Consider the following 113878-nt stretch of genomic DNA (forward strand, 5'->3'; position numbering starts at 1 on the left):
TCGCTGGCACAAGTCCGCAGACGAAATTCTCGCCTCAGTGAAGCGCTTCTGCCAAAAGACCGTATGTCAGGGACTTTAGATTCAGGTGACTAGCGGCGCCGTCGGTGGCGATGCGTGCCGAGTGCTTCCTGGGCCGGCCACTCATTCATCAGGCGTTCGCGGTGCCACAGGCGCCACGGCCCCTCTTCATTCACCGGGGAACGTGCCGTTGGTACTGTCGACAAGGAGGTTGAGCGGGCCGGGAGCCCGGCGCGACGAAAGCCGGACCATGATTGTCCCGCGGACTCTCGCAGTCGCACCGGGGCCACGGTTCGCGCTGTCGACGGCAGAACGACGCGAAGTCCGGCACCGGTCCGTCCGGCCCTGCCATCTCGAGGATGCCGGAGACCATCCCGGTCGGGTCGCGGGGTGGCTGACAGAACAGGACCTTCACCATTGGGCAGAATTAGATCGCCGCGTCGGAAAATGCAGGCGGACCGCTCTGCTCCCCTGATTTCCAAAGAGAGTTGGGTCGGAGGTCAGCGCAAAATTGCGCACGTGGACGCTGTTGCGGCCTTGCCGACAAACCGCTGCGCGCCCGGATCAATCCGCTCCACCGCGCCCGGCAGGCTTCGCGGCCGGCCGCTTGGGGTTTGTCCAAGCTGGAGCAGGTCCGCCGCGTGGCCACTTACAGCCGGGCCGCAGCAGGACCTGCCTCGCGGACACATCGATCGCGGCAAACCTTCGGCGGAACCCGCAAGTGTCCCCAAAGCTGAGGGCCGGTCAGGCGCTTCGCCGCTGCGGGACCTCCTCCGGATCCTCCGTGCCCTCCGGAGGGATCTCGGTGCGGAATTGCGTCACGGTGTCGAATAGCAGCTGTGCCGCGGCGGAAAGGCTCTGGCTCAGCGCCGCAGTCTCCTCGAACATGGCGGCATTCTGCTGTGTCACCGAGTCCAGATCGTTGACGGCAGTATTGACCTCCGCCAGCCCGGCCGATTGCTCCTGCGACGACCGGGCAATCTGCGACACCAGCTCCGCCACCCCCTCGACCGAGGACAGGATCTTCTCCAGCGCCTGACCAGCCTGGCCAACCAGCGAGACACCGCGCTGCACCTGGTCCGAGCTGCGCTGGATCAGGCTGCCGATTTCCCGCGCGGAGTCCGAAGATCGCTGGGCAAGCGCGCGCACCTCGGAGGCCACCACTGCGAATCCGCGCCCGGCTTCGCCCGCCCGGGCCGCTTCCACCCCGGCATTGAGCGCCAAGAGGTTCGTCTGGAACGAGATGTCGTCGATCACGGTCACGATCTTCGCCACCGCAGCGGAAGAGCCGGCGATCTCCTCCATCGCACCCACTGCCTCGGTGACGATGCGCTCTCCCGATTGGGCATTGGCACGGCTCTCGGCCACCATCCCGTCGGCCTTGGCCGCACTGGACGCGGCCAGGCGGACCGAGGCCGTCAGCTGGTCGAGCGCTGCCGCCGTCTCCTCCAGCGTGGCCGCCTGCCGTTCGGTGCGCCGTGCCATCTGGTCCGAGGCGTCATTCATCGCCTTGGTTTCTCCGCGGATCGAGGCCGCACCGCCGAGAACCTCGGAAATGGCGGAGGAGAGCTGTTCCAGGGCGGCGTTGTAGTCGGCGCGCAGCTCCTCGAACCGGGGGGCGAGCCCGGAGCCGATCGGGCTCGCCAGGTCGCCGCCCGCAAGCGATTTCAACCCGCAGCGGATCGCTTCGATGGCCATGGCCTGTTCGGCGTCCGACCGGCTGCGCGCGGCTTCGGCGCTGCTGCGCTCCTCTTCCTGGCGGGTGATGTCGCGGCCGAGGAAGATCGCGCTGACCACCTGCCCGGCCTCGTCGCAGACCGCACTGAAACTGCCGTCGATGACACGGCCGAGGCAGGTCCGGACCTTGGCCGCGACCGGCGCGTCGGCGGCCAGCCCGGCCAGCAGCGGCGCCCCGCCAGCAGGTTCGAGAAAATCGGAAAGAGCGCGCCCGGCCAGCGTTCCGGGCGCCTCGCCGAGCGCCGCCGCGAGATTGCCGTTGGCGGCCGTGACGGTCCCGTCCGTGCCGAGACTGGCCATGCACTGGTTGCGGTCGATGGACCTCTTGAGCGCGTTGACCGCCTGCAGTTCCGTCACGTCCTGCCATTCCATCACATGGCCGATCGGCGCCCCCCCGGCGTCCCGCACCGCGCTCAGCAAAACGTGGAACCGGCGCGTGCCGAGCTCGGCATCCGCGCTGGCCGGACCGGCAGCCTGATCCTCCGCGGTCCGCCGCAGCGCCCCGAGGCCCGGCGCCAGCGAGACGGCGTCGCGTCCGGCCAGCGCCTCGCGTCCGCCATCTGTCCCCACGCAAAAAAGTGCCTCGGCCGCGGCGTTCAGATCGCGGATGGCGAAATCCCGTCCGAGGAGCAGCGCGGGCGTCGAACTGTTCTGGAATCCCGCCCCCTTGAAGGCCGTCTCCTCGCGGAGCGCCTCTGCCCGGGCCAGCGACCCCTGCAGATCTTCCAGCGAGCTCGCAATGCCTCCGATCTCGTCCTGGCGCGCGGTGCAGGGCACAGTCTGGCCGTAATCGCCTCCCGCCAGCCCGCGCACGGTGGTGCAGAGCTCGACCAGCTGGCGGATCAGCGTGCGATGGAGGAGAAGCACCGAGAGCCCTGCCGCCAGGACCAGGACCGAGGCCGCCCAGGCCAGCGCCCTGAGCTGGCTGGCCTGCACCTTCTGCCGCAGAGGATCGAGCGTCCAGGTCATCGCGACAGCCCCGGCCAGCGCGGCATCCTTGCCGAAGAAAACCGGGGCGGCATAGGCCAGCGTGCCGGGAACCACCGCGGGACTGCCGCTTTCCAGCGCCAGCTGCGCGGCTTCGGCCAGAGTGTCGGATTCGTCCTCTGCCGTCGCGTCGACAATTGCGCCGTCGCTGTCGAAGGCCGCCGCCGCGATGGCCGCGCCGCCGGAATTGCCGACCGCCTTGGCGAAGAGCTCCCCCAGGGCGTCGGCCTTGCCGAACTTCAGCGCCCCGCCCGACTGCTCGGCCACGAAGGCAGTCACCTGCTGGGCCTGGCTGCGGATGCTGGCCTCGGACAGCTCGAGCGCGGACCGGTAGGACACGAAGGCCAGCGTGCCCGCGACCAGCGTCGCGCAGCCGACGAGCAGCATCGCGCAGCGGGCAAAGACCGACCGTCCGATCAGAAGACTTCCGGCGCCCATTTCACTCCTCCGGGGATGTCAGGCCGCTGGCCGTTCAGAACAGAAGCTCGGCGTTCAGGCCGACCGTCATGGTGCCGATGACGGCGCCCGCCGCATCCACGACCGGCACCGAGACCTGGCCCTGATAGGTCTGGCTCGATTCGTCATGTTCGACATCGCCGACATGGACCGCATCCGCCCCCTTGCCGAAGACGTCGGTGAATTTCTCCTCGTCGCCCTGCCAGTAGTCCGAGGTCACGTCGCTGGCGGCGACATTCAGGCCCAGATTGTCGGTGACGAAGAGTTCGGAAATGACCCCGCCGGAAGCCTCGACCTTGGCCTTCAGGAACTCGGCAGCCGGTCCGGAGAGCACGGCATCGATCATCGGCGTGTCGCTGCCGCCGACCTCTGCCCGCCAGGTCGCGTCGAGCGCGTCGATCTGCGCCTGGTCGAGCCCGGCGTGGTCGGCATTCTGCGCGGCGACCGCGTCGGCCAGCACCGGATCGCTTGCCCAGGGCAGGACATTGTCCTGCAGATAGGCCAGCATGGCCGGTTCGAACTCGTTCGCGAAAAGCGGCGTCGCGAGCTGGGCCGCGATGATGCCGAGGGCTGCAGCAATGCGCATGGGCAATGGCCTGATCCTTGTACCTGCCTGCCCCGCCAGAGCGCGGGACGGGCCTGCATGGTTCCCCAGGCTGGCTAATGCCCGGTGAAGCCAACCGCTCTCGCCCAGGCTTTTTTCCATCGCATTTGCCTAAATCCGCCCGGAAAATCGGCCGCCGGAGCGGCAATCCGGGATGGAAGCGGGCTTTCGGACCGGATGCTGCGCGGTCCCGCCTCGCAAGGTCCGGCCCGAGATGGCATTGGGAAAACCTCGTTCGGCAACGTGCAGGGCGAAGGTGGCCCTCGGGGCCAGCCGCGAGGGCCTGGCGACGGCCGGGATGGGCGGGACATGCGGCAGCCCCGCCCCTTCGATCAGCGGCGTGAAGCACGCGGCGATCAAGACGGAGGCCGTCCGGAAACGATCCGGCGGCGAGTTTCCCGCGGAACGTGCGGGACTTCCGCGGCCAGAGGACGGCTGAACCTGTGAAGACCGGACACGGAGATCGGAATCGAGCCCGTCCGCGCCACCCGTTCGAGCGCGACCGGCGACCGTGCGGCAAGATCGGCCAGCTGGGGATTGCTCGGCTCTGGCGGTTTCTGACATGCGACTGCGCCCACCTGAACGCCGTCGTGACCGGCTCGGAGGCGCGGAAAGGGATCACCGTCTGGATCAGCTGTCGCAACCAAGGACGCCCGCACCCGTCGCACGGGCTGCCGGCGCCGGACGGGGTCCGTGACAGCCGGAGCTCATCCCGAAAGACCGCCACCTGAAATCAATCGAATGACACAGCCTGGCCGGGCGGAAGGCTGGCCGGAATTTCAGGACCAACGCTGCCCCGCCTCACCCGGGCCAATGGATAGCGAAAGAGGTGAGCGGCGCGGAGGATTCCGGGAAGACCCTAAATCTGCACGTATCGCCGGCTCAGGGCTTGCGCAGCCTGGGAGAAGCTCGGTGACTGGCCACGCCCGCTGCCAGGCATGGCACCCCGGTTCGACGCGGCGGGTCGGCAGGGCATGGCGCCCAGATCAGGACCATTGCCGAGACCGCCCGCGACGCGTTCGAGCCGCGCTGCCGCGATCAGGCGACCTTGTCGCGGAACATCCGCTCGAAACGCTCAACCTCGGTGAGCACCCGCCGGTCATCCGGTGCCTTGAGCTTGGCATGCTCCAGCTGCCGCTTCATCTGCTCCAGTTTGCCCATGCTCTCGAAATCGCGGGCCATCAGGCAGAATTTCAGCGCCTCGATCGTGTTGAGCAGGTCCGAAATCAGCAGAATCGTGGTGTCCGCCGCATCGCGCTGCTTGTCCTTGCTGAGCTCGCCGTCCTTCTCCGCGGGTTCCGGGGTCTGGAAGAGGTCGAGCCCGAAGGTGCGGTTGATCCAGTCGACGTCCTCGCGGGTGCCCGCATGGATCTCGCGGCGCACTTCCAGCGGCAGCAGGAACTTGTTGCCCCCGAGCTGCTCGAAGGCGAGCGTCTCCTTGCCGGTCCGGTTCGGCCTCCGGCCGGTCTCGTCGAAGAGCGGGCGGAGCGAATTGAGCGAGCTCAGCATCTCCGCGCCTTCCATCGAGAGCGCCTCGTTGTCGAAGCTGGACGCGGCCAGGATGGTGGCCGCCGCCTCTTCGCTCATGTCCATCTGAAGGCAGAAATCCGCGACCAGCCCGCCTTCGACCTTCACGGCCGCGCCGAAATCGCGGACCCGCACATTCGGAACGCCGAAGGTCGCGATGGCATTGCCGATCCGGCCGATGAAATTCGGCAGCTGGATCTTCTTGTAGAGCTGGGCAAGCGTGTCGCCGCCTTTCAGCAGCTGCTGGGCGACGCTGGTCGTGTAGGCGACGGGCTCGCGGATGTAGTAGAGGACGTCGATCTCGTCGACATAGTCCGAGAACCAGACGCGCAGCGACTCGAGCTCTTCGCGCGACAGGTTGGACAGCCCCTCGGCCGAGACCATCACCCGGTCCCAGTTGTCCTGCTCCAGCTCGCGCAGGATGTTGTCGCGGTACTTCTTCTGCAGCGCCTCGACATCCGCCTTCGAGCGGATGCCGGCCATGCGGTTGGCGATGTGCCGGGACGGGTCGTCCATGAAGAGCGTGCACATCGGGTTCGTGTGGTTGGCCGCGACGCCGAGATAGAGCAGGCGGTCCATGGCCAGCAATTCGCCGCGCACCGCGTGGCAGGCATTCTGGATCGACGTCGTGCCCGTCTTGGGCATGCCCGCATGGAGAAGGAGGGTTCTAGTCATTCCTGACCCTTTCCGAAAACTGCGCGGCCGCTTTTTCCCAGCAGGCCGTCATGGTGCTTCTCCGCGGCGCCATAGGCTTCGAGATACCGGTCGATCATCACGTCGGTGCTGTATTTCTCGCTGATTTTGGCAGAATCCGCGGCGAAGTCACGGCGCGTGCCCGCGTCGAGCATCCGCTCCATCGCCGCCGCGAATTTCTCGGTGAAGGCTTCCGTGCCGCGCTCGACCGGGACGATGATGCCGCCGATGCGGCTGTCGATGGTCAGCATGTTGGGGATCTCGCCCATGTCGGAGGAGATCATCGGCAGGCCCTCCTGCGCCGCCTGGATCAGGCAGAGCGGGTTGGACTCGCCCGGATAGCGCGTCGGCAGGATCGCGCAGTCGGATATCCGGTAGATGCCGTTCACCAGAGACTGGTATCCGAGGAAGGTGATATGCGGCGAGTCCTCCTCGTGCACGATCGTCGAGGCCTCGTCGGTCTTCGGGCCGTTGCCGACCAGCAGGAGATGCATCGGCGTCCCGGGATTGCGGCCCCGGATCTCGTGGAAGGCGTTGATCGCGACGCGCCAGCCCTTCCGTTCGACCCCGCGGGCCACGAAGGTGAAGACGATCGCGTCCTCCTCGATGCCCAGATCCGCGCTGCCTCAGCGCCTGGTTATACGCTTGCCAGTTGGTGGTCTTGCAGGTCGGCTTCGGAGGTCTGCTCATGCAGCCCGGCTAGCATGCTGGGTTCACAAGATGAATCCCACTAGTTTCGCGCAACAACGCCCGCTGCAGAGGTGGTTTCTGTCGACGCCTTTCCGCGGCGCCCTCCCGGGAAATGGCGACCTGAGGCGCGAAAACGGGGCCTGAGCGCGCGCTGCGGGCGGGTCCGGGCCATTCGCCTTCCAGCCCGCGCCGGGAGCCGCGGCGCGGTTGGCGCCCTGCACAGCCTGTGCGCCGGAGGCCGCATTTTGCAGCAGGGCGCAAAGCCGCGGCGCCGCCCCGCACAACCCTGGCGCGATCCGCGATTCGGCCCCGGCCTCACCGGACAGGGACCGGCCGCGGCAGCTCCGCGCCGTCTTGCGCCCGGAGCAGGGCCGCCAGCGCCGACAGGCCTCCGGGCAGGTTGCCCTGGTTCCAGTAGGCCCGCGTCCGCTTGTAGGGGAGCGGCGTGTGGATATGCACATGCCGCCCGATTTCCGCCTTGCTCAGCAGCCGGATATCGGGATCCGTGCCGCCCTTCTCCGCCTCCTCCAGCGCGCGGGCCACGGCGCGGGTCAGCAGGCCGGGGCCCGTCTTGGTCCAGGTATTGTCCCTGTGCCTCTGCAAGAGCGCGCATTTCGCCGCCGCCGCGGCCCAGGCCAGGACCGGATGGTGCGGCCGCGCCAGGATGATGTTGTTGCCGATCGCGCCGAGCGGCTCCAGATGCACGAGCAGTCCGGCCGAGCGCGCGCGCAGCAGATCCGGGTCCGCCGCCAGCCAGTCGTCGCAATCGGCATAGACCCCGCCCTCCGCGGCCAGGTAGCAGAGGCGGAAATAGTCGCTCTCCTCCGCGGGCGATCCGGCATGGAGGAAGGCGCGGTCCCAGTCCGCGCCCAGCCGCGCGCGCAGGTAGCGGCGGGCCGCACTGCGGTCGAAGCGGCGGTAGCCATAGCCCGGCTGCGCCTCCCAGCTCTGCATCAGCCGCGCCACCGCCTCTGGCGGGCGCGAGGCGTTCCAGTACTGCACGATCTGCCGGGGCACCCGCTCCGGTCCGCTGGCCGCGGCCCCGCCGCCCGACCCCACCCAGTCGCGGATCCGCTCCATGCTGGCCGAGCAGAGCGCGGAGGCCGTCCTGTCGCCGGGTGTCTCCCAGCCAAGCTGCGTCTCAAGATGCAGCACCCCGTGGAGCGAGGGGTTGAAATGCAGCACGTTGCGCTGCGTGCCGCCAGTGCGGAACTCCTCCATGGCCGTACTGGCGTCGTCGAAATTGCCGAGGCCCAGCATGATCTGCAGATGCTGCTCGATGCTGGGCCTCCGCCCGGTCACGCTGCGCAGGATCCGCTCCGAGATCTCCCTGGCCCGAGCGAGATCGCCGAGCTCGTAGAAGGCGTTGCAGAAGGCCGCCTGCCAACGCAGCGACCCGGCATTCGGCGCCTTGATCGCCGCCCCGATCTCGCGCCGCGCCCGGTCAATCTGTCCTGAGGCCGCCAGCGCCGTCATGTACTGGCGGAAGATCCCCGGATTGCCGGGACGGTGCCGCTGGACGAAACCGAGATAGCGCGCGGCCACCGGCAGCTTGCCCTGCTGCCATAGGAGCAGGGCGATCAGGACGGTCTCGGCTTCCGGCCGCGCCCGGCCCGGGCTGCGCGCGCGCCGCCGCAGCGCCTCGGCAGGTCCCAGGGCCAGCGCGCCGGATTGAAGCCGCAGGGCTTCCCGCTCCTGAGGCTGCACCTGCGCCAGCATCGCCTCCGCCGCAAGCTCCCAGCCCGGTACGCCGCCCTCGAACATCGTGACGACCGCCTGGCACGCGGTCCCCCGGTCGAGCACCGGCGCCCGGAACACTGCTTCGGCAAACCCCGCAAAGCTGTCGCCGAGCCCGAGCAGGTCGGAAAGCACATAGGTGCGCCAGAGCAGCCCCGGCGGCAGCCGCCCGGCCAGCGGCAGCAGCGCATCGCGGCACGTGGCAAGCAGCTCCGCCGCCGCCTCCGCGGGCAGCGCCTGCGCCCCGCGGCAGAGAATCCCAGCCGCAACGATCCGCTCCGCCTCCGGGCCCCCGCCGCAGAGCACGGGGCGTTCCTCTGCCAGAAGCCGCGAGAGCAGGTCCGTGTCCCCCGCCTCGGCCGCGATCTGCGCGCGTTCCTGCCGCGCCCCGGCATGGCCCGGCGACTGCGCCTGCATCGCGGCAACCAGCTCCTGGCACTTGGCGGTCTCTCCGGCGAGGCGCCAGGTCACGGCCAGCTGATGGCGCACGCGGTCATCCGGCGCCTCGGCCAGCATGGCTTCGAGCCACGCGGCGCTGTCCGCATGGCGATGCAGCTGCCGCAGCAGCACCCCCCGGCGCAGGCGCAGCGGGACATCGCCCGGGCAGGCCTCCAGCGCTTCGTCGACCGCCGCCAGCGCCGCCTCGTCGCCTTCGAGCACGGCAAGGGTCTCGGCCCGTTCCAGCCAGGCGGGACCGTGCATCTGTCTCCGGCCGCGGAGATCGTCGAGCAGTTCCAGACCCCGTCCGGGCGCCCCGGACTGCCGCAGCGAGACCGCCAACTGGTACTGCAGCCGGGCCTCCTGCGGCCATTCCGCCAGCAGCACCTGCAGAAGCTCGGCACTCTCGGCGAAGCGGCGCGCGCCGCGCAGCAGGAACCCGCAGCGGATCCGCAGCGCCTTGTCCGCCGCCCCCGCCGCCATCGCGTCCCGGCAGGCGCCGATGGCCGCGTCGCCGTCGCCCAGAGCGGCCAGCGCCTCGACCCGTTCCATCCAGGCGCCCGCATGGCCGGGCGACGCCGCCAGGATTTCCGAGGCCAGCGCAAGCGCCCGCTCCGGCCGGCCCGACTGGCGCAGCGACACGGCCAGCTGGTGCCCGACCACGGCCTCGTCCGGCCGCGCGGCATAGAGCGCCTGAAGGCAGGCAACGCTTTCGTCGTGCCGTCCGGACAGCCGAAGCAGCACGCCGCGGCGGAGATGAAGGGGATTGTGGCGCGGGAAAGCGGCAATCCCGGCTCCGATCACGTCGAGCGCCTCCTCGATGCGCCCGGCCCGGTGCAGGGCCGCGGCCTCTGCCAGATGGCCGCGGGGTGTCGTCGCCGGGCGGTGCCCGGTTGCCGCCGGTGTCTCCGGCCGGACTGCGTCTGCCTGGGTCAATGTCCGCTACTCGCTTTCTGCCTGGGATGGGGGCAGTGCCGGCGCGCGAAGAACCGCTCCGGCGGCCGCGTGGCGCCGGATGCGTGCCGCGGACACGGCACAGGGGGATGTCTTGGGGGGCAAACACGTGGCGGATCCGCGAGGGGCCCGCCTCCGCCACGTGTCCTGCTGCCGGGCCCGGGTCAGGCGGCGGACAGCGTCTCCATCAGGGTCCGGAATTCGTCCTCGACGGCTTCGGCAAAGGAACCGATGCCGAAACGGCTGGCGATGTGCTGCGGAAGCTGGCGCGAAGCCGAAATGCGCAGCCGCCTCATTTCCGGAACAATGCGCTCGCAGCCATAGAGCTCCATGTATTCCGAGAAATTGTCGAATGCCCTGCGGCCGACATAGTCGATCAGCGTTTCTGCCGCGGCGCCATTCGCCAGAATCTCGTCATGATCCTGCGTTTCGACATGGTAGTAGGTGAATTCCTCCGGCATTTCCGCCAACGGAACCTGGAGGATGGTCCGGCCATTCACCAGCGCACCGGCATTGACCAGCAAGTCGTCGACAACCACGCCATGATCGGCCGAAAGGTAGAGATCCGCCAGCGGAACCCCCTCCCCCAGAGCGCCTTCGCGGATACAGATCGGAGCAAGCCGGTCCGCCATATCGGATCTCGCAAGGGCATTGCGGATTTTCTGTCGGCCGATCCATTTCACCGGAACAGGTTTTCCGGCTGCGGTCAGAACCAGATCTCCGATGCCGAGAAACTCGACGGGGCGCTGGCCTTCAGGGGTCGAAATCAGGGTGCCGCCGACAAAGCAGTTTGCGGCCGCTTCCTCGACCTGCCAGCCGGAGGAGGTATCGACGGCCGTGAAGGTGACGCCGCTCAGATCGGTGCCCGCAGGCACGAAAATGGTGGTGTTTCCAAGCAGGAGGCCCGGCCCGCTCGCCACGAACCCGATCGTGTCGCCATTGCTGTCAACGAGGTTTCCGAGATACTCATATTGGTCATCCGCCAGGATTCCGCCGTCCGGACCGGTGAACTCCTCGTTCAAATCCAATATGTTAGTGTCGTCCCCTGCACCATCGGAATTGTCGGCAATGGTGACTGAAGTGTTTTCCGCAAATGTTAGAAGATCAAGATTCACATTGAGAAGGTCACCTACACCCAAGGATGTCGAGGTGTAGGTATCATATGAATTCGCCATGTGCGCTCTCCGCTGGACAGGGAAATACCGTTACGCTGAGGAAGCCATCCCTTGCATGCACTCTAAGCCCCCCTCGCCCGAATAAGTTAAGAAGGAAAGAATCTTTAAAACAAGGTCTTTTGTTTCATTGTTAATAATAGAATCGAAACGAAACCGGCTTTTTTCGACACATACTGACATCTGTCTAAGATAATTGCGGACATAAATCGCTTGCTGTCTATTTTTTTAATCGTTCGCCGATTCTTTTTTGATTCGGCTTCGAATCACTTTCCGAAGCCGTTTCTCTCGCTTCTCAAAACGCCACCACCTCCGGACAGAACAGCATCCCACGGGACGTATCAGAATGATATCTGTTCGTGTGCTAATGGAAATTCTGTCCAGAAATTAAACTGCATTCCAGAACAATATCCGCATGCTGATATTGACTTCCGAAAGCATTTCTTCCCTATTCTGCCCGCTTGGCGGGAAAATCAATTTCAGACTGATCCAGTGCCGGAAATTGAACTACAAATGATGCAGCCCTCCGGACGGAAAACCGGACGGCCGACGGGCCGAAAGGCGGCCGGGGCGCCGGACAATGCATGCCTCGGGCGGGCGCGGTGCCGGATGCGGTCCCCCGCGTGCACCTGTCCGGGCCGCACGGTCCCGGCGGATCCGGGCGCCGCCGCGGACCCTTGGCGGGCACTGTCCCGGCTCTGTCCCCGGCCCGCAGGTCGATGCCGGACGGGGCGCCCCCCCGGCGGGCTGGTCCTGCCGCAGCCCTGGCCGCACCCCTGCGAAGGGACATTGCGGCTGAGCCCGCCGGGCATCCGCATGCAGTCATGGCAGGAGGGTCATGGCCGAGCCGAGGTGGCGCGCGCGCGCCCTGCCCGGCAGGGCAGCCCGGCGCCCCTGTGGTCGCCAGCTGTGCCGCCTCGCGCGGTTCCCGGCGTGCCCGGGACCGGGGCCCGCCCGGCACGGAGGGCGCGAAGGCGGCTCCTGCCGCGACCCGAAGGCCTCAGCGGCAGGCCGCCGCATAGGCGCCGGGCGTCACGCCGAAATGGCGGCGGAACTGGCGGATCAGGTGGCTCTGGTCGAAGAAGCCGACGCTCGCGGCCACCTCCGCCGCGCCGGTGCCCGCCGCGAGCAGGGCCTTGGCATGGCGCAGCCGGATCTGGGTCAGGTAGCCATGAACCGAAAGCCCGGTCGCGGCGCGGAAGGCGCGCATGAAGTGGTATTCGCTCAGCCCCGCCGCCCCGGCCGCCTCGCGCACCGAGACCGGCCCGCCATACTGCGCCGCGAGATAGTCGAGCGAGCGGCGGATGCCCGCCCGCGCCGTCCCGGGGGCCGCATGGCGCCGCGCCCGCTGGCCATAGCGGGCGATCAGGGCGGCGAAGGCCTCGTAGGCGGCGCATTCGCGCTCCAGCACGTCGGGCGCCTCCGTCATGACCCGGTGCGCGCGGTTCAGCGCCCGCGTCGCCCCCGGGTCGTGGCGGATCACCTCGCTGCCGAAATCGAGCTCGCCCCGCCCGCCCAGCACGTCATCGGCGATGCCCTCGAGAAAGCGCGCGGAGGGGTAGAAGGCGCAGTAGTCCCATCCCGCGTCGCGCGCCGCCGCCTCTGCCGCATGGACCTCGCCGGGATGGATGATCATCACCGTCCCGGCCGCCGCCACCCCTTCGCGGCGCAGCACGCGATGGCGCTGCGCCCCCCGGCTGAAGGCCGCGATGACGAATTCATCATGGAAATGCGCCGGATAGCTGTGATCGAAGCAGGAGGCGCGCAGAAGCTCCAGCCCGTCGGGCAGGCTGCTGTCGCGCCAGAGGGTCATGCGGTCGCGCCGCCTCGTCGCCATGCCTCGCCCATCCCGGTTCCGTGCCGCAGCAGGATCGTCCAATCCCGCCCCGCTGGCGGCGTGGCAGACCCCGTGCATCCTGCAACGCAGCATACCGGGACAGCATGACCAGCAGCAACAAGGCGCGGCCCCTGCCGCAGAAAGTGATCGGCATCCTCGGCGGCATGAGCAGCCAGGCCACGGCGGAATACTACAGGATGCTCAACGCGCGGATGACCGCCCGGCTGGGCGGCTGGGACACGGCCGAGATCGTCACGGTCTCGGTCAATTTCGGCAATATCGAGCATTTCGTCCGGAACGCGCTCTGGGCGGAGGCAGAGGCCTATCTGGCCGGGAAGCTCGACCGGCTGGAGAGGGCGGGGGCGGATGTGATCCTCTGCGCCTCGAACACCATGCACCGCGTCGTTGCCCCGGCCATGGAGGGGCGCGCCACGCCCTTCCTCCATATCGCCGATCCCGCGGGCGACGCGCTCCGCCGGGCCGGACTGTCGCGGGCCGGGCTTCTCGGGACGCTGCCGGTGATGCAGTCCGGCGCGCTCCGCCGCCGCTACCGAGAGCGCTTCGGCATCGAGATCCTCGTGCCGCCCGGGGACGGCCAGCAGGAGGTCGACCGCATCATCTTCGACGAGCTCGTCCATGGCGCGCTGAACCCCGGCTCGAAGGCCGCCTATCTGCGGATCGCCGCTGCGCTGCAGGCGCGGGGCGCGCAGGCGCTGATCCTCGGCTGCACCGAGATCTGCCTGCTGATCGGCCAGGACGACCTGCCCGGCCTGCCGGTCTTCGACACGACCAGCCTGCATGTCGATGCCGCGCTGGCTTTCGCGCTCGGCTGAGGGTTCCGGCGCGTTTCCCGCCGTCATCGCGGCGGCAGGACGGCGGTTGGCGGGCCGCCGTCACACCGGCGCGCGTCCCCCGCGCCGGGCCGCGATCTCGGCCTCGAGCGCGGCGATGCGGGCGTCGCGGCGGCCGAGTTCGGCCTGCACCTCCGCCGCCTCGCAGCGCCGCGGGATGTGGCGCGGGCAATTGTCGTCCCAGGCCTCGACCTCGATCAGCAATGCCCGCTCCGCGCCCTCCGCCCGGGTCCGTCCATCCGGAACCGGACCGCACTCGGCCAGGCGCCCGCGCCCCCAGATCTTGACCCGCCGCCGCTGCGCATAGTCGATCAGCAGGAGCACCACCCGGTCATTCTCCGCCAGATGGGCGGCCGTCTCGTCCGGCCCGTCGCCGGGCGGCACCGCCATGGCGAGGCTCCGCGTGCCGAGAAGGCGCAGGAAGCCCGGCGGGCCGCCGAAATGCTCCAGGCCCGGCGCGCCGACGGCACTGGCCGTCGCCAGGAACACGCTGCGCTGCGCCGCCATGAAAGCCTCCAGATCGCGCGGGATGTCGATCGGCCATTCGACCGTCCCGTAAAACCGCCGCGAGCCGCGCTGCCGCTGGATCTCCTGCACCGCCGCCGAGAAGGCGAGCCCGTCTGGGGACCGGTCGAATTCGGACATGCCGCCTCCTTGCGCGGGACCATCCTGGCCGGAGCAGCGCCCCGGCATGCCGCGCCTCTATCGGCGCGGGCCGCCCGGCTGGCAAGGGCGCATCGCCCCGGATGCCTCAGCGCGCGCGGCTATAGCCCGGCGCCAGCCGCATCCAGCGGAAGACCATCATCAGCGCCAGCGTCGTGGCGACGAGCCCGAAGAGGTCGCCGGCCGCATAGACCGCCAGCACGCCGAGTGCCCGGTCCGGTGGCAGCATGCCCGAGAAGACCACCGCCTGGCCGCCGGAATTCAGCAGCGAGGCCATGATCCCCGCGACCAGCAGCCAGCGCCAGTGGACCCGCGCGTCCCGCCCGGCATAGAGGTTCAGCCCCAGAAGCCGCAGCAGCTCGAAGGACAGGATCGCCGCGGAGCCCCCGATGGCGATGGAGACCAGGATCACCGGATCGGTCACGCTGGAGAATTCCGCCGGCGTGAAAAGCACCTCCGACAGGAAGCCCCCGGCGCAGAGCGGCAGGAAGGCGCGCCAGCCCAGCAGCCAGGCCGACAGCACCCGCACCCCGTGGGGCAGGTAGAGCAGGCTGGCATAGCGCGTCAGGTCGGGGAAGACCTGCGACTGCAGCGGCGTCACCAGGAAGGCGGTCAGGCCATGGCAGAGCACATAGGCGAGCGCCACCACGGCGAAGGTCTGGAGGTATTTCAAATTCCGCTCGTTCAGGCTGGTTCATCCGGTTGCGGCAGGCAGCTGCCTGCCGATTGCGGGCGCGGGCCGCCCTAGCGCTTCAGCAGATCCCCGTCGAGAAGGTCGCTGCGGACCGAATAGCTCTTGGCCTTCGATCCCTCGGCGCGTTCGAGGATGCCGGCGCTGAGCAGGGTCCGCACCGCGCGGTAGAAGGTTGCCTGGGCCACGGTGGCGACCAGCGGATGCGCCCGCATCTCGTCGGAGCCGACCACGGCTCCGGGCCCCTTGCTCAGGCTATGGGCGGCAAGCAGCACGTCCCTCTCGATCCTGCTGAGACTGTCGAGCCCGACATCCCGCTCCAGCCGACGAAGCATCTCCCGCAGTTCGAAAATCGATGTGAGCCTATCCATGCAGCATAATCCTCCAGCGCCCCGGAGTCGTCAAGCGGGCACGGCGGGGCTGGAAAATTATCACTATGATAAACTATTGGCTTTGGTGAAGCATCATGCTAGCTTTCTCCCCGGCGGCGCTCTTCGCTGGAGAAGACACCGCTCCTTATTTCGATAATGCCCCGCCCCGGTAACGTCAGTTGCCGGGGTTTTTGCTTTCGGCAGGAACACGCCGACCGCAGCGGCGGCAGGCACAATGCGCCGCCACCCGTTCCCCCCTGCCCCGGACCAGGCCCCGCCCCGCGCATCGCATCCCGGCGGAGGGCACCGCCGCCACGCTCCGGCCGGAGCGCTCCTTCCTGCGCTGTCATCGCGCCACAGCGGAAACCGCAGGCGGCCCGTCTCCTTGGCCTCTTGCCGGCTCCACGCGCGCTCCCGAGGGACGGGCCCCGCAAGGAGACGACCCGGACGCCCCGAAGGACCCCGCTTGCTGCATCGGAGCGGGACGCCCTGCCGTCGCCCGCTCGCGCAGGCGCCGGAACAGCCCCGCACGAAGGCTCAGGCAGGAGGTTCTGACGCCGCGCCCGCCGGAGGCGTTGCCTGCCCGGAGCGGCCGGCCCTCCGGCGGCCTGGGCCAGGGCCCGTGCCGGGACGCTCCGGCGGTCTGGGCTCAGCCCCCCGCGCCGAGCGCCAGCCGGTAGAAGCGGGTATCGACCGCCATCCGCGGGAAGGCCGGGGGCAGCGCGCCGGGCGGCACCGCGGAAAAGCCGTGCTTCTCGTAGAAACGGTGCGCGGCGAGGAATTTCTCGGTCGTCCCCAGATAGATCTCCGCCAGCCCCGCCGTCCGCGCACGCTCGAGCAGCGCCCCGAGCAGGGCCGCCGCCACGCCCGGGCGCCCGCCGCGATGCGCCGCCGAGACGAACATCTTGCGCAGCGCCCCCTGGCGGTTGCCGATATCCTTCAGCCCGATCGTGCCGACCAGCGCGCCGCCCTGCTCCGCCACCAGGAAATCGCCCGCGCCGCTCTGGTAGAACGCCGGGATCGCTGCCAGATCCGGCTGATCGGCGGCGGTGATCGCGATGCCGAACTCCGCCTGCTGGATCGGCAGGATCAGCGCGATCACCGACGGCGCGTCGCCCTCGGCATAGGGGCGGATGACGAGATCGCTCATGGCTGGGCCTCCGGGAATTGCCGCCCCGTGCCTAGCCCGCCCGCCGGGCCGCGCCAAGTCCGCGGCGGCTCAGATCCGGCTGCGGCGCACCTCCTCGCCCAGCCACTGGCGGAAGGCCTGCGCCTGCGGGTCCTGCCATTTGCGCTCGGGGATGACCAGCCAGTAGCCCTCGCCCGACAGCACCGGCGGACCGAAGGGCGCGGCCAGCGCGCCGCATTCGAGCTCGGCCGAGATGTAATGCGCGGGCAGGACCGCGAAGCCCATCCCGCGCAGCGCGCCTTCGGCCAGCATGCAGCTATCGGCGAAGCGGTGGCCCTGGATCGTGCCGCTATGGCCGGTGCCCGAGAGCCGCAGCCAGGTCAGCCAGAGGCTCGGCCGCGAGGCGTTCTGCAGCGCGGGCAGCCGGTCGAAGGGGAATTGCCCGGGATCCTCCACCCGCGCCGCCAGAGCCGGGGCGCAGACCACCGCCAGCCTTTCGCGGAATAGCTCGGTCGCGCGCGCGTCCTTCCACTGCCCCGCCCCGCGCAAGAGCGCCGCGTCGAGCTCGCCCCCGGCGAAATCCGCGCCCTCGCCGATTGTGCGCAGCTCCACCGGGATGCCGGGATGCTGGGCGAAGAAGCCCTCGAGCCGCGGGATCAGCCAGCGCGTGGCCATGCCGGGCGTCGACCCGACCTGCAGCGCCGCCCGCGCGCGGCGGCCGCGCACGACGTCGATCGAGATTTCCTCGAGCCGCGCCAGCACCTGCGGCAGGTCGGCATGGTAGCGCGCGCCGAGCTCGGTCAGCACCAGCCGCGGCCCCGCCCGGTCGAAGAGCGGCGTCGCCAGGAAGCGCTCCAGATTGCCGATATTGCGGCTGACCGCGCTCTGGGTGACGCCCAGCTCGTCGGCGGCGCGGGTGAAGCTCAGATGGCGCGCGGCGGCCTCGAAGGCCTGCAGATCCGCGAGCGAGGGTATGTAGCGGCGCATCGGCCCCCTTCATGAGGTTCGCTCATGGAAGATACAGGTAAAGGCGTTTCCCCTCCCGCATCGTTCCGGTTAACCCGGAGCCATTGGCCGGCAGCCGCTGCGGGCGCCACCGGAAAGGCCGGTAGCCCGGGCGGCTATCGCAGTTCTGCACGGTTTTCAACCGGAGGCGGCCGGGCGGTGATGGAAAGACCGGCATGAGCAAAACGAATGGAATTCGCCCCTCCCGGCGGCCCGCGCCGGGCGCGGCATGACACCCGCATGCCAGACAGCCCCAGCGCTGCGGCGGCTTGCGCTGGCCGCAGAGCAGGCCGGACCCGCCGGAACAGCAGGCAGGCTGCGCCATACCTGTCCCGTGCCCGCCGCCGATGCAGCCTCCGCGACCGGGGGCAGCGAAGGTAATCCGGCGCCGGGGCGTTCCGCGCTCGGGTCCCTACACCGGGAACCGGCCGCCGGCCGGACGGGCGCTGATGTCCGCTCGGTCCGTCCGCACCGCAGCGCGACCGTCCCAGCCCGGTGCCCGACTGCGGCCGCATCCCCCTTCGCCACGGCTGCAGCGCTGTCCCGCCCGGCGCCCATCCGCAGCCACCGCCCTCACTGCATCGCCGCTGGGCCGCCCAGGGACAGTGAGCCCGGCCGCGCCTGCCCTCTGCGTCCCGATCATCCCCGCATTCCGCTCCGGCATCGGGATCTCGCAGCCATTCGACCCCTGCGCCGGCAGACCCGCCCACATGCGAGTGCGTGCCGGGGCAGCCCCCGCCAGCAGGAGACGGGATCGCCCCGGCACGGAGCAATGGAGAAGCACCGCCTGCCGCGCTGCTCCGGGATCCGCCTGCAGGCGCAGGGGACAGCGTGGCGGGACCGTGGCAGCGCGATGAGCGAGCCCGGAACACAGCGTCATCCTGGCCGCCGTCCCATGGGGGAAGATGTGCGCATGACCTGCCTTCCGGCCCGCGTGCCTTCCGCCCTGGCGCCGCGATCGAAACCGCCCGCTGGCCCGGCGCCCGGCGCAGCGTCCATTCGGGCGCCACGGCGCCTTCGGCCGCATGCAGGGGCGCCGTACCTGCCGCCCCCGTACGCGGAGCGGCCACGCCTGCCGGCCCTGCGTCGCGCCCCGGCCAGCCGCGCGCTGTCGCGGATCGCCTGCACAGTCCGGGTCGCCCTCCCGGAGACCTGCAGCGGCGCCGAACGACGTGGCTGGGCGATCAGGCGCAGGATCGGAACGCGTCGCCCCGCCGCCTCCGCCCGGCTGGACCGCTTTGCAGGACTGCGGCCCGTCATCGCCGTGGCGAGGGCCGGCGCAACCGCGCTCACGCCGGGACGCCAGAGCCAGAGCCAGAGCCAGAGCCAGAGCCAGAGCCAGAGCCAGAGCCAGAGCCAGAGCCAGAGCCAGAGCCAGAGCCAGAGCCAGAGCCAGAGAAACGGCAGCAGATCGCCGGCCAGAGCGCAAGACGCGCGAGACGCGATGGCCATCGTCCGCACGCGGGTAGGCGCGCGCCGTTTGGCGGAGGCCGAGAGACGCCGCGGCGCCACCCTGCCACCCGGCTGCGGGAACCGCCATCCGGCCCGCCAGACCGCGGTCGGGACGGCCATCTGCCAAGGCGGCCACCCGGCCGTGGCGCGGCTCCGGGGCTCCGGCTCCGCCGCGGCGCCGGCCGAGCGCGTCTCTGCGCCACATCCCGCCCGGGGCGCCGGGCGGGACAGGGTTTTCCTGCCCGGACAGGAACGGACTGCCGCCACGGAGGGATCGCGGACGCGATGGAAGAAATGAACGGGGACCGGCCCGCGCTGCATGTCGCGGTGATCGGCGGCGGCATCATCGGCGCCTGCACGGCGCTGGAGCTGGCCGGGCGCGGGCACCGCGTCACGCTGGTGGAGCCGGGCACGCCGGGCGGGCCGCAATCGGCCAGCTACGGCAATGGCGCCTTCCTCTCGCCCGCCTCGGTGATCCCGATGTCCTTCCCGGGGATCTGGCGCAAGGTGCCGGGCTTCCTCCTTGACCGCGACGGGCCGCTCTCGATCGCGCCGCGCGCGCTGCCGCGGCTCGCGCCCTGGCTGCTGCGCTTCCTGCTGGCCGGGGCGACGCAGGACCGGTTCCGCCGCACCGCAGGGGCGATCCATGCGCTGATCCATGACGCGCCCGCGCGGCACCTGGCGCTGGCCGCGCGGATCGGCCGGCCCGATCTGGTGTCGCAGGACGGGCTGCTCTACGCCTTCCCCGACCGCGCCGCCTTCGCCGCCGAGGCGATGTCCTGGGACCTCCGCCGGGAGCTCGGCCTGCACTGGGAAGAGGTCGAGGGCGAGGCGCTGCGGGCGCTGGAGCCGGGGCTCTCGCCGCGCTACCGCTTCGGGGTGCTGCTCGGCGCCGGGGCGCAATGCCATGATCCCGGCGCCTATGTCGCCGCCATCGTCGCGCAGGCCGGGACGCTCGGGGCGCGGCGGCTCGCGGCCGAGGCCACCGGCTTCGCGCTGTCAGGCGGCCGGCTCGCGGCGGTGGAGACGACCGCCGGGCCGCTCGCCTGCGACCGCGCGGTGATCGCCGCGGGCATCCGCTCTGCCGCGCTGGCACGGCGCCTGGGCGAGACGGTGCCGCTGGAATCCGAGCGCGGCTACCATGTCGAGATCGAGGCGCCGTCGCTCCGCCTCGCGCGGCCGGTGATGCCGAGCGACGGCAAGATGGCGAATACCATGGTCGCGGGCCGGTTCCGTGCCTCCGGGCAGGTGGAGCTCTCTTCCACCGCCGCGCCGCCGAACTGGCACCGCGCCGAGGTGCTGCTGCGGCATCTGGCGCGGACCTATCCAGGGCTCGAGATCCCGGCCGCGGGCATCCGCCGCTGGCAGGGGCACCGGCCCTCCACGCCCGACGGGCTGCCGGTGATCGCCGCCGCACGCCGGGTGGAGGGCGTCGTCCATGCCTTCGGCCACGGGCATATCGGGCTGAACGCGGCGCCCGCCACCGCCGAGATGGCCGCCGATCTGGCCGAGGGCCGCCCGCCGCGGATCGACCCGGCCCCCTACCGGGCGGCGCGCTTCCGCCCCTGGCGCCCGGTCTCCCTCGCCCCGCCGGAGGCCGCCGATGACCGGCGCTGATCCCCGCGCCACGCGGCCCGTTCAGCCGCCCGCAGCGCCCTCCGCCTCCCCCGGCGACCGCTCAGGGCGGGCCCGCAGCCTGGACAGTCCCGCGCCGGACAGGGCGCCTTTCTGCCGGGAGTTCCTTGAGGTTTCCGCAGCGGTGCCGGCGCCGCATCGCCCCTGCCATGACGGCGGACCGAGGAACCGTCACCGCGCCCGATCCGCCGCGCCGACTGCTCGCCGTGCCGCCTTGTCCGGGACAGGCGCCGGCCCCGTCCAGTCGCTCCGCCGGGCCGGACGCCCCGCCGCCAGCCCGCAACGCACCACGCTGCATCGCGCCCCGGGCGTGACAAGCCCCGAACCGGGGCGCAGTGCCGGGCACGGGTGGCACCCGGCCCGGTCAGCCCCGGTCCTCCGCCCTATCGCGAGCGGCCCCCGCGCCGCCTTTCCATCGGCAGGCTGCGCCGCCGTCCGTCCGGAGACCGCCAACGCCACGCGTCCCGCCGCCGGACCTGCACCGGGCTCGACCTGCCCGCGCAGCGCCACCGCGGCGCCGGCAGACGCCGCTGACCGGGCCGCCCCGTTCCGGATGGCCATCCGCCTTTGCCGCGCAGCAGCGCTCGGGGAGCGCGGACCCGTCCGGACAGGGCACTGCGGAACTCCGGGCACCGATGCGGCCGCGCCAGTCCTGTTGCAGGAGCGCGGGTCCGCTACACGGCAGCCATGCCCCGCACCGCGGGTCGCGCCCTGCCTGACCGCCGACCGCAGCACCGCCGGCGTGCCGGATGCACAACAGGACCGGGCCGTCATGAAGGGCCGCGAGGGGATGTTTCCGGGGCTCGCGCGGGAGCCCGCCACCAACGCCGCTCTGCCGGGCCCGGGCTTGCGCCCTGACACGTCCCGGCGTGCCAACCCGAAATTCGACGCCCTTTCTCCCCGGAAGCGCATGGACGCGCGAGCGCGGAACCTTGGCACACTGCGTCTCATCCCGGCCAGGGCGCCGCACCGCACCGCCAATGCGGATCAGCCCGGTACCGGCCCGCGCGGTGATCCGGCCCGGAGGACCGGCCCCGTCCTCAGCGCCCTTGCACCCCGTGGCCCGATGACCGCGCGCGCGGGAAACCGCGGCACTCGGGATCTCAGCCCCATCGCGACGCTGGAGCGCGGAACCTTTGCAGGTCAGCCGGGCAACGGCCCACGCTGTGACCCGGCCCGAAGAAGCGACCCCGTCTTCGACGTCCTTCCGCCCCGTGGGCGCCTGGCCGCGCGGGCAGGAAGCCGTGGCACTCCGGGTGCCATCGCGGCCGGGCCGCGATTTGCTCCATGCGTAACTGCCATCGGCCGCCTGCGCCCCTTGCCGGCAGGGCGGCGCTGCGCCACGCGCCGGCGGAACAAGGGGAGCGCGGGGGCCGACGGCCGGGCTGTGCCGGGCCGGAGGCGCGCCTGCATGCGCCAGGCCGGAGGGACCATCCCCGCCCGTCGCGAAGGCCGCGCCGGAATGGATCTGGGCCCCGGCCGGATGGCGACCGCGCGGCCCCGAAGCGAGCCGCCGGAGCGCTGCCCGTCGCATCAGCGGCACATGCGCCGCGGGACCCCGACCCGCCGGGGGGCGCGCGCTTTCCGGGCAACGTGCCCGGTCCGGCCGGGAGTTCCCGCAGCCAGCCGCGGCCGCCGGACCGCGGGGACGCCGGCATGAGTCCCCCGACTGCCTCCCGCGCCCGCGCCATGGCCGCCTTCGGCGTCGCGCTGCAGTGCCTGATGCTCGGCGCGCTGATCGCCGGGGCGCTGACCGGGCGAGCGGCGCTGTCGCAGGCCGCGGCGGTGCTGGCGCTCCTCTGGCTCGGCACGCAATGGACCCGGCTGATCCCGCTGGCCCGGCTCTTTGCCGCGCTCGCCGCGGCGGGTGCCCTGCTCCTCGTGCCGCTCCTGCCGGGGGCCGGGCCGAAGCTGGCGACCGCGCTGGTGCAGGGGACGGGCTTCGCCGCGCTGATGATGGTGCTCGGCCTCCTGCGCCAGCCAGTCAAGCGGGCGGAGGTGACGCGCCGCGCGGCGGCCTACCTGCTCTCGGAGCCGCCGCGGCGGCGCTACGGCGCGATGCTGGCCGGGGCGCAGTTCATGGCGCTGATGTTCAATGTCGGCATCATCGCAATGATCGGCGATCTGACCCGCACCGCCCACGGGCCCGATCCCGGCCGCGATCCGGCGCGGCGCGCCATGGTGATGGCGGCGATGCGCGGCGCCGCGCTGGTGACAATCTGGTCGCCGCTGTCGCTGGGCTTCGCCATCGTCACGACCGGCGTCCCGGCGATCGAGCCGCTCCAGCTCGTCGCGGTCGCGGCGGGGTTCACGCTGCTGCTGCTGGGACTCCTCGGGCTCTGGCCGATGCTGCCCGCCGAGGCGCGCATTCCCGCCGCCGCGGGCCCGGCCGCGACCGGCTCCGCCCGCGCGCTGGCAAGCATGCTCGGAGCCAGCGCGCTCCTGCTGGCGCTGACCCTCGGGCTGCATGCGCTCTCGGGGCTGAGCTTCACCCTCGCCGCGGTGATCGTGCTGCCGGCCTTCTCGCTCGGCTGGCTCCTCCTCGAGCCCGCCCGCGGCCAGAGCCTGGGGCAGCGGCTGGGCGGGGCGCTGCTGGCCACGGCGGATCTGCGCTCGGAAAGCGCGCTCTTCCTTTCGGCCAACGTGATCGGCGCCGCGCTGTCGCTGGCGATCCAGGCCAGCCCGCTCTGGCCCGTGATCTCGGGGGCGGGCTTCGCCAGCCTGCCCGCGCTGCTGGCCTGCCTCGCCGCGATCCCGCTGGCCGCGGCGCTCTACCTGCCGAACAGCGTCATGGTCGTGCTGGCCGCGCAGATCTTCGGCCCGACGCTGCTTGGCCAGGAGCATCCGCTGGCGCTCGGCCTGACGCTCTGCATCGGCTGGGCGGTGGCGATCTGCGTCAACCCGATCAGCGCGATGAGCCTGATCGCCGGGCGGCTCTGCGACGTGCCGCCCGCCCGCATCGCCCATGCCTGGAACCGGAAGCAGGCGCTTGCGATCCTGGCCCTTGCCGCGCTGCTTGTCAGCCTCGTCTATGCCTGCGGCGGCTGAGCCGAGCGAAAGAGGAAGCCCATGTCCGACCTGACCGCCTTCGGCCCCGATTTTCCCTTCGACTACGCAGCCTGGATCACCCATCCCGCCGGGCTGGGCCGGCTTCCCCGCGACGCGGCGGGCACAGAGGTCGCGGTGATCGGCGCGGGCGCGGCCGGGATCATCGCCGCCTACGAGCTGATGCGGCTGGGGCTGCGCCCGGTGGTCTACGAATCCGCGGAATTCGGCGGGCGGCTGCGCTCCCGCGTCTTCGAGGGCACCGACGGCATCGTCGCCGAGCTGGGCGGCATGCGCTTCCCCGTCTCCTCGCGCGGCTTCTACCACTATCTGGGACTGGCCGACTGCGAAACCCGGCCCTTCCCGAACCCGCTGACCGCCGCGGCCGGCTCGACCGTCATCGACCTCGAGGGCGAGACCCATTTCGCCCGCGCCCTCTCCGAGCTGCCGCCGCTCTATGGCGAGATCGCCCGCGCCTATGACGAGGCGCTGGCCAGCCAGGCAGCCTTCCCCGAGCTGCAGGCGGCGATCCGCGCCCGCGACACCAAGGCGATCAAGGCGCTCTGGGACCCGCTGGTGGCCGACTGGGACGAGCGCACCTTCTACGATTTCGTCGCGCATTCCGACGCGTTCCAGCGCCTGGGCTTCCGCCACCGCGAGGTCTTCGGCCAGGTCGGCTTCGGCACCGGCGGCTGGGACAGCGACTTCCCCAATTCGATGCTGGAGATCCTGCGGGTCAACCTGCTCGGGCTCGACGACAACCAGCGCTTCGTGGTCGGCGGGGTGGAGCAGATGCTGCACCGGCTCTGGACCCTGCCTGCCGATTGCGCGCACTGGCCGGAGGGCACGACGCTTGCCTCGCTCAATGGCGGGGCGACGCGCAGCCGGGTGACGCGGCTCGCCCGCGCCGGGGCGGGCATCCGCGTGACCGACCAATGGGGCAGCGAGACCGACTATCCGGCGGTGCTGGCCACCTGCCAGACCCATCTGCTGACCACCGCGATCGATGTCGAGGAAGAGCTCTTCGGCCAGAAGATGTGGATGGCGCTCGACCGGACCCGCTACATGCAGGCGGCCAAGACCTTCGTGATGGTCGACCGGCCCTTCTGGAACGACATCGACCCGGCGACCGGGCGGCCGGTGATGTCGATGACCCTGACCGACCGGCTGACCCGCGGCACGTATTTCTTCGACAACGGCCCCGACCGGCCGGGGGTGATCTGCCTGAGCTATTCCTGGATGACCGACGCGCTCAAGGTGCTGCCGCTGTCCGAGGAGCGGCGGGTCGAGCTGGCGCTGAAGGCGCTGGCCAAGATCTATCCCGGGGTCGACATCGCCAGCCATATCCGCGGCACGCCGGTCTGCGTCAGCTGGGAGGCGGACGAGAACTTCCTGGGCGCCTTCAAGGGCGCGCTGCCGGGGCACTACCGCTACAACCACCGCATCTACGGCCATTTCATGCAGGCGGGCCTGCCCGAGGCCGAGCGCGGGCTGTTCCTGGCCGGCGACGGGGTGAGCTGGACCCCGGCCTGGGTCGAGGGCGCGGTGCAGACGGCGCTGAACGCGGTCTGGGGGATCCTGGCGCAATTCGGCGGCAGCACGCCCGAGGGCAATCCCGGACCGGGCGATCTCTATCCCGATTGCGGCCCGGTGCGCCTGCCGGACTGACCGCCCGGAGCGCGATCGCCGCGACGCCGCCGTCCCTTGCAACGGCGCGGAGACTGGACACCGCACCACCTGCGCCGTTCCGGCATCCCGCGGGAAGAGCGCATTGCGAAGGCACGTCCCGGCAGGCGCCTTCCCTGGCTGCGCCGTCCCCCGCGCCCCGCCCGGCGCGACGGCGTCGGGCATTGCGGCGATCGCCGGATCGAGCGGCCGGTCTTCATCTGCGGGCAGCCCCGCAGCGGCGCGACCCTGCCCCGGCGGAGGCGGACGGTGCATTGCGCGCCCTCCTGCCTGCACGCCGGCGTCCCCGAATGCGAGGGCGGGCACATGCAGCCGGTCCATGCGCCGGCCAGCAGCTTCGGCGGGCCCGGGCGCTTCGCCGTCGGCCCCGCGCTGTCAGGCCATGCCGCCTGCCGCGACCGCCCGTAATCGCAGTGGCGGCCTTGCGCGAGCGGCAGCGCGCCCGTCCTCCTGAAGAAACTCCGCCCAATCTGACCAGGATCTGGTGGCTCCGGCAGATCTTTCCCCTCGCGCTTCGTCGCGATGATCCGCGCCGTCGCCGCGGCGGCGCGGAAACGGGCCGGGCTGCCCCTGCCCGAGCTGACGCGCCACCCGGACGCCGCCCATGCGCAGGCGACGGAGGCATTCTGCGGCGACGCCTGCGCTACGAGGATCTGGTGGCGCGGCCGCAGGAGGGGATCGCCCGGCTGACCGCCTTCTTCCGCGTGCTGAACCAGGGCAGCACCAGACGCGCCGCAACGGCAATCCGGAACACCTCGCGATGCATGGCGGCGCCCGCCACGGCGCCGGGATCCGGGACCGGTTCGGCGACGACGACTCACCCGCGTCGGCCGCTATATCTAATCCGCCGGGGCCGCCGCCCTCTGCCCGCCGCGGCGCCGTTTCAGAGAATGACCTGAAATCAGCGGTTTGACATGGGAGGCCCGCCATGAGCGCCGCTCTCTATTTCGTTATATCTATTTTTCCGATATATCTTGATTGTCGATATATCTATTTCTAGATTTCCCGACATGACACATGACCATGACATCGCGTCGGCCCCGCGGAAAAAGGGCCACCCCCGCATCGCCAAGGGCCACCGCCATCGGCGCGCGCTCGGCGGCGCCGCGCTGCGGCACCGGCTGCTGGAGATGATCGCCGAAGAGCCCCGCCAGGGCTACGAGATCGCCGCCGCGCTGGCAGAGCGCCGCGGCGGCCAGCCCGTGCCCGGCGCGCTCTATCCCGCGCTGGAGGCGCTGGAAGCCGAGGGGCTGATCTCCGCCCGGCCCGCCGCGGGACGGCGCAAGCGCTGCCGCATCACCCCGTCGGGGCGCGCCGCGCTCGGCAGGGGGCCGGGCAAGGGCCACGGGCTGCAGGGCGAGCTCTCCGAGGCGATGGCGCTCTTGAAAGCCGCTTTGCGCCGCACGGAACCGGGCAGCCCCGCCGCAGCGGACGCCGCCGCCGCCATCACCGCCGCGGCAGAGGCCATCGGCAGGCTCGCCCCCGGTGCCGCAGAGACAGGGCCGGCCGAAGACGGGGGCCGCGAGCGTTAACGCGGCCTTCAGCACAAGTTCAGGAAATATTTGCGGAAATATCCTCCCAAAGCCAAAATGCATTTGAGGAAAGGACCGCCGGAACCGGTCCCTGATGCCCCGAAGGAGGAGACATGACGCGCTTCACGACCCCTGCCCAGGCCGACCGCCGCAGCCGCCTGATCCTCCTGCCGCAGCTGGTGCTGGCCCTTGCCGCACTCGGCGTGCTGACGCTCTCGCCGGGTTTCTGGACACTGCTCGCCGTCTGCCTGCCCGCAGCCCTCTATCCGTTCGGCGTGCTGGCCTGGATCCATGCCGAGCTGGGACGGGACTTCGCCCGGCTCTACGCGGCGGGCTGACGCGCCCCCGCAGGACGGGCGTTGACATTTCCCGGCCCCGCGGCGACGGTCTCCCCACGTCAGGGGAGTCCCGCCTAGGGGACTGAGAGGCAGACAGGGGGCAACCCCGGTGACGCGACCCTTCGAACCTGACCCAGTTGATGCTGGCGTAGGAAGACCGGAGGGCCGTGTTCCGCGAGGAGGCGCCCTTTCGGGCCGATGCGGCCCTGCCTGGGGGCCGTCCGGCCCCGTTCTGCTACCCGTACCGGTTGGGTCTCATCGCAAGAGGAGACCGACATGAAGGACACCATCCCCGCCATCACCACCGGCCCGCTGCCGGGATCGCGCAAGATACACGTGGCCGGCGCGCTGCACGGGCTGCGCGTGCCGCTGCGCGAGATCGCCGTCACCGGCGAGGCGCCGCTCTGCGTCTATGACAGCTCGGGCCCCTATACCGACCCGGAGGCGGAGATCGACATCGCCCGCGGCCTGCCGGTGCAGCGCAGCTGGCTGGAGGGACGCGGCGACCTGGAGCGCTACGCCGGGCGCGCCGTCACCGCCGCCGATAACGGCTTTGCCGCCGGGGCGCGGCTGGTGCCGGAATTCCCCTGCCGCCGCGATCCGCTGCGCGGCACGGGCGGGGCGGCCGTCACCCAGCTTGCCGCCGCGCGGGCCGGGATCGTCACGCCCGAGATGGAATTCGCCGCGATCCGCGAGAACGAGGGCCGGCTGGCCGCGCATTCCCGCGACGGCGAGCCGATGGGCGCCTGCCTGCCCGATCTGGTGACGCCGGAATTCGTGCGCGGCGAGATCGCCGCCGGCCGCGCCATCCTGCCGGCCAATATCAACCATCCCGAGCTGGAGCCGATGGTGATCGGCCGCAACTTCAAGGTGAAGATCAACGCCAATATCGGCAACTCGGCGGTCACCTCCTCGATGGAGGAAGAGGTCGAGAAGATGGTCTGGGCGATCCGCTGGGGCGCCGACACGGTGATGGACCTCTCGACCGGGCGCAACATCCACAACATCCGCGACTGGATCCTCCGCAACGCGCCGGTGCCGATCGGCACGGTGCCGCTCTACCAGGCGCTGGAGAAGGTCGGCGGCGTGGCCGAGGATCTGACCTGGGAGGTCTTCCGCGACACGCTGGTCGAGCAGGCCGAGCAGGGGGTGGACTATTTCACCATCCATGCCGGGCTGCGCCTGCACATGATCCCGATGACGGCCAGGCGCGTCACCGGCATCGTCAGCCGCGGCGGCTCGATCATGGCGAAATGGTGCCTGCACCACCACCGCGAAAGCTTCCTCTACGAGCATTTCGACGAGATCTGCGACATCTGCCGCCGCTACGATGTCAGCTTCTCGCTGGGCGACGGGCTGCGCCCGGGCTCCATCGCAGACGCCAATGACGAGGCGCAATTCGCCGAGCTGCGCACCCTTGGCGAGCTGACGAAGATCGCCTGGGCGAAGGACTGCCAGGTGATGATCGAGGGGCCGGGCCATGTGCCGATGCACAAGATCCGCGAGAACATGGAGGAGCAGCTGAAGCACTGCCACGAGGCGCCCTTCTACACGCTCGGGCCGCTCGCCACGGATATCGCCCCGGGCTACGACCACATCACCTCGGCGATCGGCGCGGCGATGATCGGCTGGTTCGGCACGGCGATGCTCTGCTACGTCACCCCGAAGGAGCATCTCGGCCTGCCCGGGCGCGACGACGTCAAGACCGGGGTCATCACCTACAAGCTGGCCGCGCATTCGGCCGATCTGGCCAAGGGCCATCCCGGCGCCCAGGCCCGCGACGACGCGATCAGCCGCGCGCGGTTCGAGTTCCGCTGGCAGGACCAGTTCAATCTGGGCCTCGACCCGGACACCGCGCGCGAGATGCATGACGAGACCCTGCCCGCCGAGGCGCACAAGGTGGCGCATTTCTGCTCGATGTGCGGGCCGAAATTCTGCTCGATGCGGATCAGCCACGACATCCGCGCCGAAGCCGAGCGGCAGCAGGGCATGACCGACATGGCGGAGCGGTTCCGCGAGAAGGGCGATCTCTACCTGCCCGCGGAGGAGTAGCCGCGCCGGTCCGGGGGCCCGCAGGGGCGGGCCTCCGGCATGGGCCGGTCAGGCCGCGTGCTTTTCCACCCAGGCGGCGAAGGCGTCGGCAAAGCCTTTCAGGAAGGCCCTGGTGTCGTCGGACAGCTCGGCGCCCTCGCCGAAGAGCTTGGCGATGCCGCCCAGGTAGAGCTCGGGCTGCTGCATCGCCGGCATGTCGAGGAAGACCAGCGGCTGGCGCAGGTGGTGATTGGCGCCGAAACCGCCGATCGCGCCGGGCGAGCCGCTGGCGATGGCGGCCGGCTTGCCCTTCCAGACGCTGGCGCCCATCGGCCGCGAGCCGATATCCAGCGCGTTCTTGATCGCGGCAGGCACCGAGCGGTTGTATTCCGGGGTCACGAAGAGCACGCCCTCGGCCTTGCCGATCTCGGCGCGCAGCCGCGCCCAGGGGGCGGGCGGGGTGTCGCCGTCGAGGTCGGGATTGTAGAGCGGCATGTCGCCGATCTCGACGAAGCGGAAGGAGAGGCTGTCGGGCGCCAGCTCCGCCAGCGTCTCGGCCAGCTTGCGGTTGAACGAGCCCGCGCGCAGCGAGCCGACGAGAACGGCGATGTCGTAAGTCCTGGTCATCCGGTCATCCTTTCCTGGATCACAGGCGGGGCGCAGCCCCTGCCCGCTCCGGTATAGGCCCTGCGCCGGGGGGACGGCGAGGGTCCGGCCGCGCGCGCTATCGCCGCAACCGGCGCCGGCTCAGGCCGCCTCCGCGCGGAGGCAGCGCGCCAGATGCTCCGCCCCCTGCGCGGCCAGCGGCACCGGCGCGGCGCGGCAGGCCTCCGCAGCCAGCGGACAGCGCGGCGCGAAGGCGCAGCCCGGACCCGCCGCCAGCGGATCGGCCGCCGTCGCCCCGAGCCCCAGCGCCGGCAGGCCCGCCGCCGGATCGGGCGGCAGCGTCGCGCCCAGAAGCGCGCGGCTATAGGGATGCCGCGGCGCGCGGAAGAGCGCGTCGACCGGCGCCTCCTCGACCTTCTCGCCGAGATACATCACCGCCACGCGGTCGGCGAGATGCTCGACCACCGCCAGGTTGTGGCTGACGAAGACCATGCTCAGCCCCAGCTCGCGGCGCAGCTCCAGAAGCAGGTTGATGACCTGCGCCTGGACCGAGACATCGAGCGCCGAGGTCGGCTCGTCGCAGATCAGCACCTCGGGCCGCATCACCAGCGCGCGGGCGATGGCGACGCGCTGGCGCTGGCCGCCCGACAGCTCGGCCGGATAGGCCTCGGCCAGCCGCGCGGGGAAGCCCACCCGCTCCAGCATCTCGGCGACCTCCGGGCCGGGATCGGTGCCGCGCCGGTGCAGCCGCAGCGGCTGGGCGACGAGGTCGCGCACCCGCCGCGCCGGGTTGAGCGAGGAATAGGGGTCCTGGAACACGACCTGCACCCGGCGCACCCGCTCGGCCAGGCCCATCGCGGCGATGTCGCGCCCGCCGAGCCGCACGCTGCCGCCGTCGAGCGGCAGGAGGCCCAGCATCGCGTTGACCGCCGTGCTCTTGCCGCAGCCGGACTCGCCCACGAGCCCCAGCGTCTCGCCCTTGCGCAGCACGAGCGACAGCTCCTTCAGCGCGGTCAGCTCCGCCGCCGGGCGGAAGAGCCCCTGGGAAACGCGGTAGCGCTTGGTGGCGCGGACGAGCTCCAGCGCCGGGATGTCGTCGTCGCGGCCGGTCATGGCGCCGCCTCCGTGGCAAGATGGCATTCGGTGCGGTGGGCGCCCGCGGGCTGCGGCGCGCGCACCGCGCAGGCCGGAACGGCAACGGAGCAGCGCTCGCGGAAGGCGCAGCCCTCGAGGCGGCCGGTCAGCCCCGGCACCCGGCCCGGGATCGCGGGCAGGAGCGCGCCGCGCGGCGTGCGCCCCGGCACCGGGATCGCCGCCATCAGCCCGCGGGTATAGGGATGGGCCGGCGCGTTGAAGATATCCGCCGCCGGGCCGGTCTCGACGATCCGCCCGGCATACATCACCGCCACCCGGTCGGCGATCGCCGCCACCACGCCCAGATCGTGGGTGATCAGCAGCAGCCCCAGCCCCAGATCGCGCTGCAGCTCGGCCAGGAGCCGCAGGATCTGCGCCTGGATGGTGACGTCGAGCGCGGTGGTCGGCTCGTCGGCGATCAGCAGCCGCGGCCGGCTCATCAGCGCCATGGCGATCATCAGCCGCTGCCGCTGCCCGCCCGAGAACTGGTGCGGATACTGGCCCAGCCGGCTGGCGGCGCGGGCGATGCCGACGCGCTCCAGAAGCTCGACTGCCCGCGCCTCGGCCGCCGCGCGGGACAGCCCGCCGGTGGCGATCACCCCCTCGGTCAGCTGCCGCCCGACGCCGAGCACCGGATTGAGCGAGGTCATCGGGTCCTGGAAGATCATCGACAGGCCGCGGCCGCGCAGCCCCGCCCAGTCGCGCGGCCGCGCCCGGGCCATGTCCCGGCCGAGCAGGCGGAACCGTCCGGCCCCGACCTGCGCCTCGCGCGGCAGGAGCCCCATCAGGCTCATCGCGGTCAGCGACTTGCCGCAGCCGGATTCGCCGACCAGGCACAGCGTCTCGCCGGCGCCGATCCGCAGGTCGAGCCCGCGCACCGCGTTCAGCCGTTCGGGCCCGGCGGGAAAGGAGATCCGCAGATCCTCCAGATCGAGTAGCGGCTCGCTCATTTCGCCTTGCCTCCGGTCAGGTCGCGCAGCCCGTCGCCGAGCAGGTTCACCGCCAGCACGAGCGCGCAGAGCAGCCCGCCCGGCAGCGCGATCAGCCAGGGGTCGAAGAGGATGTTCTCCCGCCCCTCGGCGATCATCAGCCCCCAGCTGGCCATCGGCGCGCGCACGCCGAGCCCGAGGAAGGACAGCGCCGCCTCCAGCAGGATCGCGTTGGCGACCTCCAGCGTCATCACCACGATCAGCGCGCCGCGCATGTTGGGCAGCAGCTCGAGGAAGAGGATGCGCAGATGGCCCGCGCCGATCGCCCGCATCCCCTTGACGAAGTCGCGGCTGCGCAGCGACTGGGCGGCGGCGCGCGAGACCACGGCGAAGCGGTCCCAGAGCAGAAGGCCCAGCACCGCGATCAGCGTGGAGAGCGAGGCGCCCGCCAGGGCGACGGCGGCCAGCGCCACCAGCACGATCGGCAGGGACAGCCGCGTGGTGACGACGAAGCTGACGATCATGTCGACCGTGCCGCCGAAATACCCCGCCGCGAGCCCCAGCGTGATGCCGATCGTGCCCGAGACCAGGATCACCCCCAGCCCGACGGCCAGCGAGACCCGCGCGCCGTAGATCAGCCGCGAGAGGTAGTCGCGCCCCAGATGGTCGGTGCCCAGCAGATGCGCCGGATCGGCGCGGTCGTGCCAGAAGGGCGGCAGCACCCGCGCGGTCAGATCCTGCGCATAGGGATCCTGCGGCGCCAGCCAGGGGGCGAAAAGGGCCATCGCGACGGCGGCGAGCAGCACGAGCCCGCCCAGCGTGACGCCGGTATTGCCGAGCACCCGGTAGAGGAGCGGGCGGCGGTAGGCAGGGGCCGCCATCAGCCTGCCCCCCGGATGCGCGGGTCGAGCCAGGCATTCAGCAGGTCGCCCGCCGTGGTCAGCAGGACGTAGACCGCCGAGAGGATCAGGATGATCGCCTGCACCACCGGCAGGTCGGCGCGCAGGAGCGACTCCCAGGCGAGCCGGCCGAGCCCGTTGATGGCGAAGACGCTCTCGATCACGATCGAGCCCGAGAGCAGCACGCCGAGCTGCACCGCGGCCAGCGACACCAAGGGCAGCACGGCATTGCGCAGCGCATGCGACAGGATCACCTGCCCGGCCGGCAGGCCCTTGGCGCGGGCGGTGCGGACATAGTCCGAGCCCAGCACCTCGATCATGCCCGAGCGGGTGATCCGCATCATCGCGGGCATCGCCGAGAAGGCCAGCACCGCCACAGGCAGGATGTAGCCCTGCCAGCTTGCCAGCCCCGAGATCGGCACCCAGCCGGTCCAGACGCCGAAGACGACGATCGCCATCAGCCCCAGCCAGAAGCTCGGCACTGCCTGGCCGGTCACGGCGAGAAGGAGCGCGGCGCGGTCGAGCGCGCCCTCGGGCTTCAGCGCGGCGAGGATGCCCAGCGGCAGCGCCACGGCGAGCGCGGCGAGGAAGGCCAGCCCGCCCAGCACCAGCGTCACCGGCAGCCGCGAGCCGATGATCTCGGTCACCGGCATGTTGAAATAGATGCTGCGGCCCAGATCGCCGGTCAGGACATGCCCGATCCAGTCGAGATACTGCACCGCGAAGGGCCGGTCGAAACCGTAGGCGATCCGCACCGCCTCGGCATCGCGGGCGCTGCCGCCCGAACCGGCGATGGCGATGGCCGGGTCGCCCGCCAGGAAGATCAGCGCGAAGCTGAGCACGGAGACGGCCAGGCAGACGCAGAACGCCACCACCAGCCGCCTGAGCAGATAGACAAGCATCGCTGCCTCCGTCTTGCCGGATCGCGGGGGGCGCTGCCGCCCCCCGCCGCGGTCACTTCCAGGAGGATTCCCAGAAGCGGGCGAATTCGTCGGGATAGGGCTTGAAGGCCAGATCCGGCGAGAGGCCGTAATTGACGTTGAAGCTGTACATCGGCAGCACCAGCGCCTCGTCGGCGATCTTGGCCAGCGCCTGCTGGTAGACCGCGTCGCGCTCGGCCGGGTCGGCGGAGGTGTCGCCGGTGGTCAGCCAGTCGACCAGTTCGGGGTCCTTCACCAGATCGTCCGCGCCGCCGCCGAAGAAGTTCGACAACAGGAACGCGACATCGCCGACGCCGTAGCTGCCCCAGTTCGAGAAGAAGGCCGGGACCTGCTCCTCGCGCCATTTGCCGACGCCCGCCGCATATTGCAGCTCGTCGAGCTGCGCGGTGATGCCGACCTTGGCCAGATCCGCGGCCACTGCCTCGGCCACCGGACGGGGCATCGCGGCGAAGACCATGGGCAGCTCGAACCCGTCTGCATAGCCCGCCTCGGCCAGCAGCGCGCGCGCCGCCTCGGGGTCGTAGTCGTATTGCGCCACATCCTGGCTGCAGCCGACCTGGGCGGGGTTGCAGAAGCTCTTCAGCACTTCGGAGGCGCCGCCGGCGAAGGCGCGGGTGATCGCCTCGCGGTTGACGGCATGCTGGATCGCGCGGCGCACGCGGACATCCGCCAGCGGCGTCTCGCCCCCGGCCGAGACCGGCGCCAGGTTGATGAAGGCGATCCGCATGATCGGTCCCGAGACGATCTGCGCGCGGCTTTCCAGCTTCTCCGCCTGGTCCGGCGGGATCCGCCAGATCCAGTCGAGCCCGCCGGAGATCAGCTCGGCATACTGGGTGTTCATCTCGGGGATGGTGCGCACGACGATCCGGTCGATCGTCGCGCCCGCCTTGGGGCTGCCCTCGTAGACATCGTCGAAGCGCTCCAGCTCGTAGCGGATGCCCGGCTCCTGCGAGACCAGCTTGTAGGGGCCGGTGCCGACGGGATTGCGGGTCATGCCCTCGGAGCCGGCCTCGGCGAAGTATTCATGCGGATAGATCGGCAGCGCGTCGGCCAGCATCTCGAACGCGCCGGCAAAGGGCTTCGCCATGTGGATGCGCACGGTATAGTCGTCGACCTTCTCGGCATGGTCGATCCAGTCGACCGAGATCGCGTAGCGCGTGCCGTAATCCGGCTGGGTCACGGTGTTGAGCGTATAGACCACGTCATCGGCGGTGAAGGCCGCGCCGTTATGGAAGGTGACGCCCTGGCGCAGCTTGAATTCCAGCACCATCGGTTCGGGGCGCGACCAGCTTTCGGCCAGCGCCGGCAGGAAGGTGCCACTGTCGAGATCCTTGTAGACCAGCCCGTCGAAGACATGGCGGGCGAGGATCAGCCCCTGGCGTCCGGCGATCTTGTAGGGGTCGAGCGGCTCGGGCTCGGCGGCGAAGGCCACGTTGAGCGTGTTGCCGGCCTTGTCGGCCAGCGCCGGCAGCGCGAGCGCGGCCGCGCAGGCGCCGGCAAGCAGGATGCTGCGGAAGGCTCCGGTCATGATGTCGTACCTCTCTGCTGTCTGAAGGTGAGATTGATCATCCGCCGCCGCGCCCCTGAGGGGGACGTCTCGTCCGGCGCGATGATCTCCTTGAGGGTCTCCCCGGCGCGCAGCCGGCGGAGAATGTCGATTTCGCTTTCCTGCATCCTCAGCGCAGTGGCGGCATGGTCCGCCGCCTTGGCCGGGTCGAGCACCGCGACGCCGTTCTCGTCGGCCAGCACGATGTCCCCGCGCGACACCGCCGCGCCGCCGCAGGTGATGATGCCGCCGACCTCGCCCGCGAGATGCTGGTTGCGGGTCGTGATCGGCGAGCGGCCGCGGCACCAGACCGGCAGGCCCAGCTCTTCGAGCGCGCGGCGGTCGGTCACGAAGCCGTCGATCACCACGCCGGCCACGCCGCGGGCATGGGCGGCGGTGGCCGTCACCGCGCCGAAGCAGGCATGGCGCAGGTCGCCGCAGCGGTCGATCACGATCACCTCGCCGGGTTCGGCCACCGACAGCGCCTCGATCAGCGCCGCGCCGTCCGATCCGGGCAGCCGCACGGTCAGGGCCGGGCCCCAGATGCGCCGGTCCGGCAAGAGCCCCTGGATCGAGGGCGCCATGAAGCCTCCGCGGAGGAAATGGCCCAGCGTGGCGGTTTCGACCTGCGACAGATCAGGGATCATTCGGGGACCTTTCGGGCAGCAGCCGGGGGATCGCGCGGGGCGGTGCCCTGCGCGTCGGAAAGCGGCGCGGCCCGGGCGGGCGCGCCAGGGGGCCCGGGGTCAGCGGGCGGCGGTGGCGATGAACTCGACGCGGTAGCCCGGCGTCGCCAGCCGCGCCTCGCCGCAGGCGCGCACCGGCGGGTTCGCCGGGTCGATCCAGGCGTCGTAGACCGCGTTCATGGCGGCAAAGTCGTCCATGTCCGCCAGCCAGACGATCATCTGCAGGAGCTGCGACTTGCTGCTGCCGACACGCGCCAGCAGGGCATCGACCTCGGCCAGGGCGGTGCGGGTCTGGGTGGCGATATCCGCCCCCTCTTCGCCCACCTGCCCCGCGAGATAGACGGTATCGCCATGGATGACGGCCTCGCTCATGCGGCTGCCGGGGTCGAGACGGGTGATGGTCATGGGATGCTCCTGTGCGAACTGCCCCGAGCCTAGGCGTTCCGCCCCCCTCCGCCTAGCGCTGCGGCGCGGCACGTCTTGATCGCAGGGATAAGCCCCGGCTATGACTGCACGCCGCCCGCGCCGTGCTATTGCGGGCGGGTCCACGAGTCGAGACCCATGCCCGCCAACAAGACCATCGCCGACCTCAACTGGAACCTCCTGCGCAGCTTCTGCGTGATCGCCGAGGAAAAGGGCATCACCCGCGCGGCCAAGCGGCTGAACATGAGCCAGCCCTCGGTCAGCCTGGCGCTGCAGCGGCTGGAAGAGCAGCTCGGCTGCCAGCTGGTCTTCCGCGGCAGCCGCCATTTCGGCCTGACGCTGCGCGGCCAGAAGATCTACCAGGAATGCGCCGAGATCTTCCGCGGGGTGGAGCGGATCGGCGCGCTGACCGGCGACCGCAACGACGAGGAATTCGGCGAGCTGTCGCTGTCGATCATCTCGGCGCTGCATTCGCCGCTGCTCGACGAGGCGGTGCGGCTCTTCCACCAGCGCCACCCCTCGATCACCTGGCGCATCGAGGTGCAGAACTCGGCCGAGACGGTGCGCCGGATCACCCAGGACAAGGCCGGGATCGGCATCTGCCTGCTGACGAAGCCCATTCTCGGGCTGGAATGCCGCCATCTCTTCCGCGAGGAATTCAGCGTCTTCTGCGGCGCCGAGCATCCGCTCTACGGCAAGACCGAGATCGACATCCGCGACCTCCAGCAGGAGCCGCTCGTCGCCTTCACCTGCGCGACCGACGGGATGGGGCTGGAGCCGATGCTGATGCTGCGCGAGGGGTTCGGGCTGGGCCAGCGGATCAGCGGCTCGAGCCACGACCTGGGCGAGGTGCGCCGGATGATCGCCTGCGGGCTGGGGATCGGCATCCTGCCGGCCGTCGCGGTGGCCGAGGAGGTGGAGCAGGGCCAGCTCTGGCCGCTGCAGCTTGCCGACCAGCCGCTCGGCGCCGATGTCTTCCTGGTCCATAGCAGCCAGGGCGTGCTGCAGCCCCCCGAGCAGATGTTCGTCGACCTGCTCGAGGAATTGATGAACCTCTATCCTGACATGCTCTGACGGCCGGGGCCGCCGGAGCGGGGCCGGATCAGCGGTCGGCGCGCGCCGCCACGGCATGCAGCAGCATGTTGAGCCCGGCCTCGAAATCGCCCGGCTCGCAGCTTTCGTTGTTGTTGTGGGTGATCCCGCCCTTGCAGGGGGCGAAGATCATCGCAGTCGGGCAATGCGTCGCCATGTGATAGGCGTCATGCCCGGCCTGGGACTGGATGTCCCGCCAGTTCCATCCCTGGCGCACCGCCTCGGCGCGGATGCCCGCCACCAGCCCGGCGTCGAAGATGTCGCCGCCCCAGCTCCATTCGTCCTCGACCACCGCCACGCAGCCGGCCATCGCGGCGGCGGCATGGGCGGCGCGGCGCATCTTCTCGGCCATCACCCGCGCCGTGACCGGATCGGGATGGCGCACATCGGCGATGCATTGCGCCGTGTCCGACAGGATGCCCGGCTTGTTCGGCCAGGCCGCCAGCCGCGAGCCCGTCGCCTTGCCGTCGCCCACCGCGAAATCCCAGCCCAGATCGTCGACCGCGGTCAGGAAGCGCGCCCCGGCGATCAGCGCGTTGTGGCGCAGATCCATCGGCGTCGGGCCGGTATGGGCGGTCTCGCCCTCGAAGCGCACCCGCATCCCGTGGCTGGGATAGCCGCCGGTGACGACGCCCACCTGGCGCTTCTCGGCATCGAGGATCGGGCCCTGCTCGATATGCAGCTCGAAATAGGCGTCGATCTCGCCGGCCCTGCAGGGGACCGTGCCCTTGTAGCCGATCCGCTCCAGCTCGTCGCCGAAGCGCGGGCCGTCATCGGCGACGAGATCGTAGACCCAGTCGCGCTCGTAGCGGCCGACATAGCAGCCCGAGGCGACCATCGGCGGCGAGAAGCGCGCGCCTTCCTCGTTGGTCCAGTCGACCACCGCCAGCGGGCGGCGGGTGCGGTGGCCGAGCTCGTCGAGGCGGCGCAGCACCTCGAGCCCGCCCAGCACCCCGGCGATGCCGTCGAAGCGCCCGCCATTGATCTGGGTGTCGAGATGGCTGCCTATCAGCACCGGCGGCAGCGAAGGGTCGGTGCCCTCGCGGCGGGCGAAGATCGAGCCCAGCTCGTCGATCTCCACCGCCAGCCCGGCCTCGCGGCACCAGCGGCAGAAGAGGTCGCGCATCTCGCGGTCGGCATCGCTCAGGGTCAGCCGCGACAGACCGCCGGGGCGGCCCTGGCCGATCGCGGCCGAGGCCTCGATGGTGGACCAGAAGCGCTCGAGCGAGACGCGGGCGTCAGGGGAAAGGGTCATGTCGGTCTCTGTGTCAGGTTGGGGGAGCGGGGCGTCAGGACGCCCCGGCCAGGCCGGTGACGATCCCGGGGAACAGGACCAGCAGCAGCAGCACCGCGACCATCGCCCCGAGGAAGGGCAGCAGGTAGCGGAAGGATTGCGACATCGGGATGCCCCCGGTGCGGCAGGCCGCCATCAGGTCGATGCCCAGAGGCGGGGTATTGGCGCCGATGGCCAGGTTGATGGCCAGCAGGATGCCGAAATAGACCGGGTCGATCCCGTAGCTGCGCAGCATCGGCAGGAAGACCGGCGCCAGGATCAGGATGATCGCGATGCTCTCCATGAAGGTGCCGAGCACCAGCACCAGCGCCATCAGGAGCAGAAGCGCCACGGTCGCGTTGCCGGTCAGCCCCTGGATCGCCTGGAGCGCCAGCTGCGGCACCTGTTCGGCGGCGAGGATCCAGCCGAAGACCGAGGCCGCCGCGATCACGAAGAGGATCGAGCCGGTCATCTCGGCGGTGTCGCGCAGGATGGCCAGGGTCTTCCTCAGGTCGAGGCCGCGATAGACCAGCCCGCCGGTCAGCAGCGCATAGGCCACGCCCGCCCCCGCCGCCTCGGTCGGGGTGAAGACGCCGAAGCGGATGCCGCCGACGATGATCACCGGGGCGAAGAGCGCCGGCAGGGCCGCGACGAAGCGGCGGCCCAGCTCGCCCGGGGCCGCGGTCTCGCCGCCGCGCCAGCCATGCTTGCGCGAGATCGCCCAGGCCACCGCCATCAGCCCGCCGCCAAGCAGCAGCCCCGGAATGATGGCGCCGAGGAAGAGCTGGCCGATCGAGGTATTGGTCGCCGTGCCGTAGACGATCAGCACGATCGAGGGCGGCACCACCGTGCCCAGCGACCCCGCGCAGCCGAGCGCGGCGCAGGAGAAGCCGGGCGGATAGCCGCGCTCCTTCATCGCCGGCAGCAGCATCGTGCCGATGGCGATCACGTCCGCCACGCCCGAACCCGAGAGCGAGCCGAAGAGCAGGCAGGCGGCGATCATCACCATGGCCAGCCCGCCGGTGGCCTGGCCGACCAGCGCGGCGCAGAGCGCGACGATGCGCGGCGCCAGCCCGCCCTCGACCATCAGCATGCCGGCCATCAGGAAGAGCGGGATCGCCAGCAGGGTGAAGCTGTCAATCCCCGCCACCATGCGCTGCGCCACGACCATCATCGGCGCCAGGTCGGCCACCGCGACATAGAGCGCCGAGGACAGGCCGAGCGCCACGGCAATCGGCGCGTCGATCAGCACGAGGAAGGCGAAGCTGCCCAGGAGCAGCGCCAGTTCGAAGCTCATGGCCGCCCCCCGCGCAGGAAGATCGCCAGGATCGACAGCCCGGCGCCGAGCGGCAGGGCGAGGTAGAAGAGCCCGCCCGGCAGCGCCATGGCGGTGGTGCGGTGATGCCAGGTGAACATGGCGATCTTCCAGCCGCTGACCGCCAGGACGGCGAGGAAGGCGAGCGTGGCGAGCCCCGCCAGCGCCAGCACGGCGCGGCGCGCCCGGCCCTCGGGCAGGACGAGCTGCAGCAGCCCGGCGCGGAAATGCGAATTGCGCGCGAAGCCAGAGACGAGCCCGGTGAAGGCGACCCAGACGAGGATCAGCCGCGGCAGCTCCTCCGACCAGCGCGGCGTGCTGCCGAAGCCGTAGCGCGAGACCACGACCCACAGCACGATGGCGGCGAGCGCCGCGGTCCCGGCCGCGCCCGCGGCACGGGCGGCGGCATCGAGCGCGGCGAGCGCCCTGTCGCGGAGGCCGCTCATGCCGCGCCCCCCGCCGGGGAGTGGCGCCGCCTGCCGGAGGCGGCGCCCGTCGGGCCGGTGCCGGCCGGCAGGCAGCGGCTCATTTGCGGTACTCGCCGAGGATCGAGAGCAGCTCCTCGCCGTAGAGATCGGCATTGGCGTCCCAGATCGGCTGCACCGCCTCGATGAAGGGCGCCTTGTCGACCTCGTTGACCTCCATGCCCTGCGCCTCGAGCTTGGCGATCATGTCGGCATCGCTGTCGGCGACCATCTGGCGCTGCTTGGCGCCCCATTCGACCGCCGCCGCGCGGACGGTCTGCTGGTCCTCTTCCGAGAGCTTCTCCCAGACCGGCTTCGACAGCACCAGCGCCGCGGCGCCCCAGACATGGCCGGTCAGCGAGACGTATTTCTGCACCTCGTAGAAGGAGGCCGAGTAGATGATCGAGAGCGGGTTTTCCTGGGCGTCGAACACGCCCTGCTGCAGCGCCGAGTAGAGCTCGCCGAAGGACAGCGGCGCCGGTTCCGCGCCGAGCGCCTCGAAGGTGTCGAGCCGCACCTTGTCGGGGGTGACGCGGATCTTCAGCCCGGCCAGGTCGGCGGGCGTCTCGATCGGGCGCTGGGAGTTGGTGACATTGCGGAAGCCGTTCTCCCACCAGGCCAGCACGGTGACGTTCTGCGCGTCGAGCATCTCCGCGAGCGCGTCGCCGAGCTTGCCGTCGAGCGCGGCAAAGGCCTGCTCGCGGCTTTCCCAGGCATAGGGCATCTCGATGATGCCCATGCGCGGCTCGACCGTCTGGAACGAGCCCGCGCCGATCACGCCGCCCTGGACCGCGCCGAATTGCAGCCCCTCGATCATGTCCTTCTCGTTGCCGAGCTGGCCGCCCGGAAACACCTCGATCTTGACGCGGCCGCCGGTCTTCTCGGCGACCTCCTCGGCGAAGCCGGTGGCGGCGATGTTCCAGCTATGGCTCTCGGAGAGCACATGGCCGATGCGGATGGTGGTCTCGGCGGAGGCGGAGGCGGCCATCATGGCCAGCCCGGCGGCGAAGCCCGCGGCCAAAGTCCCGGTGATTTTCATGGGGAAGCTCCTGTTGGGTACTGGCGCGATTGAACCAAGTTCGGCGCCGCAACTCAAATAGCCCCCCGCTATCGATGGGATGCGCAGGTGCTATGGACGGCGAAAGGGCTTCCCATTGCCGCCCGGCCCGGGTTATCTGCGCGCCATGATCCGCCTCCGGACCCCTGCGCTTGCCGGCTTCCTCTTCGCCGCCCTCCTGGTGGCGCTGAGCGTGCTGTCGGCCGCGCAGATGGGACCCGACCGCGACCGGCTGGAGCGCCAGGCGCTGATGTCCGCGACCGGCGCGGCGATGGAGGAACTCTGCGGCACCGCGGAAGGGCACGGCCATGGCGGGCATGACAGCCACGATCACGGCCGGGGCTGCCCCTTCTGCCACAAGCTGCCCGGGGTCGACCGCCTGACCGCGCCCGACCGGGTCATCCTGCTGTCTCTGCCCTACCGGCCCTCGGGCCTGCCCGACCTGGTCTCGGGGCCGCAGCACCTTCTGCCCCATGTCTCCGTGCGCGCGCCGCCGCGCGCCGCCTGAACCTGCCCGAACCGGGCCGTCCGCCTGCCGGACGCGCCCTTCCCAGACCCGGCCCGCCCCTTGTGCGCCGGACGGACAGTCACGGAGACACCCATGTCCATCAAGACCGCATTCACCGCCCTGGCGGCCCTTCTCGCCATGCCTGCCGCCGCCGCGGCCCATGCCACGCTGGAGCAGGCGGAGGCCGTCATCGGCCAGACGACCAAGATCACCCTGCGCGTGCCGCATGGCTGCGACGGCGAGGCCACCGAAGCCGTGCGCATCGAGATCCCCGAGGGCTTCTACAATGTGAAGCCGATGCCGAAGCCCGGCTGGACGCTCTCGACCGAGACCGGCCCCTATGCCGCGCCCTACGACAATCATGGCACCAAGATGAGCGAAGGCGTGCGCGCGGTCATCTGGTCGGGCGGCGAGCTGCCCGATGCCTGGTACGACGAATTCACCCTGCGCGGCACGGTCGGGCCGCAGATGGCGCCGGGGCCGATGCGCTTTCCCGCGCTGCAGAGCTGCGCCCATGGCACCGCCGACTGGACCGACGCCAGCGGCAGGGCGGGCGTGGCGAACCCCGCGCCGTCGCTGCAGCTGGTCCGGGGACCGGATGGCAGCCACGCCGCGGCCGCGGTGCTCGGCGATCTGACGGTCACCGCGCCCTTCATCCGCGCGACGCTGCCGAACCAGCCGGTCGCGGGCGGCTTCCTGCAGATCGCCAATGCCGGGACAGGGGCCGACCGGCTGACCGGCGCCAGCTCGCCCGCCGCGGGCCATATGGAGATCCACGAGATGGCGATGCAGGGCGATGTCATGGTGATGCGCGAGCTGCCCCGCGGGCTGGAGATCCCCGCGGGCGGCTCCGTCGAGCTGAAGCCCGGCGGCTACCATGTGATGTTCATGGATCTGGCGCAGCCGATGGCCGAGGGCGCGACCGTGGCGGTGACGCTCGAATTCGAGAAGGCCGGCGCGGTGGTGCTGCAGATGCCGGTGGTGGCGCGCGACGGCGGCGCCGCCGGCCATGCCGGCCTCCATGCGGGGCATGGGCAATGAGCCCGGCCGCACGCTCCCGCCTGGCGGCGGCGCTGTTCGGGACGGCGGTCGCCGCGGTCCTGGCCGGCGGCGCGACGCTCTATGTCCGCTCGCTCCGGGGCCCCGAGGGCACGATCGCCGCGACCATCGGCCAGGGCGGCTACCGGCTGGAAACGACCGCAGGCGGCGCCTTCACCGAGGCGGTGCTCGAGGGCGCGCCCTCGGCGGTCTTCTTCGGCTTCACCCACTGCCCGGAGGTCTGCCCGACCACGCTGGGCGAGGTGGCGCAGTGGCAGGACGAGCTGGCGGAGGACGGGCACGCGCTGCGCGTCTTCTTCGTCACCGTCGACCCCGAGCGCGACACGGTCGCCCAGCTCAGGGACTACGTCTCCTGGGTGCCGGGCGTGACCGGCGTCTCGGGCAGCCCGGAGGAGATCGCCGAGGCGGTCCGGGCCTTCCGCATCTTCGCCCGCAAGGTGCCGCTGGAGCAGGGCGGCTACACGATGGACCACACCGCCTCGGTGCTGCTCTTCGGCCGCAACGGCAAGCTGGCCGGGGTGCTGCCCTACCAGCCCGACCCGGACGCCGCGATGGAGGCGATCCGCGCGCTCTACCAGGGCTGAAACCGCCCGCCCCCGGTTCCGTCCCGCCGCCCCGCCAGGGGGCGGCGGCCCCGTTCCCGCATCCCGGAAAGAACACGATGACCCGATCCCCCCAGAGCGCCGCGAGCGCCGCCCTCTACCGCGCCGTCTGGCGCTGGCACTTCATCGCCGGACTCCTCGTCCTGCCCTTCATGGTCCTGCTTGCCGCGACCGGCGCGATCTACCTCTTCAAGGACGAGATCAACGACGCCGCCTACCGGCAGCTGCGCTTCGTCGCGCCGCAGGCCGCCGCAATGCTGCCGCCCTCGGAGATCGCCGATGCCGCGCTCGCGGCCAGCGGCGGCACGCTCCGGGGCTACCTGCCGCCCGCCGCCCCCGACCGCGCCGCGCAGGTCCGCATCACCGGCCCCGACGGGCTGAAGGACACGGTCTTCGTCGACCCCTATGACGGCAGCATCCTCGGCCGCCAATGGGATGCCGGCGCCGCCGGATCGCCCGCCATGCATGTCGTGCGCAAGCTCCACAGCCTGGAATATACCGGCTGGCTCGGCAACCGGCTGGTGGAGCTGGCGGCGGGCTGGATGATCCTGCTGACCGGCACCGGCCTCTACCTGTGGCTGCCGCGGGGCCGCAGCCTCGGCGCCTTCGCCATCCGCCAGCGCAGGGGCCGCGGGCTCTGGCGCGACCTGCATGCGGTCACCGGGCTATATGCCGGGGCGGCCATCGTCTTCCTGGCGCTGACCGGCCTGCCCTGGTCGGGCTACTGGGGCAAGAATTTCTACGACCTGGCCTACCGCGCCGGGCTGGGGATGCCCGACGGCTACTGGTCCTCCTATCCGGTCTCCTCCGTGCCGGTGGGCGCGGCCGCCGACAAGGCGCCCTGGATCATGGAGAACCAGCCCCTGCCGCTGTCGCAGGGCACCGGCGGCGCGCCCGCGGGGCTCGACCGCATCGTCGCCGCCGTCGAGGCGGCGGGGATCCATCCGGGCTATGCCATCGCCATGCCCGCGGGGCCCGAGGGCGTCTTCACGGCCTCGGTCTATCCCGACGACATCACGGCCGAGCGGGTGATCCATCTCGACCAGTACACGGGCGAGATCCTGTTCGACATGGGGCTGGCCGAGCTCGGCACGCTGGGGCGGCTCGCCGAATGGGGCGTCAGCATCCACATGGGCCAGCAATGGGGCCGGGCGAACCAGATCGTGCTGCTCGCCGTCTGCCTGGCCATGGGGCTGATGGCGGTCGCCGCGGCGGCGATGTGGTGGAAGCGGCGCCCGGCGGGCGGGCTCGGCACGCCGCCGCTCCCGGCCGACTGGCGGATCCCGCGCGGGCTCCTGCTGATCGCGCTGGCCGCGGGCGCGCTCTTCCCGCTGGTCGGGCTCTCGATGCTGGTGCTCGCCGCGGTCGAGACCGCCGTCGCGCTGGCCGCCCGGCGACGGCGGCGCGCCTGACTGCGGGCGGGACAGGCGGCTGCGACGGCGGGTCGCCTGTCCCCTTCCCCGGGGCCTGCGGATAGTCGCGGCCCCGGGCCCGGCCGAGACCGCCCGCCTGCCCGGAGCCCGAGAGACCTGCCGATGATCCTTCCCGTCCCGTGCCCGCCTTTCCGCGCATCCGCCCTGCCCCCGCGGCAGCCGGCCGGTCCGGTCCGGGAAAGGACGCGCGGGGCGCGGCCATGAAGCTCTGCCATGACGATCCCTGGCTGATCGCCGATCTCGGCGCGCCGCTGCGGGTGCTGAGCTGGAGCCTGACCCATCCGGGCTTCGCCACCGCCCGCCGCGTCGCCTTCCGCCAGGTGCGCGACGCCGATCTGCCTGAAGGCCGCGATGTCGGCGGCTGGCTGGCCGCCGAGACCCGGGCCGCGGGGCTCGGGGATGCGCCGGTGCTGCTGACCTCGCGGCGGCTCGGCGCCTATCGGCTCTGCCATGCCCGGGCCGAGGAGACGGAGGCCGCCTGCCTTGCCACGGTGGGCCTGTCGAATGCCGAGCGCGCGGGCCATCGCCGCGCCCTCCCCGCACCCGCGCCGGGGCGCGGCACGATCAACCTCCTGGTCCGGGTCTCGGACGGGCTGTCGGAGGCCGCGCAGATCGAGGCGCTGAGCATCGCAGCCGAGGCCCGCACTGCGGCGGTGATGGAGACCGGCCCGCTCCTGCCCGCGGGGCGCGCCACCGGGACCGGCACGGATTGCATCGCCCTGGCCGCACCGGCCGGCGGGGCGGCCTATGCGGGGCTCCATACCGCGATCGGCGAGGCGGTCGGCCGCGCGGTCTACGACGCCGTGCTGGCAGGCGCGCGGGAGTGGATGGCGGCGCGGCCCGATCTGGCGCCGGGCGCGCGGTCCTGAGCCGGGCGCTCAGGCGGCGCGGTTCAGCTCTTCGGGCGGCGGCGCCAGGCTGTCGACCCGGCGCAGCGCCGGGAAGAGCCGCATCCAGAGCGCGCAGACCCCGAGCGAGACCAGCGCGCCGCCCGCAACTGCCGGGACCGGGCCGAAGAGCGCCGCCATGCTGCCCGAGCGGAAGCCGCCGAGCTCGTTCGAGGCGCCGATGAAGACCGCATTGACCGCGCCCACCCGGCCGCGCAGCTCGTCGGGGGTGTGGAGCTGCACCAGCGTCTGGCGGATGATGACGCTGACCACGTCGGTCGCGCCGATCGCCACCAGCGCCAGCACCGACAGCCAGACCGTCTCGGAGAGCGCGAAGACCAGCGTCGCCAGCGAGAACCCCGCCACGCAGAGGAACATCGTCCGCCCGGCATTGCCGCGGATCGGGCAGGCCATCAGCACGAAGGCCACGCCGATCGCGCCGATCGCGGGCGCGCCGCGCAGCAGCCCCAGCCCGACCGCGCCGACATCGAGGATGTCGCGGGCATAGACCGGCAGCATCGCGAAGGCGCCGCCGAGGAGCACGACGAAGAGATCGAGCGAGATCGCCCCCAGCACGATCGGCCGCGCCAGCACATGGCGGAAGCCCGCGGTCAGATCCTGCCAGCTCTGCTTCTTCGAGGCGGCGCGCGCCTGGGCGGGCTTCGGGATCATCAGCGCCAGCAGCGCCGCCGCCGCCATCAGCCCGGCGCTGAGCCCGTAGGCCGCCTGCGGCGAGAGCGCGTAGAGCAGCCCGCCCGCGACCGGCCCGCAGACCGTGGCGATCTCGGAGGCGCTGGCATTCAGCGCCAGCGCCTGCGGCAGCTGCGCGGCGGGCACCAGATTGGTCACCAGCGCCTGGCGCGCCGGATTGAGGAAGGCCCGCGCCGTGCCGTAGAGGCAGATCAGCGCGAAGATCGGCCAGGCGAGATTGTTGCCCGCCGCCGAGAGCGCCCAGAGTCCGGCCGAGACCAGCCCCATCACCGCCATGCAGCCCGACAGCAGCCGCCGCCGCGAGACCCGGTCGACCACCGCGCCGGTCACCAGCACCAGCGCCAGCGCCGGGGCGAATTGCGACAGGCCGACCAGGCCCAGGTCGAACGGGTCGCGGGTCAGGTCGTAGACCTGCCAGCCGACCGCGACGGTCTGGATCTGCATTGTCAGCCCGGTGAGGAACATCGCCGCGATGTAGAGCGCGTAGCCGCGGTTGCGCAGCAGCTCGCGGCGCGGCACCGGCCGCGCTTGGCTGTCGGCTGTCATGAAGGATCCTCCTGGCCGGGCGGGGCCCGTCCCCGGACCGCGGCGGACCCTGCGCGAATCTGGCGCCGAAGGCAAGCGGGCCCCGGGTGGACTGTCCGCCCGGCGGACGGCGCCGCCCGCCCCCTGGCAGCCGTCCTTCCGCCCAAGATCTGTGCAGATTAACCCATCCGCCCGGATTTTTCAGCTTAATCGTTTAATCCACGTTTGACCTCGCTCCAAGCAGAAGATTAATCGTTTCACCAAAGGAGACCCCATGGCCAGCCTGAAGCAGATTGCCCAAGAGATCGGCGTATCCACCGCCACCGTATCGAATGCGCTCTCGGGCAAGGGCCGCGTCTCGGCCGGGCTGGCGGCGCGGATCCGGGACCATGCGGCCGCGCTCGGCTACAGCCCCAGCACGGCGGCGCGGGCGCTGAAGACCGGGCAGAGCGGCATCCTCGGGCTGGTGATGCCGGATCTGACCAACCCGCTCTTCCCGCGCATCGCCCAGAGCCTGTCGACCGCCGCCGAGGCGCGCGGGCTGGGCATCCTGATCGGCGATTCCCGCGGCAATGCCGGGCGCCAGGCCGAGATCCTCGCCCGGCTGGCCGGGCGCGGCGTCGACGGCATCCTCGTGGTGCCGCAGCGGGGCAGCGCCCCGGCCGAGCCCGGCGTGCCGATGGTGGTCATCAACACCGCCTCCGACCCGCGCAGCACCGTCTCGGCCGACCATGCCGGTGGCGGGCGGATGCTCGGCGCGCATGTCGCGGCGCTCGGCCACCGCCGGGTGGCGCTGCTGGGCGGCGATGCCGTCTCGGACGTGCAGCAGGACCGCATCCGCGGCATGAAGCGCGGACTGGGCCCGGCCTCGGAGGCACGCGCGGTCTGGGGCGAGGCCGGGCTCGACGCGCTGCCCGGGCTGGTCGCGGGCGGGGTGACGGCGGTGATGGCCTGCTCCGACCTGCTGGCGCTCGGCGCGCATTCGCGGCTGACCCGCGCGGGGCTGTCAGTGCCCGGCGATGTCAGCCTGACCGGCTTCGACGACCTGCCGCTGGCCACCGCCATGCATCCCGCGCTGACCACGGTGGCGCAGGATGTGCAGGCCATTGCCGACTACGCGCTCGGCATCCTCTGCCGCCGCATCGCCGGCGAGACCGATCTGCCGCCGCCGGGCCATGCCGTGCCGATGCGGCTGGTGCTGCGCGACTCCGCCGCCGTCCCCTTCCGCGGCGCCGCCGCATGACCCCCGCCCGACCGAAACGAACTGTCCAACCAGGAGCCCCGACAAGATGAAACTCTCCCTCTCCCTGCTCGCGCTGAGCTGCGCCATGGGCGGCACCGCGATGGCGGCCGACCGGACCCTGACCATCTCGGTCTATTCCTTCGCCCAGGACGAGTACAAGAAAGCGCTCTACGACCCGTTCGAGGAGATCTGCGGCTGCGACATCGTCGTGGAGACCGGCAACTCGGTCGAGCGCATGGCCAAGATCGAGGCCAATGCCGCCAATCCGGTGATCGACATGGCCGTGATCTCCACCCAGGACGCGCTGAGCCTGGCGCGCAAGGGGCTGATCGCGCCGCTCGACGCCGCCAGCCTGCCGAACATGGCCAAGCTCTATGACAGCGCCAAGGATCCCAATGGCGACGGCATGTCGGTGGGCTACACCTATTACGCCTCCTCGATCGTCTACCGCTCGGATCTGGTGCAGGTCGACAGCTGGGGCGACCTGCTGGGCCCGGATCTGGCCGGCCAGGTGGCACTGCCCAACATCACCGGCACGCAGGGGCCGCTGACGCTGATGATGCTCGGCAAGGCGATGGGCGAGACCGGCGGCCTGGCCCCGGTGATCAGCGCTGTCGGCGAGAAGGCCGACGACATCGTCACCTTCTACTCGCGCTCCTCCGAGCTGGTGCAGCTGATGAACCAGCAGGAAGTCATCGCCGCCCCGGTCGGCCGCTTCGCCTGGAGCAGCTTCGCCGACGCGCCGCTGCCCTTCGCCTGGGCGGAACCTGCCGAGGGCCAGGCCGGCGGCATGAATGTCATGGTGATGACCAAGGGCAACGGCAACGAGGAGCTGGCCTACCAGTTCATGGACTACTGGCTCTCGACCGAGGTGCAGACCAGGATCGCCGAGATGCTGGTCGACAGCCCCGCCAACAAGGAGGTCGTGGTCAGCGACGAGATCGCCGCCAACCTGACCTACGGCGCCGATGTCATCAACGCGCTGAACATCCTGCCCGCCGCCGACGTGGTCGACAACCGCGAGGCCTGGGTCGAGCAGTGGAACACCGAGGTGATCCGCTAATCCCGCAACAGGGACTGGGCCCGCAAGGGCCCGCCCCGCCCGCCGCCGCCGCCCCGCCGGGGCCCGCGCCGGCCCAGAACAGATGGACCCCGGACCATGTTCCGCAACACGCGCGAAGGGCTGGCGCTGGTGCTGCCCGCCGCGATCTTCTCGACGCTGCTCTTCCTCGTCCCGGTCGGCATCCTGCTGTCCGAGGCCTTCCGCCCCTCGGGCAGCTGGTCGCTCGCGGGCTATGCCGAGTTCTTCTCGGAGCCGCTGAACCGCACCGTCTTCCTGCGCACGCTGAAGCTCGGCCTGCTGGTCGCGGGCACGGCCGCCGTGATCGGCTATGCCGCCGCCTTCTGCATCGTCAATCTCGGGCCGAAATCGCGCGGCCGGGTCTTCGGCATGGTGGTGCTGCCGCTGATGATCTCGCCGGTGGCGCGGACCTATGCCTGGATCGTCATCCTGGGACGCACCGGCATCGTCAACGGCGCGATCACCGGGCTCGGCCTGTCGGACACGCCGGTGCGGCTGCTCTTCACCGAGACGGCGGTCTTCCTCGGCCTGCTGCAGCTCTTCCTGCCGCTGATGATCATCAGCCTGGTCTCGGCGATGGAGAACATCCCGCGCGACGTCATCCCCGCGGCCCGCGTTCTGGGGGCGAGCTGGCTCGCGGTCTTCTTCAAGGTGATCCTGCCGCTGACGCGCGAGGGGCTGGTGATCGGCGGCACGCTGGTCTTCACCGGCGCGCTGACCGCCTATATCACGCCGGCGATCCTCGGCGGGTCCAAGGTCCTGATGCTGGAGACGCTCCTCTACCAGAAGGTCAATGTCTCCAACGACTTCGTCTCGGCCAGCGTCATCGCGATGATCCTGATCGTCATGTCCTTCTCGGCGAACCTGCTCCTGAAGCGCATCGCCACCGCCCGGAGCTGAGCCATGAGACATCTCGCGACCTGGACCATCCTGGGGCTGACCCTGACCTTCCTGATCGGCCCCTTCATCATCATCATCCTGGCCGGCGCCTCGGCCGGGAACAGCCTGGCCTTCCCGCCCGAGGGGCTGTCGCTGAAATGGTACCTGAAGGTCTTCACCATCGAGAGCTTCCGCGCCAGCTTCGCGCTGTCGATGGCGCTGGCGGTGTTCGGCACTTTGTCGGCGCTGATCCTCGGCGTGCCCGCGGCCTATGCGCTGAACCGCTACAAGCTGCCCGGGGCCGAGACCGTGCGCACCATCGTCGCCGCGCCGATCATCGTGCCGGGGATCATCGTCGGCCTGGCGCTCCTGCGCTATGTCGTGGTGCCGACCGGGGTGACCGTGACGCTGGCGCTGTTCCTGGCGCATACCGCGCTGGTGCTGCCCTATGCGGTGCGCGTCGTCTCCTCCTCGATGCAGAACCTGCGCGCCGACATGGAAGAAGCGGCCGTGCTCCTCGGCGCGACCCGGCTCCAGGCCTTCTCCAAGGTGGTGCTGCCCAATATCCGCGGCGGCGTGCTGGCGGCCTTCATCCTGGGCTTCGTGACCTCCTTCAACCAGGTGCCGGTCTCGCTCTTCCTCTCGGGGCCGGGGGTGCGCACGCTGCCGATCGACATGCTCGCCTACATGGAGATCACCTTCGACCCTTCCGTCGCCGCGCTCTCGGCGCTGCTCGCCTTCCTGTCGCTGGGCATCGTCTTCGCGGCCGAACGCCTCCTGGGATTCTCTCGCTATGTCTGATGCCTTCGTCGAACTCTCCAACCTGACCCTCGCCTATGGCCGCAGCATCGCGGTCCCCGCGCTGGACCTGTCGATCCGCGAGGGCGAGCTGATCGCCCTGCTCGGCCCCTCGGGCTGCGGCAAGACCACCACCATGCGCGCCATCGCCGGGCTGATGCGCCCCACCGCGGGCCGCATCTCGATCGACGGGCGCGACGTGACCCGGGTGGCGGCGAACAAGCGCGGCATCGGGCTGGTCTTCCAGTCCTACGCGCTCTTCCCGCATCTGAGCGCCTTCGAGAATGTCGCCTTCGGCCTGCGCCTGCAGAAGCTGCCCGAGGCCGAGATCCGCGCCCGCACCGAAGAGGGCATGGCCACGGTCGGGCTCTCGGGCTTCGAGGCCAGGAAGCCCGCCGAGATGTCGGGCGGCCAGCAGCAGCGCCTGGCGCTCGCGCGCAGCCTGGTGATGCGGCCCAAGGTGCTGCTTCTCGACGAGCCGCTGTCCAACCTCGACGCGCGGCTGCGGCTGGAGATGCGCACCGAGCTGCAGCGGGTGCAGAAGGAAACCGGCGTCACCATGGTCTTCGTCACCCATGACCAGGCCGAGGCGCTGGCCCTCGCGGACCGGATCGTGCTGATGAACCAGGGCCGGATCGAGCAGCTCGGCACCGCCGCCGATCTCTATGCCCGCCCCGAAACCGCCTTTGCCGCCGAGTTCATGGGCTTCGAGAACATCTTCCGCACCGAGCCCGGCGCGCTCGTCTCGGACCATGGCCGTCTGCCGCTGGCCTATGACGCCGCCGGTCCGATCCTGGCCTGGCGGCCGGATGCGGTGACGGTGGGCGAGGGCCCCTATCGCGGCCGGGTCGCCGCCGCCTCCTTCGCCGGGTCGCACCGCGAATACGTGATCGACAGCCCGATCGGCCCGGTCAAGGCCGATGCCGATATCGCCCTGCCCGAAGTGCCGCTGGGCGAGACCCTGGCCTTCGACCTGCCCGCCGCCACCGCGCGGCCGCTGGCCTCATGAGCCTCTGGGTCGACACCGATTTCGGCTTCGACGATCTCTGGGCGCTGCTCCTGCTGACGCGCGCCGGGATCGCCCCCGCGGGGATCTCGCTGGTCGCGGGCAATGCGCCGCTCGGCCGGGTGATCGCCAATGCGCAGGGCGCGGCGGCCGCCTACGGGATCGCCGCGCCGCTCCATGCCGGGGCCGACCGGCCGCTCCTGCGCGCGCCGGAAACGGCCGGGCGCATCCTCGGCCCGCGGGGCATGCCGTCCCGCGGCCGCCACCTGCCGGATGTCGGCCTGCCGCCGCCCCCTGCCGACGCGGTCGCGGCGATGGCCGCCTGGCTCGCAGAAGGCGACGGCCCGCGCACGGTGCTGGCGCTCGGCCCGCTGACCAATATCGCCCTGCTGCTGCAGCGCCATCCCGCCGCCGCAGCCCGCATCACCCGGCTGGTCTGGATGGGCGGCAGCGACGGGCCGGGCAACCATTCGCCCCGTGCCGAGTTCAACGCGCTGGCCGATCCCGAGGCCGCCGCCCTCACCGCAGCCTCCGGCCTGCCGCTCGACGTGGTGGACCTGATGTTCTGCCGCCGCGCCACCTTCGGCCCTGCCGACCTGCCAGGCACCGATCCGCTGACCGCCGACCTGCTCGGCGGCTATCTCGATATCGGCCTCTCCCGCGGGCGGCCGGGCATGGCGATCTACGACCCCGTCGCCGCCCTCGCCGTGGCCCGCCCCGCGGCGATCGGCTTCGCGCCGGTGCGCATGGCGGTCTCGACCGAACCCGGCGAGAGCTATGGCGAGACCCGCTTCGCCGGCGACCCCGCAGGGCCGGTCCGGCTGGCCCGCATTGCCCATGACGACATCGCGGCGGCCTGCCTTGCCGCGCTAGAAACGGATCCCGCCGATGGCCTTTCCCGCTGACCTGAACGACCCGGCGCTGCGCGCCCGCGCAGTGAAGGCCGCCCGCGGCCTGGCGCCCTTCGACCTGCTGATCACCGGGGCCGAGATCCTCGACATGGTCACCGGCCGCACCCGCCGCGCCGATATCGGCCTGACCGGCCCGCTGATCGCCAGCGTGCACGCGCCCGACCCGGCGCGCGAAAGCCGCGCGCGGCTCGATGCGGCCGGGCTGACGGCGGTGCCGGGCTTCATCGACACGCATATGCATGTCGAGAGCTCGATGGTGACCCCGGCCGAATACGCCGCCGCGGTGGTGCCGCGCGGAGTGACGACGGCGCTCTGGGATCCGCACGAGCTGGCCAATGTCGCAGGCGAGGACGGGCTTTCCGCCGCGCTCGATGCCGCGCGGGACCTGCCGCTCCGGCTCCTGCCGCTGATGCCGACCTGCGTGCCCTCCGCCCCCGGCTACGAGGCCAGCGGCGGCGATTTCGGCCCCGGGACCGTGACCCGCTGGCTGGCGCGCGGCGACATCCATGGCGCGGCCGAGCTGATGACGATGCAGCCGCTTCTCGAGGGCGATCCGCGCGTCGCGGGCATCGTCGGCGCCGGGCTGGCGGCGGGCAAGCGGGTCTGCGGCCATGCCCGCGGCCTGTCCGGCGGCGATCTGGCCGCCTTCGCCGCCGCGGGCGTGGAGACCGATCACGAGCTGACCGGCGCGGAGGACCTGCTGGCCAAGCTCGAGGCCGGCTTCACCATCGAGCTGCGCGGCTCGCATGCGCATCTGCTGCCGGACTTCGCCGAGGCGCTGCTCGGGCTCGGCGCGCTGCCGCAGACGGTGACGCTCTGCACCGACGATGTCTTCCCCGACGACTTGGCGGAGAAGGGCGGGCTCGACGCGGTGATCCGGATGCTGATCGGCTGCGGGCTGCCGCCGCTCTGGGCCTATCGCGCGGCGACGCTGAACGCCGCCAGCCGCATCGGCCGCCCCGATCTGGGGCTGGTCGCGCCGGGGCGCCGCGCCGATCTGGTGCTGCTTTCCGATGTCGCGGAGGTGCGCGCGGCCCATGTCATCGCCGACGGGGCGCTGGCAGCCTCCGATGGCGCGCTCCTCGGCCGGCCCGCCCGGCCCGCGACCCCGGCCGCGCTGCGGAACACGATGCGGCTCGCCCCCCTTTCGCCTGCCGATTTCGAGGTGCCCGCCCGCGGCCCGCGCGCCCTTGTTGCCACGCTGTCGAAGCCGCGCTTCCCGGTCTGGGGCCGCCGCGAGATTGCCGTGCGCGACGGCCGGCTGGAGCTGCCCGCCGACATGATCCGCATGGCCGTCGCCAACCGCCACGGCGCGGGAACCCCGGTGCGCGTCGCCCTCCTCGAGAACTGGAGCAGCTGGCGCGGCGCCTTCGCCACCAGCGTCTCGCATGACAGCCACAACCTGACGGTCTTCGGCCGCGATCCCGCCGACATGGCCGCGGCCGCCAATGCGGTGATCGCCGCCGGCGGCGGCGTCGCGGTCGCGGCAGAGGGGCGCGCCACCGCCTGCCTGCCGCTGCCGGTGGCCGGGCTGATGAGCGAGGCGCCGCTGGCCGAGGTCTCCGCGGGCTTCGCCGCCCTGCGCGCCGAGCTCGGCCGCCTGGTCGACTGGGAGCCGCCCTACCTGGTCTTCAAGGCGCTCTTCGGCGCCTCGCTGGTCTGCAATCCGGGCCCGCGCCTGAGCGATGCCGGGCTCGTCGAGGTCTTCGAGGGCAAGGTGCTGGAGAGCTGCATCCTCGCCGACGGCCCCGATTTCGTACCCGCCTAGGCGGGCAGACCGGGCCCGCGGCACCGCCGCCCGGGCCCGTCCTTCTCCCCGGTCCGCCTGTGCCGGCCAGGCCATCCGCCCCGTCCGAAATGCGTTCCCGCTGCGGAAGCCCGCCGCCGACCGGACGCAACCACAGGGCCGGACCGGACGCCGGGGCAGCTCCGGCGGCCATGGTCCCGGCGCCCGTCCCTTCCACGGAGCGCAGACCGGAGACCGCCTCCTCGGCCGCAGGTCCGGTCCGCCGATCCCGGTGGCACGCATCTCCCCTTCGCAGAAGGAGCGGGCCGACGCGCCTGCCCGTCCTCTCGGCCCCTGTCAGGCTGACGAGAAAAATGTCCGCGGCCCGTGACGGAGGAGACCGGCCCGGCGCCTGCCGGGGCCGCATTCCGAAGCGGAGGATGAGAAGCCGGGACAGGACGGTTTCCCGGTCGCTGCTGCTGCCTGTCCCGCTGAACGCGCATGTCCGGCAGCTTTCCGGGCCGCGGGGCCGCATTCCAGTCCCCATCCCCGTCCCCGTTCCCGTCCCCGTCCCCGTTCCCGTCCCCGTCCCCGTCCCCGTCCCCGTCCGGGGCAGTGTCCGCGGCATCGGCATGCCGTCAACGCTTGCGTTCCCCCGTTTCCATTTGGCCGGCCGACGCCCCCCTCGGTAGCGATTGCTCCGGAACGTCTGCAGCCTGGCGCGAAGGCAGTGCCGCCACCGTTCCGGAGCGGCTCGCGGACGCCCTCGCTCGCCGTCGTGCCTGGCTGGGCCGGCGACGCGACCGCCACGCCCGGCCGCTGCAGGCCCGTCACCGCCGCGGCGCGGCCAAGGCTGCCTGCGAGGCTCGGGCGAATGACGGCGAGGTGCTCTGGACGACCTCCGGGAAGTCACACGCACGGGCGTCTCTGCCGCGCCAGCCAACCACCTCGATCGCCGAAGCGGCCGACTGGCCCGCGGGATGTGCACCGTCCCTGCCGGGTCGACCTCCCATGGCCCTCCGGACGCCGGTCCCGCGATCGCCGGGGCCAGTCCGGCAGAAACCTCCGCCGACCCGCGGCAGGCCCGCGCGACGGCCCGACCCGGCCGAGAGGGCAGAGAGCCCCGAGCGCAGGTTCCGGCGGGGTGCGCCGAGGCATTGAGGACAGGCCGGGCACGCCCAGCGGACGGCACGCGGGCCACGGGATCGGGAGGTTCGCATGACGCAAGACGCAGCGATCAGCGCCGTCGACCTCGCCAAGCAGGCCGTCCCAATGCGCAAGGCGGCAGCAGGCGACGTCGCCCTCCGCGGGAGCGCGCCGGGGCGAGGGCTCTGGCGCCTGCCTTCGCGGTCCGCTGGCGACGGCCATTCGCGCCTCGAAACGGGACGGCCCGTGGCGGCGGGAATGCGCCATCCTCTGCCGCCGGAGGCTCTGCGGAACGCCGTCGCATGCGCTCCTGTGCAGAGGCGCTCTGCCGCAGCGGAGCCCTCGACGCCGGGCGGCGGATGCGGACAGGACCCTCCGGCCGCGACGCGATCGATCTCCGGGCGGGCGCGCCGCGCACGGCTCTGCCTCTCTTGCCCGGCCTCCGCAGCAACCGGGCCAGGCGGCGGGATCAGGACGGCGGGCCGGGCTCCGGCTCCGGCGGCAGCGCGCGGGGGGAGCGCAGGCGGGCCCGCTGGGCGTTGCGGATATGGCGCTGCATCGCCGCCTCCGCCGCGCTGCCGTCGCGGGCGCGGAGCGCCGCCAGGATCGCGCGGTGCTCCTCCGCCGCTCCGGCACGGCGCTCGGGATCGGCCAGCGTCGTGGGGCCGAGGATCAGCATCGTCTTCTCCATCCCGCGGATCGCGCCGATCAGGAAGCGGTTGCGCGCCGCGTCATGCAGCGCCGCGTGGAACTGCCGGTTCGCCTCCGAGGAGCCGCGCTCGTCGGCACGGGCAAGCGCCGCCTCCACCGCGAGCTGCAGCACCTCGAGCTCCTCCAGCTCGACATCCGAGGCGATCCGCGCCGCCAGCCGCGCCGCCGTGCCCTCGAGCACCGAGCGCATCTCGTAGAGCTCTGCCACCTCGGCATAGTCGAGCTGGCGCACCACCGCCCCCTGGCGCGGCAGATGCGCGACCAGCCCCTCGGCCTCGAGCAGCCGCAGCGCCTCGCGCACCGGCGTGCGCGACAGGCCCAGCCGCGAGGCCAGCTCCACCTCGCGCAGCCGCGTCCCCGGCGCCAGCGCGCCCGAGCGGATATCCTCCAGCAGCCGCTGGTAGGCCGCCTGGCCCTGCGGCAGGCCCGGCGCCTCGCTTCCCTGTTCCGCCAACTCCGCGCCCTCCGTCATGCTGCCGCTTCCCATTCTGCATCCTTTTGGATACTTCTGGATACATGGAATCGTAGCAGCAGGAGCCGCGCATGGAAAGCCAGCTTGTCCTCCGCCTGAAAACCGTGCTCCTGGCCGCCGCCGGGGCGCTGGCCTTCCGATGGGCCGGGCTGCCGCTGCCCTTCCTCTTCGGGCCGCTGGCGGTCTGCCTCGGTGCGGCGCTGTGGGGGATGCAGCTGCGCGGGCCGGGGCAGCTTTCCTCCGCGGCGCGGACCATCCTGGGCGTGGCGGCGGGCTCGGCGATCACGCCGGACGTGGTGCACATGATCCCCTCGATGGCGGTCACCGTGGCGATGGTGCCGGTCTTCGTCCTCGTGATCGGGCTTGTCGGCGTGCCGTTCTTCCGCCGCCTCGGCTACGACCCGGCGACAGCCTGGTACGCGGCCATGCCGGGCGGCTTCCAGGACATGGTGCTTTTCGGGCAGGAGGCCGGGGGCGATGTCCGCGCGCTCTCTCTGATCCAGGCGACGCGGGTGCTCTTCATCGTCGCGCTGGCGCCGGTGCTGATCGTGCATCTCTATGGCCGCGGCCTCGACATGCCGGTGGGCGAGCCGCTCCTGGCGATGCCGCCCGGGGAGCTCGCGCTGATGGTCCTGGCCGCGCTCGGCGGCTGGAAGCTGGCGGCACGCGCCGGGCTCTTCGGCGCGCCGATCCTCGGGCCGCTGATTGCCACCGTGATCCTGACCCAGGCCGGGCTCCTGCATCACCGCCCCCCGCGCGAGGCGATCCTGGCCGCGCAGTTCTTCGTCGGCATCGGCATCGGGGTCCACTATGTCGGCACGACCCTGGGCGAGATCCGCCGCTACGTCGTTTCGGGCGCGCTCTACGTGGCGATCCTGGCAGTGCTCTCGGCGGCCTTCACCGAGGCGATCAGCCTCGCCGGGCTGGCCCCGCCGCTCGACGCCTTCCTCGCCTTCGCGCCTGGCGGGCAGTCCGAGATGACGGTGCTGGCAATCGTCAGCGGCGCCGATCTGGGCTTCGTCATCGTCCATCACATGATGCGGATGGTGATCGTGATCCTCGGGGCGCCCGTGGCCGCGCGCTACCTGATGCGGCCGCGCAGCGACCCCTGAGCGGCCCTGCGGCCACGCATCCGCCCAATTCTCGGGCGGATGCCCGGCGGGCAGCGGGCAGATCGGCCCGACGGGCGGGGAAAATGTCGCCGTAACGGCAAGAGCCGGCTTATGCTTAAGCAAAAGCGGCCGGCGGCAGCCGGTACGGGGGACATGACAGAGCACGCACCAGCCCTGGCGGAGGACGCCGGACAGCTTTTCAGCGCGGCGGCGCTGATGCTCGGCACGGGTAAGCCACCCGCGCTGCCCGGCGCGCTGCGCTCTGCGGCCGCCCGCATGCTCGACGCGCTCGGCTATGGCCCGGCGGAGGCCGGAACGACCGCCAACCGGATCGCGCTCCTGCGGCTCGCCGCTAGGCTGGGCGGCGTCTTCCCGGTGCCCGCGCCCTTCGCCCCCGGCCTGCGCCTCGTCGGCGCCCGCGCACCCGAGCCGGGGCAGAGCGGCTTTTCGGGCCGCGGCCTCGACCCCGCCCGCGCCTTCGAGACCTGCCTCGGCGAGGCGGCGGAATACCTCTCCTTCCTGCGCCAGCCGGAGGATCCGCTGGTGCGCGACGGCCATGTGGCGGGGCGGCGCCTGGCCGATGGCAGCGCCTGCAGCCTGCCCGCAGACGAGGTGCTGCGCGATCCCGGCGCCGGGGCGGGAGCCGCCTCCAGCACCGGAACCGGCGCCGGGCCCGATCCCGAGACCGCCACCTGCGCCGCGCTTCTCGAGGCGGTGGAGCGCGATGCCGTCGCCCGCTGGTGGCACCGGGGCGAGAGCGCCCGTGCCGTTCCCGCCGCCGGGGAGGCATCTGCGCTGGAAGCCCGGCTCCGCGCCGGACGGGCGCGGCAGACCTGGTTTCTCGACCTGACCCCGGCCCATGGCCTGCCGGTCGCAGCGGCGCTGTCCTGTGATCCGGGCGGCGCGGCCGTGGTCGCGGGCTTCTGCGCCGCTCCGGAGCATGCCACCGCCCAGCGGGGCGCGCTCCTGGAGCTCTGCCAGATGGAGGCCGCTTCCGAGCTCGCCCGCTACCGCGCCCGCACCGTCGGCGAGGCGGCAATGGGCCCGGCCGAGCGGATCTGGCTGGAACGGCAGCGCCATCTGCATCTCGACGCCTGCCCCTGCCTTGCGGGCTCGCCCGCCCCGCCCCGCGACGCCGCCGCGCTCGGCCCGGGCCGTCTCTCCGCCGCCATTGCCCTACGGCTCGAGGAGGCCGGGCACCGCGCCGCCGCCTGCGACATCACCCGTCCCGGCATTGGCATCCCGGTGATGCGCGTCCGGGTGAGCGGGTTTCTCGATACCTCGCAAAATGATACCATTCATTCCGCAAACCGAATTCGACCCGCCCCGATTTGACCCCAGCCAGACGGCCCGAAAGTTTTGACCCGCCAGTTCCAGGACCCCAGTTTCGCCCAGCCCGTCTCCGGCCGCAGCCGCGGCCCGGCGCCGCCCGGCCTGTCGATCGGGCTCTTCGGCGGCTTCCGCCTGGCGGGCGCCGATGGCAGGCCGCTGTCGCTGGCCAGCCGCAAGGGCCGGGCGCTGCTGGCCTATCTGGCGCTCAGCCCCTCGGGCAGTGCCAGCCGCGAGAGCCTGGCCACGCTTTTGTGGAGCGGCAGCAGCGACGCCCAGGCGCGGACCTCGCTGCGCCAGTGCCTGCGCCAGATCCGCAAGCCCCTGGAGGATGCGGGCTTCGACGGCCTGGCGGGCTCGCGCGAGGAGGTGGTTCTCGATCTCGCGCGGATCTCGGTCGACCTGCTCGACTGCGACGCCGCGCTCTCGGGCGAGGGCCCGCTCGAGGCGCTGCCCGAGACCTTCCTCGATCCCGAGGGCATCCTCGCGGGGTTCGACGATATCGACCCGGGCTTCAGCGCCTGGATCCGGGTCCGGCGGCGGCAATGGGAGGACCGCTACGAGCGCCATCTGCGGCAGGCCATGGCCGCCGCCCCGCCCGAGCAGGCGCTGGCCGCCGCGGGCCATCTGGTGGCGATCGACCCGACCCATGAAGAGGCGCATCGCTGCCTGATCCGCTACCATGCCGAGACCGGCAATGTCCCCGCCGCGCTGCGCCAGTACGAAGGGCTCTGGACGCTGCTGGCCGAGGATTACGACATGGAGCCGGACGAGCAGACCCAGGCGCTGATCGTCGACATCAAGTCGGGCTGCCTGGTGCCGGCGCCGCGGCCGCCCGCCGGGGCCGCCCCGGCCCCGCCCCCCGCCGAGGAGGCCGGTCCCGCGCTGCCGGTGCCGCGCGCGGGCACGGTGCTGCCGCGGCTGCCGGTGATCGGCCTGCGCGCCTTCGTGCAGGGCGGCGCCTGGCAGCGCGAGGACAGCCTGGTCGAGGGCTTCCGCCGCGACCTGATCGCCGCGCTGGTGCGGTTCCGCGAATGGGTCGTGACCGAGGAGCGCGCGGCCTTCCCCGCCGAGCCCTCCGGCCAGCGGGTCGACTACACGATCGAGGGCTCCTACTACGAGGAGGCCGGGCGGATGCAGCTGGTGCTGACGCTGAAGAACAGCCGCCTCAACCGCTATATCTGGAGCGAGCGGGCCGAGCTGTCGCTGGACGGCTGGCGCGAGGTGCGCGAGACGGTGGTGCGCAAACTGGCGCTGTCGCTGAACATCTACCTCTCGGTCGACCGGATGCGCAGCGGCGCGCCGGGCGAGGACCGCGCCGACCGGATCTTCTCGCGCTGGCTGGCGGCGCAGGATCTCAGCTACCGCTGGCGCCCCGCCGACGAGGCCGAGGCCGAGCGCGAGTTCCGCAGCATCATCGAGGAGGCGCCCGGCTTTGCCCCGGCCTATTCCAGCCTGGTGCAGGTGATGAATTCGCGCCACCATGTCTTCCCCGGCCGCCGCCGCTCGCGCGAGCAGCACCGCGAGGCGCTGGATTTCGCCCGCAAGGCGGTGGAGCACGACCCGCTCGACTGCCGCACCCAGCTGTGCCTCGCCTGGTCCTACGCGATGAATGCCCGCTACGCCCAGGCGGCGATGAACTACCGCCTGGCCTACAGCCTGAACGAGAACGACCCCTGGACGCTGGTTTCCTGCGCGCTGGGGCTGGCCTATTGCGGCGAGCTGCAGGAGGCCGCCGCGCTCGAGGCGCGGGCGCGCGAGACCGGGCTCGACCTCTCGCCGCTGCACTGGGCCTATCGCGCGGGGGTGCGCTTCATCTGCGGCGACTACCTGGGCTGCGTCGAGGCGGCGGAGGCGGCGGAGGACGCCACGCTCTATATCCGCGGCTGGCAGGCGGCGGCGCTGGCCAATCTGGGCCGGGTGGCGGAGGCGCGCGAGGAGGCGGCGCATTTCGCCGAGCTGGTGCGCGACCACTGGGCCGCCGAGACGGCGCCGAGCACGGGCAACATCGCCGCCTGGTTCCTCGACGCCTTCCCGATCCGCAACCGCGACGTGGTCTCGGCGCTGCGCGACGGGCTCGCCCGGGCGGGACTGGCCGCGCCCGGCTGAACCCCGCCCCTCACTTGCAATGCGCGAACGTGTAGTCGGCAATGCGGCGGTAGAGCATGTCGAGATATTTCGGCACGTCCGGATCCCCGGTCAGGAAGGGCAGGTAGAAGGCCGGGATGTCATAGGGGCTGCCCGCGCTGACGGCGCCCTCCTCGGCGATGCTCTGATCGAGCGCGCCCAGCTCCGCCTCGGACTGCTCCACCAGCTCCTTCAGCGGCAGGCGGACGATATAGGTGAAGGTCTCGGCCGCCGGGTCCTCGATCTTCGGGATCACGAAGCGCACGCTGGTCACCGTGTCGGGCAGGTGCACGATGTCCTTCATCTCCTCGCGGAAGGCGGCCAGATCGGTCACGGTGCCGTCGGGGTCGAGCCCGGGCAGCGTGCTGTTGTCCTTCGTCCATTCGACGATTTTCTGGCCGAGTTCCTTGTACTTTCCGGGCTTCGGCTTGACGCGTTCGGGCATGGGGTCACTCCTGTGTGGGATGCTGCGTGAAGGGCACGACCGGGAGGCCGTAGGTCTTTGCCAGGGCCGGGTCCTGCGCGACCAGCGCCTGGACGAAGCGCAGGAAGCCGGGCATGTCCGAGACCCCGTCGAGGCCGAGCGCCTTTTCCAGCGCCTGGCAGGCCCTGTCCGGGCGGACATGGACGCGGCTCTCTTCCAGCGCCCCGGCCATGGTCTCGGCGACGATCATCGAGCCCACCGGACCGAGCCGCAGCCCGTCCGCGGCCTGCATCGCCTCGAAGAGCACGAAGAAGGGCAGCGGCGGATCCTCGGCCAGCGCCTGCACCTCGTCATCGCCGAATTTCGTCTTGCCGGCCCGGAGCCAGTCCGCGATCGCCGTCTCGTGGCCATGCGCGCCCGGGCCGGCCCCCTCGGGCAGCGCGGGCGCGAGCCCCGGGAATTCCGCCTGGAACTGGCGGGACAGCGACCGGGCCGAGCGGGTGCCGACCGCCATGGCGGCCTCCAGGTCGCGATAGGGCAGCGTCTCGTCGATGACGGCTTCCGAGAGCACGCGCGCCATGTGCGGCACCAGCTTGCGGCTGCTCTGCGGCGGCGTCTGCGCCCCGCCGAAGAAGCGCGACCACTCGACCAGCCAGCTCGCATCGGTCGGGAACGCCCCGGGATTGCGCGTCGAGCTCCGCGCGACGACCCGCTCCATGTCGAAGCTGCCGCCCTCGAGCCCGTTCAGCTCGTAGCGCGGACGCACCATCGCATGGCCCATGCGGAAGGCGCCGTGGCTGAACTCGAAGGGCATGCGCCGGTCGCCGGGCGGGCTGAAGGCGCAGCGCCAGCCGGCATGCCGGTAGAGGGCGTAGACCCCCGGATCGAGCAGCCGCGCCAGATAGTCCTCGATCAGGATCCGCCGCCAGGTGCGCGCGAGCATCTTGCGCACCATCCAGAAGACGCCGTGGCGGTCGCGCCGGGCCGCCCCCCCGCGCTGGCCGCGCCAGAGCGCCGGGCGGCGCGCGATCAGCTCCTCGCAGAGCTCGTTATGGGCGATGCTGAAAAGGACGAGGAGCTGCGAGATGATGAAGTTGTCGTCATTGCGCGGATCGGCCACCAACGGCGTGCGCCGGTGCGTTGCCTGGTTGGGGAAGCCGACCGCGTCATTGGTATCGACCGGACAGCAGCGCGCAATGTCGCGCATCACCCAGTCCGAGCGGTCCCTGGCGTCGCCCGCCCCGCGGAACTTGCCGTGCCGCACCAGCCCCAGCCGCAGCCGGTACTGCGGCCGGTCGAAATAGGCCTCTTCGGCATAGGCCTCGGGCGAGACATTCGGGCCGCCGCCATAGACCGTTTCCAGCAGGAGCCGCTCGTTGCGGAAATCCTTCAGCACGCCCGGACGCCCGTCCTCGGAGACCGAGACATCCGACAGGACCATGTCATGGGCGGCGAACTGGCCCAGATAGGTATAGCCGGCCGGCAGGTTGGGGTTGAACGGATCGAGCCCGGGCGCCGCCTCCAGCATCCGGCTGGCCAGCTTGCCGAGCACTTCCGCGGTCTCCTTCGCCCCCCGCCCGGCGAAACCGCTGATCTCGTCCCATTGCCCGGTCCCGCCGGGAAGGTTGCGGAAATGCGCCGAGCTCTTGCGGGCGGCCGTGCCGGAGCCGCTCGCAAGAGCGGCATAGGGGCAGGCCCGCGTGGTTCTTCCGTGAATGCTCATGGCTGAAATGCTCCTGGAACTCTGCTTTGCCGACCTAGGCAGAGCCGCCGTGAGCATAGCGTGATTCCGGACTTCCCCAACGGCATCCGCCGATTCGCGGCCCGGAATCACGCCCGCGTAACGGGCAATGCGCTTGGCTTCACGCGAATACCCGAGAACGCGGCAAGCAGATTCGCACATGATCGAGCAGATGATCCAGGACAGCCTGGCGCCCGGAGCGCCCTACGACCCCGGGCTTAAGCCCGCAGATGCGGTGTCCCGCCAGGACTGGCAGGAAATCGCGGAGGACATCGTCGCGCGCGCGCGGCGCCTGGCCGGGCAACCCGCCTTCGGGCTGGGCGAGGCCGAGGTCTCGGTCCATTACCACCGCCCGCTCGGCACCTTCGCGGCGCTGATCCGCACCCGGCTGGGCCTGCCCCCCGACCCGGCGCTCGAGGCGCTCTAGCCGCGCTCACCGGGCAATCACGGCGCGGTCACGGAGGATGCGCAGTCTTCCCTAAAGTCAATTTCAGGACGGGACCGCCAGACCAGGCCCGCACCGACAGGAGGATCAGGACATGATATTCATCGGGAAGCACGGCCGCATGGCAGTTCCCCGCGACGGCGTCCGCCGCTACGAAGGCGCGACCATCCCCATCGCGCAGGCCTGCGGGTACTGCAATGGCGAGGACGAGAGCAAGATGGCCTTCGGCCCGTTCGGCTATCTCTTCCCGGATGCCCCGATCGCGGCACACGGCCCCGGCACCACGGCGCGGCTCGACGCGCTGGCCGAGGCGATGGTCGCCCAGCCGGCCCTGGACGAGGGACATTCGCAGATCCCTTCGGTTTTCACCTTCCTCGGCCAGTTCATCGACCATGATGTCACCGCCAATACCGACCGCGAGGCGGGCATGTCGGTGATCGATGCCGACGAGGTCGAACCGCTGCCGCGCCGGACCGTGGCGGCGCATCTGGGCAACTTGCGCGCCGGGGCGCTCAATCTCGACAGCGTCTATGGCGGCGGGCCCAATATGGGACCGTTCGCGCAGAAGATGCAGAAGGCGCTGCGCTTCCCGGCGGATTGCGCCAAGCTCTGGATCGGGACGACTGCGATCTCGCCGGTCGGCCGCGTGCCGATTCCCGCGGATCCCGCCGCCGACCTGCTGCGGCTGGCGCGGGCGATCTCCGATCCCGATCCCGCCTTCACCGAAGAGGAGCTGCGCTGCCTGCCGCCCGAGCTGCGCGACATGTTCGTCGACCGCGAGGATGGCAGCCTGCGCCTGCACACCGCGATTATCGGCGACCCGCGCAATGACGAGAACCTCGTCGTGGCACAGCTGCATCTCGGCTTCCTGCGTTTCCACAACAAGGTGGTGGACGAGGCGCCGCGGCATCTCGCCGATGTCTCGGACCGCAGCAAGGTCTTCACCTGGGCGCGGAAGATGGTCCGGCTCCACTACCAGTGGATCGTGCTGCATGACTACCTGCCGGCGATCTGCGATCCCGGCGTCCTGGCCGGGGTCGTGCAGTCGCGCGCAGCGCTCTACCGTGCCTTCTGCGAGCGTGTCGGCACCCCCGGCCCGGGGCTCCTGCCGGTGCCGCTGGAATTCTCTGTCGCCGCCTTCCGCTTCGGCCATTCCATGGTGCGCGCCAGCTATGACTGGAACCGCTACTACGGCCGCCCGGTGCCGGGGGTGGTGCCGCTGGCGAAACGCGCCGGGCTGCCGCTGCTCTTCGCCAATACCGGCAATGCCGCCGAGCCGATGCCGCTGCCCGGCGGCGGCTCCGCGCCGCGGCTGCCGAGCCACATGGCGGTGGAATGGGAACGCCTGGTCGGTCCGGTGACCGCCGACGCTCCGGACCGCTCGGCGCGCCGCATCGACACCATGATCGAGCCGCCCCTGGCAGATCTGGCCAACGAGGAGACGGACACGCATGTGCCCGGGGTGATGCGCCATCTCGCCCGGCGCAACCTGCGGCGCGGGCTGCGGCTGAACCTGCCCTCGGGCCAGGCCTGCCTGGCCGCGGTCAACGCCACCGGGGGGCCGCAGCTGCCGGCGCTGGACCGCGCGGCGCTGGTCTCCGGCCCGGCCGGGGCCGCGCTCGAGGCGGGCGGCTTCGCCGGGGACACGCCGCTCTGGGTCTACATTCTCAAGGAGGCCGAATGCCTCGGCAGCGGCGGGCGGCTCGGTCCGCTCGGCAGCCGCCTCGTCGCCGAGACGCTGGTCGGCCTGCTCGCCGCCGATCCCGGAAGCGTCCTCAACCAGCCGGGCACCGGACCGGGCGGCCGCTGGCGGCCCGCCGATGGCGTCGCCCCGGGCGGCATTCCCGTCGACAGCATTGCCGGGCTCCTGCGCGCCGCGGCGCTGCTCTAGCCCCCGGAAACCAGCAAGCAAGAAGGAGAGACACATATGGCAAGGATGCAGACCTGCCTGCCCGGAAGGAAGGTGATGGCCGGAGGCGCCGCCGGCGCGCTGACGACGATCGCGGTATACCTTCTGGATTCCCTGGTGCTCGCCGCGCCGATGACAGCCGAGCTGGCCAGCGCGCTGACCGTGCTCGCGAGCTTCGCCGCCGCCTACCGGGTGCCGCCCTCGGAGCTCGACCAGGTGGTCCCCGGCCGCCCGCCCGCACCGCTCGGCGGCTGAGCGGAACGGCAGGGCCCGGGATCCGCCCCCGGGCCCTGCCGGGCTAGTTGTAGAGGCCGAAGAATTCCGGCAGCGCCAGGCTCAGCTGCGGCAGCACCGTCACCAGCACCAGCGCCAGCAGCATCGCCCCGAAGAAGGGCAGGAGCGGCCGGACGACATGCTGCACCCGCACATCCGCCACCGAGCAGCCGACGAAGAGCGCGATGCCCACCGGCGGCGTGCAGAGCCCGATGCAGAGGTTGAAGATCATCATGATCCCGAAATGCAGCGGGTCCATGCCGATGCTGGTCGCCACCGGCAGGAAGATCGGCGTGAAGATCAGGATGGCCGGGGTCATGTCCATGAAGATGCCCACGACGATCAGCACCAGGTTGATGATCAGGAGCAGCACCAGCGGGTTCTCCGAGATCGACAGCAGCGCCGCGGTGATCGTCTGCGGGATGTCCGCCCGCGTCATCACCCAGGACATGGCGATCGACATCGACACCAGCAGCAGCACGATGCCGGTCGTCACCGAGGCCTCGACCAGCACGGCCGGCAGCTGCTTCAGCGGGATGGTGCGGTAGATCCCGACCGACAGGACGAGCGCGTAGAGCACCGCGACCGCCGAGGCTTCGGTGGCAGTGAAGATGCCGCCGAGGATGCCGCCGATGATGACCACGATCAGCAGCAGGCTGGGGATCGCCTCGACCAGCGCCCGCAGGATGTCGCCAAGCCCCGCGCGCTCGCCCGAGCCGTAGCCGCGGGCCCGCGAGATGGCGAAGCCGGTGGCGATCAGCGACAGACCCAGCAGGAAGCCCGGCAGGTAGCCCGCCGCGAAGAGCGCCGCGATCGACAGGTTCCCGGCGGTGACGGCGTAGATGATCATCACGTTCGAGGGCGGGATCAGCAGCCCGCTGACGCAGGAGGAGATGTTGATCGCCGCCGAGTAGGTCGGCGGGAAGCCCGCGCGCGCCTGCATCGGCGACATCACCCCGCCGACCGCCGCCGCGGCCGCGGTGGCCGAGCCCGAGATCGACCCGAAGAGCATGTTGGCGACGACATTCACATGGCCGAGCGAGCCGGGCGTGCGCCCGACCAGCACCATGGCCAGCCGGATCAGCTTGGCCGCGATGCCGCCATGGTTCATCAGCACCCCCGCCAGCACGAAGAACGGGATCGCCAGCAGCGCGAAATTGTCGAGCCCCGAGACCATGCGCTGGCTGATGATGGTCAGGATGATCTCGGGCGGCAGGATCATGCTGCCCGCGGCGATGGCGGCGATGCCCAGCGAGAAGGCGATCGGCACGCCGGTGAAGACCAGGAAGAAGAACGAGAAGAGAAGGACGAGGGCCGGATAGTTCTCCATGGCGTCACTCCCCCTGCCCGGCCGCGGCAGCGGAGCCCGGGGTCGCCCCGGCCAGCGTCTCGGCGATCGAGAGCAGGCAGTAGGCCAGGATCGCCGCGCCGCTGACCGGCAGGATGGCGTAGACATAGCTCATCTGCAGCTGCATCGCCGGCGACAGCTCGCCCACGCCGGCCGCGGTCGACATCATCCGCAGCCCGCCGATCAGCATCACCCAGAAGGCGAAGCCGGTCATGGCGACATCGATATAGAGCTCCAGCCAGCGGCGGCCGCGGGCGCCGAGCACGCCGACGATCAGGTCGATGGCCAGATGGCGCTTGGCCCCGGTGCAGAGCGCCGCGGCGGCGAGCACCAGCCAGATCAGCAGGAAGCGCGAGGCCTCGTCGGTCAGGGTGCTCGGGCGGGCCAGCACGTAGCGGCTGAGCACCTGCCAGGTCACGCAGGCCACGAGCGCGGCCATCATCAGGGCACAGGCGGTGGAGAGGACGAGATCGAGCCCGCGCCTCGTCCTGCGAGCGAAGTTCAGCATTGGTTTGACTGCCTCTTGGGAACCGCATCCCCGGCAGGCCGCGCGGGCCCGCCGGGACTGGCTGTCATTCCGCGGCTTCGGCGCGGACGGCCTCGATCAGCTCGGCCTTGGCCGGATCGGCCATCAGCTCGTCGATCAGCGGCTGCACGGCCGCCTGGAAGGGCGCCGGGTCGACCTCGACGATCTCGTTGCCGGCGTCGAGCACCGCCTGGCGCGCGGCGACCACGTCCTCCTGGTAGATCTCGCGGGCGGACTCCTCGGAATGGCGCGCGGCGGTCAGCAGGATGTCCTTCTGCGCGTCGGTCAGCCGGTCCCAGCTCTTGGTGGAGATGGTCAGGAAGTCGACCACGACCGTGTGCTTGTCCTCGGAGAAGACCTTGGCGACCTCGAACTGGCGGGTGGAGACATAGGTGGTGATGTTGTTCTCGCCGCCGTCGATCACGCCCTGCTGGATCGCGGTATAGGTCTCGCCGAAGGGGATCGGCACCGGCGAGGCGCCCAAGAGCTCCATCGTGCGGTTGGTCGTCGGCGTCGGCAGCACGCGGATCTTGACGCCCTGCAGGTCCTCGGGCGTGTTGATCGGCTTGTTGGCATAGAAGCTGCGCGTGCCGGTGGCATAGCCCGCCAGGTTGAAGAAGCCCTTCTTGCTGGAAGCCTCGTTGAGCTTCTCCATCAGCGCGCCGTGCAGGACGCGCTCCAGATGGGCGTCATCCTGGAACAGGTAGGGGACGGTGAAGACGAAATAGGACGGCTCGTAGGCCTGCAGCTCGCCGTAGAAGCCCTTGGTCATGTCCATGGCGCCCTGCTGCATCATCGCCATGACGTCCTTGGTCTCGCCCATCTGGCCGTTGGGGTAGATCTTGATGTGCATCTCCCCGTCCGAAAGCTCCTCGACCTCGGCGGCCATGGCCTCGAAGGTCTTGGCCAGCACATGGTCCTGGCTGAGATTATGCGCCAGCCGCAGGGTCACGTCGGCGGCGGCAGGCAGGGCGGACAGCAGGAGAGCGCCCGAGAACAGGACGGGCGACGCAATACGTTGGAACAGCAATTCTTCCTCCTCGTGGATATCGTTGTCCCGGGACCGGGGGCCGCATCCCCGACGGGATCCGGCGCCTCCGCCAGGAGCGCTTCCGCCATAGAACATTCATTTCAAAATCAGTCAAACTAAAACTTTTTTTCCAAAAAGTGCGTTTTCACGGAATGATTAGCCGCATCGCGGCCATTCCTCCGGGTCGCGGCGGCACGTCCGGTCGGCGAAGGCCCGCCGGCGGCGATGAGGGCGATTGCACCTTGGCCCGATCCGTTGCACGCCTTGCGCACGCGATTGACGGAAACGGAGCCCTTCCGGTGCCAGACAGGACATTCCATGGCTGAACCGGCGCCGGACCAGCTGGCGGCACAGGCGCTTGTCCGGGCCTGGCGCAAGGGCCGGACCGGGCAGTTCGCCGCGGCCGAGATCCTCGGCGCGCCCGGCGGCATCGACACGGCGCTGTGCTTCGCGACGGTGCGCGGCCGCGCCGTGCCGCTCGGCACCCCCTTCGCCTGCCGGATCGAGAAGGGCCCCAAAGGCTGGAAGGTGGTCGAGCTGCTTTCCGGCGAGGGGCTCGAAGATCTGGGCGCGCTGCCGCTCGCCATCCGCCATGCCGGACGCTACCTGCGCGCGGAGGCCGAGCATGACGGCACGGTCCATGACGCGCTGCTGCCGCGCCCGGTGCTCTGGGCGGCCGGGCTGGCCGAGATCTGCGACGGCGCCGGGATCGAGGGCCGCCTGGGCACCGACCGGTCCGGTCGGCTGGTCGTCGAGGCCGTCACCGCGCCCTGCCAGGCGGACATCCTGCCTCCCGGCCCGGCGGCGCCCGGCGAGGCGCAGCGCTGCGCGCTCTACATGCCGGTGCTCGCTTTCGACGCCGCCAAGGGCGCCGGCCGGCTGGCGGGCTGGTCGGAAGAGCTCGGCGTCGCCTTCTCCGTCCCGGTACAGAAATTCCATCTCGAACGCATCGGCCAGCGCCGCCTCGCGAAATGGCAGGGCGGCGGGATCGGCCAGGAGAGCCTCGGCGAGAGCTACGCCGCGCTGTCCGGCGACGGCCCGGCGGAGGCGCCCGATCTCGTCTGGGCCGATCTGGTCTGGAGCGCCGAGGATGCCCGCTGGTCGCTCTCGGGGCTGCGCGGACCCGAAGGGGCGCACGGGCTGCCGGGCCGGCCGGGGGACCGGCATGACTGGATCGGCGCCGAGGTGACCGCCGCCGCGCTGCGGCTCGCCCCGCCGGAGGAGGCCGCGGAGGACAGCGGCGCCGTCCGCGCGCCGCGCCTGGCCCGCCAGTCGCATGTCACCCTCGGCCTGCAGATCGGCGGGCGCGAGGTCGAGGCGCGGCTCTATCCCAAGGCGCATATGGTCTGGCTCTGCGAGGCGCTGACCGTCGGGCGGCAGGTGATCGTCGCGCTGGAGCGGCGCGAGGCGTTCTGGGCCGCGGTGCATCTTCACCGGGTGCTGCCGCGATGAGCTGGTTCCGCCGCAAGTCCCCGCCGCGCAGGCCCGCACCGCCGCCGGCCACGCCCCGGACCCCGGCAGTCGATCCGGCCGACCTGGCCCGCTATTTCCGCGCCGCGCTCGATTTCGTCGATTTCCGCGAACTCGCCAAGGCCGGCGGGGCGGAAACCGTGGAGCTCGCCGATCTGGCGCTGATGGGCGCCGCCCTGCCCGGCCCCGCGCCCCCCCCGCCGGAGCGCGCGCCCGAGGAGGTGGTCGTCGCGCTCTGCCTGCGTCCCGCCGGGACGCCGGGCCGCGCGGCGGCAGGCGCCGGAGCGATCCTCGCGGCGATCCCGGCGCTGCGCCAGGACGGGGCGGGGCTGCTGGCCAAGCCCGGCGAAGTGCCGGTCTTCAACCCCCGGCATCTCGGCCCGGCCGAGCAGGATTTCTGCCTCGCCGACGGCGCGCGGCTGCAGGACTGCCTTTCTGCCCGGCTGGGCCTGGCGGCGACATCCGGCGATCCGGCCGCGGCGACCCCCTGGCCCGACTGGCTCGAGGGCACGCTGCGCGCCGCCGCGGAGGCCGCGACGGGATCCGCCGGGGAACCGCTGCCCGAGCTGATCGAGACGCTGTCCGGAACGCTCGACCGCCGTCGCCGCGAGACCGCCCGGCTGGGGCGGCGCCAGGGCGCCGGCCAGTCCGAGCGGCGCGATCCGGCGCCCTGGCGGCTGGTCGCCGCGATCCACCGCGCGGCGATCGGCAGCGCCTCCACCGCGCCAGTCGCGGCGGTCTATGACGTCATTTCCCGCCACCGTGACGCCGTGAAGGACGATCTGGCGCTCTTCGACCGGCTCGCCCGGCCAAAGTCCGCGCGCCTCTATGCCCGCAGCACCGCGCTCGACCGGCTGGTGACCGGCAATATCGACGAGCACGCCCCCAACGAGAAGGAGCGCCCGCTCTATCCGCTCGACGCAACCCAGGGCGCGGCGGTGCGCGCGGTGCTCGACCTTGCCCCGGGCGAGACGGTCAGCATCAACGGCCCGCCCGGTTCGGGCAAGACCTCGATGCTGCGCGCGGTGATCGCCAGCAGCTGGGTCTCCGCCGCGCTCGAGCGCGCGCCCTGCCCGATCGTCGTCGCCACCGGCTTCACCCAGCAATCGGTGACCAATGTCATCGGCGCCTTCGGCGACGCGCCGCATCGCGACGGCAGCTTCCCCCTGGCGCAGCGCTGGCTGCCCGAACTCTCCTCCTACGGCGCCTTCTTCCCGGCGCTCTCTTCCCAGAACGACGAGGGCATCAGGGAATTCCGGAACGTCACCTGCCTCGGCCGCGCCGGGCATGGGCGGTCGCTGCTGCGCTATCTCAGGGGCACGGACCTGCTCGATCCGGAGACGCTGGAAGAGGCCGAGGCGCATTGGCTCGCCCAGGCAGAGACCGTGGCCGCGGAGGGCATGGACCCCGCGCCCGCCAGCATCGAGGAGGGGCGCGAGGCCGCCTGGGAGCAGCTCCGCGAAGTCGCCGAAACCCGCACCGCCGCCACCCGGAAGGCCTTCGCGGCCCGCGGCGATCCCGCGCTGGCCCGGCTCCTCGAGACCCGCCGCGCGCTCTGGAGCGCCGAGCGCATCGCCCGCGTCGAGGCCTTCCTGGCCCTGGTCGCGGAGGGCGGCGCCGGGCTGACGCGCGACGAGCAGCGCGCCGAGATCGAGGCAGTGCTCGACATCACCTGGCGGGCGGAGGCCTTCTACTGGGCGGCGCATTACTGGGAGGCGGAATTCCTGCTCAGCGCCCGCACCCGGCTGGTCTCGCGCCATCCGCTGAATGCCGAGGAGGCGCTGCGCCGCGCCGCGATGCTGACCCCCTGCATCGTCTCGACGCTCCACACCCTGCCGCGGCTGGGCGAGATCGACCCGCGCACCCTGCCCCCAGACGACCCGCGGCGCACGCTGCTGGGGCTCTTCGACCTCGTGATCATCGACGAGGCCGGACAGGCCCCGCCGGAGCTGGCCGGGGCCGCCTTCGCCCTGGCCAAGCGCGCCGCGGTGGTGGGCGACCTGCGCCAGCTCGCGCCCATCGCCTCGATCGACTCGCTGGGCGAGCTGGCGCTCCTGCGCCGCGAGGGGCTGGCGGGGATGCTCGACGCGCTGGCGCTGACCGGCAAATCCGCCGCCTCGGGCAGCGCGCTGGCGATGGCGCGCCATGCCTCCAGCGTCACCGACGGCGCCGAGCCCGGGATCACGCTGCTCTACCACTACCGCTGCGCGCCCGCGATCATCGGCTACTGCAACGCACTGTGCTATGACGGGCGGCTGCGGCCGGTCACGAAGGACCGACCCGGCGCGGCGCTGCCGCACATGTCCTGGGTCGAGGTCGCGGCCGAACCCGACAGCGCGGGCGGCTCGAAGCGCAGCACGGCCGAGGCCGAGGAGATCGCCAGCTGGCTGGCCGCCTCCTGGCCCGGCTGGCAGGCCGGTCCCTACAAGGGAAAGAAGATCGCCGAGATCGTTGCCGTGCTCAGCGCCTACCGCGCCCAGGCCGAAACCGTCCGCAGCGCCATCCTGCGGGCCTTCGAGGCCGCGCGCGACGGCGAGGGCTGGCCGGAGGAGGCAGATCTGAACGCGATCACCATCGGCACGGTCCACCGCCTGCAGGGCGCCGAGCGGCCGGTGGTCTGCTTCTCGGTGACCGAGGGCGCGGGCCAGGCCGGCAGCAGCTTCGTCGACCGCGAGCCCGCTCTGATGAATGTCGCCGTCAGCCGTGCCAAGGCCGCCTTCGTCACCTTCGCCAATCCCGCAAGGCTCTTTCCGCCCGCCGGGGCCGACGGACCGCTGGCGCCGATCCACCTGCTCGGCCGCTACCTGAAGGCCCATGGCGAACGGCTCTATCCCAAGCGGCTGGTGATCATCGAGGCCGGCGCCAAGCGCGCGACGCTGGAGGCGATCCTCGGCAAGGCCGCGCGGGTCGAGGCGACGCTCGGCGCGGTCTCCGGCCCGGCGATCGGCGGGGTCGATATCGAGGCGGGCTTCCGCGCCCGCCGCCTGCTGCGCGACGGCGCCGAGCCGCGGCTGGCGGCGATCCGCGCGGCCGCGGCCGACATGGAGGAGGTGGTGCTGGCCACCGATGACGACCGGATGGGCGAGCTGATCGCCTGGGATGTCGCCCGGCTGGCCGGGCTCGAGGGCGCGCGGCGGGTTCGGCTCGGCGCGCTGACCCGCCGCCCGGTCGAGGCGGCCATGGCCGCGCCGGGCGAGACCGACAGCGACGCGGTCGCCGCCGAGCTGGTGCGCGAGATCGCCGATGCGCTGATCTCCGCCCGGCTCTCGGCGGCGATGGAGTCCCCGCCCGGCGCGGAGCTCGCGGAGAAGATCGCGGCGGCGCAGCGCGATCTCCTGCAGGTCCGCGCCGCCCTGCCCGGCGCGCCCGGGGCGCTGCCCCGCGGCATGGGCCGGGTGCAGGCGGCGGTGCTGCGGCTCCTGCTCGATGCCGGGCGCGACACCGCCTCGGCGGCCGGGCAGAGCCGCATCCGCATTGCCCTGCCGCAGGGGGATGGCGCCTACCTGATGGGCAATGCGGTCTTCGCCGACGGCCGCACCACCTGCCCGCCCGCCGAGGCCGACGCGATCGCCCGCGCGCTCGAGGAGACCGGCCTCCTGCCCGAGGGGCTGCCCGAAACCGCGGAGCTGGAGGCGGCGCGGCCGCAGGCCTCGACCTTTGCGATCCTGGCTGCGGCGGCGCGGCTCGGCAATCTCCTGCCCTGGCAGGCAATGGCAGCGCTGCAGGGCTTCTATGACGGCAGCTGGGGCAGCGGCGAGGCATCCCGCGAGGACCCGCTGGACCCGATCGAGCCGCCGGAAAGCATTTCGGGCCATCCGCCGGTGACGCCGCTCGACGCCGCCGCCACGCCAGAGCAGCTCGCCCCGGTGATGTCGGAGGCGGAGGCGCTGGTCTACCGCATCGTCTGGGCCTTCCATGCGCTCCGGGGCGCCGGAAGCTGGCGGCAGGTCCATGCCGCCCAGCGGGCGCGCCCGGCCGCCGCGCATCCGGCCCTGCCTCCGGGGCTGCAGGTGGTCTTCGAAGCGACCGCCACCGAGGGCGCCGAGGACGAGGTCGCCGATCCGGAGCTGCGCCAGGTGCTTTCGGGCCAGGCGCCGGGCGAGCATGCCGACCTGCCCGTCTGGGTGCGGGATGCCTGGACCGGGCTGCCCGGCGCGGCGATCCGCGCCGCCACCCGCCCCGCCCGCGACTGGGAGATGGACCTCGCCCGGCTGCTGGAGCTCTGCGAGGCGCGGGGCATCGGCCGGCCCTCGACCATCGGCCGCGCGCTGGAGGCGCTGATCGAAACCAAGGCGCTGGTCGCCGTCGAAGAGACCGGCCGGACCCACCGGCTGCGGCTTTCCCCAACCGGGCTGGCGGCGGCACTGGCGCTCGAGGCACGGGAACCGGCGCTGTCCGATCCGGCCTTTTCGGCGCGGCTGCAGGCGCTCTGCGCGCAGGTGGAAGCCGGCGGCGCGCCCGCGGAGGCCTTCGCCGGGATGATCGGCGATCTCGCCCCCGGGCTCGGCCCCGAGGCCCGCGCCGCCGCCCTCGCCCGCTGCTGGCGCCATCCCGGCGAGTCGGTCGCCGCCCCCGGCCGGGACCGCCGCGCTGCCGGGCCGCTGACCAGCCGCGTGGATGGCGGCGGCGGCGCGGCATGACCGGCGGGCTGACCAGCTATCCGCGCAGCGACGGCGACCCGCCTTCCGGTCCCGACCTGCAGCGGCTCGACGCGGCGATCCACCGGATCGAGACCGCCCCGCCCTTTTCGCCGGCGCTCGAAGGCGACATCTCGGCCGCGCTCTCGCTGCTGGCCCGGCTCGCGGCATCCGCGACCACCCCGGCCGGGCATGCACTGGTCGCGGCGCGGGCGCGCAGGCTCTTCGCGCTGCTCTTCCGCCGCCGCCGCGAGCTTGCCGACGCGCTGGCCTACCAGGAGGCGATGCGGCTCGGCGCGGCCTCCTGGAAAGCGCTCCACCCGATTGCGGCCTCGCCCCTCGCGGACGGTCTTGCCAATGCCCGCCGGGACCATGCCGGTGCCACGGCCGCGCGCGACCTTCCGGCGCGGCGCGCCGCCGCCGAGCGGATCGGCGTGCTCCATGCCGTCCACGAGATGTCCGCCCTCTTCGGCGCCGACCTGCTGGAAAGCGGCGACGTGCTGCCCCCCGCCACCGATCCGGGCGGCGGCTACGCTGCCATGCCCGGCACCCTGATCTGCGGCACCTCCTACAACGCCAACCTGGTCTTCCTGCGCGAGATCGGCGGCGAGCGCATCGTGCTGGTCGGCGAGGCCAAGGGCGGCAGCGCGGCGGTCGGCTCGGTCCGCGTCACCCGCGCGCTGCGCGCCGCGCTCGGCGGCGGCGCCCTGCCCGCGCGGATCCGCCAGGACGAGTACCTCTATGCCCGGCGCTGCGGCGTCTACATGGCCCGCGCAGTCCGGCCCGGCCATGCCATGGCCGAGCGCCGCGCCATCGGCCGGGCGATCCTCGCCGCGCATCGCGACCGGGCGCTTGCCTTCGTCTTCGCCACTGCGCGACTATCCGGCGAGGGCGGGGATCCCGCCATCGACAGCAACGGCAGGCTGGTGCACCCATGACGATTTTCGACGCGGCTCCGAATGACGGGCGGCTGGCAGCCTACGGGCTCGACCGGGCCGACGACCGGCAGGCGGCGCTCGACGCCATCGAGACCGACAGCCCGGCCTGGGCGGCCGAGCCCGCTTCCGCGGTGCTCCAGGCCCGGCGCGGCAGCGGGCTGGAGGAGGACCTCGCCTGGATCTCCGCCGGGCTCGATGCCGCCTACCTGGCCGGGCGAGCCGATGTGCTGGCCCGGCTCTGGGGGCTCCTGCGGGCGCAGCCCGTCTCGCAGAGCCCGCTTCTTGCCACGCTCGGGCCGGATGCGGCGGCAGGCTATCTGGCAATGGCGGTGATCGCCGGCGACTGGACCGAGGCGCGCGCCGTGGCCCGCGCGCTGCGCCCGGGACTCGAAGCGGCCGAGGACGAGGTCGCCCCCGAGGCGCCACATCTGGCCCGGGCGATGGCCGCGCTGGTGCTGGGCGATCCGCAGGGCATCGCGGCGGCCCGCACGGCGATCCGCGCCCTGCCCCGGCCGCGCGGCCAGGACGGCCTGATCCTCGATTGCGCGCGGGCGACGGCCGATCTTCTGGAGGCCACGGCGCGCCCGGACGGACCGGGCCTGGCCCGCAGCCTCGCCGCGCTCAACCTGGCCCGTGCGGCCCTCGTGGGCCAGAGCCTCGACGCGATCCGCAAGGGGCGTCCCTGGCTGCTGCTGCCCGGGATGTTCTGGGACCGCAGCGCCACTGCGGCGCTGGCCGCGGCCGGGATGCTCGGCCTGCCCGCGCCGCCGCCCAGCCCCTTCGCCGATCTGGACTTCTGCCGCGCCGCGCTTGCCGGGACGGAGCACAGCTGATGGGCCGGGTGCTGGAGCTCTATGCGGTGCCGCCCGGTCTTATCGCCGCCGACGGCCCCGTGCCGGCGCATGACGCCGCCTGCGACCGGATCCGCGCAGCGGGCACGTTCCTCGCCGGGGTGCCGGTCAATTCGCTCGGCCTGCGCGTCTTCGAGGCGCGCCTCGCCGCGGCCGCGCCCGGTCTTGCCGCCTCCGCCCGCTTCCCCGGCGCCGCGACGGCCGAGCTGCTGGCCGGGCACCTGCCCCTCGCCGCGCTGGCAGAGGCCGGGCCGGCGCTGGAAGCCGCCGACACGTCCGATTTCCCGCTCGGCGAGATCCTCGAGGCACTGGAAGCGGCGGCCGAGAGCGGCGCGGATCTGGCCACGATCCTCGCCTGACGCAACGGCACACTGCCCGGCCTGTCACAAACCGGCCCCCCGTTTCGTCCTGATCTCTGCTAGACCATGGAACCGGAGACAGGATCATGACCGAACGGCTGAACTACTACCAGGCCTCGCCCGCCGCCTTCCGCGCGATGCGGGACCTCGAGGAGGCGACCCACGCGCTGTCGATCCCGCTTGCGCTGCGCGAGCTGGTGAAGATGCGGGTGTCGCAGATCAACGGCTGCGCCTTCTGCCTCGACATGCACGCCCCCGATGCCCGCGCCGCCGGGGTCTCCCTGCAGAAGCTCGACGTGCTGGCCGCCTGGCGCGAAAGCCCCGCCTTCGACGCGCGCGAGCGCGCCGCGCTCGGCTGGGCCGAGGCGCTGACCCGGCTCGAGGCCACCGCCGCCCCCGATGCCGACTATGCCGCGCTCGCCGCCGCCTTCACCCCCGCCGAGCAGGTCGACCTGACGCTGGCGATCAACGCGATCAACAGCTGGAACCGCTTCGCCGTCGGCTTCCGCTCGGTCCATCCCGCCCGGGCCGATGCCGCCTGATCCGCGCCTCGCCCTGCTGGAAAGCGAGCGCCGCCGCCTGGCGGGGCTCGCCTACCGCATGACCGGCTCGGTCGCCGAGACCGAGGACATCCTGCAGCAGGCCTGGCTGCGCCTCGCCGCGCAGGACCTGGCGCGCCTCGAGCATCCGCGGCGCTGGCTGGCCGCGGTCGTCACCCGGCTCTGCCTCGACCAGCTGAAATCCGCCCGCGCCCGGCGCGAGCGCTATGTCGGCGCCTGGCTGCCCGACCCGCTGGTCGAGGACCGCGCCCCCGATGCCGAGGAAAGCTGGATGGCGGCCGAGGAAGTCGGCATCGCCCTAGTGCTGACGCTCGACCGGCTCGGCCCAGAGATGCGCGCGGCCTTCCTGCTGCGCGACGCCTTCGACTACGGCTTCGACGAGATCGCCGCGGTTGTCGGGCGCAGCCCCGCCGCCTGCCGCCAGCTGGTGTCGCGCGCCCGCCGCCGCCTGGCCGGGGCCGAGCCCGTGCCCCGCCGCCCGCTGGCCGAGGACGCGCCCATCGTCGAGGCCTTCTGGCAGGCCAGCCGCAGCGGCGACATGCAAGCGCTGCTGGAGCTCTTTACCGCGGAAATCGAGGTCCATGCCGATGGCGGCGGCCGCGTGCCCGCGTCGCTCAACGTGCTGCATGGCCGCCGCCGCGCCGCCGGGCTATTCGCCGGGCTGGCGAAGAAGCGGCCCCGGCCGCTGCCGCCCTTCCCGGGCCTCAGCCGGATCAGCGGCGCGCCGGGCTTCGTCACGCTGGAGCCGGGCAATGTGCTGCAGACCACCGCGCTCGGCATCCGGGGCGGGCGGATCGCCGCCGTCTGGATCACCCGCAATCCCGAGAAACTCGGCCATCTTGCCATGCCTGTCCCGCCCGGACGCGGCTGATCGGGGCGGCCGTTTCATCGCGTCTCCGGCATCTCGTCCGCCCCGGCCTGCCGCCGGGCGCCGTGTCCGGCAGGGCCTAGCCCTGCGCCCGGTGCTCGCGCCAGATGGTGAAGCCGCCGCTGGCGATGATGACGGCGGCGCCGAGGAAGACCGCCGGGTCGGGGATCTCGCGCCAGATCGCCCAGCCGAGCAGCGTCGCCCAGACCAGCGCAGTATAGTCGAGCGGCGCCACCACCACCGCAGGCGCCAGCCGGAACGCCTGGGTGATCATCGTCATCCCCGCCGTGCCGAAGACCGAGATCGCGGCGCAGAGCCAGAGGTCCCGGGCGGCGAGCGGCACCCAGAAGAACGGCACGACCAGCGCGCTCAGGAGCGCCCCCGCCCCGGTCAGGTAAAGGAGCAGCGTCCAGACGCTCTCGCGCGGATCGACCCAGCGGGCGCTGACCATCAGCAGCGCATAGACCAGCGCCGTCGCCACCGGCAGGAGCGAGACCGCGCGGAAGGCCTCGGCGCCCGGGCGCACGGCGATCAGCACCCCGGCAAAGCCCGCCAGCACGGCAAGCCAGCGCCGCCAGCCGACCTGCTCTCGCAGGAAGAGCGCCGAGATCGCGGTGATGAAGAGCGGCGCGACGAAGACCAGCGCCGTCGCCTCGGCCAGGGCGAGATAGCGCAGCCCGGTGAAGAACAGGAAGGCGGCGCCGATCCAGAGCACCCCGCGCAAGAGATGCGCCAGCGGCCGGTGCGAGCGCAGCGCCCCTGCCCCGCCCATCCGCCAGGCGATGGCGATCGCCACCGGCAGCGCCAGCAGGTTGCGCAGGAAGAGGATCTGCATCGGGTGGTAGCTGGCGGCCAGGGTCTTGGCGATGGCGTCATTGACGCAGAGGCAGGCGACGCCCGCGCACATCAGCAGGATCCCGGCCATGCCGTCCCTGGGTCTCGCGTCGGTTGCTGCCTGCATGCCTGTCTCCGTGATCCCGCCGCGGCGAAGTCCGCCGGGCGCCTGCCGGTCTCATGGCAGATCGGCGGGCCCTTCGGCAATGTTGCGCATCTGCCGCAGCCGGGCACCGGACCGGCCAGCGCGAGGGGCACAGCCTCGGGCACCCGTGCAACGCGGGCATGCCAAAGGCCGGTATGCGGCCCCTTGCTCCGGACAGGGACGTGCCGCCGCATCGTGAGTCCCGGCGGCATGCCCTGGAATTGACACGACAGGCCTGCCACCGCTTCTGTCTGCGTCAACGCTTCGCCTCATTGCCCCCGAAGATCGCCTGCCACAGTGCGGCGCAGCGAGAGTGCCCAGGCTGGTGCACCGGCCTCGCGGAGGCGGCCGGTCGCTCGCCCTCGGCACACCTCACGCCATCTGGCAGAGCGCGCGTTTGCCCGGCCTCGGGTTGGCGGCAGCGGTCTTCACCAGATCGGAGAGACAGGCCGGAGAGTGGCATATCGCATGCGGTGCATCGCCCTTGCGGTTGCTCATGGATGGTGTGGTGAATTGAGTCACCGGCCAAGCTTGCCCTTGGCGAGGAGCCCGAAAGCACATCGGAAAGCTTGTCCCTGCGCGCCATCGGCCATCTCCAGCGCCTCGCGCTCCCATATCCGGCGCATTGCGTTCTCGACGCAGCGCAAGACCTGCGCGACCGAGCCGAAGGCGCGCCCGAAGGCCTGGCGGTTGACCCTGCCGCACGCGACTTCGCAGATCGTCTGCCTGGTCATGCTGGCGTCGCAGAGTGCGGTCGGCTCGACGAAGCGATGCAGCCGCATGCCGTCGCCGAGATTGGAGCGCCGGAAAGCGGCCAGCAGCTGTCTCGGCCCGTCTTTCCGCTCGACCCGGGCCGGAAGGAACGTCTCGGAATCCCATTCCGGCGGCTCGCCGCGGACCGCGACGCTTTCCGGCAGCTCCGCCGGCATGGTCGGGAACTGGTCAATCGAGGCGATGTCGCGCCTGGCAGGGATCACCGTGATGACGATGCAAGCCGCCGCGCAGAGCGGGGGGAGCATGATGAAGCCGAGCGGCGGCGGGCAGCCGGTCAGAACCGCGTCATCACGGTCCGCGACCCCGGCAAGCGACTACCGCAGCCGCCGGTCGAAATTGATGCCGGCGCCGTCGGGAGTGCCGTTGAACAGCGCTATCGGCGTTTCGTGCTTGCATTCGGCGAGCTGCGGCGAGGCCAGGATCAGGTCGATCGTCTCGATATGCCTGCGATAGGCACGGCGCCGTCATGGCAAACCTTGCCGTAGAGAATGGCCATGTCCTCTTCGAGGATCTATGGGGCGACACCGAAGAGCGAAGTCGGCGACCCCTTCGGCTCGGCGTCGATGCGCACAAACCGGCAGCCCTGCAGGCCCGGGCCGTAGGCCAGACGCGCCATAGTCGAGGTCGCGGCCGAGCGGCCCTTGAACCTCGACACCGCGATGATCTGCATCTTGCCTCCGGGCCAACGCCCCTTGAGGCAGGTGCCCGGCACCTTGGCATTGGCCCCGACATCGCCGCGGATGCCCTGGCTCCCCGCCGCGGCGCAGATGCGGCGGTTGGCAGTGCGGGATCCGGTATGAGCGATGCTGCTTTCCGCGTGCAGACGGCGAAGGTTGCCCTGGCTGATGCCGAGAAGCCAGGCGGCCTCGGCGGAGGTGGATGACTGCAGGCTCTTGCCTCTTTCCCGGGCCCAGGGCGCCATCTCTCTACGCAGAAGCGCCGATCATATCACTGCCGCGCAGTCCGGGGCTGACCGAGTCCTTGATGCCAGTCCTGCCTTTGGGTTGGAGCGCTTCCTCGTGGATTTCGCTCTCCGTATGCTGCCTTCGCCCGCACCGCGTGTCCGAAGGCGCCGACTGTGAAAGAGGCCCTCCCCCACTGGACGCAGCGCCACGCGGCAACCAGGGCCCGACTCGGCCGCCCGCGGGACAGAGTCCCGGCCGCAGCCGGATCGGGCCAGCCTGCAGGTCCGGGCCTCGGCCTGCGAGGACCCGGCCGGGTCACATGCGCAGCCGCATCAGAAAAGAGGACTGGCCCGATCCGGCCGGCCTCGGGACAGGGGCGCAGCGGCAGCCGGGTCGGGCCTTCGGTGGCGGGCGAGAATGTGGCTGGACATCGCGCGGGCGATCTATACTATATATCGTGCTTCAGGTGGCGGGCGCCGCAAGGTGTTCGCCTAAGAGGGAAGCCGGTGCAAATCCGGCGCTGCCCCCGCAACTGTAAGCGGCGAGCCTGGTTCCATCCGGCCACTGGTCCCTCCGGGGTCCGGGAAGGCGGGGCCGAGGCGCTGACCCGCGAGCCAGGAGACCTGCCTGAGAGCACATGATGTCCACGGGCGGCGGGCCCGGGCGGCAGAGACGGTCCTGTCCTTGCGGACGGGCGCCGTGGCTGGCTCCCTGTTCCGTTCCGCCAAGAAGCTTCGGGGTCCGAGAGCCAATGACCGTCACTGTCTATTCCAAGCCTGCCTGCGTGCAGTGCACCGCCACCCTCCGCGCGCTGGCCGCCAGCGGCATCGCCTACGAGGTGGTCGACCTCACCGAGGATGCCGCCGCCATGGCGCGCGTCACCGCGCTCGGCTACCGCCAGGCGCCGGTGGTGATGGCCGAGGGCCAGCACTGGGCGGGCTTCCGCCCCGACCGGATCGCCACGCTCGCCGCCTGACGGCGATGCAAGGCCTCGCCTATTTCACCTCGGCGAGCGGCAATACCGGACGGTTCATCGACAGGCTCGGCCTGCCCGCCTTCCGCCTCGGCGCGGGGGCGGATCCGTCGGTGCTGCGCGCGCGCCCCTTCGTGCTGGTCTGCCCGAGCTATTCGGACGGAGAGGGCCGCGGCGCCGTGCCGAAACCGGTGATCCGCGCGCTGAACGATCCCGCCATCCGCGCGCAGCTGCTGGGCGTGATCGGTGCCGGCAACCGCAATTTCGGTCCCCTCTTCGGCCATGCCGGACGGGTGATCGCCGAGAAATGCAACGTCCCGCTGCTCTACCGCTTCGAGCTGGCGGGGACCGAGACCGACCTCGCGCGGGTGCGCGGGGGGCTCGCCCAATTCCGGAGGGCATGATGCTCGACCAATCCGCCGGTCCCGCTGCACGGGATCTGGACTACCACGCGCTCAACGCGATGCTGAACCTCTACGATGCCGGGGGGCAGATCCGCTTCGAGGCGGACCGCCAGGCCGCCCGCGCCTATTTCCTGAACCACGTCAACCAGAACACCGTCTTCTTCCACTCGCTCGACGAGAAGCTGGGCTACCTGGTCGACGAAGGATACTACGAGGAAGAGGTGCTGGCGCTCTATCCGCGGGAGGTTCTGCACCGGATCTGGGAGGCCGCCTTCGCGCGCAAATTCCGCTTCCCGACCTTCCTCGGCGCCTTCAAGTACTACACCAGCTACACGCTGAAGACCCGCGACGGGCAGCGCTATCTGGAACGCTACGAGGACCGCGTCGTCATGGTCGCGCTGGCGCTGGCGCGGGGCGATGCCGGGCTGGCGATGCGGATCATGGAGGAGATCCTCTCGGGCCGCTTCCAGCCCGCGACGCCGACCTTCCTCAATGCCGGCAAGAAGAGCCGGGGGGAGCTGGTGTCCTGCTTCCTGCTGCGGATCGAGGACAACATGGAGTCGATCGGCCGGGCGATCAACTCGGCGCTGCAGCTCTCCAAGCGCGGCGGCGGCGTCGCGCTGATGCTGACCAACATCCGCGAGGCCGGGGCGCCGATCAAGGGGATCGAGAACCAGTCCTCCGGCGTGATCCCGGTGATGAAGCTGCTCGAGGACAGCTTCTCCTATGCCAACCAGCTGGGCGCGCGCCAGGGCGCGGGGGCGGTCTACCTGAATGCCCACCACCCCGACATCCTGCGCTTCCTCGACACCAAGCGCGAGAATGCCGACGAGAAGATCCGCATCAAGACACTCAGCCTCGGCGTGGTCATCCCCGACATCACCTTCGAGCTGGCGCGGCGCAACGAGGAGATGTACCTGTTCTCGCCGCATGACGTCGAGCGCGCCTATGGCTGCGCCTTCTCCGAGATCTCCGTCACCGAGAAATACGACGAGATGGTCGCCGACCCGGCGATCCGGAAATCGAAGATCCGCGCCCGCCGCTTCTTCGAGATCCTCGCCGAGATCCAGTTCGAGAGCGGCTATCCCTACCTGATGTTCGAGGACACGGTGAACCGCGCCAATCCGGTGGCGGGGCGGATCACCATGTCCAATCTCTGCTCGGAGATCCTGCAGGTGGCGGAGCCCTCGGAGTTCAGCGACGACCTCTCCTATGCAAGGCTCGGCACCGACATCTCCTGCAATCTCGGCAGCCTCAACATCGCCCGCGCGATGGATGGCGGCGATCTGGGCGCCACGGTGGAGACGGCGATCCGCGCGCTGACGGCGGTGTCGGAAATGTCGTCGATCGACAGCGTGCCCTCGATCCGCCGCGGCAACGAGGAGAGCCATGCGATCGGGCTGGGGCAGATGAACCTGCACGGCTTCCTCGCCCGCGAGCGCATCCATTACGACAGCCCCGAGGCGGTGGAGTTCACCCGCTGCTACTTCGCCGCCGTCGCCTATCACGCGCTGCGCGCCTCGAACGCGCTGGCGCGCGAGCGCGGGCGGAGCTTCCGCGGCTTCGGGGACTCCGCCTATGCCGATGGCAGCTTCTTCGCGAAATACACCGAGCGCGACTGGCTGCCGGAAAGCGGCACCGTCACCGCGCTCTTCGAGCGGATGGGGGCGGAGCTGCCGACCCGCGGCCACTGGGCGGCCCTGCGCGACGCGGTGATCGAGGACGGGCTCTTCAACCGCAACCTGCAGGCGGTGCCGCCGACCGGCTCGATCAGCTACATCAACAACGCCACCTCCTCGATCCATCCGATCGTCTCGAAGATCGAGATCCGCAAGGAGGGCAAGATCGGCCGCGTCTACTATCCCGCGCCCTACATGACGAACGACAATCTCGGCTACTACCGCGACGCCTACGAGATCGGCCCCGAGGCGATCATCGACATCTACGCGGCGGCGACCGAGCATGTCGACCAGGGGCTCAGCCTGACGCTGTTCTTCCCCGACAGCGCCACCACGCGGGATATCAACCGCGCCCAGATCCGCGCCTGGCGGGCGGGGATCAAGACCATCTACTACGTGCGGCTCAGGCAGGCGGTGCTGGAAGGCACCGAGGTCGAGGGCTGCGTCTCGTGCAGCCTGTGAGGACGCCCGCAATGAAGGACATGGCCCCCGCAACCGCGCTCAGGGCGGTGAACTGGAACCGGCTGGAGGACGAGAAGGACCTCGAGGTCTGGAACCGGCTGACCTCGAATTTCTGGCTGCCCGAGAAGGTGCCGCTGTCGAATGACGTGCCCTCCTGGGCGACGCTGCGCGCGGAAGAGCGCGAATTGACGATCCGGGTCTTCACCGGGCTGACGCTGCTCGACACGGTGCAGAACACGGTCGGCGCGCCCGCGCTGATGGCCGATGCCGTGACGCCCCACGAAGAGGCGGTGCTGTCGAATATCGCCTTCATGGAGGCGGTGCATGCGCGCTCCTATTCCTCGATCTTCTCGACGCTCTGCTCTACCGAGGAGGTCGATGCCGCCTTCCGCTGGTCGGAGGAGAACCCGCATCTGCAGAAGAAGGCCGCGCTGGTGCTCGACGCGTACCGCGCCGGGGATCCGCTGCAGAAGAAGGCGGCCTCGGTCTTCCTGGAAAGCTTCCTCTTCTATTCGGGCTTCTACCTGCCGATGTGGTGGTCGAGCCGCGCCAAGCTGACCAACACCGCCGACCTGATCCGGCTGATCATCCGCGACGAGGCAGTGCATGGCTACTATATCGGCTACAAGTTCCAGCAGGGGCTGGCGCAGGTCTCCGCGGCCGAGCGCGCGCGGATCAAGGACTTCGCCTTCTCGCTGATCTTCGATCTCTACGAGGTCGAGACCCGCTACACGGCCGAGCTCTACGACGGCCCCGGGCTGACCGGAGACGTGCGCCATTTCCTGCACTACAACGCCAACAAGGCGCTGATGAATCTCGGATACGAGCCGCTCTTCCCGGCGGAGGCGGCCGAGGTCAATCCGGCGATCCTCTCGGCGCTCAGCCCCGGCAGCGAGAACCACGACTTCTTCTCGGGCTCGGGATCGAGCTACGTGATCGGCCGCGCGGTCGCCACCGAGGACGAGGACTGGGACTTCTGAGCGCGCGCCCCGCCTTTTCGTTTGCCTCCGCCCCCCGCGGCTCCTAGCACGGGGGGAACAGGCCCGCTGGGAGGCGGGCCCCGGAGAGGCAGAGGGAGGAGCCGCGGATGCAGGCGCTGGTGCTGGAGGAAAAGGGCAGGCTGTCGCTGAGGGAGGTGCCCGCGCCGGGACGTCCTGGCCCGCGCGAGGTGCGCATCGCCGTCCATACGGTCGGGATCTGCGGCTCGGACGTGCATTACTACACCCATGGCCGGATCGGCCATTTCGTCGTCGAGGCGCCGATGATCCTCGGCCACGAGGCCGCGGGCACGGTGGTCGAATGCGGCGCCGGGGTCGAGACGCTGAAGGTCGGGGACCGCGTCTGCATGGAGCCGGGCATTCCCGATCCGGATTCGCGCGCCTCGAAGCTCGGGCTCTACAATGTCGACCCGGCGGTCCGCTTCTGGGCGACGCCGCCGGTCGATGGCTGCCTGATGCCCGAGGTCGTCCATCCGGCGGCCTTCACCTACAAGCTGCCCGACAGCGTCTCCTTCGGCGAGGGCGCGATGGTCGAGCCTTTCGCCATCGGCCTTCAGGCGGCGCTGCGCGCGCGGATCCAGCCGGGCGACATCGCGGTCGTCACCGGCGCCGGGCCGATCGGCATGATGGTCGCGCTGGCCGCGCTGGCCGGGGGCTGCGCCAAGGTCATCGTCGCCGATCTGGCGCAGCCGAAGCTCGACATCATCGGCGGCTATGCCGGGATCGAGACGGTGAATATCCGCGAGAGGAGCGCCGCGGCGGCAGTGGCGGCAGCGACCGGCGGCTGGGGCGCGGATGTGGTCTTCGAATGCTCGGGCGCCGCGCCCGCGGTGCTGGGCCTGCCGGCGCTGGCCCGGCCCGGCGGCGCGGTGGTGCTGGTCGGCATGCCGGTGGAGCCGGTGCCGATGGACATCGTCGGGCTGCAGGCGAAGGAGCTGCGCGTCGAGACGGTCTTCCGCTATGCCAATGTCTATGACCGCGCCGTCGCGCTGATCGCCTCGGGCAAGGTCGACCTGACCCCGCTGATCTCCGCCACGCTGCCCTTCGCCGAGAGCATCGCCGCCTTCGAGCGCGCGGCCGAGGCACGCGAAACGGATGTGAAGCTGCAGATCGCCCTGCCCGGCTGAGCCGCCGCCGCGTCCTGCGATCCGCCCCCCTGCCCTGGCGCAGGAAACGTCCCGCATCCCCCGGATCCGGCGAGTCCGGCGGTTTAGGCTATCAGATGCCGTAACGGGCCGGACGCTGCACCGCCGTTACCTCTTGCCGGAGACCGCGCCTGCTGCTGCCATTCCCGTTTCCAATTCTTGCGGAGGATGATGGGATGAAGCTCTTTGTCGGACTGGATGTATCGCTTTCGAAGACGGCGGTTTGCGTGCTCACCGAGCATGGCAAGATCGTCAGGGAGGTGGAAGTGGCCAGCGAACCGGAACCGCTGATCACATTGCTCACGGACCTGGATGGAACGACCGAGGCGATCGGGCTTGAAGCGGGACCGTTGTCGCGACGGCTGCACCGAGCGATGACCGATGCCGGCTTGTTCCCCGTCCTGATGGAAACCCGGCAGGTGAAGGGCGCCTTGAAGGCGATGCCGATCAAGACGGATCGCCGCGATGCCGAAGGGATCGCGGCGATCCGTCTTGATCGGCTGGTTTCGCCCGGTCCACTGCAAGTCCATTTCCGCACAAGAGGTCCGCGCTTTACTTGCAGCCCGAAAGTCCATTCAGAACGGCATTATCGCAATCGAAATGTCTCTGCGCGGTCTCCTGCGGAACTTTGGTCTCAAGGTGGGCGCCATCTCGCGCGGCAGGTTCGAGGCGCGGATCCGGGAGCTGGTGGCAGGCAACATGATGCTCGACGCCGCAGCAGAACCCATGCTGCGCGTTCGAGCGGCCCTTCGCCTGGAGTTGGCCGGACTGGAGAAGAGGGTCAGGCAGATGGCCTCCGAAGACCCTGTCTGCCGGCGTCTGATGACCATGCCCCCTCGCGGGACATTGCTGCGCAATGCCCTGCCGGGCAGCGGGTGTGGGTGCGGTCGTGGCACTCACTTATCGCTCCGCCGTCGACGACCCGACGCGCTTCCATTCGTCGAAGAATGTCGGCCCTTGGGTCGGCCTGACACCCTCGCGCAGCCAGTCCGGCGAGCGTGATGTCTCTGGCGGCATAACGAAGGCTGGAGACGTGAATCTCCGACGTGCCCTCTGCCAGGCCGCAACGGTCATGCTGAATAGAGCACGAGGCAACCCGCTTCGGACTTGGGCCACCCATGTTGCCAAACGTCGCGGGCGGAAGCGCGCGATGGTGGCTCTGGCCCGACGCATGGCTGTCGTGCTGCACCGCATGTGGGTCGATGGCTCGAGCTTCAGGATGGAAGCCATCATCTGACACGACCTGTACCGCCTGCCTCGCTGCAGGCTCGCGAGGTCCCGAAGGGACGCGGTTCCCGTGATGTCGTGGTCTGGACCGTCGTCAGCCTGGCTGAGCACGCCTATGAGATGGACACACCGGAACTGCATCGTACCAGCATCTTGTCGGCAGCCCGCAGGCTGACCACGGACCGAAGCATGTTCCCGAAGGACCTTGAACACGAGCCGCGACGAGGCAATCGAAGTGACAGCACCAAAGGAACCCGCAAGCGGGATTGGATCTCTTGACCGAAATCGCTTGATCGACGGGGACCCGTTACCGAAGGATGGTTAACAATTTTGCACGCTCCGCATGTCCGGCACAGGCGCTCCGGGTCTGCCCGCCATGATCGCGGGCATCCGGCCGGCGGCGGCTGTCCCTGGCCGGCCCGCATCGCGCGGCCCTCACGCCAGGGGCCGCGCCTTTTTCCGCCGCCCCTGACCGCTCACTCCGACACGGCGGCCAGCCCGGCCATGGCAAAGCGGTGGAAATGCTCGGCCAGCGCGCCGCGCGGCATCTCCGACAGCATCGCGGCGAAAGGGAAGAGCTGGCTGCGCCCCGCCACCACGAGCATCGCGCAGGGGCCGAGCACGCTCAGGAGGCAGCGCAGCAGCCGCGGATCCTCGCGCGGCAGCGCGGTGATCTCCGACAGGATCCCCAGCACGATCTCCAGCTTGGCGGCGATCTCGGCGCGCGGCAGCGCCGCCAGATGCGCGCTCGGCGCCAGCAGCTCGCGCCCCAGCACCCGCGCGGGCCAGCCGCCGGCATCCGCCGTGGTCTCGGCCAGCCCCTCGATCAGCCGCCGCAGCTTCTCCGGGGCCGGCAGCGGCGCGCGCGCCAGCGCCTGCAGCCGGTCGGTGCTGACCAGCCGGTCATGCGCCTCGAGCAGCACCGCACGGTAGAGCCCGGCGCGGTTGCCGAAATGGTAGTTGATCGAGGCCAGATCCGCCCCCGCCGCGGCGGCGACCACCTTGCTCGGCGTCTCGGCGAACCCGTGCTCGGCGATCAGCGCCCCGGCCGCCTCCAGGATGCGCCCACGCGTCGCCTCGCCATCGGTGCGCAGCACCCGCCCCGGCTTCGCCCCCTCGCCCTCTGCCTCTTCCGCCATCCTGCGCCCTCCCCTTTTTGTCGCGGCACATTCGGCATCCGGCATATTGATGCGGTCGCCGAGGTAGTTTAAATCTGGTTTAATCTATCTCGGCAACCGGCAGGCCGCAACCTCGGCAACAGGAGCCCCCGATGAAGAAACTCCTCGCGTTCGTTCTCGCAGCGGCCCTTCTGGGGGGCGGCGGCTGGTGGTGGTTCTCCCGCGGCAATGGCGAGGAGGGCGTCGTGGTGCTGCATGGCAATGTCGATATCCGCCAGGTCTCGCTGGCCTTCGACGGGTCCGGGCGGATCACCGAGCTGGGCGCCGAGGAGGGCGACGCGGTCTCCCGGGGCCAGGTGATCGGCAAGCTCGACACCACCACGCTGGAGCTGCAGGCGCGCCAGGCCGAGGCCCAGGTCGAGGCCGCGCGCCAGACGCTGAACCAGCTCAGGAACGGCACGCGCCCCGAGGAAATCGCCCAGGCCCGCGCCCAGCTTGCCTCGGCCGAGGCGACGGCCGAACGCGCCAAGCAGGATCTGGCCCGCGCCCGCAGCCTCCTGACCTCGGCCAGCGCGGCGGTCAGCGGCCAGGCGGTGGACCACGCCCAGGCCGAATTCGACGTCGCCAATGCCTCGGTCGACGAGGCCCGCGCCGCGCTGGAACTGGCCGAGGCCGGGCCGCGCGAGGAGGAGATCGCCTCGGCCGAGGCCGATCTGGCCGCCGCGGAGGCGGCGCTGGCGCTGCTGCGCCACCAGATCGACCAGGGCACGCTGCGCGCCCCGATCGACGCCGTGGTCCGCTCGCGGCTGCTGGAGCCCGGCGACCAGGCCAGCGCCTCGATCCCGGTCTTCGCGCTGGCCGTGACCGATCCGAAATGGATCCGCCTCTATGCCAGCGAGACCGATCTGGGCCGCATCCGCCCGGGCCAGGCGGCCGAGGTCAGCACCGACAGCCATCCCGGCGAGGTCGTCGAGGGCAAGGTCGGCTACATCTCCTCGGTGGCCGAATTCACCCCCAAATCCGTCCAGACCGAGGAGCTGCGCACCAGCCTGGTCTACGAGGTCCGCGTCACCGTCGACGACACCGAGAACCGCCTGCGCCTGGGCCAGCCGGTCACGGTGCGGCTGGTCGCCAATGACGCCGCCGCCCCCGCAGCCAGCGGCGCGGATGGCAGCGGATCGTGAGCGCCCGGCCCCCCATCGTTGCCGCCGAGGGGCTGAGAAAGACCTTCGAGGGCCCGGATGGCGGCGAGGTCGCGGCCCTGGACGGGCTGACCCTGCAGATGCGCCCGGGCGAGCTGACCGCGCTGGTCGGGCCCGACGGGGCGGGCAAGACGACGCTGATCCGGATGGTGGCGGGGCTCCTGAGGCCCGAGGCCGGGACGCTGCAGGTGCTGGGGCGCGACGTGACCGCCGACCCGCAGGGGGTGCAGGACCGCATCAGCTACATGCCGCAGCGCTTCGGGCTCTATGACGATCTCAGCGTGCAGGAGAACCTGGATCTCTATGCCGATCTGCATGGCGTGCCCGGCGAAGAGCGGCGCGAGCGCTTCGCCCGGATGCTGGAGATGACCGATCTGGCGCGCTTCACCGCGCGGCCCGCGGGCAAGCTCTCGGGCGGGATGAAGCAGAAGCTGGGGCTCGCCTGCACGCTGGTGCGCTCGCCCGAGCTCCTGCTGCTCGACGAGCCCAGCGTCGGCGTCGACCCGCTGTCGCGGCGCGACCTTTGGAAGATCGTCCAGCAGCTCGTCGACGAGGAACAGCTGAGCGTGCTGGTCAGCACCGCCTACATGGACGAGGCCGAGCGCTGCGCCCAGGTCTGGGTGCTCAACCGCGGCAAGGTGCTCGACCGCGGCACGCCGGAGGAGCTGCGCGCCCGCGCCCGCGGCCTGACCTTCCTGGCGGTGCCGCCCGCGGGGATGCGCGCGCGCGAGCTGCAGGCGCGGATGGTCGACGCCCCGCGCGAGGTGGTCGATGCGGTCCCGGCCGGCGGCCGGGTGCGCTTCATCCGCCAGCCCGGGGCCGACGAGGCGGCGCTCGGCACGCTCCTTGCCGGGGCCGAGCTCCTGCCGCGCGAGGAGGAGCTCGAGGACACGTTCATGATGCTGCTGCGCCAGCATGCGGCCGAGACCGCCGGCGACCCCGCCGCGGCCCCGGCGCCCGCGCCCGCGCTCGATCCCGCCCGCGGGGCGGCGCCCGCCGCCGCGGCCGGGCCGGTGATCGAGGTGCGCGACCTGGTGCGCAAGTTCGGCGATTTCACCGCCGTCGCCAGCACCTCCTTCGACGTGATGCCGGGCGAGATCTTCGGCCTTCTGGGCCCGAACGGCGCGGGCAAGACGACGACCTTCCGCATGCTCTGCGGCCTCCTTCCCGCGACCAGCGGCAAGCTCGACGTGGGCGGGCGCGACCTGCGCAGCGCCCGTGCAAGGGCCCGCGCCGGGATCGGCTATGTCTCGCAGAAATTCGCGCTCTACGGCAATCTTTCGGTGCGCGAGAACCTGGAATTCTTCGGCGGCGCCTACGGGCTGCGCGGGCGGGCGCTGAAGGCCCGCGTCGCCGCCGCGCTGGAGGAGTTCGAGCTTGATCCCGGGGCGCGCAGCGGCGACCTGCCCGCGGGCTACAAGCAGCGGCTGGCGATGGCGGCGGGGCTGCTGCACCAGCCGGGGATCCTCTTTCTCGACGAGCCGACGAGCGGCATCGACCCGCTGGCGCGGCGCGCCTTCTGGCGGACGATCACCGCGCTCTCGGCGCAGGGCGTGACGGTGATCGTCACCACCCATTTCATGGAAGAGGCCGAGTACTGCGACCGGATCGCCATCCAGGACGCGGGCGAGATGCTGATCATCGGCACCCCGCGCGAGGTGCGCGCCGAGGCCGGGACGGCCGGCACCGACATGAACGCCGCCTTCATCGGCATCGTCGAGCAGGCGCGGGCCCGGCGGCGGGACGCGGAGGCGGCGGCATGAGGCTGTCCGGCACGCTCTCGCGCCTTGCCGCGCTGACCCGCAAGGAGACCCGGCAGATGCTGCGCGACCGCAGCAACCTGATGGTCGGCTTCCTGCTTCCCTTGGTGCTGATCCTGCTCTTCGGCTACGGGCTGTCCTTCGACGTCAAGGATGCCCGCATCGCGGTGGTGATGCAGAACGACTCGCTGCCCGCGCGCGAGGCGGCGATGGGGCTGACCGGCTCGGACTACCTCTCGCCGGTCTGGATCCACTCGATGCAGCAGGCCGAGGAGATGATGATGGCCGGCGAGGTCGACGCGATCCTGCGGGTGCCGCACGACTTCCTGCGCCAGCTCGCGCTCGGCGACGCGCGGGTGCAGCTGATCCTCAACGGCGTCGACTCGAACACCGCCAGCTCGGTGGAAAGCTATGTCAGCGGCGCGCTCGCCGTGCCCTTCGCCCAGCTCGCCGACCGCCGGGGCGGCAAGGCGGCGTCTTCGGGCCAGGCGGTGATCGTGCAGCGCACCTGGTTCAACGAGCCGGGCGAGAGCACCTGGTTTCTGGTGCCCGGGCTGATCGTGCTGATCCTGACGCTGGTCGGCGCGCTCCTGACCTCGCTTCTGGTCGCGCGGGAATGGGAGCGGGGCACGATGGAGTCGCTCTTCGTCACCCCGGTCCGGCCGCTGGAGCTGGTGCTGTCGAAGCTCGCCCCCTACATGGTGATCGGCGCGATCGACCTGGCCATGTGCCTGGCGACGGCGCGCTGGCTCTTCGAGGTGCCGATGCGCGGGTCGCTCGCCGCCATTGTCGGGGTCTCGATGCTCTACCTGCTGGTCTCGCTGTCGCTGGGGCTCCTGATCTCGGCGGCGATGCGCAACCAGTTCGCCGCCAGCCAGCTGGCGCTGCTGACCAGCTTCATGCCGGCGATCATGCTCTCGGGCTTCGTCTTCGACCTGCGCAACGTGCCGGTGGTGATCCAGGTCGTGTCGCAGTTCCTGCCCGCCACCCATTTCATGGGGCTGATCAAGACGCTTTTCATGGCCGGCGACAACTGGCCCGAGATCTGGCGCACCAGCGCGATCCTCGCGCTCTATGCCGTCATCCTGATCGCGCTGACCCGCCGCGCGCTGAAGAAGAAGCTGGACTGAGCCCATGGCCGGAGCCCTCGCCTATCTCGCCCAGATCCTGTTCCTGATCCGCAAGGAGCTGCGCGACCTCTTCAAGGACCGCTCCAGCCGGGCGCTGCTGATCGCCCCGGCGATCATCCAGTCGCTGCTCTTCGGCTATGGCGGCACCTTCGACCTGACCCATGTGCCCTATGCGCTGCTCGACCAGAGCCGCGGCAGCGCCTCGCGCGAGCTGGTCGCGCGGCTCGACGGCACCGGCGTCTTCGAGCGCGAGGCGACGCTGTCGAGCGCCAGCCAGATCGCCGGGCAGATCGATGCCGGGCGGGTGCTGCTGGCGGTGTCGATCCCGCCGGATTTCGAGACGCTGCTGGCGGCGGGCAGCGAGGCGCCGGTGCAGGTGATCCTCGACGGGCGGAACTCGGCCACGGCCAGCGCCGCGGCGGGCTATGTCGCCTCGGTCGTGGCCGCCTTCAATGCCGAGCGCGGCAATGCCCCGGCGGTGACCATCGACCGGCGCGCCTGGTTCAACCCCAACCTGCAGTCGCGCTGGAACCTGATGCCCGCGCTGATCGCGGCGCTGAGCATGCTGCAGACGCTGATGCTCTCGGCCATGTCGGTGGCGCGCGAGCGCGAGCAGGGCACCTTCGACCAGCTCCTCGTCACGCCGCTGACGCCCACGCAGATCCTGATCGGCAAGGCGCTGCCCACGATGGCGGTGGGCATCCTGCAATCGACGCTGATCTTCCTGGTGATCCTGTTCTGGTTCCGCATCCCGATCAGCGGCTCGGTGCCGCTGCTCTACCTGGGCCTGGCCAGCTTCACCCTGGCCTCGGTCGGCATCGGCCTGTCGATCTCGGCGGTGTCGCTGAACATGCAGCAGGCGATGCTCTACACCTTCCTGCTGGTGATGCCGCTGATGCTGCTGTCGGGGATGATCACGCCGGTCGCCAACATGCCCGAGATCCTGCAGATCGCCACCTATGCCAATCCGCTGCGCTTCGGCATCGACCTGGTGCGGCGGGTCTACCTTGAGGGCGCGGGCCTGTCGGACATCGCCTTCGACTTCGTGCCGCTGCTGTGCATCGCGGCGGTGACGCTGCCGCTGGCGGCCTGGCTCTTCCGCAACCGCCTGTCATGAGGGGCGCGGCCCGGGACGGGGCCGCGCCGGGGGCTCAGTTGCTCAGCTCGGCATCGATCGAGGCGATGTCGGATTCGAGCCGCGCATAGGTGTCCTCCAGCGACATCTCGCCGACGATCAGCTGGGTCATGCGCTGGACGATGGAGGACTGCACCGCCTGGATGCCGGGGAAGGCCGACCATTCGCGGATCTCGTCGGTGACATTCGGCGCGTTGCGGGCGAAGACCTTCATCGCCTCGGCCGCGCTGGGATCGTCGAGCTGGTATTCCAGGTCCTGGATATTGGCGCCGGGGATGATGATGAAGCGCTCGGCCAGCTCGCGCACGACCTTCTCGGAGCCGAGGAACTCCACCAGCTTGGCGACCGCCTCGGGGTGGTCGGTGGTGTTGAAGGCCGCCAGGAAGGTGCCGCCGGGCATCGGCACGCAGCCGCCCGGCCCGCAGGGCGCGTCCAGCACCGTCCATTCGAAATCCTGGCCGATCTTGGCCCGGAACGGGTTCACCATCCAGTTTCCCGCGAAATAGGTGGCGACATTGGCATCGACGAACTCGTCGCCCATGTTCTTGTAGCGCGACCCACCCGCGGCGCCCCACATCTCCTTCGGGAAGGCGCCCTCCTGGGTCCAGCGGTACATGTCGGCGATATAGGCCTTGGCCGCGTCGTCGGGGAAGGCCAGGTGCCCGTCCACCTCGTAATGCGCGCCATAGGAGAAGGCCGGGCCGGTGAAGCGGTGGCCCGAGCGGTCCATGGTGAAGGGGATGTCGATCCCGGTCGCGTCCGCCACGCGCTGCGAGGCCTCGACGATCTCGTCCAGCGTCGCGCCGGGCTCGGGCAGCGGCTCGCCCGCCTGCTCCCACAGCGTCTTGTTGACGAAAGGCAGGTTCAGCGTCTGCGACAGCATGAAGCCGCCGATCTTGTCCGCGGGCGCATCCGCGGTCTTCAGCAGGTTCAGCGTGCTGCCATGGAGCGCGGCGAAGCCGTCGGGATCGGCCATGTAGGGCCGCAGGTCCAGCGTGTAGCGCATCAGCCCGTGATCGGCGATCTTCGCCAGATCCGGCCCCTCGCCCACGGCGAGCTGCAAGGGCAGCTGCTCGACCAGCTGGGAATAGCCGGCGGTGATGAACTCCACCTCGATATCGGGATTGGCGGCTTCGAACTCGTCCACCAGCTCTCCCATCCGCTCGATATAGGCGGGGTCGTCATCGGTGAAGGCGAAGCTGATCGTGTCCTTGGCGGCGGCAGCCCCGGCCAGAAGGGCCAGGGTGCTCGCGGCGGTCGCAAGCTTGAGCATGTATTCCTCCCTAGTGCGCAAAAAGTTTCGCAACACATCTGGACAATTGTGCAAAGCTGTGGCTGTGTCAACGCCATTGTGGCGCTTAACTGCTGTTTCATTGCGGCAGTGCAGCGTAGGGAGGAGACCATCTGTGCAACGTGTAGAGCAAAAAGTTGCGCAATTGCAGCCAGATCCCGTCTGGTGGCCTTTGCGTGCGGGCGAGTCGCTGAACCGCTGGCTGGTGACGGCGCCCGAGTCCGAGATATATCCCGGGGTGGCGCGGCCGCATCCGGACCAGGTGGACTACCGCTTCGTCAATGGCTGGGTGGCGACCGGCGACCTGCCCTGCCGCGAGGCCTTCCGCAAGCTGCTGCCGCGGCTCGACCCGGTTCCGCCCGCGGCCGCGGCCTTCTCCGAGGTCTATCTGGGCGGCGAGAACCCGCGGGTCGACTTCACCACCTTCTGCTTCCGCCCGACCCGCATCGCCCGCTTCGCCCGCGCGCTGGTCCGCGCCGACGAGGCGCAGAGCGCGGGATTCGAGATCGAGACCTGCGGCGCCGTCCATGTCTGGCTCGACGGCCGCAAGGTGGCGGTGCACCAGCCGCTCGACCGCAACATCCCGCACACCGCGCGGATCGACCTGGCCCTGCCCGCGGGCGTCAGCGAGATCACCGTGCGGCTCGAGGATCTGCACGAGCGCGACACCAGCTGCTTCTTCCGGCTGGGCCTGGTCTCGGGCCAGGGGCTCTCGGCGGGGATCCGCGCCGATGTCGATCCCGCGCGGCTGAAGGATGTCGAGAAGACGCTGGCGGCCCTGCGCACCACGCGGCTCTTCCACCAGGAGGGCAAACTGGCTGTGGTCTGCGACCACGGCCCCGCCGAGCCGGTCGAGGTGGTGCTGCATGACGGCCAGTCCGCCGATGGCAGCGCGACGATGAACGTGCTGGCCGACCGGCTGCCGCTGCCGGGCCCGGTGCGCTTCACCGTCACCCGGGCGGGCGAGGTGCACGAGCTGTTCGATGTCGCCGGGATCCCGCCGGGCTGCTACGCGCTGTCCTTCTCGGTCGAGGCCGGGGCGGTGCGGCTGCAATCCGGGCTCGGCACCACGATCATGGGCGATGTCGCGCGGCTCGGCGGCGCGGATCTGGCGGCCCGCAAGGCCGAGGCCCGCACCCGCATCGCCGCGGAACCCGGCACCAGCATCTCCCGCGCGCTGCTCCTTTTGCAGGAAGGCGGCGCCGAGGAGGAGGTCGCGCGCATCTTCCGCCACACCCTGACCGGCATCGACGAGCGGCATGACTGCGCCGATTTCTGGATCCTGCCGCTGATCTGGGCCTGGCGCGACCATGCGGGCAGCGGCCTGCCGCAGCCGCTCTGGGACGAGGTCCGCCGCGCGATCCTGAATTTCCGCTACTGGCTCGACGAGCCGGGCAATGACGTGATGTGGTTCTGGAGCGAGAACCACGCCTTCTGCTTCCATGTCGCGCAGTTCCTGGCGGGCGACACCTTCCCCGGCGAGGTCTTCCCAAATAGCGGCCGCACCGGCGCCGGGCACCGCGAGGCCGCCCGCGCGCGGCTGCACCGCTGGTTCGACTCGGTCGAGGATCACGGCCTCGCCGAGTGGAATTCCTCCTGCTACTACCCGATCGACCTGCTCGGCCTCTTCACGCTGGAGGCCTGCAGCCCCGATGCCGGCCTGAAGGCGCGGGCGAAGGCGCTGATCGACTCGATCTTCGTGATGACCGCGCTGCATTCGCTCGACGGCATGCCCGTCGGCAGCCAGGGCCGGGTCTACGAGAAGGAGCTGTTTGCCGGGCCCGCCACGGAACTTGGCGCCGTCGCCGCCATCGCCTTCGGCGGCATCTGGTGCCCGGGCCATGAGCGCGCCGCCGCGCTCTTCGCGGTCTCGGACTACGCGCCGCCAGCCGCCTGTAGCGCGCTGCACCGGCTCGAGGGCCATGACCGGCTGGAGGCGCGCTATGTGCAGGGGCTGAACCAGAACGCCAAGCTGGCGCTGTGGAAGACCGCCGCCGTGCAGCTATCCGCAGTGACCGGCCACCGCACCGGCGATCCCGGCCACCAGCAGCATGTCGCGGAGATCCAGTTCGCCGCCCATCCGCTGGCGCGCAGCTGGATCAGCCATCCCGGCGAGCTGAAGGTCTGGGGCGGCGGGCGGCCCTCCTACTGGATGGCCAACGGCACCGTGCCGCGGGTCTGCATGGCGGGCAATGCCGCCGCGCTGGTCTACGATCTCGACCGCCACGCCCATCCGGTGCGCTTCACCCATCTCTTCGCCCCGGCCGAGCTGCTGGACGACTGCACCGGCGAGGGCCAGTGGCTCTTCCAGCGCATCGGCGAGGGCTATGCCGCGATCTGGGCCTCCGCGCCGATGGAGCGGCTGGAGACCGGGCTCTACAAGGGCCAGGAATGGCGCTGCCACGGCGCGCAGGCGGGCTGGCTGATGGTCGCGGGATCCGCCGCAACCCATGGCAGCTTCGCCGGTTTCCGCGACGCCGCCCTGGCGCTTGCCCCGGCCTTCGACGCCGCGGCGCTGCGGCTCGACTGGCAGGCGGACGGCGCGCGCCTTTCGGCCAGCTTCTCCGGGGGGCTCCTGCGCGACGGCGCGGCAGAGCCCTTCGCCCCCCTTTCCGTCACCCCGCATGCCGGCTTCGACGGCGCCCCCCTCAAAGCTGTGGAGTTCTGAATGACCTATCACGCCAATCTGGATACCGCCTCTGCCATCGCCGCGCTGTCGCGCGGGTTCCGGCGGCTCAAGGGCATCGGCGACGAGGGCGCCGCCCCCGGTGACGAGATTGATTTCGACGAATGGGACTGGGAGGTCGGCGTCGGGCTCTATGGCGAGTTCCGCCGCGCCGAGGCCGAGGGCGACGAGGCGGCGATGGACCGGCTGGGGCGCTGGTACGACCGCCAGATCGCCCGCGGCCTGCCGCGCCGCCAGGTGAATTCCACCGCGCCGATGCTGGCGCTGTCGCTGCTGGCAGAGCGCCGCCCCAGCCGCGCGGACTGGCGGGAGATCATCCGCGACTGGGCGGACTGGCTGCATACGCAGATGCCGAAGACCGAGGAGGGCGGCTACCAGCACACCGTGAAAGAGCGCGACAATGACGGCCAGCTCTGGGACGACACGCTGGTCATGGCGGTGCTCTTCGTCGCCCAGGCCGGGAAGCTCCTGGAACGCGCCGACTGGATCGAGGACGCGCATTACCAGTATCTCGCGCATATCCGCTTTCTCGGCGACCGCGAAAGCGGGCTCTTCTACCATGGCTGGACCTTCATCGGGCGGCACAGCTATGCCCGCGCGCTCTGGGCCCGCGGCAATGCCTGGGTGACGATCGCCATCCCCGAGCTCTTCCGCATCTGCCCGCCCACGGGCGCGGTCGCGCGCTACCTGCGCGAGGTCTACCTGACCCAGGTCCGCGCGCTGGCGGCGCTGCAGAATGGCGAGGGGCTGTTCCACACGCTGCTCGACGATCCGGCAAGCCCGGTCGAGGCCTCGGGCACGGCGGGGATCGCCTATGGCGTTCTGGCGGGTCGGCGCGAGGGGCTGATCGGGGCCGAGGAGGCCCGCATCGTCGAGCGCGCCCTGCCCGCGATCCTGGCGCGGATCGACGGCGACGGCTTCCTCGGCGATGTCTCGGACGGCACGCCGATGGGCGACACGCTGGAGTTCTACCGGCGGATCCCGAACCTGCCGACACCCTACGGCCAGGCATTGGGGAGCCTGTTTCTCATGGAATGCGAGCGCGCCGCGCAGTCGGCGCGCTGACCGGAACGAGGGAGGAGAGGACAATGGCATCCATCCGGATGGAGGGCCTGACCAAGGCCTATGGCAATCTCGAGGTGATCCACGGCATCGACCTCGATATCGAGGAGGGCGAGTTCGTCGCCCTGGTCGGCCCCTCGGGCTGCGGGAAATCGACCATGCTGCGCATGATCGCCGGGCTCGAAACCATCAGCCGCGGCGAGATCGCCTTCGACGGCGAGGTGGTCAACGCGATGAGCCCTTCGGAGCGGGGCATCTCGATGGTGTTCCAGAGCTACGCGCTCTACCCGCATCTGAGCGTCCGCAAGAACCTGTCCTTCGGGCTGGAGAACCTGCGGATGAAGCGCGCCGAGATCGACGCGCGGGTGGCCGAGGCCGCGCGCATGCTGGAGCTCGACGCCTATCTCGACCGCAAGCCCAAGGCATTGTCCGGCGGCCAGCGCCAGCGCGTCGCCATCGGCCGCGCCATCGTCCGCCATCCCAAGGTGTTCCTCTTCGACGAGCCGCTGTCGAACCTCGACGCCAAGCTGCGCGTCCAGACCCGCGGCGAGATCACCCGGCTGCACCGCCAGCTCGGCACCACGATGATCTACGTCACCCATGACCAGGTCGAAGCGATGACCATGGCCGCCAAGATCGTCGTGCTGAACGGCGGCAAGGTGGAGCAGGTCGGCCGTCCGCTCGACCTTTTCGAGCGGCCCGCGAACCTCTTCGTGGCGGGCTTCATCGGCAGCCCGCGGATGAACCTCTATGACGGCCGCATCACCGGCACCGAGGGCGGCGCGGCCCGCGTCGCCTCGCCCGAGACCGGCGAGCTTCTGGTGCCGCTCGGCGGGGTCGCGGCCGGGCGCGACGTCAAGATCGGCCTGCGCCCCTCGCATTTCGCCGTCGGCGCCGAGGCCGCGGGCTCGCCGCTCCTGCTCGAGGTCGACCAAGTGGAGAGCCTCGGCCACGAGACCTACCTGCACGGCCGGCTGAACGGCGCGGAGACGACCACCATCGTCCATGTCCAGAACCACCTGGATGCCGCGCCCGGCGACCGCGTCCCGGTGCGCCCGCGCGACGGGCATATCCACCTCTTCGACGCCCAGAGCGGGCTGAGCCTGGGGAGGGTGTGAGATGACCGCCTTCGATGACGGCTATCCGCCCCCCGGACGGGCACGGCCGATGAGCGCCGCCGACCGCCGCGACCGCGTGCTGGAGGCCGGGATGCGCCTTCTGGAATGGCCCTTCGCGCAGCTGCAGCGGCTGATCGGGCTGCGCCGCATGCCCTGGGTCTTCGTGCTGCCGAACATGGCGCTCTTCACCATCTTCGTCTTCGTCCCGGTGCTGCTGGCGATCGGCTATGCCTTCACCGGCGGGACCGAGCTCCTGCTGTGGAACCGGCCCTTCGTCGGGCTGGAGAACTTCTCGCGGCTGCTGAGCTGCGGCAGCTATCTCGACCCGGCAAGCTGCGAGCTCGACCTGTTCTGGACCGCTGTGTTCAACACCGCCTGGTACACCGCCTTCAACGCGACCGGCACGCTGGTCGTGGCGCTCGTGACCGCGCTGGTGCTGAACCGGCTGACCCGCGGCAAGGCCTTCTTCCGCGCGATCTTCTTCTACCCGGTGCTGCTGTCGCCGGTCGTGGTCGCGCTGGTCTGGAAATGGTTCCTGGCGCGCAACGGGCTCCTGAACGCGGTCTTCGCCGACCTGATGGGCCAGCGGACGATCTTCCTGCTCGAAGTGCTCTGGTCGCGCTTCTGGGTGGTCTATGTCTCGATCTGGTTCCACATGGGCTTCTACACGCTCATCATCCTGGCCGGGCTGCAGGCGATCCCGCGCGACATCTACGAGGCCGCGCTGATCGACGGCACCTCGCGGTGGCGGCAGTTCTGGCGGCTGACCCTGCCCCTCCTGATGCCGAACCTGCTGGTGGTGCTGGTGCTCCTGCTGATCCGCTCGGTGCAGGTCTTCGACGAGGCCTGGGTGCTGACCGACGGCGGCGGGCCGGGCACCTCGAACACGTTCCTCGTGCAGTTCATCTACGAGACCGCCTTCGCCACCGATGTCCGGCTCTACGGGCTGGCCTCCGCCGCCTCGGTGCTGATGGGGCTGGCGCTTCTCGTCCTCACGCTGGTCCAGCTCTGGCTCGGCAAGAAAGCGGAGAATTGACATGCTCGGTTTCCTGACCCGCACCCGCGGCAAGAGCCGCATGGACGTCACCGACATCCTCGCCTGGGCCTGGCTGATCCTCGGCACGCTGGTGATCGCCATCCCGATCGGCTGGGCCTTCCTGTCCTCCTTCAAGCCCGAGGCGGAGATCAACTCCTTCCCGCCGACGCTGCTGCCGCGCGCGGCCCAGGAGCTGGTGATCGAGGGCTATGACGACCCGCTGCCCGCCTATGCCTGGACCGACGAGCAGGGGCAGACCCGCACCGTCGGGCTGGTGCGCCGGATCGGGCTGAAGGCGACCGTGGTCGACCCCGAAAGCCCCGGCGAACGGCTCAGCGTCGATGCCGGCTCGATCGTCAAGCAGACCGCGATCCGCCCGGCCTGGTCGAACTACACCGAGCCGCTGGAGCGCTTCGCCTTCCTCACCTACCTGAAGAACTCGGTCTTCGTGACCACGGTGGCGACGATCCTGACACTGGTCCTGAACTCGATGGCGGCCTTCGCCCTGTCGAAATACCGCTTCCGCGGCTCGACCACGATCTTCGTGCTGATGCTCTCGACGCTGATGCTGCCCCTGTCGGTCATCATGGTCCCGGCCTTCATGGTCGTGGTGGGGCTGAACCTCGCGGACAATCTCTGGGGGGTGATCTTCTCCACGGTGGCGACGCCGACCGGGGTGTTCCTTCTGCGCCAGTACATGCTGACCATCCCCGACGACCTGATCGAGGCGGCGCGGGTGGATGCGGCGTCGGAGTTCCGCATCTACTGGCGGATCATCCTGCCGCTTTCGGCCCCGGCGCTCGCCGTGCTGGCGATCTTCTCGGTGATCTGGCGCTGGAACGACTTCCTCTGGCCGCTGATCGTGCTCTCGAGCCCCGAGAACTACACGCTGCAGCTCGGCCTCAACGCCTTCCAGGGGCAGTTCACGGTGCAATGGCACTACATCCTGTCGATGACCGTGGTGGCGCTCTTGCCGGTGACCCTTATCTTCCTCTTCCTGCAGAGGTACATCACCGAAGGGGTGGCCAGTTCCGGAGTGAAATGACGTGAGCCTGAAGAACATCGCCCAGGCGGCCGGGGTCTCGGTCAGCACGGTCAGCCGGGCGCTGCAGGGCAGCTCCCGGATCTCGGAGGAGAAGCGCCGCGAGATCCTCGAGATCGCCCGCGCCCAGGGCTATATCGACACCCGCGTGCGCAAGGCGACCCAGGCGGGGCTGCATTCCATCGTCCTGGCCATGCCCGAGGCGATGCTGCAGGCCTCCGAGACCAACTTCACCTCCTGGCGTATCCTGGAAAAGCTGCGCTCGGAATGCGCGCGGCGGGGGATCCGGGTCGACCCGGTGATCTCGCCGGGCGACCGGCTCGACCCCGAGCGGGTGATGCAGGGGATCGCGGCCTCCGATGCCGAGGCGATCGTCGTGCATTTCGACGAGAACCCGGCGCTGATCGCCCGGCTCGCCGCCGAGCCGCGCCCGGCGGTGCTGCTCTTCGGGCTCGATCCCAGCTCGCGGATCAGCTCGGTCGGCATCGGCAACACCTATTCGACGGTGCTCGGGACCCAGCATCTGCTGGATCTCGGCCATCGCGACATCCTGCTCCTGTCCTGGCCCGGGCGCTTCACCATCCGCCGCCGCGAGGCGGGCTTCCGCGAGGCGCTGCGCGAGCAGGGGCTGGACCTGGACGAAACGCGGATCCTGCGGCTCTCGGGCTTCGCGCCGGATATCGTCGACCGCGAATTCGGCGCCTGGATCGCCGCGCAGGGGCCGCGCCTGCCGGTGACGGCAGTGCTGTGCCTGTCCGACAACATCGCCATCCGCGCGATGCACTGCCTGCAGGCGGCGGGGCATTCGGTGCCCGGCGACGTCTCGGTCATGGGCTTCGACGACAGCTTCGCCGGGCAGATGTCGAGCCCGCCGCTGACCTCGATCCGCCCGCCGCTCGACGACATCGCGGTGACCGCGCTCGAAGAGCTGGAACTGGCGCTGCGCCGCCCCGGCAGCCATCTGGCGCGGCGGATCGAGCTCGGCTGCCAGATCAGCCTGCGCGAGAGCTGCGCGCCGCCGCGCTAGGGGCTCAGGCCGGGACCTGCGTCCGCTGGCCGCCGCCCGCGCGCAGCTCCTGCCAGAGCCGGGCGATCCCCGGCAGCGCGATTTCCAGCTCGGCGCGGCTGCTGGCGCCGAGGCAGATCCGCAGCCCGCCCTGGCCCGCGCCGGGATCGGCATCGGTCGCCTCGGGCTGCGTCAGCTCCAGCCCCAGGCTGCGCGCCGCCAGCGCGATCTGCCGCGCCTCGGCCTTCGGCATCGGCAGCCAGACATGGTAGCCCAGCCGCCCGCGCGGCTGCATCGCCGCCGCCAGATGCGCCCGCGCCATCTCCGTGCGCGCCGCCGCCTCCGCCTGCACCGCGCCGCTGACCGCCTCGGCCGTGCCGTCCATCATCCACTGTTCCAGCACCGCGCAGGAGAGCGGCGAGACCATCGCCCCGCTGGCCGCCAGCGCCGACTGCACCGCCGCCATCCGCCCCTCGGGCGCCACCAGCGCGCCGAGCCGCAGCGTCGGGGTCAGGGTCTTCGACATCGAATTGGCGTAGTAGCTGCAATCGGGCGCCAGCATCGACAGCGGCGGCAGCGCCGGGTCGGCCTCCAGCGTATAGACATCATCCTCGATCAGCCAGGCCCCGGCGGCGCGGATCACGGCGACGATCTCCTCGCGCCGCTGCCGCCCCATGGTCGCGGTGGTCGGGTTCTGCATCGTCGGCGTGACATAGACCGCCACCGGCGGCACCGCCCCGGCCAGCGCGCGGGCCAGCGCCCCGGGCAGCATCCCCTCGGCATCCGTGGCCACGCCGGCCAGGGCCAGGCCGCGATGGCGCGCCAGCTCGATCACCCCGGGATAGCTCTGCGCCTCGGTCAGGAGCGTCCCCCGCCCCCCGGTCGCCGCCGTCACCGCGACCGAGATCGCATGCAGCGCGCCGCTGGTCAGCACCAGCCCGTCCGGATCGGCCGCCATCCCCAGCCGGCCCAGCCAGGCCGCCATCAGCCGCCGGTGCTCGTCATGGCCGCCGGGCGGCGGATAGCCGGAGAAGAGCCCGGCATCGATCCGCTTCGACAGGCTGCCCAGCGTGCGCGCCAGCGACCGCTCGCTCAGCACCGCGGGCGGCACGTTATGCGACAGGTCGATCAGCGGGCCGCGCCGGGTCTGGACCAGCGACACGAAGGTCCCCCGCCCCTTCACCGTGCGGATCAGCCCGCGCCGCTCGAGGATGCCATAGGCCTTGGTCACGGTGCCCAGCCCGATCTCCAGCCGCCAGGCCAGGTCGCGCTGCGCCGGCAGCCGGTCCCCGGCCTCGAGCCGCCCGTCGAGGATTTCCCCGGCCAGCGCCGCGACCAGCTGCTCGGAGGCGGGGCCGCTGCCCGACAGCCGCGGTTCCCAGGGAGAGTTCAGACGCATGGGGCCATCCTGAAATAGTGTACCGTGACACTATAGTGATTTACGGAAAATGTCACAAGTCCTAAGGTGGAGCCCGAAAGGACCCCCCCGCCTCAGAGGAATTTTCCCATGGATCTCGATTTCATCCAGGTCGATGCCTTCGCCCGCCAGCCGCTTTTCGGCAATCCCGCCGCCGTCGTCTTCGACGCCGACGACCTGCCGGTCGCCACCATGCAGAGGATCGCGCGCGAGATGAACCTGTCGGAGACCGTCTTCGTGCAGGCGCCGACCCTGCCGGGCGCGGATTACCGGGTGCGGATCTTCACCCCCGCCTGCGAGCTGCGCTTTGCCGGGCACCCGACGCTGGCCACGGCCCATGCGATGCGCGCCCGCCATCCCGAGCTTGCGGCGAAGCCGGTGCTGCGCCAGGAATGCGGCATCGGGCTGGTGCCGGTCGAGGCCGAGGCGCGGCCCGAGGGGCTGCGGCTGACCATGACCCAGGCGCGGCCAGTCCATGCCTCCGCGGGGCTGCGCCGCGACGACCTGGCGGCGATGCTGGGCTGCGCGCCCGGCGATATCGGCCAGACCCCCGCCGAGGTGGTCTCCACCGGATCGCCCTGGCTGATCGTGCCGCTGGCGCGCCTTGCCGCGATTTCCGCACTCGCCCCGGACCTGGACCGGATCGCCCGGATCAGCCGCGAGCTGGCCGTCTCGGGGATCACCGTCTTCGCCGAGCGCGGCGCCGAGGGGCCGGTGCGCTTCCGCCTGCGCAGCTTCGCGCCGCATCACGGCGTGGCCGAGGATCCGGTCTGCGGCTCGGGCAATGGCGCGGTGGCGGCCTATGTGGCGCGACACCTGGAGCCGGGCAGCCCCTCGGGCGGCTACATCGCCGAACAGGGGATCGAGCTCGGCCGCGACGGCGAGATCCACGCCTCCTGGCAGCGCGTCGCCGGGCAGCTGCAGATCCGCATCGGCGGCGCGGCGGCGACCGCAGCCAGCGGCCAGCTGCATATCGCCACCGACCTGGCCGCCTGAGCGCGGCCGGGCCGCCTGAGCGCGGCCGGCCGGGCGCACCCCGGAGGGCCTCCCGCGTCAGCGGCCTCCTAGACCTCCCAGCAAGTGCCGCGCTCGGCCAGCGCCTGCGCCTCGAGCGCCAGCTCGGTCGCGGTGAAGGCATGCGCCTGCGTCATCGCCGTCTCGGTCCGGTCGCGGATATCGGCGGCCAGACGAGCGAAATAGGGCGTGCCCGCGCCGCTGCAGTCGATCCGCTCGCAGCGGTCCCGCGTCACGAGGAACAGGTTGTCCTTCTGCGTCCCGTGGCCGAGATCGACATATTTGCGCAGCTCGATATAGCCCTCGGTGCCCAGGAGCGTCAGCCGCCCGTCGCCCCAGACCGGCAGTGCGTCGGGCGTGTACCAGTCGACCCGCGCATAGCCCGTTGCCCGGTCGCTGCGCAGCGCCAGCTCGCCGAAATCCTGCAATCCGGGATGGGCGGGATTGGCGCGGTTCGCCACGGTGGCCATCGTGACTTCGGCGCTCTGCGACCCGGTATAGTGCAGGAACTGGTCGACCTGGTGCGCGGCGATATCGGCAAGGATGCCGCCATAGCGGGCGCGCTCGAAGAACCAGGGCGCGCGGGAGGGCGCGTTCAGCCGGTGCGGCCCCAGCCCGACCGTGTTCACCACCTCGCCGATCGCGCCCGCCGCCACGAGCTCGCTGGCCTTCGTCGCCGAGGCGACCTGGAAGCGTTCGGAGAAGTTCACCGACCAGATCCGTCCTTCGCGCGCCACGCAGGCGCGCAGCGCCTCGAGATCGGCCAGCGAGGTGCAGCCGGGCTTGTCGGCCATCACGTCCTTGCCCGCCTCCATCGCCGCGATCGCATGCCCGGCGCGGTCGGCGGGGACCGAGGCGATCAGCACCAGCCCGATCGACGGATCCTCCAGAAGCTGCGCCCGGTCGGCGGCGCGCGGCACATCGGGGAACCGCTCGGCAAAGCGCGGCAGAACGGGCCCGTCCCCCTCGCTCCACCAGCCGGCGAATTCCGCGCCCGCCGCCTGCATCCCCGCAGCCATGTTGAGGATATGGCCATGGTCGATGCCGATGGCGGCGAATTTCAGGGGAGGCGTCATCGCTCCGTGTCTCCTTGGGTCCAGATGCGGCCGTGATGCGAGGACCAGGCGATGGCGTCGATCAGCCGGTGCACCTCCAGTGCCGCCTGCCCGGTGGCCGCCGGGTCGCGGCCCTCGCGGATGGCGCCGGCGAAATCCTCGATCACCGCCTGGTGCAGCTCGGCGCCGAAGGCCATCGGATCGGCGCCGCCGCCCGAGCCCGCCTCGGCCCCCGCCTCCTCGCTGCGGCCGTCGCGCCAGTCGATGCGCAGCCGCCCGGCCTCGAGCGCGAGGCTGGCCTTCTCGAAATGCAGGCGGATGGTCTCGGCCCCGCCCGGAAAGCTCGCCGTGCTGGCCATCACCGTGCCGACTGCGCCGGAGGCGAAGCGCAGCCCGGCGGTGGCGATATCCTCCGCCTCCATCCGGTGGAGCCGCGTGGTCGCGGTCATCGCCTGGACCTGCACCGCCGGGCCGGTCAGGCTGAGCGCCAGGTCGAGCGCGTGGATCGCCTGGGTGATCAGCACGCCGCCGCCGTCGCGGGCATAGGTGCCGCGGCCCGGCGCGTCGTAGTAGTCCTCCTGCCCGCGCCACCAGGGCACGCGGATCTCGGCCAGTCCCAGCGCGCCGAGCTGCCCGCTGGCGACAAGCTCTGCCGCCGCGCGCGAAGCCGCCCGCATCCGGTGCTGGAAGACGATGCCCAGCTGCACGCCCGCCGCGTCGCAGAGCGCGACGACCGCCCCGGCCTCGGCCGCATTGCGCCCGACGGGCTTTTCCAGAAGCACGTGCTTGCCCGCCTCCGCCAGCGGCCGGATCAGCCCGGCGCGGACATCCGGCGGGGTGGCGACGATGGCGAAATCGATCTCCGGATCGGCGGCGGCCTCTTCGACGCTGTGATAGAGGCGGAAGCCCTCCTGCCGGTCGAGCCCGGTCTCCGCCGCCAGCTGCCGCGCACGCTCCGGCCCGCGGCCGAGCAGCCCGGCCAGCCGCACCTTGTCCCGCGCGCCTTGGCAGGCCGCGACATGCGTGCCCGCCACCATCCCCGCGCCGATCAGCACCGCGTTGAGCGGCCTTGCACCGCCTGGCTCTGTCATTGCAGCATCCCCCTGTCCCGCATTCCGCCCGACTTTCCCGGCGGGCGCACGGGAATGCAAGCGCCGCAGAGCCGCGCCCGGCGCCGGAATCTCCGGCAAAGGCGCGCCGCCGTGGGGTCCGTTTGTATAGAAAAAATAAAAAACATTTGGTTTCGGTTTTTAATCGATATATACACATCCACATCCGGCCTCATATCCGGATGTCAGGAGGAGAAATCATGTTCAGCCATTTCGACGGCCGGCCGGCGCGTGCCCTGTGCAGCGCCGCGGCCCTGTCCCTCATTTCCGGCGCGGCCCTGGCGGAGACGCCCGGCGGCACGGTCACGCTGATGAACTGGCTCGGCGGGCAGGAGGCCGAGCTGTTCGACGACCTGATCGCGGGGTTCGAGGCGGCCCATCCCGGCATCGAGATCGAGACGGTCGAGGTCACCACCTCGGGCGACCAGCGCGGCGGCATCCGCGCGGCGCTGATGGGCGGGCAGCAGCCGGACCTGATCGTCAATACCTGGCCCTCCTTCCGCGACGAGCTGGCCAGGGCCGGAATCCTGCGCGATCTCTCCGGCAGCTACGCGGCGCATGGCTGGGACGGGCTGGTCTCGGAGAGCTGGAAGGCGGCGAGCTCTTCCGGCGGCACGGTCTACGGCCTGCCCTATACCTACGGCTTCCGAAGCGGCATCTGGTACGCGCCCGCGCGGCTCGAGGCGGCCGGGATCGCCGGTTTCCCCGCGGACTGGGAAAGCTTCCTGGCCTCCTTCCCCGCGATCGAGGCGGCGGGCTATCCGCAGCCGCTGGCGCTGCCCGCGAAGATCTGGGCCCATGCCGAACCCTTCGAGTCCCTGCTCCTGCGCACCGGCGGCGGCGAAACCGTCTCGAAGCTCGCCGCGCACGAGATCCCCTGGACGGCCGGACCGGTGGCGGCGGCGCTGTCGAAATACGGCGAGATGCTGCGCGCAGGCTGCTGCGGCGCGGCCTCGACCTCGCTGGCCACCGAATGGAACGACGCGATCGACGCGGTCACGGTCAATGACCGCTCCGCCTATGTGCAGGAAGGCATGTGGACCAATGCCATCGCCTCGAACCAGTACGACCTGATCCCGGGCAAGGACTATGCGCTGGCGCCCTTCCCGGCGCTCGACGCGGGCCATGACAGCGCGGCGATGGTCGATGCCAAGGAGATCCTCGCCACCTCGGTCGGCCCGAACCCCGAGGCCGCCGATCTATTCCTCGACTACCTGGTGCAGGCGCCCGGCGCCAACATGATCGCGCAGGCGGGCTTCACCGTGCCGAGCAGCGCGGTCGACACCTCGCTCTATTCCCCGCTGCTGGCGGGGGCCGCGGAGATGGTCAGCGGCCATGAGGTGCAGTTCGTGCTCGGCGACATGCTGCCCGGCGGGCTCGCGGACGAGTACCGCGTGTCGCTGCAGCGCTTCATCTCCGACCCGTCGGAGGAGAATGTCATGCCGGTGCTCGAGGCGATCGAGGCGGCGGCGGGGCGGGCCTACTGATGTCCTGTGCCAACAGTTCCGGCGGGCTCGGCGCGATGGCGCGGACCGCCGCAGCGGAACCGGCCCGGCGGCGGCCGCTTCCGGACTGGGGCGCCGCGATGGTGCTGCTGGCGCCGATGGCGCTGTTCTTCGGGGTCTCGGTGCTCTACCCGCTGGCCGACACGGTGCGGCTGAGCTTCCACGAGCTGCGCGGCCTCGGCGGGGCGAGCTGGGTCGGCCTCGGCAACTACGCCGCGCTGGCGCAGGACCCGGTCTTTCTCGCCACGCTCTGGCGGACGCTGGCCTTCACCCTCTCGGTCACGGCGATCTCGGTCGGGATCGGCTGGACGGTCGGGCTGCTCTGCGCCTTCGCCCCGCGCCAGACCGCGCCCTTCCGGCTGATGATCTTCGCCACCTTCGGCATTTCCGAGGCGGTCTCTGGCTTCATCTGGATCGGCATCTTCCGGCCCGACAGCTCGGGGCTGCTGAACGGCCTGCTCGGCCTGGCCGGGCTCGGCGAGCTGGCGCAGCCCTGGCTCGGCAGCCCCGGCACGGCGATGGCCGCGCTGATCGCCGCCGCCTCCTGGAGCGCGGTGGGCCTGCCTCTGCTGCTGACCTTCGCGGCGGTGCAGACGATCCCGAAATCGGTGCTCGAAGCCGCCTATATCGACGGCGCGAAGCCCCTGGCCACGATGTGGCACATCATGATGCCGCTCTCCCTGCCGGGCGTCCGGGTGGCGGTCTTCATCAACCTCGTCACCGCCTTGCGCGCCTTCGACATCATCTTCGTGCTGACCGGCGGCGGGCCTGCGCGCTCGACCGAGACGGTGGGCTTCTTCATGTACCGCGTGTCGATGACCGAGTTCAATCTCGGCTACGGCGCCGCGACCACCGTCGTGCTGCTGCTGGCGGTGATGGCCGTCTCGCTGCCGGCCGTGATCCAGAGAACGAAGGGAGCGCGCTGATGCCCGTGACACCGCCGAAATGGATCATCGCGCTGGTCGGCGCCATCGGGCTGCTGTGGATCGTGCCGCTGATCGGCGTGGCGCTGACCTCGCTGCAGACGCCCGAGGCGATCGCGCGCGGCTGGTGGAATCTCGGCAATGCCGATTTCACCCTCGACGCCTGGACCCGGGTCTGGACCGAGTACCCGATCGCCGCCAGCCTCTGGAGCTCGGTCAAGCTGACCGCCATCGCCACGGTGCTGACCATGCTGACCGCGCCGGCCGCGGCCTATGCCTTCCACTACCTGCGCTTCCCGCTGCGCCGCGGGACGCTGATCCTGGTGATCAACGCCTTCGTGCTGCCCCAGCAGGTGGTCATCATCCCGCTGTTCCAGCTCTGGCGCGACATGGGGCTGATCGGCAATGTCGCCGCGGTCATCGTCCCCTATGTCGGGCTCAGCTACGCCTGGGCGGTCTTCCTGGTGAAATCCTTCCTCGAGGACTTCCCCAAGGAGCTGATCGAGGCGGCGCGGATCGACGGCTGCGGCCCGGTCGGGACCTTCTTCCGGATCGTGCTGCCGAACCTGGTCTCGCCGATCTCGGCCTGCGCGATCCTGCAGTTCCTGTGGTGCTGGAACTCGCTGCTGCTGCCGATGCTGTTCCTGCGCGAGGACGTGCCGCTGACGGTGATGCTGGCGCGGATCGCCGGGCAGTACGACCCCAATGTCAACATGCAGTCGGCGGCCGCGATCGTCACCGCCTTCGTGCCGCTCTGCGTCTTCATCCTCTTCCAGAAGCAGTTCGCCGCCGGGAACCAGGTCTCGGGAGGCGGCAAGGAATGACGTCCAACACGGGAGGACCCTGCCAATGGCCCGCGTAACCCTTCGCAACATCTCCAAGTCCTACGGCCAGCTCGAGGTGATCCGCGACCTGTCGCTGGATATCGAGGATGGCAGCTTCACCGTCTTCGTCGGCCCCTCGGGCTGCGGGAAGTCGACGCTCCTTCGGATGATCGCCGGACTGGAGCCGATCACCGGCGGCGACCTGATGATCGGCGGCACGCGCGCCAACGATCTCGACCCGGTCGCCCGCGGCATCGCCATGGTGTTCCAGAACTACGCGCTCTACCCGCACATGACGGTGGAGAAGAACATCGCCTTCTCGCTGAAGATGGCGGGCTATGGCCGGGCGGAGATCGCGCGGCGGGTGGCGGAGGCGGCCGAGGTGCTGCAGATCGGCCATCTGCTCGGCCGGCGTCCGGCGAACCTCTCGGGCGGGCAGCGCCAGCGGGTCGCCATCGGCCGCGCCATCGTGCGCGACCCGGCGGTCTTCCTCTTCGACGAGCCCTTGTCCAATCTGGATGCCGAGCTGCGGGTCAGCATGCGCAGCGAGATCGCGCAGCTGCACCAGCGGCTGACCAACACGATGATCTACGTCACCCATGACCAGACCGAGGCGATGACCATGGCCGACCGGATCGTGGTGCTGCGCGAGGGACGGATCGAGCAGACCGGCACGCCGCAGGAGCTCTACGAGGATCCCGCCAACGCCTTCGTCGCGGGCTTCATCGGCAGCCCGCGGATGAACTTCCTGCCCGCGCGCGCCTCGGGCAGCGCGCTTGAACTGCCGGGCGGCGCGCGGCTCGGCTGCGCGGGCGACGGCCTGCCGCGCGAGCTCAGCCTCGGCATCCGTCCCGAGGCGGCGCGGCCCGGCCGCGAGGGCGGCGGGCTCCGCCTCGAGATGGAGGTCGCGCTGGTCGAATATCTCGGCGGCACGCGCTACCTGCACGGCCATCTCGCCGACGGCACCGCCATGCTGATCGAGGCGCGCAGCGCCGCGGGCATCCGCCCCGGCGACCGCCTGCCCTTCACCTGCCCGCTGGAGGCGCTGCGCGCCTTCGCCCCCGACGGCGCGCGGCTGCGCAGCCTCTCCCTCCTTCCCGCAGAACCGGAGACCGCATGATGTCCCTGAAACTCTGGTACGACCGCGACGGCTTCGACTGGACCGACGCGCTGCCCCTGGGCAATGGCCGGCTCGGCGCAATGGTCTTCGGCGGCCCGCGCAAGGAGCAGATCCAGCTCAACGAGGATACCCACTGGACCGGCCGCCCCTACAGCGCCGCCAATCGCGGCGCGGCGGCGCATCTGCCCGAGCTGCGCCGGATGCTCTTCGAGGGCCGCTGGGCCGAGGCCGAGCGCTTTGCCGATGCGCATATGATGGCGCGGCCGCGCTTCCAGTGCAGCTACCAGCCCTCGGGCTCGGTCTATATCGAGGGCCGCCACCAGCCCGATCCCGGCAGCTACCGCCGCGAGCTCGACCTGGAGACGGCGATCGCCACGGTGGACTATGTCCATCACGGCATCCGCTACCGCCGCGAGGCGCTGTCCTCGCCGGTCGACAACGTGATTGCGGTGCGGATGTGGACCGAGGGCGGCGAGGGCTTCGACAGCGA

The 113878-nt window shown here is 71.1% G+C and carries 94 protein-coding genes, 2 pseudogenes and 2 riboswitches (1 of these 98 cut by a window edge); of the genes and pseudogenes, 55 read left to right on the forward strand and 41 right to left on the reverse strand.

From position 1 onward, the window contains the following. Window positions 1-189: 189 nt before the first annotated feature. From FGX59_RS12765 to FGX59_RS12800, 8 genes and pseudogenes are all read right to left on the reverse strand, one after another. Window positions 190-496 (reverse strand): annotated as a pseudogene (locus FGX59_RS12765) (transposase); the annotation flags it as partial. Window positions 497-762: 266 nt separating this feature from the next. Next, window positions 763-3180, reverse strand: a complete 2418-nt coding sequence (locus FGX59_RS12770; RefSeq protein WP_138466919.1) for a methyl-accepting chemotaxis protein — start codon at window positions 3178-3180, stop codon at window positions 763-765. 34 nt (window positions 3181-3214) lie between these two features. Further along, a complete protein-coding gene (locus FGX59_RS12775) occupies window positions 3215-3784 on the reverse strand; it encodes a hypothetical protein (RefSeq protein WP_138466920.1) in 570 nt (189 codons plus the stop codon). A 1056-nt stretch (window positions 3785-4840) separates the two neighbouring features. Beyond that, entirely contained in the window at window positions 4841-6004 is a 1164-nt protein-coding gene (locus FGX59_RS12780; protein ID WP_138466921.1) for a hypothetical protein, read from the reverse strand. Continuing rightward, the gene (locus FGX59_RS12785; protein WP_171060630.1) at window positions 6001-6600 is read right to left on the reverse strand and encodes a glycosyltransferase family 4 protein; all 600 of its coding nucleotides are present in this window, start codon (window positions 6598-6600) and stop codon (window positions 6001-6003) included. Before FGX59_RS12785 ends, FGX59_RS12780 begins: the two co-directional genes overlap by 4 nt. Before the next feature lie 427 nt (window positions 6601-7027). Continuing rightward, a complete protein-coding gene (locus FGX59_RS39455; protein ID WP_138466923.1) occupies window positions 7028-9823 on the reverse strand; it encodes a tetratricopeptide repeat protein in 2796 nt (931 codons plus the stop codon). A gap of 182 nt (window positions 9824-10005) precedes the next feature. Next, the gene (locus tag FGX59_RS12795; RefSeq protein ID WP_138466924.1) at window positions 10006-11016 is read right to left on the reverse strand and encodes a Hint domain-containing protein; all 1011 of its coding nucleotides are present in this window, start codon (window positions 11014-11016) and stop codon (window positions 10006-10008) included. Window positions 11017-12013: 997 nt separating this feature from the next. Next, window positions 12014-12850 carry an AraC family transcriptional regulator gene (locus FGX59_RS12800; protein WP_138466925.1) on the reverse strand — a complete coding sequence of 279 codons (837 nt, stop codon included), beginning with the start codon at window positions 12848-12850 and terminating at the stop codon, window positions 12014-12016. Between the two features lie 104 nt (window positions 12851-12954). Here FGX59_RS12800 and FGX59_RS12805 point away from each other — a divergent pair, with 104 nt between their 5' ends. Further along, window positions 12955-13683, forward strand: coding sequence for an aspartate/glutamate racemase family protein (locus FGX59_RS12805; RefSeq protein ID WP_138466926.1), 729 nt, complete (start codon window positions 12955-12957; stop codon window positions 13681-13683). A 60-nt stretch (window positions 13684-13743) separates the two neighbouring features. On the opposite strand, the gene FGX59_RS12810 is transcribed toward FGX59_RS12805, so the two are convergent. From FGX59_RS12810 to FGX59_RS12830, 5 genes are all read right to left on the reverse strand, one after another. Next, window positions 13744-14346 (reverse strand): pyridoxamine 5'-phosphate oxidase family protein, encoded by a 603-nt coding sequence (locus tag FGX59_RS12810; protein WP_138466927.1) that lies wholly within the window; start codon window positions 14344-14346, stop codon window positions 13744-13746. A gap of 106 nt (window positions 14347-14452) precedes the next feature. Further along, window positions 14453-15037 carry a hypothetical protein gene (locus tag FGX59_RS12815; protein WP_138466928.1) on the reverse strand — a complete coding sequence of 195 codons (585 nt, stop codon included), beginning with the start codon at window positions 15035-15037 and terminating at the stop codon, window positions 14453-14455. A gap of 71 nt (window positions 15038-15108) precedes the next feature. Next, the gene (locus tag FGX59_RS12820) at window positions 15109-15426 is read right to left on the reverse strand and encodes a hypothetical protein (protein ID WP_138466929.1); all 318 of its coding nucleotides are present in this window, start codon (window positions 15424-15426) and stop codon (window positions 15109-15111) included. Between the two features lie 649 nt (window positions 15427-16075). Continuing rightward, window positions 16076-16576 carry a GNAT family N-acetyltransferase gene (locus FGX59_RS12825; protein ID WP_138466930.1) on the reverse strand — a complete coding sequence of 167 codons (501 nt, stop codon included), beginning with the start codon at window positions 16574-16576 and terminating at the stop codon, window positions 16076-16078. Between the two features lie 69 nt (window positions 16577-16645). Next, entirely contained in the window at window positions 16646-17542 is an 897-nt protein-coding gene (locus tag FGX59_RS12830) for a LysR substrate-binding domain-containing protein (protein ID WP_138466931.1), read from the reverse strand. 1755 nt (window positions 17543-19297) lie between these two features. Here FGX59_RS12830 and FGX59_RS12840 point away from each other — a divergent pair. From FGX59_RS12840 to FGX59_RS12850, 3 genes are all read left to right on the forward strand, one after another. Further along, a complete protein-coding gene (locus FGX59_RS12840) occupies window positions 19298-20629 on the forward strand; it encodes an FAD-binding oxidoreductase (RefSeq protein ID WP_206078351.1) in 1332 nt (443 codons plus the stop codon). Window positions 20630-22303: 1674 nt separating this feature from the next. After that, window positions 22304-23695 (forward strand): hypothetical protein, encoded by a 1392-nt coding sequence (locus FGX59_RS12845; protein WP_138466933.1) that lies wholly within the window; start codon window positions 22304-22306, stop codon window positions 23693-23695. Between the two features lie 21 nt (window positions 23696-23716). Further along, window positions 23717-25360 (forward strand): NAD(P)/FAD-dependent oxidoreductase, encoded by a 1644-nt coding sequence (locus FGX59_RS12850; protein ID WP_138466934.1) that lies wholly within the window; start codon window positions 23717-23719, stop codon window positions 25358-25360. Between the two features lie 661 nt (window positions 25361-26021). Here the strand turns inward: FGX59_RS12850 and FGX59_RS37565 are convergent. Beyond that, window positions 26022-26159, reverse strand: a complete 138-nt coding sequence (locus tag FGX59_RS37565; RefSeq protein ID WP_171060631.1) for a hypothetical protein — start codon at window positions 26157-26159, stop codon at window positions 26022-26024. 229 nt (window positions 26160-26388) lie between these two features. Here FGX59_RS37565 and FGX59_RS12855 point away from each other — a divergent pair, with 229 nt between their 5' ends. The 3 genes from FGX59_RS12855 (at window position 26389) to thiC (ending at window position 29300) form a co-directional block, all read left to right on the forward strand. Beyond that, window positions 26389-26910 carry a PadR family transcriptional regulator gene (locus FGX59_RS12855; RefSeq protein WP_138466935.1) on the forward strand — a complete coding sequence of 174 codons (522 nt, stop codon included), beginning with the start codon at window positions 26389-26391 and terminating at the stop codon, window positions 26908-26910. A gap of 113 nt (window positions 26911-27023) precedes the next feature. Beyond that, on the forward strand, window positions 27024-27248 hold the full coding sequence (locus FGX59_RS12860; RefSeq protein ID WP_138466936.1) for a hypothetical protein: 225 nt from the start codon (window positions 27024-27026) through the stop codon (window positions 27246-27248). A gap of 51 nt (window positions 27249-27299) precedes the next feature. Further along, a riboswitch (TPP riboswitch) is annotated at window positions 27300-27420 on the forward strand. A gap of 104 nt (window positions 27421-27524) precedes the next feature. Beyond that, window positions 27525-29300 carry a phosphomethylpyrimidine synthase ThiC gene (gene thiC, locus FGX59_RS12865; protein ID WP_138466937.1) on the forward strand — a complete coding sequence of 592 codons (1776 nt, stop codon included), beginning with the start codon at window positions 27525-27527 and terminating at the stop codon, window positions 29298-29300. Window positions 29301-29348: 48 nt separating this feature from the next. On the opposite strand, the gene FGX59_RS12870 is transcribed toward thiC, so the two are convergent. From FGX59_RS12870 to FGX59_RS12905, 8 genes are all read right to left on the reverse strand, one after another. Then, a complete protein-coding gene (locus tag FGX59_RS12870; RefSeq protein WP_138466938.1) occupies window positions 29349-29906 on the reverse strand; it encodes an NADPH-dependent FMN reductase in 558 nt (185 codons plus the stop codon). A 120-nt stretch (window positions 29907-30026) separates the two neighbouring features. Then, entirely contained in the window at window positions 30027-30998 is a 972-nt protein-coding gene (locus tag FGX59_RS12875; protein WP_138466939.1) for an ABC transporter ATP-binding protein, read from the reverse strand. Next, window positions 30995-31969, reverse strand: coding sequence for an ABC transporter ATP-binding protein (locus tag FGX59_RS12880; protein WP_138466940.1), 975 nt, complete (start codon window positions 31967-31969; stop codon window positions 30995-30997). The genes FGX59_RS12875 and FGX59_RS12880 overlap by 4 nt, the downstream gene beginning before the upstream one ends. Beyond that, window positions 31966-32829: an ABC transporter permease gene (locus FGX59_RS12885; RefSeq protein WP_138466941.1), complete on the reverse strand. Its 864-nt coding sequence runs from the start codon at window positions 32827-32829 to the stop codon at window positions 31966-31968. The genes FGX59_RS12880 and FGX59_RS12885 overlap by 4 nt, the downstream gene beginning before the upstream one ends. Beyond that, complete coding sequence (locus FGX59_RS12890) at window positions 32829-33749, reverse strand: ABC transporter permease (protein ID WP_138466942.1); 921 nt, start codon at window positions 33747-33749, stop codon at window positions 32829-32831. The genes FGX59_RS12885 and FGX59_RS12890 overlap by 1 nt, the downstream gene beginning before the upstream one ends. Before the next feature lie 52 nt (window positions 33750-33801). Next, the gene (locus tag FGX59_RS12895; RefSeq protein WP_138466943.1) at window positions 33802-35316 is read right to left on the reverse strand and encodes an ABC transporter substrate-binding protein; all 1515 of its coding nucleotides are present in this window, start codon (window positions 35314-35316) and stop codon (window positions 33802-33804) included. Next, the gene (locus FGX59_RS12900) at window positions 35313-35981 is read right to left on the reverse strand and encodes an RraA family protein (RefSeq protein ID WP_138466944.1); all 669 of its coding nucleotides are present in this window, start codon (window positions 35979-35981) and stop codon (window positions 35313-35315) included. Before FGX59_RS12900 ends, FGX59_RS12895 begins: the two co-directional genes overlap by 4 nt. 99 nt (window positions 35982-36080) lie before the next feature. Continuing rightward, entirely contained in the window at window positions 36081-36425 is a 345-nt protein-coding gene (locus FGX59_RS12905) for a RidA family protein (protein WP_138466945.1), read from the reverse strand. A 156-nt stretch (window positions 36426-36581) separates the two neighbouring features. On the opposite strand from FGX59_RS12905, the gene FGX59_RS12910 reads away from it, so the two are divergent. Further along, window positions 36582-37517: a LysR family transcriptional regulator gene (locus tag FGX59_RS12910; RefSeq protein ID WP_138466946.1), complete on the forward strand. Its 936-nt coding sequence runs from the start codon at window positions 36582-36584 to the stop codon at window positions 37515-37517. Between the two features lie 28 nt (window positions 37518-37545). Here the strand turns inward: FGX59_RS12910 and FGX59_RS12915 are convergent, their stop codons facing one another. The 4 genes from FGX59_RS12915 to FGX59_RS12930 form a co-directional block, all read right to left on the reverse strand. Next, window positions 37546-38790, reverse strand: coding sequence for a Zn-dependent hydrolase (locus FGX59_RS12915; RefSeq protein WP_138466947.1), 1245 nt, complete (start codon window positions 38788-38790; stop codon window positions 37546-37548). Window positions 38791-38824: 34 nt separating this feature from the next. After that, window positions 38825-40105 carry a TRAP transporter large permease gene (locus FGX59_RS12920; protein ID WP_138466948.1) on the reverse strand — a complete coding sequence of 427 codons (1281 nt, stop codon included), beginning with the start codon at window positions 40103-40105 and terminating at the stop codon, window positions 38825-38827. Further along, on the reverse strand, window positions 40102-40569 hold the full coding sequence (locus FGX59_RS12925) for a TRAP transporter small permease (protein WP_138466949.1): 468 nt from the start codon (window positions 40567-40569) through the stop codon (window positions 40102-40104). The genes FGX59_RS12920 and FGX59_RS12925 overlap by 4 nt, the downstream gene beginning before the upstream one ends. 79 nt (window positions 40570-40648) lie before the next feature. Continuing rightward, window positions 40649-41626, reverse strand: coding sequence for a DctP family TRAP transporter solute-binding subunit (locus FGX59_RS12930; protein WP_138466950.1), 978 nt, complete (start codon window positions 41624-41626; stop codon window positions 40649-40651). 145 nt (window positions 41627-41771) lie between these two features. Between FGX59_RS12930 and FGX59_RS12935 the strand changes: the two genes are divergently transcribed. From FGX59_RS12935 to FGX59_RS12955, 5 genes are all read left to right on the forward strand, one after another. Then, entirely contained in the window at window positions 41772-42152 is a 381-nt protein-coding gene (locus tag FGX59_RS12935) for a DUF2946 family protein (RefSeq protein ID WP_138466951.1), read from the forward strand. A gap of 93 nt (window positions 42153-42245) precedes the next feature. After that, on the forward strand, window positions 42246-43193 hold the full coding sequence (locus FGX59_RS12940; protein WP_138466952.1) for a DUF1775 domain-containing protein: 948 nt from the start codon (window positions 42246-42248) through the stop codon (window positions 43191-43193). Next, complete coding sequence (locus FGX59_RS12945) at window positions 43190-43795, forward strand: SCO family protein (RefSeq protein WP_138466953.1); 606 nt, start codon at window positions 43190-43192, stop codon at window positions 43793-43795. Before FGX59_RS12940 ends, FGX59_RS12945 begins: the two co-directional genes overlap by 4 nt. A gap of 77 nt (window positions 43796-43872) precedes the next feature. After that, entirely contained in the window at window positions 43873-45225 is a 1353-nt protein-coding gene (locus FGX59_RS12950; protein WP_138466954.1) for a PepSY domain-containing protein, read from the forward strand. Window positions 45226-45446: 221 nt separating this feature from the next. Beyond that, a complete protein-coding gene (locus FGX59_RS12955; protein ID WP_138466955.1) occupies window positions 45447-46115 on the forward strand; it encodes an adenosylcobinamide amidohydrolase in 669 nt (222 codons plus the stop codon). Between the two features lie 9 nt (window positions 46116-46124). On the opposite strand, the gene FGX59_RS12960 is transcribed toward FGX59_RS12955, so the two are convergent. Then, window positions 46125-47390 (reverse strand): MFS transporter, encoded by a 1266-nt coding sequence (locus tag FGX59_RS12960; RefSeq protein ID WP_138466956.1) that lies wholly within the window; start codon window positions 47388-47390, stop codon window positions 46125-46127. 253 nt (window positions 47391-47643) lie between these two features. Here FGX59_RS12960 and FGX59_RS12965 point away from each other — a divergent pair, with 253 nt between their 5' ends. The 7 genes from FGX59_RS12965 (at window position 47644) to FGX59_RS12995 (ending at window position 55055) form a co-directional block, all read left to right on the forward strand. Further along, window positions 47644-48612 carry a LacI family DNA-binding transcriptional regulator gene (locus FGX59_RS12965; RefSeq protein WP_138466957.1) on the forward strand — a complete coding sequence of 323 codons (969 nt, stop codon included), beginning with the start codon at window positions 47644-47646 and terminating at the stop codon, window positions 48610-48612. A 46-nt stretch (window positions 48613-48658) separates the two neighbouring features. Then, the gene (locus FGX59_RS12970) at window positions 48659-49675 is read left to right on the forward strand and encodes an ABC transporter substrate-binding protein (protein ID WP_138466958.1); all 1017 of its coding nucleotides are present in this window, start codon (window positions 48659-48661) and stop codon (window positions 49673-49675) included. A 96-nt stretch (window positions 49676-49771) separates the two neighbouring features. Further along, a complete protein-coding gene (locus tag FGX59_RS12975; protein ID WP_138466959.1) occupies window positions 49772-50593 on the forward strand; it encodes an ABC transporter permease in 822 nt (273 codons plus the stop codon). Window positions 50594-50596: 3 nt separating this feature from the next. Further along, on the forward strand, window positions 50597-51373 hold the full coding sequence (locus FGX59_RS12980; protein WP_138466960.1) for an ABC transporter permease: 777 nt from the start codon (window positions 50597-50599) through the stop codon (window positions 51371-51373). Beyond that, window positions 51366-52379 (forward strand): ABC transporter ATP-binding protein, encoded by a 1014-nt coding sequence (locus tag FGX59_RS12985; RefSeq protein ID WP_138466961.1) that lies wholly within the window; start codon window positions 51366-51368, stop codon window positions 52377-52379. The genes FGX59_RS12980 and FGX59_RS12985 overlap by 8 nt, the downstream gene beginning before the upstream one ends. Next, window positions 52376-53281: a nucleoside hydrolase gene (locus FGX59_RS12990; RefSeq protein WP_138466962.1), complete on the forward strand. Its 906-nt coding sequence runs from the start codon at window positions 52376-52378 to the stop codon at window positions 53279-53281. Before FGX59_RS12985 ends, FGX59_RS12990 begins: the two co-directional genes overlap by 4 nt. After that, entirely contained in the window at window positions 53265-55055 is a 1791-nt protein-coding gene (locus FGX59_RS12995; RefSeq protein WP_138466963.1) for an adenine deaminase, read from the forward strand. Before FGX59_RS12990 ends, FGX59_RS12995 begins: the two co-directional genes overlap by 17 nt. Window positions 55056-56628: 1573 nt before the next feature. Here FGX59_RS12995 and FGX59_RS13000 read toward each other — a convergent pair. Beyond that, window positions 56629-57357 carry a GntR family transcriptional regulator gene (locus tag FGX59_RS13000; protein ID WP_370295992.1) on the reverse strand — a complete coding sequence of 243 codons (729 nt, stop codon included), beginning with the start codon at window positions 57355-57357 and terminating at the stop codon, window positions 56629-56631. A 56-nt stretch (window positions 57358-57413) separates the two neighbouring features. Here FGX59_RS13000 and FGX59_RS13005 point away from each other — a divergent pair, with 56 nt between their 5' ends. The 3 genes from FGX59_RS13005 (at window position 57414) to FGX59_RS13015 (ending at window position 61892) form a co-directional block, all read left to right on the forward strand. Then, window positions 57414-58454: an AbrB family transcriptional regulator gene (locus FGX59_RS13005; protein WP_138466964.1), complete on the forward strand. Its 1041-nt coding sequence runs from the start codon at window positions 57414-57416 to the stop codon at window positions 58452-58454. Window positions 58455-58607: 153 nt separating this feature from the next. After that, a complete protein-coding gene (locus FGX59_RS13010) occupies window positions 58608-59789 on the forward strand; it encodes a YcaO-like family protein (RefSeq protein ID WP_171060632.1) in 1182 nt (393 codons plus the stop codon). 24 nt (window positions 59790-59813) lie between these two features. Further along, window positions 59814-61892 carry a BTAD domain-containing putative transcriptional regulator gene (locus tag FGX59_RS13015; protein ID WP_138466966.1) on the forward strand — a complete coding sequence of 693 codons (2079 nt, stop codon included), beginning with the start codon at window positions 59814-59816 and terminating at the stop codon, window positions 61890-61892. Between the two features lie 10 nt (window positions 61893-61902). Here the strand turns inward: FGX59_RS13015 and FGX59_RS13020 are convergent, their stop codons facing one another. Together FGX59_RS13020 and FGX59_RS13025 are read right to left on the reverse strand one after the other, a co-directional pair. Next, window positions 61903-62355 carry a hypothetical protein gene (locus FGX59_RS13020; RefSeq protein WP_138466967.1) on the reverse strand — a complete coding sequence of 151 codons (453 nt, stop codon included), beginning with the start codon at window positions 62353-62355 and terminating at the stop codon, window positions 61903-61905. A gap of 4 nt (window positions 62356-62359) precedes the next feature. Then, window positions 62360-64057, reverse strand: coding sequence for a peroxidase family protein (locus FGX59_RS13025; RefSeq protein WP_171060633.1), 1698 nt, complete (start codon window positions 64055-64057; stop codon window positions 62360-62362). Between the two features lie 178 nt (window positions 64058-64235). Here FGX59_RS13025 and FGX59_RS13030 point away from each other — a divergent pair, with 178 nt between their 5' ends. The 3 genes from FGX59_RS13030 to FGX59_RS13040 all read left to right on the forward strand — a co-directional run bounded on the left by FGX59_RS13030 (window position 64236) and on the right by FGX59_RS13040 (window position 66684). Then, the gene (locus FGX59_RS13030; RefSeq protein WP_138466969.1) at window positions 64236-64502 is read left to right on the forward strand and encodes a hypothetical protein; all 267 of its coding nucleotides are present in this window, start codon (window positions 64236-64238) and stop codon (window positions 64500-64502) included. A gap of 112 nt (window positions 64503-64614) precedes the next feature. After that, complete coding sequence (locus tag FGX59_RS13035) at window positions 64615-66411, forward strand: heme peroxidase family protein (protein WP_138466970.1); 1797 nt, start codon at window positions 64615-64617, stop codon at window positions 66409-66411. Between the two features lie 36 nt (window positions 66412-66447). Beyond that, the gene (locus FGX59_RS13040) at window positions 66448-66684 is read left to right on the forward strand and encodes a hypothetical protein (protein ID WP_138466971.1); all 237 of its coding nucleotides are present in this window, start codon (window positions 66448-66450) and stop codon (window positions 66682-66684) included. Between the two features lie 43 nt (window positions 66685-66727). On the opposite strand, the gene FGX59_RS13045 is transcribed toward FGX59_RS13040, so the two are convergent. The 3 genes from FGX59_RS13045 to FGX59_RS13055 form a co-directional block, all read right to left on the reverse strand. Next, window positions 66728-68032 carry a TRAP transporter large permease gene (locus FGX59_RS13045; RefSeq protein WP_138466972.1) on the reverse strand — a complete coding sequence of 435 codons (1305 nt, stop codon included), beginning with the start codon at window positions 68030-68032 and terminating at the stop codon, window positions 66728-66730. Between the two features lie 4 nt (window positions 68033-68036). Then, window positions 68037-68558, reverse strand: a complete 522-nt coding sequence (locus tag FGX59_RS13050; protein WP_138466973.1) for a TRAP transporter small permease — start codon at window positions 68556-68558, stop codon at window positions 68037-68039. A gap of 64 nt (window positions 68559-68622) precedes the next feature. After that, window positions 68623-69606, reverse strand: coding sequence for a TRAP transporter substrate-binding protein (locus FGX59_RS13055; RefSeq protein WP_206078352.1), 984 nt, complete (start codon window positions 69604-69606; stop codon window positions 68623-68625). Between the two features lie 318 nt (window positions 69607-69924). Between FGX59_RS13055 and FGX59_RS13060 the strand changes: the two genes are divergently transcribed. The 7 genes from FGX59_RS13060 (at window position 69925) to sigJ (ending at window position 79292) form a co-directional block, all read left to right on the forward strand. Continuing rightward, on the forward strand, window positions 69925-71058 hold the full coding sequence (locus FGX59_RS13060; protein ID WP_138466975.1) for a hypothetical protein: 1134 nt from the start codon (window positions 69925-69927) through the stop codon (window positions 71056-71058). Then, on the forward strand, window positions 71055-75716 hold the full coding sequence (locus FGX59_RS13065) for an AAA domain-containing protein (RefSeq protein WP_138466976.1): 4662 nt from the start codon (window positions 71055-71057) through the stop codon (window positions 75714-75716). The genes FGX59_RS13060 and FGX59_RS13065 overlap by 4 nt, the downstream gene beginning before the upstream one ends. Next, window positions 75713-76651, forward strand: coding sequence for a hypothetical protein (locus FGX59_RS13070; RefSeq protein WP_138466977.1), 939 nt, complete (start codon window positions 75713-75715; stop codon window positions 76649-76651). Before FGX59_RS13065 ends, FGX59_RS13070 begins: the two co-directional genes overlap by 4 nt. Beyond that, window positions 76648-77484 (forward strand): hypothetical protein, encoded by an 837-nt coding sequence (locus FGX59_RS13075; RefSeq protein ID WP_138466978.1) that lies wholly within the window; start codon window positions 76648-76650, stop codon window positions 77482-77484. Before FGX59_RS13070 ends, FGX59_RS13075 begins: the two co-directional genes overlap by 4 nt. After that, window positions 77484-77861 (forward strand): hypothetical protein, encoded by a 378-nt coding sequence (locus tag FGX59_RS13080; protein WP_138466979.1) that lies wholly within the window; start codon window positions 77484-77486, stop codon window positions 77859-77861. The genes FGX59_RS13075 and FGX59_RS13080 overlap by 1 nt, the downstream gene beginning before the upstream one ends. Before the next feature lie 86 nt (window positions 77862-77947). Next, complete coding sequence (locus tag FGX59_RS13085; protein ID WP_138466980.1) at window positions 77948-78403, forward strand: carboxymuconolactone decarboxylase family protein; 456 nt, start codon at window positions 77948-77950, stop codon at window positions 78401-78403. Then, window positions 78393-79292, forward strand: a complete 900-nt coding sequence (sigJ, locus tag FGX59_RS13090) for an RNA polymerase sigma factor SigJ (RefSeq protein ID WP_138466981.1) — start codon at window positions 78393-78395, stop codon at window positions 79290-79292. Before FGX59_RS13085 ends, sigJ begins: the two co-directional genes overlap by 11 nt. Window positions 79293-79368: 76 nt before the next feature. Here sigJ and FGX59_RS13095 read toward each other — a convergent pair whose 3' ends face one another. From FGX59_RS13095 to FGX59_RS13105, 3 genes are all read right to left on the reverse strand, one after another. Continuing rightward, on the reverse strand, window positions 79369-80250 hold the full coding sequence (locus FGX59_RS13095) for a DMT family transporter (RefSeq protein WP_138466982.1): 882 nt from the start codon (window positions 80248-80250) through the stop codon (window positions 79369-79371). 536 nt (window positions 80251-80786) lie between these two features. After that, window positions 80787-81287: a hypothetical protein gene (locus FGX59_RS13100; RefSeq protein WP_138466983.1), complete on the reverse strand. Its 501-nt coding sequence runs from the start codon at window positions 81285-81287 to the stop codon at window positions 80787-80789. A gap of 266 nt (window positions 81288-81553) precedes the next feature. Further along, window positions 81554-81964 carry a hypothetical protein gene (locus FGX59_RS13105; RefSeq protein ID WP_138466984.1) on the reverse strand — a complete coding sequence of 137 codons (411 nt, stop codon included), beginning with the start codon at window positions 81962-81964 and terminating at the stop codon, window positions 81554-81556. Window positions 81965-82394: 430 nt separating this feature from the next. After that, window positions 82395-82593: riboswitch (cobalamin riboswitch) on the forward strand. A gap of 105 nt (window positions 82594-82698) precedes the next feature. Between FGX59_RS13105 and nrdH the strand changes: the two genes are divergently transcribed. The 6 genes and pseudogenes from nrdH to FGX59_RS13135 all read left to right on the forward strand — a co-directional run bounded on the left by nrdH (window position 82699) and on the right by FGX59_RS13135 (window position 88845). After that, window positions 82699-82923 (forward strand): glutaredoxin-like protein NrdH, encoded by a 225-nt coding sequence (gene nrdH / locus FGX59_RS13110; RefSeq protein ID WP_138466985.1) that lies wholly within the window; start codon window positions 82699-82701, stop codon window positions 82921-82923. Between the two features lie 5 nt (window positions 82924-82928). Beyond that, window positions 82929-83324, forward strand: a complete 396-nt coding sequence (gene nrdI, locus FGX59_RS13115) for a class Ib ribonucleoside-diphosphate reductase assembly flavoprotein NrdI (RefSeq protein WP_138466986.1) — start codon at window positions 82929-82931, stop codon at window positions 83322-83324. After that, on the forward strand, window positions 83324-85465 hold the full coding sequence (gene nrdE / locus FGX59_RS13120; protein WP_138466987.1) for a class 1b ribonucleoside-diphosphate reductase subunit alpha: 2142 nt from the start codon (window positions 83324-83326) through the stop codon (window positions 85463-85465). Before nrdI ends, nrdE begins: the two co-directional genes overlap by 1 nt. A gap of 11 nt (window positions 85466-85476) precedes the next feature. After that, complete coding sequence (nrdF, locus tag FGX59_RS13125; RefSeq protein ID WP_138466988.1) at window positions 85477-86445, forward strand: class 1b ribonucleoside-diphosphate reductase subunit beta; 969 nt, start codon at window positions 85477-85479, stop codon at window positions 86443-86445. Window positions 86446-86552: 107 nt separating this feature from the next. Continuing rightward, entirely contained in the window at window positions 86553-87590 is a 1038-nt protein-coding gene (locus FGX59_RS13130) for an NAD(P)-dependent alcohol dehydrogenase (RefSeq protein ID WP_138466989.1), read from the forward strand. Window positions 87591-87784: 194 nt separating this feature from the next. Further along, a pseudogene (locus FGX59_RS13135) lies at window positions 87785-88845 on the forward strand (IS110 family transposase). Window positions 88846-89311: 466 nt separating this feature from the next. Here FGX59_RS13135 and FGX59_RS13140 read toward each other — a convergent pair. Next, window positions 89312-89974 carry a TetR/AcrR family transcriptional regulator gene (locus FGX59_RS13140; RefSeq protein ID WP_138466990.1) on the reverse strand — a complete coding sequence of 221 codons (663 nt, stop codon included), beginning with the start codon at window positions 89972-89974 and terminating at the stop codon, window positions 89312-89314. Window positions 89975-90105: 131 nt separating this feature from the next. Between FGX59_RS13140 and FGX59_RS13145 the strand changes: the two genes are divergently transcribed. The 4 genes from FGX59_RS13145 to FGX59_RS13160 are packed head-to-tail and all read left to right on the forward strand — an operon-like array spanning window position 90106 to window position 95162. After that, on the forward strand, window positions 90106-91137 hold the full coding sequence (locus FGX59_RS13145) for an HlyD family efflux transporter periplasmic adaptor subunit (protein WP_138466991.1): 1032 nt from the start codon (window positions 90106-90108) through the stop codon (window positions 91135-91137). Beyond that, window positions 91134-92918, forward strand: coding sequence for an ATP-binding cassette domain-containing protein (locus FGX59_RS13150; RefSeq protein ID WP_138466992.1), 1785 nt, complete (start codon window positions 91134-91136; stop codon window positions 92916-92918). Before FGX59_RS13145 ends, FGX59_RS13150 begins: the two co-directional genes overlap by 4 nt. After that, window positions 92915-94045: an ABC transporter permease gene (locus FGX59_RS13155; protein ID WP_138466993.1), complete on the forward strand. Its 1131-nt coding sequence runs from the start codon at window positions 92915-92917 to the stop codon at window positions 94043-94045. Before FGX59_RS13150 ends, FGX59_RS13155 begins: the two co-directional genes overlap by 4 nt. A 4-nt stretch (window positions 94046-94049) precedes the next feature. Next, window positions 94050-95162: an ABC transporter permease gene (locus tag FGX59_RS13160; protein ID WP_138466995.1), complete on the forward strand. Its 1113-nt coding sequence runs from the start codon at window positions 94050-94052 to the stop codon at window positions 95160-95162. Between the two features lie 34 nt (window positions 95163-95196). On the opposite strand, the gene FGX59_RS13165 is transcribed toward FGX59_RS13160, so the two are convergent. After that, on the reverse strand, window positions 95197-96453 hold the full coding sequence (locus FGX59_RS13165; RefSeq protein ID WP_138466997.1) for an ABC transporter substrate-binding protein: 1257 nt from the start codon (window positions 96451-96453) through the stop codon (window positions 95197-95199). A 163-nt stretch (window positions 96454-96616) separates the two neighbouring features. Here FGX59_RS13165 and FGX59_RS13170 point away from each other — a divergent pair, with 163 nt between their 5' ends. The 6 genes from FGX59_RS13170 to FGX59_RS13195 are packed head-to-tail and all read left to right on the forward strand — an operon-like array spanning window position 96617 to window position 104442. Next, complete coding sequence (locus FGX59_RS13170; protein ID WP_138466999.1) at window positions 96617-99139, forward strand: hypothetical protein; 2523 nt, start codon at window positions 96617-96619, stop codon at window positions 99137-99139. Then, a complete protein-coding gene (locus FGX59_RS13175) occupies window positions 99140-100222 on the forward strand; it encodes a glycoside hydrolase family 105 protein (RefSeq protein WP_138467001.1) in 1083 nt (360 codons plus the stop codon). It abuts the gene before it with no gap. 23 nt (window positions 100223-100245) lie between these two features. Further along, entirely contained in the window at window positions 100246-101337 is a 1092-nt protein-coding gene (locus tag FGX59_RS13180) for an ABC transporter ATP-binding protein (protein WP_138467003.1), read from the forward strand. A gap of 1 nt (window position 101338) precedes the next feature. Next, the gene (locus tag FGX59_RS13185; RefSeq protein WP_240722429.1) at window positions 101339-102373 is read left to right on the forward strand and encodes a carbohydrate ABC transporter permease; all 1035 of its coding nucleotides are present in this window, start codon (window positions 101339-101341) and stop codon (window positions 102371-102373) included. Between the two features lies 1 nt (window position 102374). Beyond that, window positions 102375-103418 (forward strand): carbohydrate ABC transporter permease, encoded by a 1044-nt coding sequence (locus FGX59_RS13190; RefSeq protein WP_138467005.1) that lies wholly within the window; start codon window positions 102375-102377, stop codon window positions 103416-103418. 1 nt (window position 103419) lies between these two features. Next, a complete protein-coding gene (locus tag FGX59_RS13195) occupies window positions 103420-104442 on the forward strand; it encodes a LacI family DNA-binding transcriptional regulator (RefSeq protein ID WP_138467007.1) in 1023 nt (340 codons plus the stop codon). Window positions 104443-104446: 4 nt separating this feature from the next. Here FGX59_RS13195 and FGX59_RS13200 read toward each other — a convergent pair whose 3' ends face one another. Beyond that, window positions 104447-105820: a PLP-dependent aminotransferase family protein gene (locus FGX59_RS13200; RefSeq protein ID WP_138467009.1), complete on the reverse strand. Its 1374-nt coding sequence runs from the start codon at window positions 105818-105820 to the stop codon at window positions 104447-104449. Between the two features lie 108 nt (window positions 105821-105928). Between FGX59_RS13200 and FGX59_RS13205 the strand changes: the two genes are divergently transcribed. Further along, complete coding sequence (locus FGX59_RS13205) at window positions 105929-106834, forward strand: PhzF family phenazine biosynthesis protein (protein WP_138467010.1); 906 nt, start codon at window positions 105929-105931, stop codon at window positions 106832-106834. 68 nt (window positions 106835-106902) lie between these two features. On the opposite strand, the gene FGX59_RS13210 is transcribed toward FGX59_RS13205, so the two are convergent. Further along, window positions 106903-107928 carry a Gfo/Idh/MocA family protein gene (locus FGX59_RS13210; protein ID WP_138467012.1) on the reverse strand — a complete coding sequence of 342 codons (1026 nt, stop codon included), beginning with the start codon at window positions 107926-107928 and terminating at the stop codon, window positions 106903-106905. Beyond that, window positions 107925-108998 (reverse strand): Gfo/Idh/MocA family protein, encoded by a 1074-nt coding sequence (locus FGX59_RS13215; protein ID WP_138467014.1) that lies wholly within the window; start codon window positions 108996-108998, stop codon window positions 107925-107927. Before FGX59_RS13215 ends, FGX59_RS13210 begins: the two co-directional genes overlap by 4 nt. A gap of 218 nt (window positions 108999-109216) precedes the next feature. Between FGX59_RS13215 and FGX59_RS13220 the strand changes: the two genes are divergently transcribed. The 5 genes in view from FGX59_RS13220 to FGX59_RS13240 are tightly spaced (at most 25 nt apart) and all read left to right on the forward strand, a layout consistent with a single transcriptional unit that may run on beyond the window. Further along, entirely contained in the window at window positions 109217-110503 is a 1287-nt protein-coding gene (locus tag FGX59_RS13220) for an ABC transporter substrate-binding protein (protein ID WP_171060634.1), read from the forward strand. Then, the gene (locus FGX59_RS13225) at window positions 110503-111447 is read left to right on the forward strand and encodes a carbohydrate ABC transporter permease (RefSeq protein WP_206078353.1); all 945 of its coding nucleotides are present in this window, start codon (window positions 110503-110505) and stop codon (window positions 111445-111447) included. The genes FGX59_RS13220 and FGX59_RS13225 overlap by 1 nt, the downstream gene beginning before the upstream one ends. Then, window positions 111447-112268: a carbohydrate ABC transporter permease gene (locus FGX59_RS13230; protein ID WP_138467018.1), complete on the forward strand. Its 822-nt coding sequence runs from the start codon at window positions 111447-111449 to the stop codon at window positions 112266-112268. The genes FGX59_RS13225 and FGX59_RS13230 overlap by 1 nt, the downstream gene beginning before the upstream one ends. A gap of 25 nt (window positions 112269-112293) precedes the next feature. Further along, window positions 112294-113388 (forward strand): ABC transporter ATP-binding protein, encoded by a 1095-nt coding sequence (locus FGX59_RS13235; RefSeq protein ID WP_138467020.1) that lies wholly within the window; start codon window positions 112294-112296, stop codon window positions 113386-113388. After that, window positions 113388-113878: the beginning of a glycoside hydrolase N-terminal domain-containing protein gene (locus FGX59_RS13240; protein ID WP_171060635.1), read on the forward strand. 1753 nt of this gene lie beyond the right edge of the window; the window shows 491 of its 2244 coding nt (coding positions 1-491); it begins with the start codon at window positions 113388-113390; its stop codon lies off the right edge, out of view. Before FGX59_RS13235 ends, FGX59_RS13240 begins: the two co-directional genes overlap by 1 nt.

It is taken from the genome of Poseidonocella sp. HB161398 (assembly GCF_005870025.1).
GTDB lineage: Bacteria > Pseudomonadota > Alphaproteobacteria > Rhodobacterales > Rhodobacteraceae > Mangrovicoccus.

What these genes read in the sequence shown, in the direction of transcription:
- FGX59_RS12820 (WP_138466929.1), bottom strand. Translation starts at nt 15,426, where the DNA reads ATGGATAGGCTCACATCGATTTTCGAACTGCGGGAGATGCTTCGTCGG.
- FGX59_RS13025 (WP_171060633.1), bottom strand. Translation starts at nt 64,057, where the DNA reads ATGAGCATTCACGGAAGAACCACGCGGGCCTGCCCCTATGCCGCTCTT.
- FGX59_RS13105 (WP_138466984.1), bottom strand. Translation starts at nt 81,964, where the DNA reads ATGGCGCCCTGGGCCCGGGAAAGAGGCAAGAGCCTGCAGTCATCCACC.
- FGX59_RS13160 (WP_138466995.1), top strand. Translation starts at nt 94,050, where the DNA reads ATGGCCGGAGCCCTCGCCTATCTCGCCCAGATCCTGTTCCTGATCCGC.
- FGX59_RS13145 (WP_138466991.1), top strand. Translation starts at nt 90,106, where the DNA reads ATGAAGAAACTCCTCGCGTTCGTTCTCGCAGCGGCCCTTCTGGGGGGC.
- FGX59_RS13225 (WP_206078353.1), top strand. Translation starts at nt 110,503, where the DNA reads ATGTCCTGTGCCAACAGTTCCGGCGGGCTCGGCGCGATGGCGCGGACC.
- FGX59_RS13040 (WP_138466971.1), top strand. Translation starts at nt 66,448, where the DNA reads ATGGCAAGGATGCAGACCTGCCTGCCCGGAAGGAAGGTGATGGCCGGA.
- FGX59_RS12825 (WP_138466930.1), bottom strand. Translation starts at nt 16,576, where the DNA reads ATGAGCGATCTCGTCATCCGCCCCTATGCCGAGGGCGACGCGCCGTCG.
- FGX59_RS12775 (WP_138466920.1), bottom strand. Translation starts at nt 3,784, where the DNA reads ATGCGCATTGCTGCAGCCCTCGGCATCATCGCGGCCCAGCTCGCGACG.
- nrdH (WP_138466985.1), top strand. Translation starts at nt 82,699, where the DNA reads ATGACCGTCACTGTCTATTCCAAGCCTGCCTGCGTGCAGTGCACCGCC.
- FGX59_RS13200 (WP_138467009.1), bottom strand. Translation starts at nt 105,820, where the DNA reads ATGCGTCTGAACTCTCCCTGGGAACCGCGGCTGTCGGGCAGCGGCCCC.
- FGX59_RS12935 (WP_138466951.1), top strand. Translation starts at nt 41,772, where the DNA reads ATGATCCGCCTCCGGACCCCTGCGCTTGCCGGCTTCCTCTTCGCCGCC.
- FGX59_RS13130 (WP_138466989.1), top strand. Translation starts at nt 86,553, where the DNA reads ATGCAGGCGCTGGTGCTGGAGGAAAAGGGCAGGCTGTCGCTGAGGGAG.
- FGX59_RS13210 (WP_138467012.1), bottom strand. Translation starts at nt 107,928, where the DNA reads ATGACGCCTCCCCTGAAATTCGCCGCCATCGGCATCGACCATGGCCAT.
- FGX59_RS12845 (WP_138466933.1), top strand. Translation starts at nt 22,304, where the DNA reads ATGAGTCCCCCGACTGCCTCCCGCGCCCGCGCCATGGCCGCCTTCGGC.
- FGX59_RS13075 (WP_138466978.1), top strand. Translation starts at nt 76,648, where the DNA reads ATGACGATTTTCGACGCGGCTCCGAATGACGGGCGGCTGGCAGCCTAC.
- FGX59_RS12895 (WP_138466943.1), bottom strand. Translation starts at nt 35,316, where the DNA reads ATGACCGGAGCCTTCCGCAGCATCCTGCTTGCCGGCGCCTGCGCGGCC.
- FGX59_RS13175 (WP_138467001.1), top strand. Translation starts at nt 99,140, where the DNA reads ATGACCTATCACGCCAATCTGGATACCGCCTCTGCCATCGCCGCGCTG.
- FGX59_RS13085 (WP_138466980.1), top strand. Translation starts at nt 77,948, where the DNA reads ATGACCGAACGGCTGAACTACTACCAGGCCTCGCCCGCCGCCTTCCGC.
- nrdI (WP_138466986.1), top strand. Translation starts at nt 82,929, where the DNA reads ATGCAAGGCCTCGCCTATTTCACCTCGGCGAGCGGCAATACCGGACGG.
- FGX59_RS13010 (WP_171060632.1), top strand. Translation starts at nt 58,608, where the DNA reads ATGACAGAGCACGCACCAGCCCTGGCGGAGGACGCCGGACAGCTTTTC.
- FGX59_RS13180 (WP_138467003.1), top strand. Translation starts at nt 100,246, where the DNA reads ATGGCATCCATCCGGATGGAGGGCCTGACCAAGGCCTATGGCAATCTC.
- FGX59_RS12800 (WP_138466925.1), bottom strand. Translation starts at nt 12,850, where the DNA reads ATGGCGACGAGGCGGCGCGACCGCATGACCCTCTGGCGCGACAGCAGC.
- FGX59_RS12850 (WP_138466934.1), top strand. Translation starts at nt 23,717, where the DNA reads ATGTCCGACCTGACCGCCTTCGGCCCCGATTTTCCCTTCGACTACGCA.
- FGX59_RS12990 (WP_138466962.1), top strand. Translation starts at nt 52,376, where the DNA reads ATGAGCCTCTGGGTCGACACCGATTTCGGCTTCGACGATCTCTGGGCG.
- FGX59_RS12940 (WP_138466952.1), top strand. Translation starts at nt 42,246, where the DNA reads ATGTCCATCAAGACCGCATTCACCGCCCTGGCGGCCCTTCTCGCCATG.
- FGX59_RS13065 (WP_138466976.1), top strand. Translation starts at nt 71,055, where the DNA reads ATGAGCTGGTTCCGCCGCAAGTCCCCGCCGCGCAGGCCCGCACCGCCG.
- FGX59_RS13000 (WP_370295992.1), bottom strand. Translation starts at nt 57,357, where the DNA reads ATGGGAAGCGGCAGCATGACGGAGGGCGCGGAGTTGGCGGAACAGGGA.
- FGX59_RS12910 (WP_138466946.1), top strand. Translation starts at nt 36,582, where the DNA reads ATGCCCGCCAACAAGACCATCGCCGACCTCAACTGGAACCTCCTGCGC.
- FGX59_RS12955 (WP_138466955.1), top strand. Translation starts at nt 45,447, where the DNA reads ATGAAGCTCTGCCATGACGATCCCTGGCTGATCGCCGATCTCGGCGCG.
- FGX59_RS12855 (WP_138466935.1), top strand. Translation starts at nt 26,389, where the DNA reads ATGACACATGACCATGACATCGCGTCGGCCCCGCGGAAAAAGGGCCAC.
- FGX59_RS12875 (WP_138466939.1), bottom strand. Translation starts at nt 30,998, where the DNA reads ATGACCGGCCGCGACGACGACATCCCGGCGCTGGAGCTCGTCCGCGCC.
- FGX59_RS13215 (WP_138467014.1), bottom strand. Translation starts at nt 108,998, where the DNA reads ATGACAGAGCCAGGCGGTGCAAGGCCGCTCAACGCGGTGCTGATCGGC.
- FGX59_RS12780 (WP_138466921.1), bottom strand. Translation starts at nt 6,004, where the DNA reads ATGACTAGAACCCTCCTTCTCCATGCGGGCATGCCCAAGACGGGCACG.
- FGX59_RS12870 (WP_138466938.1), bottom strand. Translation starts at nt 29,906, where the DNA reads ATGACCAGGACTTACGACATCGCCGTTCTCGTCGGCTCGCTGCGCGCG.
- sigJ (WP_138466981.1), top strand. Translation starts at nt 78,393, where the DNA reads ATGCCGCCTGATCCGCGCCTCGCCCTGCTGGAAAGCGAGCGCCGCCGC.
- FGX59_RS13030 (WP_138466969.1), top strand. Translation starts at nt 64,236, where the DNA reads ATGATCGAGCAGATGATCCAGGACAGCCTGGCGCCCGGAGCGCCCTAC.
- FGX59_RS12795 (WP_138466924.1), bottom strand. Translation starts at nt 11,016, where the DNA reads ATGGCGAATTCATATGATACCTACACCTCGACATCCTTGGGTGTAGGT.
- FGX59_RS12830 (WP_138466931.1), bottom strand. Translation starts at nt 17,542, where the DNA reads ATGCGCCGCTACATACCCTCGCTCGCGGATCTGCAGGCCTTCGAGGCC.
- FGX59_RS12985 (WP_138466961.1), top strand. Translation starts at nt 51,366, where the DNA reads ATGTCTGATGCCTTCGTCGAACTCTCCAACCTGACCCTCGCCTATGGC.
- FGX59_RS13220 (WP_171060634.1), top strand. Translation starts at nt 109,217, where the DNA reads ATGTTCAGCCATTTCGACGGCCGGCCGGCGCGTGCCCTGTGCAGCGCC.
- FGX59_RS12890 (WP_138466942.1), bottom strand. Translation starts at nt 33,749, where the DNA reads ATGCTTGTCTATCTGCTCAGGCGGCTGGTGGTGGCGTTCTGCGTCTGC.
- FGX59_RS13205 (WP_138467010.1), top strand. Translation starts at nt 105,929, where the DNA reads ATGGATCTCGATTTCATCCAGGTCGATGCCTTCGCCCGCCAGCCGCTT.
- FGX59_RS13020 (WP_138466967.1), bottom strand. Translation starts at nt 62,355, where the DNA reads ATGCCCGAACGCGTCAAGCCGAAGCCCGGAAAGTACAAGGAACTCGGC.
- FGX59_RS12975 (WP_138466959.1), top strand. Translation starts at nt 49,772, where the DNA reads ATGTTCCGCAACACGCGCGAAGGGCTGGCGCTGGTGCTGCCCGCCGCG.
- FGX59_RS12920 (WP_138466948.1), bottom strand. Translation starts at nt 40,105, where the DNA reads ATGAGCTTCGAACTGGCGCTGCTCCTGGGCAGCTTCGCCTTCCTCGTG.
- FGX59_RS12915 (WP_138466947.1), bottom strand. Translation starts at nt 38,790, where the DNA reads ATGACCCTTTCCCCTGACGCCCGCGTCTCGCTCGAGCGCTTCTGGTCC.
- FGX59_RS13070 (WP_138466977.1), top strand. Translation starts at nt 75,713, where the DNA reads ATGACCGGCGGGCTGACCAGCTATCCGCGCAGCGACGGCGACCCGCCT.
- FGX59_RS13035 (WP_138466970.1), top strand. Translation starts at nt 64,615, where the DNA reads ATGATATTCATCGGGAAGCACGGCCGCATGGCAGTTCCCCGCGACGGC.
- FGX59_RS12880 (WP_138466940.1), bottom strand. Translation starts at nt 31,969, where the DNA reads ATGAGCGAGCCGCTACTCGATCTGGAGGATCTGCGGATCTCCTTTCCC.
- FGX59_RS13165 (WP_138466997.1), bottom strand. Translation starts at nt 96,453, where the DNA reads ATGCTCAAGCTTGCGACCGCCGCGAGCACCCTGGCCCTTCTGGCCGGG.
- FGX59_RS12860 (WP_138466936.1), top strand. Translation starts at nt 27,024, where the DNA reads ATGACGCGCTTCACGACCCCTGCCCAGGCCGACCGCCGCAGCCGCCTG.
- FGX59_RS12950 (WP_138466954.1), top strand. Translation starts at nt 43,873, where the DNA reads ATGACCCGATCCCCCCAGAGCGCCGCGAGCGCCGCCCTCTACCGCGCC.
- FGX59_RS13060 (WP_138466975.1), top strand. Translation starts at nt 69,925, where the DNA reads ATGGCTGAACCGGCGCCGGACCAGCTGGCGGCACAGGCGCTTGTCCGG.
- FGX59_RS13095 (WP_138466982.1), bottom strand. Translation starts at nt 80,250, where the DNA reads ATGCAGGCAGCAACCGACGCGAGACCCAGGGACGGCATGGCCGGGATC.
- FGX59_RS12965 (WP_138466957.1), top strand. Translation starts at nt 47,644, where the DNA reads ATGGCCAGCCTGAAGCAGATTGCCCAAGAGATCGGCGTATCCACCGCC.
- FGX59_RS13190 (WP_138467005.1), top strand. Translation starts at nt 102,375, where the DNA reads ATGCTCGGTTTCCTGACCCGCACCCGCGGCAAGAGCCGCATGGACGTC.
- FGX59_RS13080 (WP_138466979.1), top strand. Translation starts at nt 77,484, where the DNA reads ATGGGCCGGGTGCTGGAGCTCTATGCGGTGCCGCCCGGTCTTATCGCC.
- FGX59_RS13050 (WP_138466973.1), bottom strand. Translation starts at nt 68,558, where the DNA reads ATGCTGAACTTCGCTCGCAGGACGAGGCGCGGGCTCGATCTCGTCCTC.
- FGX59_RS12805 (WP_138466926.1), top strand. Translation starts at nt 12,955, where the DNA reads ATGACCAGCAGCAACAAGGCGCGGCCCCTGCCGCAGAAAGTGATCGGC.
- FGX59_RS12885 (WP_138466941.1), bottom strand. Translation starts at nt 32,829, where the DNA reads ATGGCGGCCCCTGCCTACCGCCGCCCGCTCCTCTACCGGGTGCTCGGC.
- FGX59_RS13100 (WP_138466983.1), bottom strand. Translation starts at nt 81,287, where the DNA reads ATGCTCCCCCCGCTCTGCGCGGCGGCTTGCATCGTCATCACGGTGATC.
- FGX59_RS12900 (WP_138466944.1), bottom strand. Translation starts at nt 35,981, where the DNA reads ATGATCCCTGATCTGTCGCAGGTCGAAACCGCCACGCTGGGCCATTTC.
- FGX59_RS12930 (WP_138466950.1), bottom strand. Translation starts at nt 41,626, where the DNA reads ATGAAAATCACCGGGACTTTGGCCGCGGGCTTCGCCGCCGGGCTGGCC.
- FGX59_RS13155 (WP_138466993.1), top strand. Translation starts at nt 92,915, where the DNA reads ATGAGGCTGTCCGGCACGCTCTCGCGCCTTGCCGCGCTGACCCGCAAG.
- FGX59_RS13045 (WP_138466972.1), bottom strand. Translation starts at nt 68,032, where the DNA reads ATGGAGAACTATCCGGCCCTCGTCCTTCTCTTCTCGTTCTTCTTCCTG.
- FGX59_RS12980 (WP_138466960.1), top strand. Translation starts at nt 50,597, where the DNA reads ATGAGACATCTCGCGACCTGGACCATCCTGGGGCTGACCCTGACCTTC.
- FGX59_RS12995 (WP_138466963.1), top strand. Translation starts at nt 53,265, where the DNA reads ATGGCCTTTCCCGCTGACCTGAACGACCCGGCGCTGCGCGCCCGCGCA.
- FGX59_RS13230 (WP_138467018.1), top strand. Translation starts at nt 111,447, where the DNA reads ATGCCCGTGACACCGCCGAAATGGATCATCGCGCTGGTCGGCGCCATC.
- nrdF (WP_138466988.1), top strand. Translation starts at nt 85,477, where the DNA reads ATGAAGGACATGGCCCCCGCAACCGCGCTCAGGGCGGTGAACTGGAAC.
- FGX59_RS12960 (WP_138466956.1), bottom strand. Translation starts at nt 47,390, where the DNA reads ATGACAGCCGACAGCCAAGCGCGGCCGGTGCCGCGCCGCGAGCTGCTG.
- FGX59_RS12770 (WP_138466919.1), bottom strand. Translation starts at nt 3,180, where the DNA reads ATGGGCGCCGGAAGTCTTCTGATCGGACGGTCGGTCTTTGCCCGCTGC.
- FGX59_RS12810 (WP_138466927.1), bottom strand. Translation starts at nt 14,346, where the DNA reads ATGTCCGAATTCGACCGGTCCCCAGACGGGCTCGCCTTCTCGGCGGCG.
- FGX59_RS13235 (WP_138467020.1), top strand. Translation starts at nt 112,294, where the DNA reads ATGGCCCGCGTAACCCTTCGCAACATCTCCAAGTCCTACGGCCAGCTC.
- FGX59_RS12945 (WP_138466953.1), top strand. Translation starts at nt 43,190, where the DNA reads ATGAGCCCGGCCGCACGCTCCCGCCTGGCGGCGGCGCTGTTCGGGACG.
- FGX59_RS12970 (WP_138466958.1), top strand. Translation starts at nt 48,659, where the DNA reads ATGAAACTCTCCCTCTCCCTGCTCGCGCTGAGCTGCGCCATGGGCGGC.
- FGX59_RS13185 (WP_240722429.1), top strand. Translation starts at nt 101,339, where the DNA reads ATGACCGCCTTCGATGACGGCTATCCGCCCCCCGGACGGGCACGGCCG.
- FGX59_RS13140 (WP_138466990.1), bottom strand. Translation starts at nt 89,974, where the DNA reads ATGGCGGAAGAGGCAGAGGGCGAGGGGGCGAAGCCGGGGCGGGTGCTG.
- FGX59_RS13005 (WP_138466964.1), top strand. Translation starts at nt 57,414, where the DNA reads ATGGAAAGCCAGCTTGTCCTCCGCCTGAAAACCGTGCTCCTGGCCGCC.
- FGX59_RS12840 (WP_206078351.1), top strand. Translation starts at nt 19,298, where the DNA reads ATGGAAGAAATGAACGGGGACCGGCCCGCGCTGCATGTCGCGGTGATC.
- FGX59_RS12905 (WP_138466945.1), bottom strand. Translation starts at nt 36,425, where the DNA reads ATGACCATCACCCGTCTCGACCCCGGCAGCCGCATGAGCGAGGCCGTC.
- thiC (WP_138466937.1), top strand. Translation starts at nt 27,525, where the DNA reads ATGAAGGACACCATCCCCGCCATCACCACCGGCCCGCTGCCGGGATCG.
- FGX59_RS12925 (WP_138466949.1), bottom strand. Translation starts at nt 40,569, where the DNA reads ATGAGCGGCCTCCGCGACAGGGCGCTCGCCGCGCTCGATGCCGCCGCC.
- nrdE (WP_138466987.1), top strand. Translation starts at nt 83,324, where the DNA reads ATGCTCGACCAATCCGCCGGTCCCGCTGCACGGGATCTGGACTACCAC.